78 protein-coding genes, 1 tRNA gene, 4 pseudogenes and 1 riboswitch are annotated in these 85,391 nt (G+C 74.1%); of the genes and pseudogenes, 37 read left to right on the top strand and 46 right to left on the bottom strand.

Annotation, left to right across the window (positions count from 1 at the left end; all coding sequences use genetic code 11):
• Positions 1 to 233: 233 nt before the first annotated feature.
• From AB0910_RS24940 to AB0910_RS24930, 3 genes are all read right to left on the bottom strand, one after another.
• The gene (locus AB0910_RS24940) at positions 234 to 911 is read right to left on the bottom strand and encodes a VOC family protein (RefSeq protein WP_366746856.1); all 678 of its coding nucleotides are present in this window, start codon (positions 909 to 911) and stop codon (positions 234 to 236) included.
• A gap of 36 nt (positions 912 to 947) precedes the next feature.
• On the bottom strand, positions 948 to 1,817 hold the full coding sequence (locus AB0910_RS24935) for an endonuclease/exonuclease/phosphatase family protein (protein ID WP_366746855.1): 870 nt from the start codon (positions 1,815 to 1,817) through the stop codon (positions 948 to 950).
• A 123-nt stretch (positions 1,818 to 1,940) separates the two neighbouring features.
• Positions 1,941 to 2,444: an ATP-binding protein gene (locus AB0910_RS24930; protein ID WP_366746854.1), complete on the bottom strand. Its 504-nt coding sequence runs from the start codon at positions 2,442 to 2,444 to the stop codon at positions 1,941 to 1,943.
• 143 nt (positions 2,445 to 2,587) lie between these two features.
• On the opposite strand from AB0910_RS24930, the gene AB0910_RS24925 reads away from it, so the two are divergent.
• From AB0910_RS24925 to AB0910_RS24905, 5 genes are all read left to right on the top strand, one after another.
• Complete coding sequence (locus tag AB0910_RS24925; protein ID WP_366746865.1) at positions 2,588 to 3,373, top strand: helix-turn-helix transcriptional regulator; 786 nt, start codon at positions 2,588 to 2,590, stop codon at positions 3,371 to 3,373.
• The gene (locus AB0910_RS24920; protein WP_366746853.1) at positions 3,370 to 3,606 is read left to right on the top strand and encodes a DUF397 domain-containing protein; all 237 of its coding nucleotides are present in this window, start codon (positions 3,370 to 3,372) and stop codon (positions 3,604 to 3,606) included. The genes AB0910_RS24925 and AB0910_RS24920 overlap by 4 nt, the downstream gene beginning before the upstream one ends.
• A gap of 108 nt (positions 3,607 to 3,714) precedes the next feature.
• Positions 3,715 to 4,494 carry an SDR family oxidoreductase gene (locus tag AB0910_RS24915; protein WP_366746852.1) on the top strand — a complete coding sequence of 260 codons (780 nt, stop codon included), beginning with the start codon at positions 3,715 to 3,717 and terminating at the stop codon, positions 4,492 to 4,494.
• A 160-nt stretch (positions 4,495 to 4,654) separates the two neighbouring features.
• The gene (locus AB0910_RS24910; RefSeq protein ID WP_366746851.1) at positions 4,655 to 5,350 is read left to right on the top strand and encodes a metal-dependent transcriptional regulator; all 696 of its coding nucleotides are present in this window, start codon (positions 4,655 to 4,657) and stop codon (positions 5,348 to 5,350) included.
• A 472-nt stretch (positions 5,351 to 5,822) separates the two neighbouring features.
• On the top strand, positions 5,823 to 6,734 hold the full coding sequence (locus AB0910_RS24905) for an alpha/beta hydrolase (protein ID WP_366746850.1): 912 nt from the start codon (positions 5,823 to 5,825) through the stop codon (positions 6,732 to 6,734).
• A gap of 214 nt (positions 6,735 to 6,948) precedes the next feature.
• Here AB0910_RS24905 and AB0910_RS24900 read toward each other — a convergent pair whose 3' ends face one another.
• From AB0910_RS24900 to AB0910_RS24890, 3 genes are all read right to left on the bottom strand, one after another.
• A complete protein-coding gene (locus AB0910_RS24900) occupies positions 6,949 to 8,547 on the bottom strand; it encodes a transporter (RefSeq protein ID WP_366746849.1) in 1,599 nt (532 codons plus the stop codon).
• Entirely contained in the window at positions 8,544 to 9,461 is a 918-nt protein-coding gene (locus tag AB0910_RS24895; protein ID WP_366746848.1) for an ABC transporter ATP-binding protein, read from the bottom strand. Before AB0910_RS24895 ends, AB0910_RS24900 begins: the two co-directional genes overlap by 4 nt.
• A 141-nt stretch (positions 9,462 to 9,602) precedes the next feature.
• Positions 9,603 to 10,274, bottom strand: coding sequence for a bifunctional DNA primase/polymerase (locus tag AB0910_RS24890; RefSeq protein WP_366746864.1), 672 nt, complete (start codon positions 10,272 to 10,274; stop codon positions 9,603 to 9,605).
• A 361-nt stretch (positions 10,275 to 10,635) separates the two neighbouring features.
• Here AB0910_RS24890 and AB0910_RS24885 point away from each other — a divergent pair, with 361 nt between their 5' ends.
• The gene (locus AB0910_RS24885) at positions 10,636 to 12,027 is read left to right on the top strand and encodes a transcriptional regulator (protein ID WP_366746847.1); all 1,392 of its coding nucleotides are present in this window, start codon (positions 10,636 to 10,638) and stop codon (positions 12,025 to 12,027) included.
• A 179-nt stretch (positions 12,028 to 12,206) separates the two neighbouring features.
• Positions 12,207 to 13,853, top strand: a complete 1,647-nt coding sequence (locus AB0910_RS24880) for a hypothetical protein (RefSeq protein WP_366746846.1) — start codon at positions 12,207 to 12,209, stop codon at positions 13,851 to 13,853.
• Positions 13,854 to 13,884: 31 nt separating this feature from the next.
• Here AB0910_RS24880 and AB0910_RS24875 read toward each other — a convergent pair whose 3' ends face one another.
• A complete protein-coding gene (locus AB0910_RS24875) occupies positions 13,885 to 15,183 on the bottom strand; it encodes an ABC transporter substrate-binding protein (protein ID WP_366746845.1) in 1,299 nt (432 codons plus the stop codon).
• A gap of 246 nt (positions 15,184 to 15,429) precedes the next feature.
• Between AB0910_RS24875 and AB0910_RS24870 the strand changes: the two genes are divergently transcribed.
• Together AB0910_RS24870 and purU are read left to right on the top strand one after the other, a co-directional pair.
• Positions 15,430 to 15,876 carry a hypothetical protein gene (locus AB0910_RS24870; RefSeq protein WP_366746863.1) on the top strand — a complete coding sequence of 149 codons (447 nt, stop codon included), beginning with the start codon at positions 15,430 to 15,432 and terminating at the stop codon, positions 15,874 to 15,876.
• A gap of 89 nt (positions 15,877 to 15,965) precedes the next feature.
• Complete coding sequence (gene purU / locus AB0910_RS24865) at positions 15,966 to 16,871, top strand: formyltetrahydrofolate deformylase (protein ID WP_366746844.1); 906 nt, start codon at positions 15,966 to 15,968, stop codon at positions 16,869 to 16,871.
• 50 nt (positions 16,872 to 16,921) lie between these two features.
• Here the strand turns inward: purU and AB0910_RS24860 are convergent, their stop codons facing one another.
• Both AB0910_RS24860 and AB0910_RS24855 read right to left on the bottom strand, forming a co-directional pair.
• Positions 16,922 to 18,382 (bottom strand): zf-HC2 domain-containing protein, encoded by a 1,461-nt coding sequence (locus AB0910_RS24860; RefSeq protein ID WP_366746862.1) that lies wholly within the window; start codon positions 18,380 to 18,382, stop codon positions 16,922 to 16,924.
• Positions 18,346 to 18,528 (bottom strand): annotated as a pseudogene (locus AB0910_RS24855) (sigma factor); the annotation flags it as partial. The pseudogene AB0910_RS24855 and the gene AB0910_RS24860, both read right to left, overlap by 37 nt.
• A gap of 267 nt (positions 18,529 to 18,795) precedes the next feature.
• On the opposite strand from AB0910_RS24855, the gene AB0910_RS24850 reads away from it, so the two are divergent.
• The 3 genes from AB0910_RS24850 (at position 18,796) to AB0910_RS24840 (ending at position 21,208) form a co-directional block, all read left to right on the top strand.
• Positions 18,796 to 19,170, top strand: a complete 375-nt coding sequence (locus AB0910_RS24850; RefSeq protein ID WP_345649376.1) for an STAS domain-containing protein — start codon at positions 18,796 to 18,798, stop codon at positions 19,168 to 19,170.
• Between the two features lie 84 nt (positions 19,171 to 19,254).
• Positions 19,255 to 20,211, top strand: a complete 957-nt coding sequence (locus AB0910_RS24845) for a sigma-70 family RNA polymerase sigma factor (protein WP_366746843.1) — start codon at positions 19,255 to 19,257, stop codon at positions 20,209 to 20,211.
• 97 nt (positions 20,212 to 20,308) lie between these two features.
• Positions 20,309 to 21,208, top strand: coding sequence for an alpha/beta hydrolase (locus tag AB0910_RS24840; protein ID WP_366746842.1), 900 nt, complete (start codon positions 20,309 to 20,311; stop codon positions 21,206 to 21,208).
• 61 nt (positions 21,209 to 21,269) lie between these two features.
• On the opposite strand, the gene AB0910_RS24835 is transcribed toward AB0910_RS24840, so the two are convergent.
• Positions 21,270 to 22,127 (bottom strand): maleylpyruvate isomerase N-terminal domain-containing protein, encoded by an 858-nt coding sequence (locus tag AB0910_RS24835; protein WP_366746841.1) that lies wholly within the window; start codon positions 22,125 to 22,127, stop codon positions 21,270 to 21,272.
• 108 nt (positions 22,128 to 22,235) lie between these two features.
• Positions 22,236 to 23,000 (bottom strand): enoyl-CoA hydratase/isomerase family protein, encoded by a 765-nt coding sequence (locus AB0910_RS24830; protein WP_366746840.1) that lies wholly within the window; start codon positions 22,998 to 23,000, stop codon positions 22,236 to 22,238.
• A 139-nt stretch (positions 23,001 to 23,139) separates the two neighbouring features.
• Between AB0910_RS24830 and AB0910_RS24825 the strand changes: the two genes are divergently transcribed.
• The 4 genes from AB0910_RS24825 (at position 23,140) to AB0910_RS24810 (ending at position 26,009) form a co-directional block, all read left to right on the top strand.
• Positions 23,140 to 23,733 carry a TetR/AcrR family transcriptional regulator gene (locus AB0910_RS24825; RefSeq protein ID WP_366746839.1) on the top strand — a complete coding sequence of 198 codons (594 nt, stop codon included), beginning with the start codon at positions 23,140 to 23,142 and terminating at the stop codon, positions 23,731 to 23,733.
• A 146-nt stretch (positions 23,734 to 23,879) separates the two neighbouring features.
• Entirely contained in the window at positions 23,880 to 24,347 is a 468-nt protein-coding gene (locus tag AB0910_RS24820; RefSeq protein WP_366746838.1) for a thioesterase family protein, read from the top strand.
• Positions 24,348 to 24,563: 216 nt separating this feature from the next.
• The gene (locus tag AB0910_RS24815; protein ID WP_366746837.1) at positions 24,564 to 25,076 is read left to right on the top strand and encodes an EF-hand domain-containing protein; all 513 of its coding nucleotides are present in this window, start codon (positions 24,564 to 24,566) and stop codon (positions 25,074 to 25,076) included.
• 438 nt (positions 25,077 to 25,514) lie between these two features.
• Complete coding sequence (locus tag AB0910_RS24810; RefSeq protein ID WP_366746836.1) at positions 25,515 to 26,009, top strand: ATP-binding protein; 495 nt, start codon at positions 25,515 to 25,517, stop codon at positions 26,007 to 26,009.
• Positions 26,010 to 26,055: 46 nt separating this feature from the next.
• Here AB0910_RS24810 and AB0910_RS24805 read toward each other — a convergent pair whose 3' ends face one another.
• Complete coding sequence (locus tag AB0910_RS24805) at positions 26,056 to 27,105, bottom strand: helix-turn-helix domain-containing protein (RefSeq protein ID WP_366746835.1); 1,050 nt, start codon at positions 27,103 to 27,105, stop codon at positions 26,056 to 26,058.
• A gap of 212 nt (positions 27,106 to 27,317) precedes the next feature.
• Between AB0910_RS24805 and AB0910_RS24800 the strand changes: the two genes are divergently transcribed.
• A complete protein-coding gene (locus tag AB0910_RS24800) occupies positions 27,318 to 28,577 on the top strand; it encodes an MFS transporter (RefSeq protein ID WP_366746861.1) in 1,260 nt (419 codons plus the stop codon).
• Between the two features lie 21 nt (positions 28,578 to 28,598).
• Here AB0910_RS24800 and AB0910_RS24795 read toward each other — a convergent pair whose 3' ends face one another.
• The 3 genes from AB0910_RS24795 to AB0910_RS24785 all read right to left on the bottom strand — a co-directional run bounded on the left by AB0910_RS24795 (position 28,599) and on the right by AB0910_RS24785 (position 31,703).
• The gene (locus AB0910_RS24795; protein WP_366746834.1) at positions 28,599 to 29,816 is read right to left on the bottom strand and encodes an NAD(P)-binding domain-containing protein; all 1,218 of its coding nucleotides are present in this window, start codon (positions 29,814 to 29,816) and stop codon (positions 28,599 to 28,601) included.
• A gap of 151 nt (positions 29,817 to 29,967) precedes the next feature.
• Positions 29,968 to 30,693 (bottom strand): pyridoxal 5'-phosphate synthase, encoded by a 726-nt coding sequence (locus AB0910_RS24790; protein WP_366746833.1) that lies wholly within the window; start codon positions 30,691 to 30,693, stop codon positions 29,968 to 29,970.
• A gap of 362 nt (positions 30,694 to 31,055) precedes the next feature.
• Positions 31,056 to 31,703 (bottom strand): TetR family transcriptional regulator, encoded by a 648-nt coding sequence (locus AB0910_RS24785; protein ID WP_345655389.1) that lies wholly within the window; start codon positions 31,701 to 31,703, stop codon positions 31,056 to 31,058.
• Between the two features lie 405 nt (positions 31,704 to 32,108).
• On the opposite strand from AB0910_RS24785, the gene AB0910_RS24780 reads away from it, so the two are divergent.
• On the top strand, positions 32,109 to 33,068 hold the full coding sequence (locus tag AB0910_RS24780; RefSeq protein WP_366746832.1) for a VOC family protein: 960 nt from the start codon (positions 32,109 to 32,111) through the stop codon (positions 33,066 to 33,068).
• Between the two features lie 143 nt (positions 33,069 to 33,211).
• A complete protein-coding gene (locus tag AB0910_RS24775) occupies positions 33,212 to 35,701 on the top strand; it encodes a PQQ-binding-like beta-propeller repeat protein (protein WP_366746831.1) in 2,490 nt (829 codons plus the stop codon).
• A 95-nt stretch (positions 35,702 to 35,796) separates the two neighbouring features.
• Here the strand turns inward: AB0910_RS24775 and AB0910_RS24770 are convergent, their stop codons facing one another.
• On the bottom strand, positions 35,797 to 36,354 hold the full coding sequence (locus tag AB0910_RS24770) for a hypothetical protein (protein WP_366746830.1): 558 nt from the start codon (positions 36,352 to 36,354) through the stop codon (positions 35,797 to 35,799).
• Between the two features lie 123 nt (positions 36,355 to 36,477).
• Between AB0910_RS24770 and AB0910_RS24765 the strand changes: the two genes are divergently transcribed.
• Positions 36,478 to 37,092 carry a hypothetical protein gene (locus AB0910_RS24765; RefSeq protein WP_366746829.1) on the top strand — a complete coding sequence of 205 codons (615 nt, stop codon included), beginning with the start codon at positions 36,478 to 36,480 and terminating at the stop codon, positions 37,090 to 37,092.
• 196 nt (positions 37,093 to 37,288) lie between these two features.
• Here AB0910_RS24765 and AB0910_RS24760 read toward each other — a convergent pair whose 3' ends face one another.
• Positions 37,289 to 37,480, bottom strand: a complete 192-nt coding sequence (locus AB0910_RS24760; protein WP_366746828.1) for a hypothetical protein — start codon at positions 37,478 to 37,480, stop codon at positions 37,289 to 37,291.
• Positions 37,481 to 37,676: 196 nt separating this feature from the next.
• Positions 37,677 to 40,637, bottom strand: a complete 2,961-nt coding sequence (locus tag AB0910_RS24755) for a BTAD domain-containing putative transcriptional regulator (RefSeq protein WP_366746827.1) — start codon at positions 40,635 to 40,637, stop codon at positions 37,677 to 37,679.
• 523 nt (positions 40,638 to 41,160) lie between these two features.
• Between AB0910_RS24755 and AB0910_RS24750 the strand changes: the two genes are divergently transcribed.
• A complete protein-coding gene (locus AB0910_RS24750; protein ID WP_366746826.1) occupies positions 41,161 to 42,075 on the top strand; it encodes a L,D-transpeptidase family protein in 915 nt (304 codons plus the stop codon).
• An 88-nt stretch (positions 42,076 to 42,163) separates the two neighbouring features.
• Here AB0910_RS24750 and AB0910_RS24745 read toward each other — a convergent pair.
• The 3 genes and pseudogenes from AB0910_RS24745 to AB0910_RS24735 form a co-directional block, all read right to left on the bottom strand.
• Positions 42,164 to 42,403 (bottom strand): annotated as a pseudogene (locus tag AB0910_RS24745) (signal peptidase I); the annotation flags it as partial.
• A gap of 160 nt (positions 42,404 to 42,563) precedes the next feature.
• Positions 42,564 to 43,106 carry a hypothetical protein gene (locus AB0910_RS24740; protein WP_366746825.1) on the bottom strand — a complete coding sequence of 181 codons (543 nt, stop codon included), beginning with the start codon at positions 43,104 to 43,106 and terminating at the stop codon, positions 42,564 to 42,566.
• An 81-nt stretch (positions 43,107 to 43,187) separates the two neighbouring features.
• On the bottom strand, positions 43,188 to 43,379 hold the full coding sequence (locus AB0910_RS24735) for a hypothetical protein (protein ID WP_366746866.1): 192 nt from the start codon (positions 43,377 to 43,379) through the stop codon (positions 43,188 to 43,190).
• Between the two features lie 278 nt (positions 43,380 to 43,657).
• Here AB0910_RS24735 and AB0910_RS24730 point away from each other — a divergent pair, with 278 nt between their 5' ends.
• Both AB0910_RS24730 and AB0910_RS24725 read left to right on the top strand, forming a co-directional pair.
• Complete coding sequence (locus AB0910_RS24730) at positions 43,658 to 46,261, top strand: bifunctional FO biosynthesis protein CofGH (protein ID WP_366746824.1); 2,604 nt, start codon at positions 43,658 to 43,660, stop codon at positions 46,259 to 46,261.
• Positions 46,262 to 46,349: 88 nt separating this feature from the next.
• On the top strand, positions 46,350 to 47,444 hold the full coding sequence (locus tag AB0910_RS24725; RefSeq protein ID WP_366746823.1) for an ADP-ribosylglycohydrolase family protein: 1,095 nt from the start codon (positions 46,350 to 46,352) through the stop codon (positions 47,442 to 47,444).
• A 158-nt stretch (positions 47,445 to 47,602) separates the two neighbouring features.
• Here the strand turns inward: AB0910_RS24725 and AB0910_RS24720 are convergent, their stop codons facing one another.
• The 4 genes from AB0910_RS24720 to AB0910_RS24705 all read right to left on the bottom strand — a co-directional run bounded on the left by AB0910_RS24720 (position 47,603) and on the right by AB0910_RS24705 (position 52,088).
• On the bottom strand, positions 47,603 to 49,195 hold the full coding sequence (locus tag AB0910_RS24720; RefSeq protein ID WP_366746822.1) for a sodium:solute symporter family protein: 1,593 nt from the start codon (positions 49,193 to 49,195) through the stop codon (positions 47,603 to 47,605).
• A 440-nt stretch (positions 49,196 to 49,635) separates the two neighbouring features.
• Positions 49,636 to 49,836 carry a DUF397 domain-containing protein gene (locus tag AB0910_RS24715; protein WP_366746821.1) on the bottom strand — a complete coding sequence of 67 codons (201 nt, stop codon included), beginning with the start codon at positions 49,834 to 49,836 and terminating at the stop codon, positions 49,636 to 49,638.
• A 208-nt stretch (positions 49,837 to 50,044) separates the two neighbouring features.
• Complete coding sequence (locus tag AB0910_RS24710) at positions 50,045 to 50,905, bottom strand: helix-turn-helix transcriptional regulator (RefSeq protein ID WP_366746819.1); 861 nt, start codon at positions 50,903 to 50,905, stop codon at positions 50,045 to 50,047.
• Between the two features lie 433 nt (positions 50,906 to 51,338).
• On the bottom strand, positions 51,339 to 52,088 hold the full coding sequence (locus AB0910_RS24705; RefSeq protein WP_366746818.1) for a GPP34 family phosphoprotein: 750 nt from the start codon (positions 52,086 to 52,088) through the stop codon (positions 51,339 to 51,341).
• A gap of 210 nt (positions 52,089 to 52,298) precedes the next feature.
• Between AB0910_RS24705 and AB0910_RS24700 the strand changes: the two genes are divergently transcribed.
• The 3 genes from AB0910_RS24700 to AB0910_RS24690 all read left to right on the top strand — a co-directional run bounded on the left by AB0910_RS24700 (position 52,299) and on the right by AB0910_RS24690 (position 58,104).
• Positions 52,299 to 55,103 carry a serine hydrolase gene (locus AB0910_RS24700; protein WP_366746817.1) on the top strand — a complete coding sequence of 935 codons (2,805 nt, stop codon included), beginning with the start codon at positions 52,299 to 52,301 and terminating at the stop codon, positions 55,101 to 55,103.
• A gap of 365 nt (positions 55,104 to 55,468) precedes the next feature.
• Positions 55,469 to 57,175 carry an MFS transporter gene (locus AB0910_RS24695; RefSeq protein WP_366746860.1) on the top strand — a complete coding sequence of 569 codons (1,707 nt, stop codon included), beginning with the start codon at positions 55,469 to 55,471 and terminating at the stop codon, positions 57,173 to 57,175.
• Between the two features lie 329 nt (positions 57,176 to 57,504).
• The gene (locus AB0910_RS24690) at positions 57,505 to 58,104 is read left to right on the top strand and encodes a hypothetical protein (protein WP_366746816.1); all 600 of its coding nucleotides are present in this window, start codon (positions 57,505 to 57,507) and stop codon (positions 58,102 to 58,104) included.
• A gap of 51 nt (positions 58,105 to 58,155) precedes the next feature.
• Here AB0910_RS24690 and AB0910_RS24685 read toward each other — a convergent pair whose 3' ends face one another.
• Complete coding sequence (locus AB0910_RS24685; RefSeq protein ID WP_366746815.1) at positions 58,156 to 59,340, bottom strand: HoxN/HupN/NixA family nickel/cobalt transporter; 1,185 nt, start codon at positions 59,338 to 59,340, stop codon at positions 58,156 to 58,158.
• Between the two features lie 19 nt (positions 59,341 to 59,359).
• A riboswitch (cobalamin riboswitch) is annotated at positions 59,360 to 59,590 on the bottom strand.
• Between the two features lie 158 nt (positions 59,591 to 59,748).
• On the opposite strand from AB0910_RS24685, the gene AB0910_RS24680 reads away from it, so the two are divergent.
• Positions 59,749 to 60,171 (top strand): metalloregulator ArsR/SmtB family transcription factor, encoded by a 423-nt coding sequence (locus tag AB0910_RS24680; RefSeq protein WP_366746814.1) that lies wholly within the window; start codon positions 59,749 to 59,751, stop codon positions 60,169 to 60,171.
• Positions 60,172 to 60,187: 16 nt separating this feature from the next.
• Here the strand turns inward: AB0910_RS24680 and AB0910_RS24675 are convergent, their stop codons facing one another.
• Positions 60,188 to 60,442, bottom strand: coding sequence for a hypothetical protein (locus AB0910_RS24675; protein WP_366746813.1), 255 nt, complete (start codon positions 60,440 to 60,442; stop codon positions 60,188 to 60,190).
• A 462-nt stretch (positions 60,443 to 60,904) separates the two neighbouring features.
• Positions 60,905 to 61,522, bottom strand: a complete 618-nt coding sequence (aroQ, locus tag AB0910_RS24670) for a gamma subclass chorismate mutase AroQ (protein WP_366746812.1) — start codon at positions 61,520 to 61,522, stop codon at positions 60,905 to 60,907.
• Positions 61,523 to 61,739: 217 nt separating this feature from the next.
• On the opposite strand from aroQ, the gene ykgO reads away from it, so the two are divergent.
• On the top strand, positions 61,740 to 61,862 hold the full coding sequence (ykgO, locus tag AB0910_RS24665) for a type B 50S ribosomal protein L36 (RefSeq protein WP_345643517.1): 123 nt from the start codon (positions 61,740 to 61,742) through the stop codon (positions 61,860 to 61,862).
• 437 nt (positions 61,863 to 62,299) lie between these two features.
• Here ykgO and AB0910_RS24660 read toward each other — a convergent pair whose 3' ends face one another.
• Positions 62,300 to 62,668 carry a TraR/DksA C4-type zinc finger protein gene (locus AB0910_RS24660; protein WP_366746811.1) on the bottom strand — a complete coding sequence of 123 codons (369 nt, stop codon included), beginning with the start codon at positions 62,666 to 62,668 and terminating at the stop codon, positions 62,300 to 62,302.
• 110 nt (positions 62,669 to 62,778) lie between these two features.
• Here AB0910_RS24660 and AB0910_RS24655 point away from each other — a divergent pair, with 110 nt between their 5' ends.
• Positions 62,779 to 63,138, top strand: a complete 360-nt coding sequence (locus AB0910_RS24655) for a hypothetical protein (protein WP_366746810.1) — start codon at positions 62,779 to 62,781, stop codon at positions 63,136 to 63,138.
• Positions 63,139 to 63,217: 79 nt separating this feature from the next.
• On the opposite strand, the gene AB0910_RS24650 is transcribed toward AB0910_RS24655, so the two are convergent.
• The 7 genes from AB0910_RS24650 to AB0910_RS24620 all read right to left on the bottom strand — a co-directional run bounded on the left by AB0910_RS24650 (position 63,218) and on the right by AB0910_RS24620 (position 68,981).
• On the bottom strand, positions 63,218 to 63,535 hold the full coding sequence (locus tag AB0910_RS24650) for an SCO5918 family protein (protein ID WP_366746809.1): 318 nt from the start codon (positions 63,533 to 63,535) through the stop codon (positions 63,218 to 63,220).
• Complete coding sequence (locus AB0910_RS24645; protein ID WP_366746859.1) at positions 63,441 to 63,878, bottom strand: hypothetical protein; 438 nt, start codon at positions 63,876 to 63,878, stop codon at positions 63,441 to 63,443. The genes AB0910_RS24650 and AB0910_RS24645 overlap by 95 nt, the downstream gene beginning before the upstream one ends.
• A gap of 81 nt (positions 63,879 to 63,959) precedes the next feature.
• Complete coding sequence (locus AB0910_RS24640) at positions 63,960 to 65,426, bottom strand: DEAD/DEAH box helicase (protein ID WP_366746808.1); 1,467 nt, start codon at positions 65,424 to 65,426, stop codon at positions 63,960 to 63,962.
• 349 nt (positions 65,427 to 65,775) lie between these two features.
• Entirely contained in the window at positions 65,776 to 65,979 is a 204-nt protein-coding gene (locus tag AB0910_RS24635; protein WP_366746807.1) for a cold-shock protein, read from the bottom strand.
• Between the two features lie 870 nt (positions 65,980 to 66,849).
• A tRNA-Arg gene (locus AB0910_RS24630) sits at positions 66,850 to 66,925 on the bottom strand.
• Between the two features lie 87 nt (positions 66,926 to 67,012).
• The gene (locus AB0910_RS24625; RefSeq protein WP_366746806.1) at positions 67,013 to 68,161 is read right to left on the bottom strand and encodes a glycoside hydrolase family 3 N-terminal domain-containing protein; all 1,149 of its coding nucleotides are present in this window, start codon (positions 68,159 to 68,161) and stop codon (positions 67,013 to 67,015) included.
• Positions 68,162 to 68,420: 259 nt separating this feature from the next.
• Complete coding sequence (locus AB0910_RS24620) at positions 68,421 to 68,981, bottom strand: GNAT family N-acetyltransferase (protein ID WP_366746805.1); 561 nt, start codon at positions 68,979 to 68,981, stop codon at positions 68,421 to 68,423.
• 97 nt (positions 68,982 to 69,078) lie between these two features.
• Between AB0910_RS24620 and AB0910_RS24615 the strand changes: the two genes are divergently transcribed.
• The 3 genes from AB0910_RS24615 (at position 69,079) to AB0910_RS24605 (ending at position 71,926) form a co-directional block, all read left to right on the top strand.
• Positions 69,079 to 69,537, top strand: coding sequence for a MarR family transcriptional regulator (locus tag AB0910_RS24615; RefSeq protein ID WP_366746804.1), 459 nt, complete (start codon positions 69,079 to 69,081; stop codon positions 69,535 to 69,537).
• A 95-nt stretch (positions 69,538 to 69,632) separates the two neighbouring features.
• Complete coding sequence (locus AB0910_RS24610; protein ID WP_366746803.1) at positions 69,633 to 71,366, top strand: MFS transporter; 1,734 nt, start codon at positions 69,633 to 69,635, stop codon at positions 71,364 to 71,366.
• On the top strand, positions 71,342 to 71,926 hold the full coding sequence (locus AB0910_RS24605) for an isochorismatase family cysteine hydrolase (RefSeq protein ID WP_366746802.1): 585 nt from the start codon (positions 71,342 to 71,344) through the stop codon (positions 71,924 to 71,926). Before AB0910_RS24610 ends, AB0910_RS24605 begins: the two co-directional genes overlap by 25 nt.
• A 90-nt stretch (positions 71,927 to 72,016) precedes the next feature.
• Here the strand turns inward: AB0910_RS24605 and AB0910_RS24600 are convergent, their stop codons facing one another.
• On the bottom strand, positions 72,017 to 73,252 hold the full coding sequence (locus AB0910_RS24600; protein ID WP_366746858.1) for a M6 family metalloprotease domain-containing protein: 1,236 nt from the start codon (positions 73,250 to 73,252) through the stop codon (positions 72,017 to 72,019).
• A 406-nt stretch (positions 73,253 to 73,658) separates the two neighbouring features.
• On the opposite strand from AB0910_RS24600, the gene AB0910_RS24595 reads away from it, so the two are divergent.
• The gene (locus AB0910_RS24595) at positions 73,659 to 74,324 is read left to right on the top strand and encodes a helix-turn-helix domain-containing protein (protein WP_366746801.1); all 666 of its coding nucleotides are present in this window, start codon (positions 73,659 to 73,661) and stop codon (positions 74,322 to 74,324) included.
• A gap of 377 nt (positions 74,325 to 74,701) precedes the next feature.
• On the top strand, positions 74,702 to 76,285 hold the full coding sequence (locus AB0910_RS24590) for an MFS transporter (protein WP_366746800.1): 1,584 nt from the start codon (positions 74,702 to 74,704) through the stop codon (positions 76,283 to 76,285).
• A gap of 189 nt (positions 76,286 to 76,474) precedes the next feature.
• Here AB0910_RS24590 and AB0910_RS24585 read toward each other — a convergent pair whose 3' ends face one another.
• The gene (locus tag AB0910_RS24585) at positions 76,475 to 76,990 is read right to left on the bottom strand and encodes a MarR family transcriptional regulator (RefSeq protein ID WP_366746799.1); all 516 of its coding nucleotides are present in this window, start codon (positions 76,988 to 76,990) and stop codon (positions 76,475 to 76,477) included.
• A gap of 96 nt (positions 76,991 to 77,086) precedes the next feature.
• Between AB0910_RS24585 and AB0910_RS24580 the strand changes: the two genes are divergently transcribed.
• Positions 77,087 to 77,866 (top strand): class III extradiol ring-cleavage dioxygenase, encoded by a 780-nt coding sequence (locus tag AB0910_RS24580; protein WP_366746798.1) that lies wholly within the window; start codon positions 77,087 to 77,089, stop codon positions 77,864 to 77,866.
• 108 nt (positions 77,867 to 77,974) lie between these two features.
• Here the strand turns inward: AB0910_RS24580 and AB0910_RS24575 are convergent, their stop codons facing one another.
• Complete coding sequence (locus AB0910_RS24575) at positions 77,975 to 78,514, bottom strand: N-acetyltransferase family protein (RefSeq protein WP_366746797.1); 540 nt, start codon at positions 78,512 to 78,514, stop codon at positions 77,975 to 77,977.
• Positions 78,515 to 78,678: 164 nt separating this feature from the next.
• On the opposite strand from AB0910_RS24575, the gene AB0910_RS24570 reads away from it, so the two are divergent.
• On the top strand, positions 78,679 to 79,674 hold the full coding sequence (locus tag AB0910_RS24570) for a sigma-70 family RNA polymerase sigma factor (protein ID WP_366746796.1): 996 nt from the start codon (positions 78,679 to 78,681) through the stop codon (positions 79,672 to 79,674).
• Between the two features lie 160 nt (positions 79,675 to 79,834).
• Here the strand turns inward: AB0910_RS24570 and AB0910_RS24565 are convergent, their stop codons facing one another.
• The 3 genes from AB0910_RS24565 to AB0910_RS24555 form a co-directional block, all read right to left on the bottom strand.
• Entirely contained in the window at positions 79,835 to 80,587 is a 753-nt protein-coding gene (locus AB0910_RS24565) for a DUF6227 family protein (RefSeq protein WP_366746795.1), read from the bottom strand.
• Positions 80,588 to 80,711: 124 nt separating this feature from the next.
• On the bottom strand, positions 80,712 to 81,740 hold the full coding sequence (locus AB0910_RS24560) for a P1 family peptidase (RefSeq protein WP_366746857.1): 1,029 nt from the start codon (positions 81,738 to 81,740) through the stop codon (positions 80,712 to 80,714).
• Positions 81,741 to 81,826: 86 nt separating this feature from the next.
• Positions 81,827 to 83,065, bottom strand: a complete 1,239-nt coding sequence (locus AB0910_RS24555) for a low temperature requirement protein A (RefSeq protein WP_366746794.1) — start codon at positions 83,063 to 83,065, stop codon at positions 81,827 to 81,829.
• Between the two features lie 119 nt (positions 83,066 to 83,184).
• Here AB0910_RS24555 and AB0910_RS24550 point away from each other — a divergent pair, with 119 nt between their 5' ends.
• On the top strand, positions 83,185 to 83,418 hold the full coding sequence (locus AB0910_RS24550) for a hypothetical protein (protein WP_366746793.1): 234 nt from the start codon (positions 83,185 to 83,187) through the stop codon (positions 83,416 to 83,418).
• Positions 83,419 to 83,440: 22 nt separating this feature from the next.
• Here AB0910_RS24550 and mscL read toward each other — a convergent pair whose 3' ends face one another.
• The 4 genes and pseudogenes from mscL to AB0910_RS24530 all read right to left on the bottom strand — a co-directional run.
• The gene (gene mscL, locus AB0910_RS24545) at positions 83,441 to 83,938 is read right to left on the bottom strand and encodes a large conductance mechanosensitive channel protein MscL (RefSeq protein ID WP_366746792.1); all 498 of its coding nucleotides are present in this window, start codon (positions 83,936 to 83,938) and stop codon (positions 83,441 to 83,443) included.
• Positions 83,939 to 84,076: 138 nt separating this feature from the next.
• A complete protein-coding gene (locus tag AB0910_RS24540) occupies positions 84,077 to 84,682 on the bottom strand; it encodes a hypothetical protein (protein ID WP_366746791.1) in 606 nt (201 codons plus the stop codon).
• Positions 84,683 to 85,049: 367 nt separating this feature from the next.
• Positions 85,050 to 85,301: pseudogene (locus AB0910_RS24535) on the bottom strand (5'-methylthioadenosine phosphorylase); the annotation flags it as partial.
• A 7-nt stretch (positions 85,302 to 85,308) separates the two neighbouring features.
• Positions 85,309 to 85,391 (bottom strand): annotated as a pseudogene (locus AB0910_RS24530) (MarR family transcriptional regulator); the annotation flags it as partial.

Raw genomic sequence — 85,391 nt, 5'->3', positions numbered from 1 at the left:
AACTCACCCTCGACATCGCGCCCGTCCTGCTCGGCAGCGGCGAGCGCCTCTTCGACGGCGTCGAGACCTTCGGTTTCGAGCCCGTCGAGGTGCTCGGCTCACCGCTGGCCACGCACGTCCGCTACCGCAGGCACGCCGCCGGCTGAGGAGCGACAGCCGGTCGAAGACGCACCCCCTACAGGAAAGACGCACCCTCTCCTGGAAAGAGACACCCCCTACAGGAAGAGGCACCTCTACAGGTCGGCCGGGTCCCTGCGGAGGGTGACCTCGCGGCCGGACGCGGTGCACACGGTCAGCGCGTGGACGCCCGGGGGGCCGGGGACGACCGCCAGGGGGAGGCCGTCGAAGGTGTCGGCGCCGATGTGGTCGCGCAGTTCGTCCGCGTCGGCGCCGATCTCCAGGCGCGTCACGGCCGCACCGCGGTCGCCGCGCCCCACCGCCCCACGGTCCGGGTTGGTCGCCGGGTCCTCCCGGTAGAACCAGTTCGGCAGCCCGCGGCGCCAGCAGGTGTCGAGGGCGCTGCCCGGCCCCGGCGCCGTGGTGATGACCCGCTGGGTGCCGTCCGGCTGGACGCGCCCCGGCAGCCGCGCCACCTCGCCGCCGAGCCGCACGGCGACCGCGTGCATCTCCTCCAGGGTGTCGGCGCGCAGGCTCCAGAACATCCACCGGTCGGCGCCGTCGGCGAGCAGCCCCTCGAACCACTCGACCGCCGCGTTCCGCTCGCCGTCGGCGGATCCCGTCGCCGCCTCCACCTCCAGGTAGACGTCCTGCCCGAGCGGGAAGACCGTGTTCGCGATCCCGGCGGCGAAGACCCCGCCGTCGTAGTACGCGAGCCCGGTCTCCTCGTGCACGCGGCGCACCCCGTCGTCCAGGCCGCGGACACCGAGACAGAGATGGTCCAGGTGAAACATGCGCTCAACCCTCCATGACCGGGCGGTCGTCCACGATCACGTACCCGCTCGCGGGCCCGGCCATCCCGCCCCCGCGGGGGCGGGCAGGGCGAGGGTGAGCGTCATCGCGGCATGGTCGGTGAGCCGCTTTGTCCGCGGTGTCTGGTCGTAGGCGCACGCCTCGACCAGCGGCGCGTGCCCCGCGGTGGTGAAGGCGTGGTCGAAGCGGAAGCCCTGTCCGCTGCGGCCGAACCACGAGTGCTCGACCGCTTCGGGGTGGAGGTGCCGGAAGGCGTCGGTGAAGCCGGCCTGGGCGAACGCGTTGTAGAAGGCGCACTCCCAGCGTCCGAAGACCTTGTGGTGCGGCCGGTGGCCCGGCTCGACGACGTTGAGGTCGCCGGCCACGACGACAGGCACGCCGGGAAAGGCTTTGCCCAGTCCGTACAGGGCCCCGGCCACGGCCTCCTGGAAGTCCCGCTTGTCCTCGTTGCGGCGCTCCTTCGGCCCGCGTGAGGGGACGTACAGGCCGACGATCCCCACATCGTGCCCGCCGACCGTGGCGACAGCGGCAGGCGCCCGGTGCGGCAGGAAGCCCACCCCGGCGTCGACCGGTTCGAGGACCGCGGTGCGCGACGCCAGGACCGTCCGGTAGTCGCCCCCGCGGGCGGAGGGCGCGACGACGTGCACGTAGCCGGCCTGGCGCATCGCCTGGACGAGGGCCGTCCCGCCGGGCCCCGGGCCGACTTCGGTGAGCACGACGAGATCCGCGGTGTGCAGTCGGCCGATCCACTCGGCCTGCCGGTGCGCGCGGGCCGCGGAAGCGTGCTGGGCGTTGAAGACGAGGAGCCGGGCGTGCGTGGTGGACGCGGGATGCGCGGGCCGCGCCGGGCCGAGCAGGGAGAGCTGGACGGCGTCGTCGGTCGTCACGGCGCTTCCTCCGGTCGTCGGCGGGCTTCCTCAGCGCTCCCCGCGTCTGGGTGGTGAGGGGGCGTTCCACGGTCATGTGAGGGCCCTTCGGAAGGCGTTCCGGCCGCTGAACGGGGGCGGGCGTCAGGTGGTGTGGGCGTATTCGGCCCAGACCGTCTTGCCGGGGGCGTCCTTGCGGGGGTGCCAGCCCCACGTCCCGGCGAGGCACTCCACGATCAGCAGCCCGCGGCCCGACTCGGCGAGCGGGTCGGGGACGCGGTCGGCGGGCGCGGCGGGCACGCGCTCCGCGCGGGTGTCGGTGACCTCGATGCGTACGGTGTCGCCGGTCAGCCGCAGCAGTACGTGGAAGTCGCGGCCCAGCACGCGCCCGTGGCGCACCGCGTTGGCCGCGAGCTCCGCGACGATGGCGACGGCGGTGTCGTTCGCCGCGGAGTCGTACGGCAGGTCCCACGCGTTCAGCCGGTGCGCGGTCAGTCTGCGCGCCAGGCGTGCGCCCCGGGGCGTGGAGCTGAATCGCATGGCGAACTCGTGCGCCGTTTGCGACTCCTTGTGCTGTGTGGATTGTTTCGTCACGCTGACCAGCGTTCCGTCCGTGGCGTAGCGTGACCAGTGGTGATCGACGGACACAGTAGCTTTGTAGGAGTGTCCGCGGTACCGGTACGCAGCATGCCGAGGGAGCGAGGTGGGTTGCCGTGGAGACGGCAGAAGAGGACTTCACACCGGCCGACAACGAGGGCGGAGGCGGGGGCGGTTCGGGGGAGGGCGGCGGTGTGGTCGCCGCGTTCGGGAAGCAGTTGAAGCTGTTACGGCAGCGGGCGGGCCTGGAGCGCGAGGCGTTCGGCAGGCTCGTCGGCTACTCGCCCTCCAGCATCGCGTCCTTCGAGCAGGGCCGCCGCATTCCGTCGCCGCGGGCCATCGAGAAGGCCGACCGCGTGCTCGACGCGGGCGGCGTGCTCATGGCCTTGAAGGACGAGGTCGCTCGCGCTCAGTATCCCGCCTTCTTTCGCGACATGGCCGCCCTTGAGGCCAAGGCCGTCGGCCTGTGCGAGTACGCGATCCAGGTGGCGCCCGGTCTGCTCCAGACCGACGAGTACGCGCAGGCCGTCCTCCGGCAGCGTCGTCCGGTCCTCGACGACGGGGTGATCGAGGAGCGCCTGACGGGCCGTCTCGCCCGCCAGGCCATCTACACGCGCCGCCCGGCGCCGCTGCTGAGCTTCCTCATCGAGGAGTCCGTGCTGCACCGGCCGATCGGCGGACGGGCCGTCCTGCGCGGCCAGTTGGAGCAGATCCTGCTGGTGGCGGACAACCGCAACGTCGACGTCCAGATCATGCCGACCGACCGCGAGGACCATGTGGGGCTCGACGGCGGGTTCACTATGATCGACATGAACAAGGGGAAGCGCCTGGCGTACACCGAGTCGCAGGAAGCCAGCCGCTTGTACAGCGACCACGTAAAGGTCCACGAACTCGGTGCGCGGTATGGGATTCTCCGAGCGCAGGCGCTCACCCCGCGTGAGTCGCTGAGCCACATCGAGGGACTCCTGGGAGAGACATGACCGAGCCGGCCTGGTTCAAGAGCAGTTACAGCGGCAGCGGCGGCGGCCAGTGCGTCGAGATCGCGTGGTCCAAGAGCAGTTACAGCGACAGCGAGGGCGGCCAGTGCGTCGAGGTGGCCGCATGCGACACCACCATCGGCGTGCACGTCCGTGACTCCAAGCGCACGAGCGGACCGATGCTGACCGTCGCGCCCGGCGCGTGGGAGAGCTTCGTCACGCTCGTACGGAGCTGAGCCCGCGCGCGGCATCACGGAGGGCCGTCGTACGTTGACGCGTACGGCGGCCCTCCGCGTGCGTACGGCCGCGTACAGCGCGCCCACTCTCTGCGACAGGAGCACACGATGGATCTGCAGCTTGCCGGACGACGCGCCCTCGTGACCGGTGGGAGCCGGGGCATCGGGTTCGCTGTCGGGCGGGCGCTGGCCCGCGAGGGCGCGGCGGTCGCGCTCGTGGCGCGGGACGCGGCCGCGGTGAAGGAGCGGGCCGCGGCGCTCGCGGAGGAGACCGGCGCCACCGTTGTCGGGATCGCCGCGGACACCGGGGACGACACCTCCGTCGCCGCCATGGCGGACGAGGCGGCGCGGCTGCTCGGCGGCGTGGACATCCTGGTGAACAACGCGGCCAAGGCCAGCCCCGGCGCGTTCCCCGAGGACGAGCTTGAGGAGCAGATCAACGTCAAGGTGCGCGGCTACCTGCGCACCGTGCGCGCCCTCGCGCCCGCGATGGCGGAGCGCGGCTGGGGGCGCGTCATCAACATCGCGGGGCTCGCGGCGCGGCAGAGCGGTTCCGTGGTCGGCTCCGTACGTAACGTCGCCGTAGCCGCGATGAGCAAGAATCTGGCGGACGAGCTCGGTCCGCAGGGGGTGAACGTCACGGTGGTGCATCCTGGTATGACCCGCACCGAGACGCAGACCGGCGTGATCGCCGCGCGGGCCGCCGACCGTGGGGTCCCCGTCGAGCAGGTGGAACGGGAGCTCGCCGCGTCCGTCTCCATCGGCAGGATCGTGGAGGCCGACGAGGTGGCGGCGGTCGTCGCGTTCCTGGCGAGCCCGCTCAGCGTCGCGCTCAACGGCGACCCGGTCGTCCCCTCGGGGGGCGCGAGGGGAGCCGTCCACTACTGAACAGGCGGCGCGCCGCGGTCCGCGCGCCACAGGTCCCGCGGTGATCGTCCCCGCACCGGATACTCGCCCGTACTTCCCGGGGCGGACGGGCGGGGCACGGTTGTCGGCGGGATGCGTCAGAATTGAAGCCAGGGCCGCAACGAATCCACAAGGGGCACGTATGTCCGGACTGATCGACACCACGGAGATGTATCTCCGCACCATCCTTGAGCTGGAGGAGGAAGGTGTGGTCCCCATGCGCGCCCGGATCGCCGAGCGTCTCGACCAGAGCGGGCCCACGGTCTCCCAGACCGTGGCGCGCATGGAGCGCGACGGCCTGCTCACGGTCGCGGGCGACCGGCACCTCGACCTGACGGACGAGGGCCGCATGCTCGCCACGCGCGTCATGCGCAAGCACCGCCTCGCCGAGTGCCTGCTGGTGGACGTGATCGGCCTGGAGTGGGAGCAGGTCCACGCGGAGGCGTGCCGCTGGGAGCACGTGATGAGCGAGGCGGTGGAGAAGCGGGTGCTCGACCTGCTGCGCCACCCCACGGAGTCGCCGTACGGGAACCCGATCCCCGGCCTCGCCGAGCTGGGCGAGGAGGGGGAGGCCGCCGATCCGTTCCTCGACGCGGGGCTCGTGAGCCTCGCCGACCTGGACGCGGGCGTGGACGGCAAGACGGTCGTCGTGCGGCGGATCGGCGAGCCCATCCAGACCGACGCGCAGCTGATGTACACGCTGCGGCGGGCGGGTGTGCAGCCAGGATCGGTCGTCAGCGTGACGGAGTCGCCCGCGGGCGTCCTCGTCGGCAGCAGCGGGGAGGCGGCGGAGCTGGGGTCCGAGGTCGCGTCGCACGTCTTCGTCGCCAAGCGCTGACGGGGCCGCGCGCGGCCGGTCCTGGCCCGGGGCACGGAGGGGGCCCCGGTGCCGAGCGGCACCGGGGCCCTACCCTCCCCTTCGCCGACCCGGAGCCCCGAGCTCCCAGGGTCGGCCCTTCGGACCGTCATCCCCGAGCGGTCCGCCCTCCCGCTGACAGGTCTCCCCATGGCCGCGGCGGCCAATCATGGAAGATGGTCACTCGAATGAGCGATGTTGGGTGCGAGGGGCCCGTGTTCGAATCGTAGTTCGATAAGATCTCGCCAGACGCAACACGAGTTCGACGGCACAGGGGCCGGTACAGAGACCGGGACGCAGACCGGCGCGGGGGGCGCGGACGGTCCGGACGGTCCGGGGCGGAATCCTCCGTCCGCCGCAACCGTTCGAACGGTTCACCGAGCAGCACCGCATCTGTTCACGAGCAGCACGGAATCTGACGCGACCACTCAGAACCGAAGGGGGGCCAGGACACATGCAGGAGCACTACGCGGAGCACGGGGTGCGGCACACCGATGTGATCGGCGCCGATGGGGTACGCCTCGCGACCTGGGAGTACGGGCGCGGGGGCGGGCCCGAGGGCCTGGCGCCCGCGGGAGGCGGCGCCGCCGAGCCCGGGGTGCTGCTGCTCCACGGGCTGATGGGGCGCGCGTCCCACTGGGCCGGGACGGCGCGGTGGCTGGCGGAACGGCACCGGGTGGTCGCCTACGACCAGCGGGGGCACGGGGAGAGCGAGCGGCCCGCCGACAGCCTGCTGTCCCGCGAGGCGTATGTCGCCGACGCGGAGGCGGTCATAGAGGCGCTGGGGCTCGCGCCGGTCACGCTGGTCGGCCACGCCATGGGCGCGCTCACCGCCTGGCAGCTGGCCGCGCGCAGGCCGGATCTCGTGCGGGCGCTGGTGATCTTCGACATGCGGGCCTCGGCGCTCGGCGCGGCGTCGCAGCGCGCGTGGGAGGAGTGGTTCCGCACCTGGCCCGCGCCGTTCCCCTCGCTCGCGGAGGCGCGCCGCTGGTTCGCCGAGGAGGACCCGTGGCTCGCGGGCGCCCGCCGGCCCGCGCGCGGCGACTTCCACGCCGACATGATGACCCTGCGGGAGGACGGCTGGCGCCCGGTCTTCTCCCGCTCCCAGATGCTGCGCACCCGCGAGACCTGGGTCCACGACGCCCACTGGGACGAGCTGGCGCAGGTCGAGTGCCCGACACTGGTGGTGCGCGGCGTCGACGGCGAGCTGGGCCGCGCCGAGGCCATGGAGATGGTCAGGGTGCTGCCGCGCGGGGAGTACGCCGAGATACCGGACGCGGGACACCTGGTCCACTACGCGGACCCGGCGGCCTGGCGCGCCGCCACCGAGCCCTTCCTGACGGGGGTCCTGGCGGCGGGGGCGTAGGGCGCGGGGGCGGGGTGCCGGCGCGCGGGCGAGAGGGCGCGGGCCTCCGCGCGGCCGGGCTCATGCGCGGGGGTGCTCCTGTGCCCGGCGGCTTGCGCGACGGGGCGGGAGGTGCTCGTACGGGTGCGGTCGTATGCGTGGCCCCTGCGCGGGCCGGGCGTGCGCGGCGGGCGGGCGCGGCCCCCGGGGTGTGCGCGCCGGGGGGCCGCGCGGGTCAGCCCTTGCTGACCGCGGTGAGGATCTCCGGCAGGCGGTCCGCCATGGGGCCGGACGCGGCGCGGACGCCGAGCCAGGCGATCACCGCGCCGTAGACCGTGCCGACCGGCAGGACCAGCCAGGTCGCACCGGTGTGGCCCGCGGCGTGCAGCCAGATCGTCAGGCCCAGGATCGGGGAGGCGAGCAGCGGCGACGCCACCAGGCCGCCGAGCACCGACCACATCGCCAGGCTCGTCTGGCCGGGCGCGACGTTCTTCCGCGTCTCCTGCGGGATCGAGTACGGTAGCCGCGCCGACGCGGTCGCGCCGAGCGCCACCAGCGCGCCGAGCAGCGCCCACGACAGGCCCACCACCTCGGGCAGTGCCCGCCAGTCGTGCGTGAGCGCGGCCATCACGAAGCTGACGACCAGCGAGTACGGCAGGGTCACGAGCAGCAGCGCGAGCGCACGCGCCCGCAGCTCCAGGTACGCGTCGCGCTTCGAGGCGATCGTCATCGCGACCATCCAGAACGCCGACGTGTCCTGCCCGAACTGGTTGAACATCTGCGTGCCGAGCACCCCCGCGGCGAAGCAGCCGAAGTAGATCGTGCTCGCGCCCTGCACCGCGTTGAACACCGGCACGATCAGGCCCACCACCAGCGCGGACACCCACGCCGTCTTGGTCTTCGGATCCCGCACGGCATACCGCAGCGTGCGCAGCATCACCGTGCCCGTGCGGCCCTCGGGCAGCAGCGAGGCGCCGCTTCCACCGCGGCCCCGCCGCTTCGGCGCCGCCGCGGCGATCGTCGAGCTGTCAGGTGCCGTCATCAGCCGCACCATCGTGCGCTGCCACAGCACGAGGACCGCGGTGAGCAGCGCGAGCGCCAGGGCGAGCTGGGCCGCCATCCGCCCGTACGCGCCCTCGCTCGCCGACGCCACCGCGCCGAGCGCCGACGCCGGCGGGATCCACCGCACCACCGAGGCCGTCGGGTCGAGGGACGAGAGGCCGGAGGACGACTGGCTGATGCGCTGCACCCAGAAGTTGACCAGCTGGATGCCGACCGCGATCAGCAGGCCGCTCAGCACCGCGAGGTCGCGGCCCCTGCGGGAGGTCAGCAGGCGGGTGTTGGCCGAGGCCACGGCGCGCGCCAGGCCCACGCAGGTCAGCAGCGCCACCACCACGGCGAACACGGCGACGACCACGGCCGCCGCGCCGTGTGCCGTCGCGATCGCCGCGCCCACCAGCAGACACAGCGAGAACAGCGGGCCGAGGCCCACGAGCGACGCCACGAGCAGCGCGCCCGTCAGCGGGCGCGGGCGCAGCGGCAGCATCGCGAGGCGCGTCGTGTCGAGGGTCTCGTCGCCGCTCGGGAAGAACAGCGGCATCACCGTCCACCCCAGCGCGAGCAGCAGCACCACCAGCACCACGGGCGCCGCCGCGCCGTCCACCGCGCGCAGCACCGCGAGGCCCAGCAGAACGCCCGCCGACAGCAGCACCACGATCACCAGCGACGTCACCCAGACCGCCGTCCTGCTGGACGACTGGCGCAGGCCGCCCCGGAGCAGGGACAGCTTCAGCCGGACGACGACGGGCGTCAGCCCGCCCGCCCCGGCCGTCACTTGGCACCCCCGCCGAGCCAGTCGAGGGAGCCGCCGGCCGCGCGGCCCTGCGCGCCGACCAGTTCGAGGAACGCGCTCTGGAGGGACGCCGCGTCACCCCGTACCTCGGCGAGCGTGCCCTGCGCGCGGATGCGGCCCGCGGCCATCACCGCGACCCAGTCGCACAGCGACTCCACCAGCTCCATCACATGGCTGGAGAAGACCACCGTCGCGCCCGAGCCCGTGTAGCGCACCAGCACATCGCGGATGGTCTGCGCGGAGACCGGGTCGACGCCCTCGAACGGCTCGTCGAGGAACAGGACTTCGGGATTGTGCAGCAGCGCGGCGGCCAGGCCGATCTTCTTCCGCATGCCCGTCGAGTAGTCCACGACCAGCTTGTCCCGCGCACCCGTCAGGTCCAGCACGTCGAGCAGTTGGTCCGCGCGCTTGTCGACCTCCGCGCCCGGCAGGCCGCGCAGCCGGCCCGTGTACCCGAGCAGCTCGCGCCCCGACAGCCGCTCGAACAGCCGCAGCCCCTCGGGCAGCACCCCGATCCTGGCCTTCACCTGGGCCGGATCGCGCCACACGTCGTGCCCGGCGACCGTGACCCGCCCCTGGTCGGGCCTGAGCAGCCCCGTGATCATCGAGAGCGTCGTCGTCTTGCCCGCGCCGTTCGGCCCGACGAGCCCGATGAACTGCCCCGCGGGCAGCGCGAGATCGATCCCGGCGACCGCGACCTGCTCCCCGAACCGCTTCCACAGCCCCTCGACGCGGACGGCCGCACCCCCGGCCGCCCCCGCGCCGTCCTGCGCCCCCGCACCCGCCGCGCCACCCGCCGCACCCGGCGCGCCCCCCGCACCGACCGCCGCCCCGGGCGCGTCACCCGCACCGATCGGCGCCGTGCCGTCGTGTCCCCGCCGTGCCTGGTCCGGCATCTGCTGCACCTGCTCCCCGTCATCTCTGTGCCCGTCGAACGGCCCAGCGTAGGCGTACCCCGCCGACCGGTCATCAGCCGCAAAGAGGAGGCCCCCACCCCATCCGGCCGGGCGCGCCCGGGGCCCGGGGGGTGGGGTGGGTCAGGGGCGGGTGGGGTCCTGGGCGCAGGCGTAGGCGAGGGGGCTGAGGACCTCCTCGGGGTCGGGGAGCCAGCGGTTGGCCCGGGTGGGGTGGCGCACCCACTGGACGGCGCCCGCGCCGCCCACGCGGGTCGGCGGGGCGGGGACCCAGCCGTGCTCGCCGTGCGCGGCGAGATCGAGCGCGCTCGGCGACCAGCCGAGGGCGCGCACCAGGGCGGGCGCCTTCGCCGCGCCGCCCGGCAGGACGAAGAACAGCATCCTGCGGCCTGGCGTGCACGCCACGGGCCCGAGCGGCACCTGCCTGCGCTCCATGCGCGCCAGCGCGAGGAAACCGGCCGACTCCGGCACGTCGAGGACGTCGAACGAGCGGCCCGTGGGCAGCAGGACCGACGCCTTCGGGCGGCGCGCCCACAGCCTGCGCGCCCCGCTGCCGCTGCTCGTCGCCTCGGCGGCCCAGTCCTCGCGCGCCGGATGTGCGCCCGGCGCGCGGCAGTCGGACGCGCCGCAGGAACACCACTCCGTGCCCGCTCCCGGCTTCAGCCAGGTCCCTGGGAACACCTCCCAGTGTCGTTCCTCTGCATACATCACTGCGCATTCCAGGGGCAGTTGGGTGCGCTGTCGGGGGACCTTGACGGCGTCTTCGACACCGATGCTCTCTTCCACGCACAGCACAACTCCCGGTGCCACCCCGGGTTACGGCGTGCGCCCCGGCTCGCGGAAAGGCGAAAACCGGCATGTGGGGCGCACCGGTGCACTTCCGGGGGCGCGCGCGGGCCGGGGCCCCGGAAGCGGGTAGCCCTTTGCGGGGCCGTCCGCCAGGCCCCGCCCGGCCGGGGGCTTCCGGCCGGGCCCCGCGCAGGACGGCGGCACGGGACGCCGCACGGCGGACCGGTCGACGCAGCATGGCAGGCGCCACCCGCGACACACCCGGTGAACGGCACGAACATCACCAATAACGCTGAACTTTCGCATTCGCGGCACACCAGCAGGGCAGTGTGACGGAAATGATCACTGCGACCACAGGGGGTTTCCATTGGCAGCCAGACCTCTCGTCGCCCGCCAGCCGAACGAACGGCTCCAGGCGCTCATCCAGGAGGCCGCGTGTTCCAATGCGGGCCTCGCCAGGCGGGTCAACATGGTCGGCCACGAGCGCGGTCTCGACCTGCGGTACGACAAGACCTCCGTGGCGCGCTGGCTGCGCGGCCAGCAGCCGCGCGGGCGGGCCCCCGGCATCATCGCCGAGGCGCTCGGCCGCAAGCTGGGCCGCACGGTCACGATCGACGAGATCGGCATGGCCAACGGCAAGCACCTGGCGTCCGGCGTGGGGCTCCAGTTCGCGCCGACCGTCGTCGGGGCGATCGAGCAGGTCTGCGAGCTGTGGCGCAGCGACGTCGGCCGCCGCGACTTCCTGACCGGCTCGTCCGTCGCGTCCTCCGCGCTCGTGGAGCCCAGCAGGGACTGGCTGATCACCGGCGCCGACACGGCGATCGAGCGGTCGGCGGGCGCCCGCGTCGGCGACGGCGACGTGGACGCGGTGGAGGCCATGACCACCGCGCTCACCGGGCTCGACCACCGGTTCGGCAGCGGCCATGTGCGGCCCGTCGTCGTGCACTACCTCAACAGCGTCGTGTCCGGGCTGCTGGCCGGCTCGTACAAGGAGGCCATCGGGCGGCGGCTGTTCGCCGCCGTCGCGCGGCTGACCGAGCTCGCCGGGTACATGGCCGTGGACACCGGGCAGCCGGGGCTCGCGCAGCGCTACTACATCCAGGCCCTGCGGCTCGCGCAGGCCGCGGGGGACCGCGGCTACGGCGGCTATGTGCTCGCCGCCTCGATGAGCCACCTCGCGGCGCAGCTCGGAAACCCGCGCGAGATCTCCCAGTTGGCGCGGGCCGCGCAGGAGGGCGCACGGGGACAGGTGCCGGAGCGCGCCCTCGCGATGTTCTACGCGGCCGAGGCGCGGGGGCACGCCCTCATGGGCGACTCGCACGCGTGCCAGGAGGTCGCCAACAAGGCGCAGACCGCCCTCGACAGGGCCGGGGACCCGGCGGACGACCCGGACTGGATCGCCCACTTCGACCAGGCGTACCTCGCCGACGAACTCGCCCACTGCTACCGGGACCTCGGCCGCCCCGAGGCCGCGGCGCAGCACGCGCGCGACGCGCTCGACGGGCACCCGCAGACCCGGGCGCGGCGCCGCGCCATCGGCCTCGCGGTGCTTGCGGCGGCCCAGGTCCAGCAGCGCGAGGTGGAGGAGGCGTGCCGCACCGGCTCCGAGGCGGCCGACCTGCTGGGCTCGCTGCGTTCGAGCCGCGGCAAGGAGTACCTGGACGACCTGCGGGTGCGCCTCGAACCGTACGGGAAGGAAGCGTCGGTACGGGAGTTCGGCGAGCGCCTCGACGGGCGGGTGATGTGGGAGGTCGCGTGACGGCAGGGGCGTGGGGCGGGGCCGCGTACCAGGGGCACGGCCGCCGCCGGGGCGTCGCGGGAGCCGTGTGACGGGGCGTTCGTCACGTACGGCGGCATGCGTGGCAGAGCGCTGGATTCACCCGGTAGCGTGAGCCGACGATGGCGAAGGTCCACACGTTCCACACGTAGGAGTACCTGGTGACGCAGCGCGGGCAAGGGAATGAACGGGTCACGCCTGCCGACGGGCAGCCATGGGAGCAGCAGCCCTGGCGCCCGGCGGGCGACGGCCCGAACGACCCCGGGAGCCCCCCGCTGCCTGAGTACGCGGAGTACGGCGAGTACGGCGGACATTCCGAGTACGGCGCGTACGGCGAGCGCGACCAGGGCTACGGGCCGCGCCACGGGCGCCAGGACGGTCCCGGCTACGGCCCGGGCGGCGAACAGCCGGGCTACGGCGGTCAGTACGGCGGCTACGACGGCGGCACCCGGGACGGCGGCGCCCAGCCCTCCTACGGCGCTCCCGGCGAGGGGGCGCAGCCCGGCGGACAGCCGTACGCGCAGGAGCCGTACGGCGGCGGCCACGGCTACGGCTACCCCGGCGGCGGCGCGCAGCCGCTGCCCGCGGAGTCGCCCGCGCCGGGCGCCGCGGACGCGACGCAGTACCTGCCGCCGATGCCCGGTGGGGGCCACGGCCAGAACCCCGACGCGCAGGCCACCCAGTACATACCGCCCTTTCCGCAGCAGAACGGGCACGGCGCGGAGCCGGGGCAGAACCCGGACGCGCAGGCCACGCAGTTCCTCTCGCCCGTGCCGCCGCCGCAGCCCGACGGCCCGCGCACCCCGCCGTACTCCGCGCCCCGGGCCGCGGACGGCGAGGACGCGCCCCGGCAGCCGCCCGCGGAGTTCGACAACCTCTTCCGCAGCGACGACGGCACGCCCGCGCGCGGTGGCCGGATGAACCAGACGCGCGGCGTCAGCCTCAACCCGCCGCAGGGACAAGGTCAGTTCGCCGACCCCGCCCAGCAACCGCCCCAGCCGGCGCCGGGCTACGGCTATCCGCAGCCCGGCTACGGCTATCCGCCGCCCGCGGGGCCAGGCCCCGCCCGGCCGGGCGGCTACGGCTATCCGCCGCCCGCCACGGCCGGCGGCTACGGGACACCGCCGCCCGCCCGCCCCGACGACTACAGGACCGACGGCTCAGGACCCGGCAGGAAGAAGTCCCCCGCGATCCTCGTCGCCGCGGTCGCGGGCGTCGCCGCGGTCGGCCTCGGCGTCGGCGCGCTGCTCAGCACCGGCGGCGGGGGCGGCGACGGGGACAAGGACCAGAGCACGGTCGCCGCGCAGTCGCCCGCCGCCTCGGCGAGCAGCGGTACGTCCGCGGGCTCCGACGCGGCCGCGGGCCAGGCCAAGGCCCTCGACGGCCTCCTCGCCGACAGCAACAGCAGCCGCGAGGCCGTGATCGGCGCGGTCGGAGACATCAAGTCCTGCAAGAACCTCGACGGCGCGGCCGACGACCTGCACGGCGCGGCCTCCCAGCGGCAGGGACTCGTCGACCGGCTCGGCAAGATCACCATCGACAAGCTCCCCGACCACGCGGCGCTCGCCGCCGCCCTCACCGAGGGCTGGAAGGCGTCGGCCTCCGCCGACAACCACTACGCCCAGTGGGCGGCCCAGGCCAAGAGCCACAAGGTCTGCAAGCACGGCAGCGCGCGCCGCACCGGCGCCACGGGCGAGGGCGACCGGGCGAGCGGCGAGGCCACCACCGCCAAGACCCGCGCGGCGAAGCTCTGGAACTCCGTCGCCACCCGTTACGGCCTCAAGCAGCGCACCGCCTCGGACCTGTAGCGGGCCCGGCCACGGCCCGCGGCGCGCCGGGCTACTGTGCCGGGGCCTGGGTGCCCGAGGCGAGGAGGGTGCCCGCCATGTCGACGAAGCCCTTCTTCTGGGCCACCAGGCGGCCGTCCCTGACCATGAGGTACGTCACGTCGGGGTTGACGATGCGGGGGAAGCCGGGCGCGCCCAGCATGTCCTGGTAGCGCCAGCGCAGGGGCGGGGTCAGGCCGCCCGTGCGGACCGTGGTGCCGCTGTCGAGCGCGTCGACGATCCGCCCGGCGTCCACCTCGTCGCCCTTGACGGCCGCGACGACCTGCGCGAGCGCGGTGTAGGCGATCCAGGTGGTCTGCACGCCCGCGTCGTCGGCGTCGATCGTGTTGTCCTCGAACGCCTCGGTGGAGACGACCTTCTTCATCGCGTCCCACGCCGGATCGGACGAGTCCGGGTACCAGCCGGTCACGAGGGCCTTCTCGAAGAGTCCCTGCGCGCCGCCCGACGCGTCGATCAGCGGCTGGCCCACGCTGCCCACGACCGAGGAGACCCGCACGTCGCGCCCGTCGTCCGACAGGCGCCTGAAGGAGTCGAAGAACGTCGACGTGTGGTCGCCGAGCTGCGCGGTCACGCAGCCGCCCGCGCCCGCCGCGTCCCGCGCGCGCTCCGCCTGCGGCTGGTAGCCCGTGGCGTCCTCGGGCGCCCGCACGTCGGTGGCCCGGCCGCCGTGGTGGGTGGCGAGGCCCGCGTCGAGCAGCCGGGCCAGGGTGTCGCCCGCGCTGGTGTCGGGCCGTACGAGCGCGGTGTCGGCGCAGTCGGAGTCCGCGAGCTGCCGGCCGTTGCCCGCAAGGAGCGTCGCCTGGCCGCCGTTGACCGGGTAGGAGAGATAGCTCGTGAACTCCTGGGTGCTCAGCCCGAACCCGCCGATGTAGGGGATCGAGGCGGCCTCCAGGGGCGCCATGAACTGCTGCCCCCACTGGCTGTACGAGCCGACGACCGCGTCGACCTTCTTCGCCACCGCCTCCCGCGCGCAGGCCGCAGCGCCCGCGGGGGTGTTGCGCTCGTTGCAGGTCAGGACGGTCAGCTTGTGCCCGGACAGGCCGCCGTGCGCGTCGGCCCAGCGGGCGTACGCCTTCGCCATGCCGGGCATCCCCGGCATGTTCGTGGCGTTCGTGCCCACGGGCGCCCAGGTCATGACCGTGATGTCGTCCTTGCCGCCGCTGCCGCCCGGCAGCACCCCGCACCCGGCGAGCAGGCAGGCACCCGCCACGGTCGCGCACAGCGCCCGCAGCCGGGCTGCGCGGGGCCTGCGGGGGCGGGAGGGGAGCGGAAGACGCGACGGGGCGCTCATTCCCCGAAGGCTTCCGGCCATCGGGGAACACGGCCCCAGCCCCTGCTGCACCCCGGGTGTCCGCCAGGTGAACAGCGGGCGGGCGGGTGCGGAGAAGCCGTGTCCTGCGGCCCGCGCCCCGCGCCCGCCGGGGGCGTGCGCCGCAGGCCGGGCGGGCTCGGCGGGCCCGCGGCCGCCCACGTACGATCGATCACCGTGCAGCAAGGTGCAGAGAACTCTTCCCGTCGTGGCCGTCGCTCCTCCACCATGGGCGGCATGCCCTTGAACGACATGCCGTGGTGGCGCTGGCGCAGCAACGTGCGCTCCGCGCTGCACATGCTTTCGGACCCGGTCTTCCACCAGGAGTGCTGGCTCGCGGGCCGCGAGGGGTACGGCGACGTCACCGACGCCGTCTACCGCCTGGTCGAGGACACCTGGCTGGACAGCTGGTCGGCGGAGAAGTACGTCGGCACGATCTTCCGCGACTCCGCCGAGGCCGCCCTCGTCGACGTCGCCGTGCTGCGCGTCCTGCGGATCATGCACCAGGTGGGCCCCGACGCCCTGGTCTCCGCCTACCTCGAACACCACGGCTGGCCCGAGGCCGTGCGGGCCGCCCGCGAGGCGCACGTACTCCTCGCGACGAACGACGGCGACGACCCGGACACCCCGCCCCAGTCGCTCGACGTGCTGCGGATCATGAACCGGGCGGTGTGAGCGCCCGGTAGGACGGCCCCCGGGGCCCCGCCGCCCGGCCCGTGGACGGTGCGGGCCGCGGCGGGGCGCCGTATGCCATCCTCCGGGGTATGAACGAGCCGACCGCAGCCGCCGGGACCGCGAGCGCCCCGCGCGAGCAGTACGTCCTGACGCTGGCCTGCCCCGACAGGCAGGGCATCGTGCACGCCGTGTCCAGCTACCTCTTCATGACCGGCTGCAACATCGAGGACAGCCGCCAGTTCGGCGACCGCGACACCGGCCTGTTCTTCCTGCGCGTCCACTTCTCCACCGAGGCCGCGCCCGCGGGGGAGGCCGTGTCCGTCGAGAAGCTGCGGGCCGGCTTCGCCGCGATCGGCGACGCCTTCCGGATGGACTGGCAGATCCACCGCGCCGAGGAGCGGATGCGGATCCTGCTCATGGTCAGCAAGTTCGGCCACTGCCTCAACGACCTGCTGTTCCGGGCGAGCATCGGCGCCCTACCGGTCGACATCGCCGCCGTCGTCTCCAACCACCGCGACTTCGAGCAGCTCGCCGGCTCGTACGGCATCCCCTTCCACCACCTGCCCGTCACCCGGGACACCAAGGCTCAGGCCGAGCAGCGGCTGCTGGCCCTCGTCCGCGAGGAAGAGGTCGAACTCGTCGTGCTCGCGCGGTACATGCAGGTCATCTCCGACGACCTGTGCAAGCAGCTGAACGGGCGGATCATCAACATCCACCACTCGTTCCTGCCGAGCTTCAAGGGCGCGCGCCCCTACCACCAGGCGCACGCGCGCGGTGTGAAGCTGATCGGCGCGACCGCCCACTACGTCACCGCCGAGCTGGACGAGGGCCCCATCATCGAGCAGGAGGTGGCGCGCGTCGGCCACGAGGTCACCCCGGAGCAGCTGGTGGCGACGGGCCGGGACGTGGAGTGCCAGGCGCTGGCCCGCGCGGTGAAGTGGCACGCGGAGCACCGGATCCTGCTGAACGGCGCGCGCACGGTCGTCTTCGCCTGAGGGCCCCTCGTCCGAGGGCCTCTGTGCCAGGACCCGGACGGGCACACCCGCTACATCCGGCTGAGACCCGCCGCCGCGTACAGCACGTCCCGCGCCGCCGCACGGTCGCCGCGGCGGCCCGCCGCCGCCTCGTCCGGTTCGAGGCGGCCCGCCACCAGCTGGCAGAACTCGACGTCCTCCAGCGCCAGTTGCGCCACCACCCGGTCCGCGGAGCCGACCGCGGCCGGGGAGTCGAGCGGGATGAACCAGTCGCCGCCGCCCGCGCCCTCCACCTCCAGGTGCAGCGACCTGCCGGGCGCGCCCGCGGCCACCAGCTCGCCCGGCGGGCCCGCGAGCCCCTGCCGCCTGCGCTGCGCCAGTGCGCCCGGCAGCCGCCGCGCGGTGAGGTCGATCATCTCCCGCCGGTACGTGCCGCCGGGCGCCGCGTACGGATAGGCGACCGCCTCCGCGATGTCCGTCCCGTGTATCCAGCACTCGAAGGCCCGGTCCACCATCGCGTCGCAAAGCGGCAGTTCGAAGTCCCCGTACGACACGGGCACGCCCTCCACGCCGTCCGACGCGAACGACACCCGCCGTATCAGCGTGTGGTGCTGCTCCCGCCACGGCGCGTGCACGCCCCGGGTGGGCGGCACGGGCGCCGCGCCCCAGAACCGCTCGGTGCGCCGCTGCGGCGCGAGCGGCGCCGCGGGGGAGAGCGGGTCGTCGAGCCCGAGCGCCACCCCGACCAGGCCGTCCACCACCATCAGATGGCCGATCACGCCCGCGACCGTGGTGCGGCGCGCCACCGGCCGCTCCTCCTCGAACCAGCGCAGCCGCACCGGCGCGTGCCACTCGCCGTCCCCGATGTCACGCACCAGGGCGTCGAGCCGCGCCGCCTCCGCGTCGTACGCGCGCGCCCAGTCGGGCACCGGCGTACGGGCAGGCCTGCGGGCCAGGCAGTCGGCGAGCACCCGGGAGCGCAGCTGCGGATCGAGGTCGAGCGAGTGCTCCGTGTGCAGGAACCCCACCGCGTCGCGCAGCCGCAGCGCCTCCTCCGCGCAGGCGTCGCACTCGGTCAGGTGCGCCTCCACGTAGGTGGTCTCCTCCGGCGAGCACGCCGAGAGCGCCCAGGCGCCGAGCAGCGACCTGAGCACGCTGTGCGAGGGTCCTGCGGGCACGGTGCGGTACGAGCCGGTCACGGGGCGGTCCCCGGGCCGCCGCCCGCCGACGACAGCAGCTGGAGGCCGAGGCGCAGCCGCCTGCGCGCCTCGTCCTCGGTGACGTTCAGGTCGCGCGCGGTCTGCCGGTAGGTGCGCCGCCTGTGGTACGCGCTGTCCAGCGCGGCCCGCAGCGGCACCGGCATCGACGTCACGATGAAGTCGGCGCGCGCCGCCGTGGCCGCCCTGCGGACCCGGCCCTCGGACGCCGCGCCGCCCTCCCGCAGCCGCCGCACGGCGCACTCGCTCGCGAACGCGGCGAGCAGGCTGCGCAGCGTGCCGCGTCCCGGGCCGAACTCCTCGGGGTGCTGCCAGACATGGGCGAAGACCTCGCGGGTGACCTCGTCGGCGGCGCCCTCGTCGTCGAGGACCCGGTGCGCGAGGCTGTGCACCGTCGACGCGAGCCGGTCGTACAGCTCGCCGAGCGCGGCCTCCTCGCCGTGCGCGAGCCGCTGCTGCATCCTCCGGTCCCACCGGGGCGATGTCTCCGCCGCCATGTGCTCCCCCAGACTTCTTCCGGCCTTCCGGGCCGCCCCCGTCCCGTCCCGCCTCGTCAGAATGTAGTCGTCGGCGCCCACGGCGCACGCCCCTTTATCCCAAGTGCGCCCCTGCGCCGGTCGTGCCGCCGAATCGATGTTTCGGACGGGGACGCCGGGGCAGACCCCGGGGACACGGGGGCCCGGCGTACGGGTCCGGCACGGAGTGGGGGACGAGGAGGTTCTGGGCGCGTGACACTCGACGTGGCAGAGGCGGCACAGGGCCGGTGGACCGTGCTCCACATCACAGGTGAGCTGGATCTCATGACCTCGCCCGAGGTGCGCCGCCGGGTGCACGACGCCGTCGCCGAGGGGCACAGAGCGCTCGTGGTCGACCTCTCCGACGTGTACTTCTGCGATTCGAGCGGGGTCGGCGTGCTCGTCGCCACCCGCAGGCTGCTCCGCTCCTGCCAGGGCTCGCTGCGGGTCGTGCTGCCCGCAGGGGGCATGACGGACGGCTCGCACGTCAACCGGGTCCTGACCGCGCTCGGCGTGCGGCGCCTCTTCGAGATATACCCGGACTCCGACGCCGCCGTCGACGACGAGGCGGAACCGCTCTCGGCCTGAGCCCCGGCCCGAGCGGGCGCCGCGCCCGTCCGCGGCCCGCACGAGCCCCGCCGCCCGCGGCCGTCGCTGCGTACCCTGGTACGGGTGAGAGGCACCCCGCCCGAGAACCCGTCCGACGCCGAGCTGCTGCGCGCGGCGCGCGCAGGGGAGATGCCCGCGCTCGGCGCGCTGCTCGAACGGCACCGCGCGGGGATGCGCGCCGTCGCGCTGAGCCTGCTCGGCCACGGTCCGGACGCCGAAGACGCCGTACAGGACGCCGCGCTGACCGCCCTGCGGCACCTCGGCGACGTGCGCCGGCCCGAATCCGCCGGCGCCTGGCTGCGGATGGTCGTGCGCAACGCCTGCCGCGACCGGCTCCGCGCCCCCGGCCACGCGGCCCTGCTCGCCGACCCGCTCGGCGGCCCGCCGGCGGCCGAGGACACCGACCCGGCGCGCGCCCTGGAGCGGCACGCGCTGCGCGACTGGCTGTGGCGGGCCATGGACGACCTCTCGCCCACGCTGCGGATGACGCTGATGCTGCGGTACTTCAGCCCGCGCACCCCCTCGTACGACCGGATCGCCGCGGTGTGCGGGGTGCCCGTGGGCACGGTGCGCAGCCGGCTCGCCGAGGGGCGCGCGAAGCTCGCGGACGCGATGGCCGCGACCGCGGAAGCGGCGCACGGCGACGCGGCGGCCCGCACCAGGGCGAGCGCCGACGACGCGGTGGAGACGCTGGCGGCGGCGGAGGCGGGCAGGTTCGGCGAGCTGGCCGCCGAGCGCTGGACGCCCGACGTCGCCTACTACGAGGGCGGGCGGCGCGTGGGCGGCCGGGACTTCCTGGTCCGCGGCATGGAGGGCGACCTGGCGGCCGGGGTGCGCCAGCGCCTCGTGTCCGCCGTCACCAGCCGGGACACCACCATCTGGGAGATGGACCTGCTCAGCCCGCCGGACGCGCCCGACCACTGCCCGCCGGCCGTCGCCTGGCTGATGACCGCGAAGGACGGCAGGATGCACCGGCTGCGGCTGTTCCACGCCCCGGCCGCCGCCCCGACCCGTGCGTGACGCGGGTCACATCTTTTCCGGCCTCTCCGATCGAACTTCCCGCGCGGCCCCGCGTCCTGTGGGTGTCCTTCGCACCACCCACACGGAGAAGCCCACCATGCACGACGACACGACCACCGGCCTCCTGGCCCCCGGCGCCCACGACATCCAGGTCGACGGCCTCCATCAGCGCTACCACGTCCACGGCACGGGACCCGTCTGCCTGGCCGTGCCCGGGGGGCCCGGCGTGGGCTGGGAGTCCCTGCGCATGCCGGCCGTCGAGGAGTTCCTCACGCTGGTCTACGTGGAGCCGCTCGGCACCGGCGGCTCGCAGCGGCTGCCCTCGCACCCCGACGGCTACACCCGCGCCCGCCACACCCGCGCCCTGACCGCGCTGCTCGACCGGCTCGCGCTGCCCCGGGTGATCCTCCTCGGGCACTCGCACGGCGGCTTCGTCGCCCAGCACTTCGCGCTGCACCACCCGCAGCGGCTCGCCGGCCTCGTGCTGTACGAGAGCGCCCCGGTGACCGGCCCCGAGCACATGGCGGAGGCGGCCGCCAGGGTCGGCGACTTCGTCCGCCGCAACGAGGGCAACCCCGAACTCCCCGCCGTGCTCGCCGGGCTCCAGGCCGCGGGCGCCACCCGGGACGACGGGGAGATCACCGCCGCGCTGCGCGCCCTGCTGCCCGCCTACGTCGCACGCTACTGGGAGCGCGAGGACGAGTTCAAGGAGCTGCGCGCGGCCCTGACCTGCACCTACATCTCGTCCGTCGACGCGGACGGCACCCCCGACACCATCGACGACCGGGCGGCGCTCCCCGCGCTCACCGTGCCCACCCTCGTCGTCGTCGGCCGCTACGACATCCCCTGCGGCCCGCGCTGGGCCCGCGAGCTGCACGCCCTGATTCCCGGCGCGCGCCTGGTCGAACTGCCCGAGAGCGGCCACCTCGGCCACATCGAGGAACCCGCCGCCTTCGCCGCCGCCGTACGGGACTTCACCGCGTCCCTCCCGGCGTAGGACGCGCACCCCGCAGCCCCCGGCCCGTGCGGCGGGCAGGGGGCTGCGGCGCGGGCCCCGGTCAGAAGCCGGGGAAGAGGGCGACCAGGTCCGCCCGGCTGCCCGCCCCTGTGACCTCGACGGCGTCCGCGGGGCGCGAGCGCCCGTACACGAGGCGCAGCAGGGCGTCCGTGGTGCCCGTGACGGTGGTCGCGGGCTTTGCGACGGGCCCTGCGACGAGGTGGAGCTCGGCGCCGACGTCGAGGTGGTCCTCCGCGCCCCCGTGGCGCAGGGCGATCCGCCGCGGTGCGAGCGCGGCGCGCGCCTCGGCCGCGTGGAAGCGGGAGACGACGAGGTCGAGCCGCTCCCACACCAGGCCCGGGTGGGCGACCGCCGCGGCCCGGTCGAAGGCGGCCTCGGCGTCCCAGCCGTGCAGGGCCTGCACGGAGAGCCGGTAGCCGAGGTAGGTCGACAGCTCCATCGGGCCCGCGAAGTAGGGGATGCTCAGGTCTGCCTCCCGCGCCGCCGTGACGGAGTCGAGCAGGTCGAGGTGGGCGGCGTCCGCGTCCAGCCAGCTCCGGCGCTGTCCGGCGGGGTCCAGCGCGTCCCACCTCTCCCAGACGGGAGTCAACTCCTCACGTCGCGGGCCGCGTTCGTCGCCCGCGAGGCCGCGCCGCACGAGGTCGGCGCAGATCTCGGCGGCGCTGCCGAGGTGCGACAGCACCTGGGCGACCGTCCAGCCGGACGCGCAGGAGGGGCGGGTCAGGTCGTCGGCGGAGAGCGGCGCCGCCAGGGCGCGCAGGCGCGCCGAGGTGTCGTGGAGGGCGCTGAGCCACCGGGCCGAGGGACGGACCGCGTCCTGTCCTGGCGGGGCGTCGGCGGGCGCGGGGGCCGCGCCGTGGTCGTGGGTCCTGGGCTCGTCGGGTGCGGGGAGGTGCATGTCGTTCCTGGTCCTGGGGTCGGTCGGGGGACGCGGCCACCGGATGCGGCGCCGTGCCCGCCCCTCGCGAGGCGGGCGCGGCACCCGGCGCGGCGGCCGGGGGCGAGGTCAGGGCTTGGGCTGGTAGGCGAGGTCGGCGGCGGTCAGGCCCTCAAGGGCCATGCCGAACGGGACGTCCTGGACGATGCGCCTGCGGAGGTTCCTGTTGAGGGTCTGCTTCTGCAGGCTGCGGTAGAGCGCGGGCTTGGCCGCGAGGCCCCTGGCGATCTCCAGGCCGCGCTCGACGGCGCGCTCGTGGGCGACGACCTCGCTGACGACGCCCCAGTCGAGCGCGGTCCGCGCGTCGATCGACTCGCCCGTCCACAGCAGCCACTTGGCGCGTGCGGTGCCCGCGACCTCCTCCCAGACGACCTGCACGCCGTCGCCGCCCGTGATCCCGAACGAGGGGTGCGGGACGTCGGCGTAGGTCGCGCGCTCCGAGGCGATGTGGATGTCGGAGAGCAGGAGGTACTCGGAGTGGACGACGGCGGGGCCGTTCGCCACGCCGATGACCGGCAGCGGCAGCTCGACCAGGCGCTGGAGCACCTTGGCGCCCTCGGTGCGGGTCTTCTCCCAGGCCGCGGGCTTGAAGATCTCGCCCAGGCTCGGGCCGTCGATCTGGTCCATGAAGGAGTCGCCCGTGCCCGTCAGCACCATCGCCTTGTTGTCGCGGTCCAGGGCGATCCGCTCCAGGGCCTCGGGGAAGTCCTCGTGGGTCTGCCCGGTGAAGGTGACGGGCCCGCCCCCGGTGTGGAAGCGGACCAGCAGCACGCCGTCCTCGTCGCGCGACATGGCGAGGTTCTCGTACTGGGTGAAGTAGTCCGGCGTGGTCATGGTCGTCCCTCTCGGTGGAAGCCCTCTGGAGAACTGAACAGATCTGTTCGGTTGCTTGCGGGTTCGAGTGAACAGGTCTGTTCAGTCATTGTCAAGCGCTGACCGAACAGATCTGTTCACTCCCTGGTAGCCTTGGCGTGTGACCACGCCGAAGCCCCGCCGCCGCCCCGGCCTCGAACGCGTCCTCGCCACCGCCGACCGGCTGTTCTACGAGAAGGGCCTGCACGCGACGGGCGTCGACCTCATCGCGGCCGAGGCCGGCGTCTCGAAGGCGACGATGTACACGTACTTCCGCACCAAGGACGACCTGGTCGCGCAGTACCTGCGCGGGCGCAGCGAGGCATGGCAGGCGCACGTCACCGAGCAGCTGCGCGCCCGGGGCGGCGCGCCCGACGAGCGGATCCTGCGCGTCTTCGACCTGCTGGGGGAGTGGTTCGAGACCGACGACTTCCGCGGCTGCCCGTTCATCAACGCCGAGGCCGAGTCGGACCGTGAGGCCCCGGGACACCGGGTGAACCTCGGCCACCGCGCCTGGGTCAGGGCCCTGTTCGCCGGGCTGCTGCGCGAGGCCGGCGCCGTGGGGGCCGAGGAAGGCGCCGATCCGCCGGCGCGGCAGCTCGCCATGCTCTACGACGGCGCCATGACCAGCGCCTACGCCGAACCCGGCGGCGGCTGGGCCGAGGCGGCGCGCGAGGCGGCGCGTGTGCTGGTCGGGCGGGCGCTCCAGGACTGAGGTACGGCCCGCCCGCGAGGGATCTTTGTGATCGTACGATGGGAAAAGTCGGTCCAGCAGCGTCGCCGGGACCGGAGCGCCACGCGCGCACCCGAGGGCGGCGGCCGCCGCTCCGGCACCATGCGACACCCACGGAGAACCACCTCATGAGCACGGCCACCGACAGCGCACGGCAGACAGCAGCCCGGGACTCAGGGGTGCTGGTCCCCGTCGAGGTCCACTTCGACGACCTGGACTCGTTCGGCATGCTGCACAACGCACGCTACGGCGTGCTCACCGAGCGCGCGTGGATCTCGTACTGGCAGGGGCGCGGGATCGCCTTCGACGCCGACTGGGGCCAGATGGAGGACGGCTTCAACGTCGTCAAGGAGGTCAGGATCACCTTCGACCTGCCCATCACGCGCCCGGGCCGCTACGCCGTGCGCCTGAGGGTCGAGCACCTCGGCACCACCAGCCTCACGTACGGGTTCGACGTGCGCGACCCGGAGGCCGGCGTGACGTTCGCGCGCGGCACCAGGACCGTCGTGCGGCTCGACCCCGAGACCCGGCGGCCCGCCCCCTGGAGCGCGAGGGCCCGCGCCCTCGCCGAGGACCTGCGGCCCGCGGTCGCCTAGGGCCTCTCGTTCGGATCGTGCCGGGCCCGCGTGTCCCGGCGCCCGTGGGCGGGGCGCGTCGCCGTGGGGCGGCGCGCCCGGCCGTGCGCCGGGGCGTGCCCGCCGCGGCGCCGCGCCTCCCCCGGCCCGCCCCGTGCGCCGCGCGTGCTTCGCCGCGCGGCGCACGGCAGGTGTGCGTGCCCGCCGGGCGGCACCGGCGGGACGTACGCTCCCGCCATGGACAGCGCAGAGTACGAACGGAAGATCACCTCCCGGTTCGCCGCCTTCGACCAGGACCACAACGGCGCCATCGACCGGGAGGAGTTCAGCGGTGCCGCCGCCGCGCTGCTCGCGGAGTTCGGTGTCCGGCCCAGGTCGGACAAGGGCCAGGCGCTCTACGACGGCGCCGAGGCGTTCTGGCAGGGCATGGCGGGGATCGCCGACGTCGACGGCGACCAGCGCGTGACCCGCGAGGAGTTCCTGACCGGCGCGGTCAAGCGGCTGCGCGACAACCCCCGGCGGTTCGCCGAGATCGCCCGCCCCTTCCTGCACGCCGCGATCGCGGTGGCCGACGAGGACGGGCGGGGCGTCACCCACGCGGCACTCGGCCGCGCGCTGCGCGTGCTCGGCGTGCCGGAGGAGACCGGGGCGCGGGTGGCCGCCGCGCTCGACGGCGACGGGGACGGCCGCATCGGCGAGGACGAACTCCTCACGGCCTTCGCCGACTACTACGTCACCCCGGAGCCCTGAGCCGGGGCCTTCAGGTCACCCTGCGTGCCCAAAAGACGCCCGCTGTGCGGCCGATACCGGGTTGTGTCCCGGCGCCGCGTCGTCACGGCCCGGAGTCGCGCGGTCACTCGGGTACGCTCCGTAAGGTGCGAGACGGTGGGGGCGAGGCGGTCCGCGGAGTCGCGACAGCGGCTCCCGGGGGCGCCGTGCGCGCCGCTCGCACGGCTGAAAGGCGCCGCGCGCGCCCCTGTTCGACTCCGCGCGGCGTGCGTCGCACAGTATGCAGCACGCGTACTCCTTCGCGCTGGAATATGCCCGAAGCGCTTGTTGCGGTGACTGTACGTCAACCATGCTGTCGCGTAAGGGAACCACGGTCCGTGACCCCGATCCCGCCGGTGCGGGTCGAGGTACTTGTCGAGGCGCGAGGCGATGTGTCCGCCGGTTCGGATGGTGTGAACGGTGCAGGTACTTCAGGTGCAGTTGGAGATCGGTGCCGACCCCGCGGAGGTCGGCAGAGCCAGGCGGTGGGTCAGGTCACGGCTCGCCGGTTCCGGGATGGAGCGTGACGAGCCGACCGCGGAGAGCCTCGTCCTGATCGTCTCCGAACTCGTCACCAACGCCGTGGTGCACGCCGGTTGCCCGGCCGTGCTGCGGATACTGTTCGGCCTCGGCGCCGCGGATGCGGGCACCGTACGGGTCGAGGTGGCCGACGCGTGCGCGACGCCGCCGAGCCCGCGGCACGCACGCGGCGACGACACCGGCGGGCGCGGCCTCGAACTGGTCGACGGGCTCGCCGACCGGTGGGGCTGGCAGCCCGAGGGCGCGGGCAAGCGCGTCTGGTGCGAGGTGGACCGCGGGCCGCGCGGCGCCGGGGGCCGGGCCAGGGCCGGAGCCGTCGCGGCGCCCGCCGCCCCCGCGCTGCCCGGGCCGTGCGCGCTCGCGCGCCCCGCCTGAGGCGCGGCGGGGAGGGGCCCCTCGGGCCTCGGGACCGCGTGCGGGGTCAACTCGGCGCCCGGCCCGCCCCCGTGCGCACATCCGTGCCGGTGCGGGCGCGGAAGGTGCGCCGGTAGGCGGTCGGGGCCACGCCGAGCGCCGCCTGGAGGTGCCGGCGCAGCGACTGCGCCGTGCCGAAGCCGGCTTCCCTCGCCACCTGGTCCACCGTGAGGTCCGTGGACTCCAGCAACTGGCGTGCGCGCTCCACGCGTTGCCGTAGGAGCCACTGCCCGGGGCTGATCCCCGCCTCCTCCCGGAAGCGCCGGGTGAACGTGCGCACCGACATGGCCTCGCGCTCGGCCATCTCCCGCAGGGTGACGGGCTCGTGGAGCCGGGTGAGCGCCCAGGCGCGGGCCGCCGCCGTGGTCGCCCTGCGGGGCTCGGGCAGCGGGCGCTCGATGTACTGCGCCTGCCCGCCGTCCCTGAACGGAGGTACGACGGTCTGCCTGGCCACCTCGTTGGCCGCAGCGGTGCCGTGGTCCCTGCGCACGATGTGCAGGCACAGGTCGATCCCGGCGGCGACACCCGCCGAGGTGAGCACGTCGCCGTCGTCCACGAACAGCACGTTCGGGTCGACCCGCACGCGCGGATAGAGCCGCTGGAAGCGGTCCGCGCTGCTCCAGTGCGTGGTGGCGGGCCGCCCGTCGAGCAGCCCCGCGGCGGCGAGCACGAAGCTGCCCGTGCAGATCGAGACCAGGCGCGTGCCGGTCCGCAGGTGCGCGAGCGCCGCCGCGATGCCGGGCGGCAGCGTGCCGTCGTCGAACGCCGGGCCGATCTCGTACGACGCGGGCACGACGACCGTGTCGGCTGCGGCCAGCGCCTCGGGCCCGTGCTCCACGAGGATCGAGAAGTCGGCGTTCGTCCTGACGGGTCCTGGACCGGCGGCCCCGCAGGTCGCCACCGTGTAGAGCCGCTCGCCCGCCGGGCCCCTGGCGCGGCCGAAGATCCGCTGTGGAATGCCGAGTTCGAAGGGGATCACCCCGTCGAGCGCCAGCACGGCGACCCGGTGCGGCACGGTCCTTTGCCCCTGCCGGTCCCGCTCGCTGCCCCTGGCCATGGCCCGATCCTAACGAACCATGTCCGCCAGGCCACTGGCCGCGCACCGCCGGCTTCCGGATGCTGGCTGACGTGAATCGGACGAACAGGGCCGCGCGCCCGGCGAACGAGCAGGACGACCGGGCCGCTGCGGCCCCGGAGGGCGGGCGCACGGGTGCGGCGGGGCGCACCGGCGAGGCGGGGCCCGCGGGCGCGGCCGAGCGCGCGGGTGCGGTGGTGCGGGTGCGGGTGCACCGGGCGTGGTTCGTGGCGGCGGTGACGTTCGTGACCATCGTCGGCGCGGCGGCGTTCATGTCGCTGCCGGGACTGCTGATCGACCCGCTGCACGCCGAGTTCGGCTGGTCGCGCGGGACCATCGGCTCCGCGGTCTCCGTCAACCTCGCGCTGTACGGGCTGACCGCGCCGTTCGCCGCCGCGCTCATGGACCGGTTCGGCATCCGGCGGGTGGTCGCCGCCGCGCTCGCCGTCATCGCCGCCGGGTCGCTGCTGACCGTGGGGATGCACGCCGTGTGGCAACTGGTCCTGTACTGGGGTGTGCTGGTCGGCCTCGGCAGCGGCTCGATGGCGCTCGCCTTCGCCGCGACGGTCACCAGCCGCTGGTTCGTGGCCAGGCGCGGCCTGGTCACCGGCATCCTCACCGCCGCAAGCGCCTCGGGACAGCTCGTCTTCCTGCCGGTGCTCTCGTGGCTCGTCACCCACCACGGCTGGCGGCCCGCGGCGGTCACGGTCGGGCTCTCGGCCGCCGCGGTCGTCCCGCTGGTGCTGCTGCTGATGCGGGACCACCCGGCCGACGTGGGGCAGGCCGCCTACGGCGCCGCCGCGTACGAGGAGAAGCCGCCGCCGGTCACCGGCGCGGCCCGCAGGGCGCTCGGCGTGCTCGCGTCGGCCGCGCGCACCGGCCCGTTCTGGCTGCTCGCCGGGTCGTTCGCGGTGTGCGGCGCGTCCACCAACGGCCTGGTGAAGACCCACTTCGTACCCGCGGCGCACGACCACGGGCTGCCGGTGACGACGGCCGCCTCGCTGCTCGCGGTGATCGGCGTCTTCGACGTCGTCGGCACCGTCGCCTCCGGATGGTTCACCGACCGGCTCGACGCCCGGCGGCTGCTCGCCGTGTACTACGCGCTGCGCGGGGTGTCCCTGATGTTCCTGCCCCTGCTGCTCGGCCCCTCGCTGCACCCGACGATGCTGTTCTTCATCGTCTTCTACGGGCTCGACTGGGTCGCCACCGTGCCGCCGACGATCGCCCTGTGCCGCGAGCACTTCGGCGAGGACAGCTCCATCGTCTTCGGCTGGGTGCTCGCCGCGCACCAGGTCGGCGCCGCCGTGGTGGCCTGGGCGGGCGGTGTGGCCCGCGACGTGTTCGGCTCGTACGACGTGGTCTGGTACGCGGCGGGCGCGCTGTGCGCACTCGCCGCGCTGATGGCGCTCGTCGTCCGCCGCGCCGCCCCGCCGCCGCTCGCCGCGGGGGCGTGACACCGCCGCGGGCCGCGCCCGTCAGCGGCCGTGCGCCACCGCCCTCGCCACCACCGGTGCGGTACGGGCCAGTTCACGCAGTGTGCCGCTCAACGGGGTGATGTAGCCCAGGAAGTGGAGGCCGGGCGCGGCCGGGCCCCGGTGCCGTGGGCGGCCGTCGGGCCCCAGCACGCCGAGGGCGCCCACCAGGGGTTCGAGGCCCTGCTCGTACCCCGTCGCGGCGACGACGGCCTCGGGCGTGATGCGGGTGCCGTCCGCGAGCACCACCTTGTCCCCGTCGAACGACTCGACGGCGGCGACGGGTTCGACCCGCCCCTCCCGTACCGCCCGCACCAGGCCCACGTCCTGCACCGGGATCGCGCCTTCGCGCGCCCGGGTCGCGAGCCCCTTCTCCGGGCGGCCGAGACCGGGTGCCTTCAGCGTCACGCCCCTGGCCGCCCGGTCCACCAGTGCGGCGGGCAGCCTGCGGACGAGGATGCCGCTGCCCTGCGAGGGCCAGCCGAGCGTCGAGCGGCGCAGGATGTGCGGGGGAGTCCTGACCGCGAGCCGCACCCGGGCCGCGCCGCACTCCGCGAGGTCCGTGGCGATCTCGGCGCCCGTGTTGCCCGCGCCCACCACCAGCACGTCGCGGTCCCGGTAGGGCGCCGCCTCGCGGTAGTCGCCCGCGTGCAGCAACTCCCCGGTGTAGGAGTCGAGTCCAGGCCAGTTCGGCACCCGGGGGGTGTGGTTGAAGCCCGTCGCCACGACCACGGCGCGTGCCCGCAGCTCACGGCCGCCGGTGCCGCGCAGCAGCCAACGCGCCCCGTCCGCGGGCCCGTTGGCCGCCTGGCCGGTCTGCTCGGACTGGTCGGACTGGTCAGTCTTGTCGGACTGTTCGGACCGGGCGGCCGCCAACGGCTCGATGCCGGTCACCTCGACGCCCGTCACGACGTCCAGGTCGTGGACGCGGGCGTACCGCTCCAGATACGCGACGAAGCGGTCGCGCGGCACCCACCGGCCAAAGGACCGGGGTATCCGCAGCCCCGGCAGGGACGACCAGCGCCGCGTGGTGTGCAGATGCAACCGGTCGTAGTGGCCGCGCCAGGAGGCCCCGACGGCGTCCGACTTCTCCAGCACCACCGTCCGTATCCCGCGGCTCCGCAGCGCCGCCGCCACCGCCAACCCCCCTGGACCGGCCCCGATCACATAGACGGGCGGTTCGTTCGCGGTGCCGTGTGGGGCAGTTGTGTGGTCGGACATGACAGAAAGTTCTCATCTCGGGCCCGCCCGGCGGGTCTCACTTGCATATCGGTCGCGATCTGAATCGGTTTCGAGGAGATTTCCCCCACGGGAGCTCCATACACGCGGCGGCGCCGAACACCCCGCCGGAAGCGGCCCGCACGACGCGGGATCACGGCCAGAGGAGGTCCCGCGCCCAGGTGTCGGCGGCGGGCGCGGTGCGGCGATAGCGGACGCGTACATGTCGGCGCGCGGCGTCGCCCTGGAAGAACTCGGCCTCGTCGGGCGCCACCACATAGCCGGTCCAGGTGGGCGCCTGCGCGGTCGGCTCGCTCTCGGCGCGGCGCCACGCGGCCTCGTAGGCGCGGGCCAGCGCCGCTCGCGAGTCCAGCACGTCGCTCTGCCGGCCCGCGAGCGCGGCGGCGAGCGCGCCCGTCGAGCGGGCCCGCAGGTCGGCGCGTGTCTCCTCGGCGTCGGCAGGGACGACGGGGCCGCGCAGCCGGACGGCGCGCGCCTGCGTGTGCCAGTAGAAGGTGAGCGCGGCGAACGGCACCGCCGCGAGCTGGCGGCCCTTGCGGCTGGTGGAGTGGGTGGCGAAGTGCCAGCCGCGGTCGTCCGCCTCGTGCAGCATCACCGTGCGCACGTCGGGCCGCCCCTCGGCGTCCGCGGTGGCGAGGGCCATGGTGTGCGGCTCGGGCTGGCCGGCGGCGACGGCGTCGGCGAACCACCGGTGGAACAGCGGCAGCGGGCTGCCGGGAGCCTCGGCTGGATCGAAGGCGGGGAGCCCCGACTCCCCGGTGTCCCACACGCGTTGCTGCCGCAGCAGGGCGCGGAACCGGACGGCCGCGCCGGCGGCGGACTCGTCGGACCCCGGGAATTCCGGAACGCTGTCGTCCATGGGCATGCGTCCTATTCAACCGTGTGCGCGGCCCCGCGCATTCACCGGTGTGCGCGGCCGGTGACACGGGACGTGCGCATTCCCGGTGCGCGCGGCCGGACCCTTCGGTCCACGCCGGGCAGGGGCGCCCCGATTTCCTGCGGGTTTTCCTGTGGGTGCGGACGGCCGCTCGTTCGACCGCGTGCGCGTCCCGATGTCGACCGCGTACGCGTCCCGTTCCGTACGGTGGGCCGACGGGGGCCAAAGGCGGCGACCCCGTCGGCGGGACAGGACGCTCCACGGCGCACGGCGGAAGCCGTGCCGGGAGAACACGGGAAAAGCGGGCCGGGCAAACGGGAGAAGTGCACAGCACGGCGCGGGAATTACCGCGTCGGCTTCCTGCCCGTCACCCCGAGATGGACCAGAAGCGCCAGATTCGGCTTGAGGTCGGCCTGTTTCACGCCCCAGCTCTGAAAGCCCTTCTGGTGCGAGGCGACGGCGGAGAGCATCACGACGAGTGATCCCGCGATCGCCGCCGGTACGACTTCCTTGTCGACGCGGCCCTTCGCCTGAAGTTCCTTCACCGAATCCGTGAGGGAGTTGGTGATCGAGTTGAGGATCTTCATGCGGATCTTGGAGAACCGTTTGTCCCCTTCCGCGTCACCGAGGTCGATGACGCGCAGAATCGCGTCGTGTCTGCGCCAGAAGTCGAGGAATCCGTCGACCAGTTCCTCCGCCGACTGCCAGCCCGCACGGCCGGTCCAGGAACGCCCGGCGACGAGTTCCGTCAACCCGGTGCTCTCCCTGGCCATTTCCTCCGCGAGCTCCAGTACGGCCCCTTCCACATCGGGGAAGTACTGGTAGAACGTCGCGGGAGACGTGCCCGCCTTCCGGGCCACGTCGATGACTTTGACGTCCCGGTACGGCGAGGAGCTGAGCATCTCGCTGAGGCAGTCGAGCAGCTTCTGCCGCGTCGCCTGTCCGCGTCGACCGGCCACGCGGCCGTCGACCGTTCGTACTTGTCCTGTCATGCCGTCAGCTTACCGACGGGGGATCGGCGCGCGATTTGGCCGACTGCAAATGGGGACATCCACGGGGTACACCGGGTGTTCCGGGCGCTCCTTCCGTGCGGCATGAACATCTGGCACATTCCTTTTGCGGCGATGTCGTGTACCGCGTCGCGCCGCCTTGCGCGGCCTATAGCGGCACCCGTATGGCGCCCTTCCCGCGGCCATCCGCACCCCTTCGGCCCTGCCTTACGGGGCCTTACGGCGTCTTCGCCGGATGCCCGGATTCCGCCGGGAAACGCGTCTTGACCGAGTCAATTGTTCTATTCCCCACGCTGCGCGCCCGGCGTTCAGCCATTAGCTTTGCCGGAGGGCGCGGCGGGAGAGCCGTGCGCCGCCGCGGACACACGAGGGTTCGGGAGGTGGGCCGTGGCCGCATTCACCGAGGGCACACCGTGCTGGCTCGACGTGTCGCTGCCCGACCTCGAAGCGGGCAAGAGGTTCTACGGCGGCCTGTTCGGCTGGACCTTCGGCCCCGGCCCCGAGCCGTACGGGGACAGCGGCTCGGCGACCGCGTACAGCGGCGGCAGCCGGGTCGCGGCCCTCGTCGCCAAGCGCGACGGCAGGATGCCCACCGCGTGGGGCGTGTACTTCGCCACGCCGGACGCCGCGGAAGCCGCCCGCAGGGTCCGCGCGGCGGGCGGCAGCATGGTGCGGGAGCCCGTGGCGGCCGGGCGGCACGGCGTGGTGGCGCTCGCCGCCGATCCCGGTGGCGCGGTGTTCGGCCTCTGGCAGCCCGCGCAGGACGAGCGGGACGAGGCCGTGGGGAGCGCGGGCGGCGGCGAGGACGTCGTGCGCGGCGAGGCCGTGCGGGCAGGCGGCGGCGCGGGCGGGCGGGACGGCGGCGTCGGGTTCGGGGAGCGGGGCCGCCCCGGCTCGTTCTGCTGGACCGAGGTCTACACGCGGCTGCCCGAGCCGGTCGACGCGTTCTACGAGCGGGTGCTGCGCGTCAGCGGCAGCGACGCGCCGGGTCTGCCGGGCGACGCGGTGCCGTTTCGCCTGTGGTCCCCGAAGGGCGCGACGCCGGGGCCCGCCTCCGCGGTCGCCGGGCGCAGCGTGATGACGGACGCGTTCCCCGCCGCCCTGCCCGGCCACTTCCTGAACTACTTCTCCGTCGCCGACTGCGGCGCCACCGCGGCTGCGGCCGTGCGCCTCGGCGGCCGGGTGCGCCAGGAGCCCTTCGACATCCCGTACGGGCGGATGGCGGTCCTCACCGACGACCAGGGCGCGGAATTCGGCGTCCTGGCCGACGCCGACCGCGACGCCCACGCCGACGCCGACCGCGACGCCGACGCGGACCGCGGGCGGGACGGCGCGGGCCAAGAGTAGGGGCCCGCGGCGCCCGGCGGGGGCGTACGCGGTGACACACGCACCCGTTGTGCACCCCGGTTCGCAACGCGGCCCCCGTACAGGAACAATCGGGTGCGACGAGGCCGTACCTTTGTGGCCCGTACGGGGAGGTGGCACGCACGGTGGAGCAGCTGACACAGCACGACCCGAGACGTATCGGACCGTTCGAGGTACTGCGCAGGCTCGGCGCGGGGGGCATGGGGCTCGTCTATCTCGCGCGGTCGGCGTCGGGCCGCCGTGTCGCGATCAAGACGGTGCGCACCGAGCTCGCCGAGGACCAGCTGTTCCGCGTCCGCTTCACCCGCGAGGTGGAGGCGGCCCGCGCCGTCAGCGGCTTCTACACCGCGGCCGTGGTCGACGCCGACCCGCGCGCCGCCGTGCCGTGGCTGGCCACCGCCTATGTGCCCGCGCCCTCCCTGGAGGAGATCGTCGGCGAGTGCGGCCCGATGCCCGTGCAGGCGGTGCGCTGGCTCGCCGCCGGTATCGCCGAGGCGCTCCAGTCCATCCACGCGGCCCACCTGGTGCACCGCGACCTCAAGCCGTCGAACGTCCTCGTCGTCGAGGACGGGCCGCGCGTCATCGACTTCGGCATCGCGTCCGGCGTCTCCAACACCCGACTGACCATGACCAACGTCGCCGTGGGCACCCCCGCCTACATGTCGCCGGAGCAGGCGCGCGACTCCCGCAGCGTGACCGGTGCGAGCGACGTCTTCTCCCTCGGCTCCACCCTGGTGTACGCGGCGACGGGGCACGCGCCCTTCCACGGCGCCAACCCGGTCGAGACCGTCTTCATGCTCCTGCGCGAGGGCCCCGACCTGACGGGCCTGCCGGACGAGCTGCGCCCGCTGATCGAGTCCTGCATGGCGATGAACGCGGAGCAGCGGCCCACCCCCGCCGACCTCCAGGCGCAGCTCGCGCCGTACCTCTTCTCGGCCGAGGGCGACGACACCGGCACGGTCTCCGCGTGGCTGCCCGACTCGGCCGTCGAGATGATCGCCCGCCGCCAGAACGAGGGGCACAAGCCCTGGTCGCCGCAGGGCGGCGGCCGGCAGGCCGCGGGCGCAGGCAGGCCGGCGCACGGCCAGGCGGGGCGGCCCGCCGTGCCGCCCATGCCGTCGCGGCCGCCCGCGCACGGCCCCTACCGGCCCGCGGCCGCGGGGGCGCAGCCGCAGGGCGGACCCGCGGGGCCGCCGCAGGCCGCCCCGTACGGCGGCCGGGCGCAGCTGCCCGCGCAGCAGCCCGTCGCCGGCGGCTACCCGGCGCGGCAGCAGGACCCCGTGGGCGACTCCGGCGGCCCTGTGCGCCTCGGCACCTCGCCCGTGCCGATCGGCCCCGGGCCGCTCGCGTCCGCCGCCGCGCACGCCCCGGCGCCCGAGGCGGGCGCCGCCACCGGCTGGATCGTGCCGCCCGCAGGCCTGACCGGCGCGGCGCACGCGAGCCCGCAGGCGCCCGCCCCGGCCCCCGCGCCCGAGGCGGACGGCGGGCGGCCGCACTGGCGGCCCTGGCGCTTTCGCATGTCGAACGACGTGTGGGGCACGCCCGTCGTCGTCGGCGACCTGCTGTACGTGACGTCCTTCGAGGTCCACGCGCTGGACGTGGGCACGGGCAGGCGCCAGTTCAAGACCAGGGACGTCGCCTGGGCGATGGCCGTGTCGGGCGGCCGTATCCACGCCTCCGACGGCCCGACGCTGTACGCGCTCGACGCGCAGGACGGCACCGAGCGCTGGCGGCTGCACACCGACGCCTGGGTGTACTCGCTCAAGGTCGACCGCGGCACGGTCGTCACCGGCACCCGCGGCGGCGGTGTGCAGGCGTGGGAGGCGTCCAACGGCGAGAAGCTGTGGGAGCTCTCCGGCGCGCAGACCGAGTTCGAGACGCCGGAGGCGGGCCCCGCGGTCCACGACGGCACGGTCTACGTGTGGAAGGACGCGCGGCTGCGGGCGCTCGACGCGCGCACGGGCGCCGAGCGCTGGTCGTACCCCGTGGGCGACGGCGCGTCCTGCGGCGGCGTGCCGGTGCGGATCACGCCGGCGCAGGACGGCCGGCTGTACATCGCGGCGGGCACGCGCGTGCTCTGCGTGGACATCGCGGGCGGCCATGTGCGCTGGCACTTCGAGGCGCCCGCCGTCTTCCTCTCGCCGCCCGCCTTCGCGCCGGGACCCGCCGTCGCGGGCGGCGGTGTCTACCTCGCCGACTACCTCGGCACCGTGTACGCGCTCGACGCCGCCACGGGCAAGGACCGCTGGCGCATCGCCACCGAGTCCCGCGCCTCGGTGGAGCCCGTGCTCGTCGCCGGCGGCAACGTCCACGTCGGCAGCGGCGCCGCCGTCTACACCCTGGACGCCGTCGCAGGCACCCCGAAGTGGCGGTTCGCGGCGGGCGGCGAGATCGTCGGCGCCCCCGCCGTCGCCGACGGCAGGCTGCACTTCGGCTCCGCCGACCACGTCCTGTACACGCTCGACGCGGGCGAGGGCCAGCTGCGCTGGAAGCTGGCGACCGGCGGGGAGATCACCGGCTCCCCGGTCGCCGAGCGCGGCGTCGTGTACGCGTGCAGCAAGGACCGCTGCGTGTACGCGCTGGACGCGCGCAAGGGCACGGCGACGGGGCGCTGACCGGCCCCGTGCGGGCGCGGCACCGGCCGTCCCGGGCGCGGCCTCCCGTCGTGCGGGCGCGGCCTCCGTCGTACGAGGGTGCGGCCCCGGTCCTGTCAGCGGCCGTACGGGCCCGGCTCCCCGCGGCCGCCCGGCCGGTCGTCGTACCACTCGCCGTCGCCCTCGGCGCCGGTATAGCCCGCGCCGTACACCCCGTAGCCGTCGCCCTCGGGGCCGGGTGCGGGTTCGAAGCGGCGCCTGCGCCCGCGCATCACCACGGAGGCGAGCAGCAGCGCGATCCCGCCGCCCGCGCTGTACGCGACGCCGGGGCCGAGCCCCGAGCCGTCGCCGCCGACGACGAGGCTGCCAGCCGCCTCGCCCTGCCGGACCATCCACAGCACGGTGAAGCCGATGACGACGAGGCCCGCGCACGCCACCAGCGGCCGTGCGCGCAGGGCGAGCCCGATCAGCGTCAGCAGCGCGGCGAACGCGAACGGCGCCACCAGCGAGGCCCACACCCCGGTGCCCGCCCCCGTGACACCCCGCGCCTCGAACAGCTCGGCGATCCGGTAGTGGCGGCCCTGACGCCCGCCGTACCAGGCGAGGAACGGCCCGAGCACGGCCGCCGCCGCGCCGGCCAGGGCGATGATCCCGCCGATGACATTGCGTACCATCGTCGGCCTCCTTCAGGCGATGCGGCCCTCCTTCGACGCTACGCCGCGTCACCGGGAACCGCCACGGTGTGCGCCACGTCCTTGATCCGGGGGCAGAGGCCCCCGTTCCACGGGGGAGGCGCGGTGCGCATCGGACAGCAGGCGAAGGTCGTCGCGGTGGCGGGGGTGGTGGTGCTCGCGCTGACGGGCTTCTCCCGGCACGGCAGCCACAGTCACAGCCACAGTCATGGCCACTACGGCTCGGGCGGCGGGGGCGGCTGCTCGGGCCCCGCCCACACGAGCAGCAGCTCCGGATCGTCATCGAGGAGCACGTACGGCTCCACCACCGACACCGACACCGACACCGCCGACGACGGCACAGGCGACTCCTACGGCAGCGGCTCGGCCACGCCCGCGAGCGGCTACCGCACCCGGCCCACGCACCAGGCCGCCACCGGCTCGTCGCAGGGCGCGCACACCGCGCGGGCCACCGCACGCAGCCTGGCGTGCGCGTCGCCCGCCGCGGGCGGCCGCAAGGCCGTCACGTCCTCGAAGGTCGAGGTCACCGCCGCGCGGTCCAACGGGAGCGCGGCGACCTTCGAGGTCGACGTCGTCTTCAAGGACGCGGCCGGCACGTCCGTGGACATCGGCTCGGCCTCCGTACGGCTCGCGCCCGGCGCGACCAGGACCGTCACGGTCCCGATGGACACCCCGTCCAGCGTCGGCACCGTCGCGACCTGCGAGCCCTCGGTGGTGTAGCCGCGCGCCGCGGCGCGCGGGAGCCGGGACACCGCGGCGCGGGCACCGCACACGCACGGGCAGGGCCCGCGCCACCGGCGCGGGCCCTGCCCGTTCTCGTCCCCCGGATGTTCCCGCCACGGCCGCCGCGGCCTCCCCTCCGGGCCGCCGCGGCCGTGCCCCCCGCTCGGGGCGGTCATTCCCCGTCTGCCACACCTCAGGGGGCGTGGCTGTCCAGCGGCTTGATGGGAGGCCCGTCCGCGGGCTCCGAGCCCGCGTGGCTGTCGAGCGCCGTGGCCTCGTCGGCCGCGTCGTCGCCACCCTTCGCCGCGGTCTTCCCCTCGGCCGGCGGCGCGGGTGCGTGGCTGTCGAGGGTCGTGATCTCCTCGTCCTTCTTCGCTTCGCTCATGCTGGCGTGCTCCTGGCTCTCGGACGTCTTCTGTCGAGGGCGGCGCGCGCCCGGTGCCTCCCCCGTGCCGCACCGGGCGAGCGCCTTGACGACCCCCCCTTCCCCCGTGCGGTGGGTCGCCGTTGGGTTGAGCATGCCAGGAGGCGCTAAACGTTCGATGAACGACCCCGGGGGCCCGCGGCGCGGTGCGCGCGCCTCAGGCGGCCAGCGGCGTGAGCAGTACGCGCACCTCCGCGGCCTCGTCCGCGTCGGCCGCCTCGTAGAGCGCGAGCGCCTCCTGCCAGCAGGCGCGGGCGCGCTCCGGCTGCCCGAGGGCGTCGAGTGCCTTGCCCAGCACGGTGAGGATGTTCGCCCGCATCCACTCGCCGCCGATGAAGCCGAGCGTGAGGGCCTGTTCCGCGAACCTCGCAGCGAGCGGCGGTCTCTTCGCGGCCAGGTGCACCTGGGCGATACGGAAGTGCGTCGTGCCCTGCCACAACCGCTGCCGGTTCTCCTCGAAGATGTTCAGCGCCTCGTTGAACTCCTTGAGCGCCTCGACGTGCCTCCCGCTGTGGGCGTACGCGATGCCCAGCGCGAAGCGCGCGTTCGCCAGGCGGAGCGTCAGGCCGAGGTCGTCGTAGATCGCCATGCCCCTGCGGACGAGCTCGACGGCCTCCTCGGTCCTGTCCATGGAGACCAGCACGCGCGACAGGTTGCACAGGGCGCTCGCCTCGCCCGGCGCGTTGCCGTCCCCGCGGAAGGCGGCGATCGCTTCGAGCAGGTGCGACTCCCCGTCGCGGAAGCGGCCCTGGCACAGGGCGACGATGCCGCGCTCGTTCGCCGCGTTGCAGTGCGTCCAGACGTCCTGGGCCGCCTCGCGCAGCGCGACCGCGCGGCGCGCCTCGTCGTCCGCCTCGTCGAACCTGCCCGCCTTGATGTACACCTGCGTGAGCGTCGTACGGGCCCGGCCCTCGGCGTGCGCGTCGCCCGCCGCGTGGGCGGCGTCCCGCGCGGCCAGGGCCGCCACCTCGTAGGCGCGCGAGTTGGCGCCGGACTCCGAGAGGTCCTTGGCCGCGAGCAGCAGGTCCACGGCGCGGCGCAGCAGCGTCGGCTGGGCGAGCGACTGCCGCACGCAGGCGAGGATCGACGCGGCCTCCGCGTACAGCCAGTCAAGGGCCTCGGTCCTGGACGGGAAGGACAGGCCCGTGTCGCGGGCGCGCTCCAGATGGGCGACGGTGCGGTCGCCGGGGCGCTCCATCCCGTACACCCGGGACGCCGTCGCCAGATAGAAGTCGAGCAGCCGCTCCAGCGCCTCGCGCCGCCTGGCCGGCGGGTGTTCGTCGCGTTCCGCGCATGCACGCGCGTAGAGCCGTACGAGATCGTGGAAGCGGTAGCGGCCGGGTGCGGCGGATTCGAGCAGCGAGGTGTCGACGAGCGATTCGAGCAGGTCCTCGGTCCGGTCGGGCGGCAGGTCGAAGACGGCGGCCGCCGCGGCCAGCGAGATGTCGGGGCCGTCGGCGAGGCCGAGCAGGCGGAACGCGCGCGACTGCGCGGGCTCCAACTGTCCGTACCCCAGCTCGAAGGTGGCCTTCACCGCCAGGTCGCCCGCCTGGAGCTCGTCCAGCCTGCGCCGCTCGTCCGCGAGCTTCGAGGCGAGGACCGAGACGGTCCAGGTGCGGCGCGCGGCCAGCCGGGAGGCGGCGATCCGGATCGCGAGCGGGAGGAACCCGCAGGCCGCGACGACGTCGAGGGACGCCTCGCGCTCCGACCGCACCCGCTCGATGCCGACGATCTTGGTGAAGAGGTCGAGCGCCTCTGCGGGGGACATCACGTCCAGGTCGACGAGGTGCGCGCCCGCCAGGTCCACCATCCGCGTCCTGCCCGTGATCAGGGCGGCGCAGCCCGTGGTGCCCGGCAGCAGGGGCCGGACCTGCGCGGCGTCGCGCGCGTTGTCCAGCAGGACCAGCACGCGGCGGCCGTCGAGCGTGGAGCGGTACAGCGCCGCCCGCTCCTCCAGGGTCTCGGGCACCGAGCGGTCCGGGGTGCCGAGCGCCCGCAGGAACGAGCCGAGGACCGTCGCGGGGTCGGCCGCGGCGGCCGACGAGCCCTGCAGGTCCACATAGAGCTGCCCGTCGGGGAAGTGCGGGCGGGCGGCGTGCGCCACGTGCACGGCGAGGGTCGTCTTGCCGACGCCGCCGATGCCGGCGAGCGCGGAGACGGCCATCACCGAGCCCTCGGAGAGCGCGAGCAGCTCGCCCAGCTCCGCGACGAACGCCGCGCGGCCGGTGAAGTCCGGCACGGTGGCGGGAAGTTGCGCGGGGCGCGGGGCCGCGAGGTCGGGCACGGAGTGGAGGACGACGGGCCGTGCGAGCTCCTCGTCCGCGTTGAGGATCGCGTGCTGGAGCTCCGTCAGCTCGGGCCGCGGGTCGACGCCGAGCTCCTCGGCGAGCAGCTGCCGGGTGTCGGTGTAGACGGCCAGCGCCTCGGCCTGGCGGCCGCTGCGGTACAGGGCGACCATCAGCAGCTCGCGCAGCCGCTCCCGCAGGGGGTGCCCCGCGGTGAGCGCGGTCAGCTCGGACACGGCCTCCGCGTGGGAGCCGAGCTCCAGGTCGAGGTCGAGGCGCTGCTCGACCAGGCCGAGCCGCCACTCCCCGAGGCGCACGCGCTGCGTCTCGGCGAACGGGCCCGGCAGGTGCGCGAGCGGCTCGCCGTCCCACAGGCCGAGCGACTGTTCGAGCAGGGCGCGGGCGCCGCGCCTGTCGCCCGCGGCGCGCGCCTTCTCCGCCTTCGCCGCGAGGTCGTGCGCGACCTGGAGGTCGAGCGAGCCGTCGGGGGTGCGCATGGCGTAGCCGCCCGCCTCGCTGACGAGGGCGCCGGGACCGAGGACCTTCCGCAGCCGGGAGGCGTACGTGCGGACGGCGGCGAGCGCGCGGGCGGGCGGCTCCTCCCACAGCGCGTCGATCAGCTCGGCCGCCGTGGCCGTGCGCCCCTCGCGCAGCAGCAGCGCGGCGAGCATGGCGCGCTGCTGCGGGGAGCCGGGCGGCAGTGCCTCGCCGTCGCTCCACGCGCGGACCGGGCCGAGCACGCTGAAGCGCAGCCGTCGGCCCCCGTCGGGCTCCTGGGCCCGCGCCGCCGGAATCCGCTGCCCCGGTACGCGTGGCCCGCTGTCACGGTCCATCGTTTCCCCCTCGCCCCCCGCTGGCGGTTTCGCTGTTGTGACAGTCTGCCTTGTCCCGGGCGGGCGCGTCAGCCACGGGCGCCGGTCTGCACAATGCCTCAACACGCCGGGCGGCCCCGCGGCACTGACCCCCGTTCAGCGGTCCCTGAGCCGTGTGGCGCCCGGGACCGCTGAGGCTGAGGGGCCGCGCCGGCCGCGTGGGGCGGGCCCGCGGCGGCGCGGTCCCGCCGCGGCGGCGTGCGCCCCGGCAGCGGGGCACGCGGCCCCGAAGACGACCGGATCGGGGGACGCGGGTCCCGCGGCGCCGGGCGGCGAGGGCGCCGCGGTGCGCGGGCCGTACGGGGGGCGGCTGCCCGGCGGCGGTCCGCCCCTCGCAGGAGGGGCCGGGTACGGCCGGCAGGGTGAGGCTGCGGCCGGGGCCGGGCGGCGGGCGGGCGCGGGGGGTACCAGATGCGGTTGACGTGGTGTGAGGGACCTTCCCCCGCCCGGCGGAACCCCACGGACCGACCAGAGGTGAGCTGCCATGCCCGTACGCCCCGCACACCCCCCGCACCCCGTGCGCCCCGAGTGCCCCGTACGCCCCGTGCGGTCCGGGCGCCGGGCCCGGCGCGCCGCGGGCCTGCTGGCCGCCGCGGCCCTGGCGGCGGCCGCGCTCTGCGGGATGTGCGGGTGCGGGGCCGCAGGGCGCCCGGCCGCGTCCGGCGGCCACCAGCAGGCGGCGCCGCCCGCGGCCGGCGCGGCCGAGGACCCCGCCGACCGGCACCTCGCGGCGCGCGCGGTGGCGCCCGCCGCGGGGCCGCCGGGGCTGCGGGCCGCGCCGGGCCCGCTCGAGGCCGGCGGCGCCGCGGTCCACCGGCAGCTGCCCGGCCTCGGCCCGCGCACCCTCGCCGAGGTGCCCGCGAGCGCCCGCCAGGTCGTGGTCGTCAAGGGCAGGGACGTGGACTCGCCGCGGGCGCGGCTCGTCGCGTACCGCCTCACCGGCGCCGGCTGGGTCACCGACGCCGACTGGCGGGCGCGCAACGCGCGCGACGGCTGGACGCAGGACCACCACGACGACGACCTGCGCTCACCGATCGGCGTCTACGGCCTCACCGACGCGGGCGGCCGGCTGCCCGACCCCGGCAGCCGCCTGCCGTACGACGAGTCCCCCGACTTCGCGACCGAGGGCACCGGCTTCGAGGGCGAGTCCCTCGCGCACGCCTTCGACTACGTCGTCGCCATCAACTACAACCGCGTCGCGGGCGTCTCCCCGCTCGACCTCGGGCGCCCCCTGGGCGAGGGCCGCGGCGGCGGCATCTGGTTCCACGTCGACCACGGCGGTCCCACCCACGGCTGCGTCGCGCTCCCCGAGGACCACATGAAGCAACTCCTCCGTCTCCTCGACCCGACCCTGCACCCGGTCGTCGTCATGGGCGACGCGGCCTCACTGACCCGCTGACCCCCTGACAACAGACTGACGGGGCGCCCGGGGCCCGGGGGAGACCCGGGCGCCCCACCCACCCCTACGCACCAGGCCCCCGAAAGGTTCAACTCCCGCCGTCTCCGGCCTCCTCGCGCCCCTCGGGCACCGCGTACCCCGGCACGGACGGTCGGCGCACCGTGACCACCACGAACTCCTCCTCGGCGCACCACGAGTGGTCCACGCCGCGGCCCCACAGCACGTAGTCGCCCTGCCGCGCGAGCAGCACCGTACGGTCCCTGAACTCCACCAGGAACCGCCCGCCGACCAGCAGGAGCAGCGTGGTCCTCGCCTCGCGGGCCACCCATCCCCGCCCAGGGGCGCCGTCCACCTCCGCGTTGCCGACGTGGACGACGGGGCTCCCGGCAGCGCCGCGCGGCCGGGCGCGGCAGGGGTCCGCCCCCGTGCCGCCCTGATGCGGGCGGTGCGGGGGCGGGGGACGGGCGGGCGTGCGGGGCCCGTGCGGCTCAGACGTACGCCGCGGGCGCCGGGGCCGGTGCGGCGGGGGCGGTGCGGGCGCGTACGGCGGCCAGGCGGCCGCGGGCGACGATGGTGCCGAGGCGGAAGACGACCTCGGCGAAGGCCATCAGGATCAGCGCGACCACCCAGGCCTGGGCGCTGGTGATGTCGTGGTCGGCGGAGAAGCGGGCGAGGTGCGCGCCGCCCGAGGCGTGCGTGGACCAGATCGCGAAGCCGAGGCGGAAGCCCATGCTCAGCACCCAGAGCGCCGCGGCGCCGAGCGTGGCCCTGACCCGGACGTGTCCCTCCGCGTGCCTGACCCGGGTGAGCAGGCCGCCCGCGAGGCCGAAGGCGGCGCCGGTGCCGGCGAAGGCGAGGGCCAGCGCGAGGTCGTTGCCCGCGGTGGGTATCGAGTGCAGGTACTGGCCGGCCGCCCAGCCGATGATGGCCAGCGGCAGCAGGATCGTGCGTACGGTCAGCTTCTCCTCGCGGAGCTGGCGGAACACGATGAGGACGAGCGCGATGTCGATGAACCAGTCGGTGAGCGTCATGCTGTCGAGCATCCGCTCCGCCGGCGTTCTCGCGATCAACCCCGGGGTGGAACAACGGGTGGAAATCGGCCCTCCACCCCCTCAGCCCGCGGTGCCGCGCGATCCTCGCGGGTCTGCGCGCGGGCCGCAGCCACGTCGGCGGGGCGTGGGCGCCTGCGGGCCGTGGGCGAGGGTGATCGTCACCTCGTACGGCAGCCCCTCGGGCGCGACCGTGCAGGGGCCGAGGGCGACATGCCAGGTGCCGGGCCGTGCGGGAAAGGCTTCGCGGGTCATGAGGGGATGCTCCCCGGGTTCACGCTCGGGGGGACGGCCGCCGCGGCACGATCCGCCGCCCCGGCGACCCGCGGGTTGCCGCACGGCGACCGCCGCACGGCGCGCACCCGACACCCCCGGCCGCCACCCCGACGACCCCGCCGGCCTTCCCGCCCCGCCCCGCCGCGCTCGCGGCCGGGCCCGGGCCCGGGCCCGGCCGCGAGCACCGCCTCTGACCTCGGGGTGTGTGGCCCGTCACCTGTTCTGGCGGTGGGGCGTGGGCTCCGTATGCTCGAAGGATGACTACGCACGTGCCCGAGGGGTCAGGGGCCGCCGCAGGGCGGCCCACCGCCAACTCCATGCGCCGCGCCCTGAAACGTGCCCGTGACGGCGTCGCCCTCGACGTCGGCGAGGCCGCCGTGCTGCTCCAGGCCAGGGGGGACGACCTGACCGGCCTCGCCGCCTCCGCCGCCCGCGTCAGGGACGCCGGCCTCGCGGCCGCCGGGCGCGCCGGGATCATCACGTACTCCCGCAAGGTCTTCATCCCGTTGACGCGGCTGTGCCGCGACAAGTGCCACTACTGCACCTTCGTCACCGTGCCAGGCAAGCTGCGCCGCGCAGGCCACGGCATGTTCCTCTCGCCCGACGAGGTCCTCGCGATCGCCCGCGAGGGCGCCGCGCTCGGCTGCAAGGAGGCGCTGTTCACGCTCGGCGACAAGCCGGAGGAGCGCTGGCCGGAGGCGCGCGCGTGGCTGGAGGCCGAGGGGTACGACGACACCCTCGCCTACGTGCGCGCCATGGCGATCCGCGTGCTGGAGGAGACCGGGCTGCTGCCCCACCTCAACCCGGGCGTCATGTCCTGGACCGACCTCCAGCGCCTCAAGCCGGTCGCCCCCTCGATGGGGATGATGCTGGAGACCACCGCGACGCGCCTGTGGTCCGAGCCCGGCGGCCCGCATCACGGCTCGCCCGACAAGGAGCCCGCCGTGCGGCTGCGCGTCCTGGAGGACGCGGGCCGCTCCAACGTGCCGTTCACCACCGGCGTCCTGATCGGCATCGGCGAGTCGTACGAGGAGCGCGCCGACGCCCTCTTCGAGCTGCGCCGCACCGCGCGTGCCTACCACGGCATCCAGGAAGTCATCGTGCAGAACTTCCGCGCCAAGCCGGACACGGCGATGCGCGGCATGCCCGACGCCGAACTGGAGGAGCTGGCCGCCGCGATCGCCGTCGCCCGGCACATCCTCGGCCCTTCCGCCCGCATCCAGGCCCCGCCCAACCTCGTCGACGCCGAGTACGCGCTGCTCATCCGCGCGGGCATCGACGACTGGGGCGGCGTCTCGCCGCTCACCCCCGACCACGTCAACCCGGAGCGGCCCTGGCCGCACATCGACGAACTCGCCGCGAAGACCGCGGAGTCGGGCTTTCAGCTGCGGGAACGCCTCACGATCTACCCGGAGTTCATCCAGCGCGGCGAGCCCTGGCTCGACCCGCGGCTGCTGCCGCACGTCACCGCGCTCGCCGACCCTGAGACCGGCCTCGCCCGCGAGGGCGCGGTCCCCGCGGGGCTGCCCTGGCAGGAGCCCGACGAGGTGTTCACCTCCACCGGCAGGACCGACCTGCACCGCACCATCGACACCGAGGGCCGCACCGGCGACCGCCGCGACGACTTCGACGTGGTGTACGGGGACTGGGAGGCGCTGCGCGAGGCCGCGGCGCCCGGCATGGCGCCCGAGCGTATCGACGGCGACGTGCGCCAGGCGCTCGGCCAGGCGGCCGACGACCCGACGAGGCTCACCGACGAGCAGGCCCTCGCCCTCTTCCACGCGGACGGCCCCGCGCTCGACGCGCTGACCCGCATCGCCGACGAACTGCGCAGGGACGTGGTCGGTGACGACGTCACGTACATCGTCACCCGCAACATCAACTTCACCAACGTCTGCTACACCGGCTGCCGGTTCTGCGCGTTCGCGCAGCGCCGCACCGACGCCGACGCGTACACCCTCTCCCTCTCCCAGGTCGCCGACCGTGCGGAACAGGCCTGGGACGTGGGCGCGGTGGAGGTCTGCATGCAGGGCGGCATCCACCCCGACCTGCCGGGCACCGCCTACTTCGACATCGCGCGGGCCGTCAAGGAGCGCGTGCCGGGCATGCACGTGCACGCGTTCTCGCCGATGGAGGTCGTCAACGGCGCCACCCGCACGGGGCTTTCGATCCGCGAGTGGCTGACCGCGGCGAAGGAGGCCGGACTCGGCTCGATCCCCGGCACCGCCGCCGAGATCCTCGACGACGAGGTCCGCTGGATCCTCACCAAGGGCAAACTGCCCACCGCCACCTGGATCGAGGTCGTGCGGACCGCGCACGAGCTCGGCATCCGCTCGTCGTCCACGATGATGTACGGGCACGTCGACCAGCCACGCCACTGGCTCGGCCACCTGCGCACCCTCGCCGGCATCCAGCAGGAGACCGGCGGCTTCACGGAGTTCGTGACGCTGCCGTTCATCCACACCAACGCGCCCGTCTACCTCGCGGGCATCGCGCGCCCGGGGCCCACCGACCGCGACAACCGGGCGGTGACGGCGATGGCCCGCCTGCTGCTGCACCCGTACATCCCCAACATCCAGACGAGTTGGGTGAAGCTCGGCACCGAGGGCGCGGCCGAAATGCTGCGCTCCGGCGCCAACGACCTCGGCGGCACGCTGATGGAGGAGACCATCTCCCGGATGGCCGGGTCGAGTTACGGCTCGTACCGGTCCATCGAGGACCTCCGGGCCATCGCGCAGGCCGCGGGCCGCCCCGCCCGGCCGCGCACCACCCTGTACGGCGAGGTCCCCGAGGAGCGCGTACGGGCCGCCTCGGCTTCCGACGGCCATCTTCCCCAACTGCTGCCGCTGGTCGCCGAGTGAGGCCGTGCCGGGCCCCGGGACGGTAGGTTTCTCCGCCGGGGCCCGGAAGGCCCGCGGGTCGAGGGCTGCCTGACGTGGGGAGTGACGGGTGAGCGCGGTGTGGGGCCGGGCCGAGCAGCTGGACTTCCGCAGCCGGGTGCGCGGCTGCCTGCTCGGCGGCGCGATCGGCGACGCGCTGGGCGCGGGCGCCCCGCGCCCGGGCGCGCCCCCCGAGCCCGGCTCGCTGCCCGCCGAGGTCGACCTCGTGCCCGCGTACGGCAGGCGCGGCGCGGTGACCTGGGCGACCCAGCTGACGATGTTCACCGTCGACGGCCTGATCCGCGCGCAGATCCGCCGCGAGCGCGGCCACTGGCACCCGCCGACCGACGTCCACAGGGCGCACCGCCGCTGGTACGCCACGCAGCGCGACTGGGGCCCCGACGAGCGGCGCGCCGACAACGGGTGGCTCGCGCTCGAAGAGTGGCTCTACGCGCGCCGCGACCCGGCGCGCCCGCTGCTGCTCGGCCTCGGCGACGAGGCGATGGGCACCACCGTGACCCCGAAGAACCCGCGGGCCCGGGACGCCGGCGCCGCCCTGCGCTCGGCGCCGTTCGGCCTGCTCGTGGGCTGGGAGCCGGAGTTGGTCTCCCTGCTCGCCGACGAGTGCGCGGTGCACACGCACGGCCACCCGGCGGCGCGCGGGACCGCCTCCGCGTACGCGGTGATCGTGCACGGCCTCGCACGTCGCGCCCCGCTGGAGGCCGCCGTCGGCGCCGCGCTCGGGCTGCTCGCGGGGCAGCAGGGCGCCGAGCCCGTCGGCAGGGCGCTCGAAGAGGCCCTGGAGAGCGTGCGCGCCGGGGTGCCCGACGTGCACCGGGTGGCCGCGCTCGGCGGCAGCGGCGGCGCGGAGGACGCGCTCGCCGTCGCCGTCTACTGCGCGCTCGTCGCCGAGGACGTACGGCACGGCCTCTCGCTGGCCGCCGCGGGCCCCACGGCCGCGGCCGCGGCCCCGCTGTGCGGCGCCCTGCTCGGCGCCTGGCACGGCGAGACGGCCCTGCCGCCGTTGTGGCTCGCCGAACTCGAAGGCCGGGCGACCCTGTTGGAGCTGGCCGACGACTTCGCCATGGAACTCACCCAGGCCCAGGCCCTGCACGGCCCCGGCACCCGCGAGGAGGCGTGGCTGCGGCGCTACCCGGTCGGCTGAGCCCCGGCCCGCACGTGCCGCACGCCGCGGGGAGGTGCGGCGTGCGGCACGTGCGGACCGGCGGCGCAGGGGCCCCCGCGGAACCCGCGGCCCTGCCGCGGGTGCGCGGGCCGGGGCCGGGTGCGCGGGCCCGGGGGGCCCGCCGGGCGCCCCCGGGATCAGGCGCGGGTGTCGGGCCCCGAGGTCACGTCGGCGCCCGCTGCCCTGCCCCCGGCCTGCTGCGGCGGCACCGCGGCCGCGCCCGCCGCGTCCGGCCCCGGGCCGTCCTCGTTGATCTTCGTGAGCAGCGCGTCGAGGCCCGGCGCCTCCTGCGGACGCAGGAAGCCGAGGCAGATGTAGAGCACCAGCGAGATCGCGCACGGCACCGACACCTGGTACTCCAGGCCGACGCCGCCCTCGACCGCCCAGTTGATCGGGTAGTTGACCAGCCAGAACGCGATCAGGCCCGCCGCCCAGCTGGTGATGGCCGCGAAGGGCCCCGAGCGGCGGAACGCGCGCAGCATGCCGAGCATGAACGGGATGGCGATCGGGCCCATCAGACCCGCGACCCATTTGATCACGACGGTGATGATGTCCTTGAACGTGGGCGAGTTGACCTGCGTGGCCACCGCCATCGACAGCGCGAGGAACGCCAGCGTCGAGAGCCGCGCCGCGATCAGGGCCGCCCGGTTCGACCAGGCGCGGGCCGACGCGGAGAGCACCGGCGCCAGGTCGCGGGTGAAGACCGCGGAGATCGCGTTCGCGTCGCCCGAGCACATCGCCATGGTGTGCGAGAAGAAGCCCACGACGATCAGGCCGAGCAGCCCGTGCGGGATCAGCTGCTCGGTCAGCAGCGCGTACGCGTCGGAGGAGTCCGGCTTCACGGCGTGCACCAGCAGCGGCGCGCACCACATGGGGAAGAACAGCACCAGCGGCCAGACCAGCCACAGCGCGGCCGACAGCGTCGCCGACCTGCTCGCCTCGCGGGGCGTGCGCGTCGCCATGTAGCGCTGCGCCTGGTTCCACATGCCGCCGTTGTACTCGAAGGTCTTGATGAACAGGAACGCCACCAGGAAGATCCCGGTGTACGGGCCCGCGGTCGGATTCCCGTGGCCCGCGGGCAGCTTGTCCCACACCGTCCACAGCGTGCTGAAGCCGCCGAGCTTGGCCATCACCGCGACGAGCATCGCGATGCCCGCGACGAACTGGATGATGAACTGGCCGAGTTCGGTCAGCGCGTCCGCCCACAGGCCGCCGACCGTGCAGTACAGCGCCGTGATCGCGCCGGTGATCATGATGCCCTGGGTGAGCGAGAGCCCGGTGAACACCGACAACAGGGTGGCGATCGCGGCCCACTTGGACGCCACGTCGACGATCTTCAGCAACAGGCCCGACCAGGCAAGGAGTTGCTGCGTCTTCACGTCGTAGCGGTCCTTGAGGTACTCCAGCGGCGACGCCACGTGGAGCCGGGCCCGCAGCCGGTTGAGCCGCGGCGCGAACAGCTTGATGCCGATCGCCACGCCCACCGCGATCGGGAAGGACCACGTCCAGAAGGACGTGACGCCGTAGGTGTAGGCGATGCCCGCGTAGCCGGTGAACATCACCGCGCTGTAGCCGGACATGTGGTGCGAGATGCCCGAGAGCCACCACGGCATCCGGCCGCCCGCGGTGAAGAAGTCGCCGACGTCGCCGACGCGCTTGTGCGACCACACACCGATCGCGATCATCACGGCGAAATACGCGATGAGCACGACCCAGTCGAGGCTGTTCATATGCCCCCTCCAGGGGTCCGCCTTGTGAACGTCCGGATGCTCTCTGCCGGTTGCTCTGCGGGCGGGGCCGCCGCCCCTGCGGGAAGGGGGACTCCGGGGGATTGAACCGTCAGGCCCGGGGGCTGGTCAAGGGTGATGCCGGTCAGGGATGTGAACCCGGATCAGCTAACCGAACGATTTTACTATCCCTTGACTTGGTAAAGAGTTGTCGTGCTCGTGAGCGCCGCCACACCATGGGTGAGCTCTCTGTCGGGCTCATGCCATGTGACGCCGTATGCCGGCCGTCGCGTGCGAACGAGGACGGCCGGGCGCGGGATGCGGGTCCCGCGGCGGCCGCGGAAGGGGGAACAGGCGGCCCTGCCCCGGGCACGGCCGAGCCCCCTCGGCCAGGACGGCGGACCGGTCGAGAGGGCTCCGAGAACTGCGGTGGGTCGGGCGGGTCAGAACCCGCCGCCGTGCACCTCGGTGACGAACGACGTCCACGAGGTGGGGGAGAAGGCGATCGAGGGGCCCTGGGGAGCCTTCGAGTCACGGACGTCGACCGTCAGGACCTCGGGGGACCTGACCTCGACGCACGCACCGTTCCCGCCCGAGTAGGACGACTTGGTCCACGTCTCCGTGGCGCCCTGAAGGATTGCCATGCTTCTTCACTCCGGTTCGGCAAGTGGTGTGAAAACACGCCAACTTTCTGCTGGCGCGATCGACGCTACTCGCCCGGCCTCGTGGACGGGACGGCCGTTCACTCGTTTGGGTGGCATATTCCAGGGGGATGGTCTGATCATCGCCCTCCTCGGTGTACTCTCCCCGCACCCCGAACAACGCCCAAGATCAACACCCTTCTGAGAGGTGCTACTTGGCGGTGTAGTCCTTCGCGATCGCGGAGATGAAGTCCCGCGTCTGCTCGACGTTGAGGGCCTGCGCGCGCAGGTGCTCGTACATCACGCTGTACCGCTGGACGTCGTTGGCCTTCTCCAGGTACAGGTCGCTCGTGACACCCTCGATGTAGACGACGCTGGAGTCCGAGGCGTCGGGGAACTCCAGGATCGCGTAGTGCCCGCTGATGCCCGGGTGCGCGCCCATCTCGAACGGCAGTACCTGCACGGTCACATGGGGCAGGTGCGATTGCTCGATCAGGTGCTCCAGCTGCTCCCGCATGAGCTGCTTGCCGCCCACGACCCGGCGCAGCGCCGCCTCGTCGACCACGGCCCACAGCCGCAGCGGCGACTCGCCGTCCTTGATGCGGTCCTGCCGCCGCATCCGCACGCCCACGCGCTTGTCCACGTCGGCCTTGCTGTACTCGGGCAGGGCGCCCGTGACGAGCGCCTCCGCGTAGTCCCGCGTCTGGAGCAGCCCCGGCACCACCTGGGGCTCGTACACCCGCAGCGACGCCGCGTCGGTCTCCAGGCCGATGTAGACGCTGTACGGGATGTCGCCGAAGGCGTGCCACCATCCTTGCTGGCGCGAATCCTTCGCCATCTGCATCAGCGAATCGACAATGCGGCGGTCGTCGACCTCGTACACCCCGCACAGGTCGCGCACATCGCGCTGGCTGATCGACCTGCGTCCGTTCTCCAGCCGGCTGATCTTCGACTGGGAGACGAGCAGGCGCTCCGCGACCTCTTCGGCCGTCATGCCCCGCTGCTCGCGGAGCCTGCGCAGCTCCTGGCCCAATCGGCGTCGCCTGACAGTGGGGTTGACGTTGGACGCCACGGGGACTGCACCTCCGGTGGAAGGGGGTCGGCACGCCGCCCTGCGGCCGCGGCGAGCGGCCGGCCGTGCGGCGGTAGCTGTACGTATCTACTGCTCAGCAGATTGCCATCGATCGGCCCGGTCGCGCTGGGAAACGGCGAGACAGGCCCGCGCGGGCGCCCGGTCCGTGCGCACGCGCGCGCGGGGCAGTCCGGCGATCGGACTGCCCCGCGCGCGGGGTTGCGGCTCCCGGACCGGCTCCGGGCGTCGGTACGGCGTGCGGTGCGTGCGGCGCGGGCCCGCGAGGGCGCCCGCGCCCGCCGTTCGTTGGGCCGCGGCCCTGCGGCCGCCCGCCGGGATGCCCGTACGGGCGCCTCAGCGGGCGCCACGGGCTCCGTACGGGCGGCGGCGCGCCTCCGGTGCCGCGCGCGACCCGCACGGCACCGGACACTCCCTAGTGCGCCGGCACGCGGGCCATGCCCCCGCTCCGGCTCGGCTGCATCGGGACGCCTCCGGGACGCCCGCCCGCGCTCTGGCCGGTGGCGGCCGCCCCCTGGGCGGGCGCGCGGCGCGGCGGGGCCGCGACGCCGTTCTGCACGTCCATCACGGCGTGCGCGACGAGACCGCCCATGGGGTCGTGCCTGATCAGGTCCCGGAGCCTGGAGCGCGATGAGCGCCCTTCGTTCCCCGGGTACAGGTGCTTGCCGAGACCGACCGCGTGGGCCAGCGCGGCGAGCGCCGCGGTCCGCGGGTCCGGCGGTACGCCGGTGCGGATCGCACTGTCGAGCCGGGCCCTGATCTCCCGGCTGACCGCCGTGTCCGTCGCTTGGTAGCGCGTCGTCGGCAGCACCCCGCACATCTGGCCCGCCACGGCATGCACCATGCCGCACCGCTCCAGGTGCGTGAGATACGTCTGGCGCAGCCCCAGGCGGGGCCCGCCGATCCAGTGCACGGCCCGGACCGGGCTGCCGCGTCTGCGCAGCAGCTCCAGTGCGGAGTCCAGCGTCGGATCTCCGGTCGGCCGTGGCATCACCACGGCGATACGATCCCCGTCAGGGGCTATCCGTCCTGCCATCGCCAGCTCTACTAGCTGTGCTCCGGCCAGGCCGAGGTCGAGCGACTGCGGCTGCGCTGTGGTACCCGTGGTCGGGTCCAGAGCGAGCAGCAGAAGCTCCTCCGGAATTGTTCTGCGGCTCCTGCCCATCCATGCCTCCCCGCGTGGATGAATGACAGGGTGACCCCTCTCACATTGGTCTGTCGAGAGCGCCTGGGTGCTTTGTGCGGGAACCGTTATGTATGTCGTTCTCGTCTAGGACACGGGCGCAGGTCCCGAACGGGAAACTGGGAGACGGTCCTGACAGCGCGGTCCGGTGCGGGTAGGCGCCGTACGGCGGAGCGATACGAAGGAGACACGGTGGCGGGCGAGTCCCCCGGCAAGTCGGAACAGCACAAGGCGTCGGGGGAGACGGGCCCGGACGAACGCGAGGCGGGCGCGAGCGGCCCGGAGGGCGCTGCGAACGTTGCGGAAGCGAACACCGAGGCCGAGTCCGACGCCGAAGCGGCCATAACCGCCGCCCCCGGGGCGGCCGACGCGACGGCCGCCGCGGGCGCCAACGCCAAGGGGGCGCGCGCCGCCGGCACCACGGTGGCGGACCCCGGCCCCGCCGCCCGCCCGGCCCCGGCGCCCGCCGACGCGGAGCCGTCCGACACCGGCGCGGGCCCGGCGCCCGCTGGCGCGGTCCCGGCAGACACCGGCGCGGGCACCGCGAAGGTCCCCGACGCGCGCTCGGGCGGCGCCGACGCGGGCCGCGCGCCGACGGCCCCCGAGGCGGAGGAGGCCGCGCCCGCCGCCGCCTCGAAGCCCCCGGCTTCCGACGAGGACGGCCCGGCCGCTGAGGCCCCCGAGGCGGCCACCGCCGCCCCGAAGGCCCCGGGCGCCGACGCCTCCGGCACCGAGGCCCCGGGCGGCAAGCCTTCCGCCGGCGGGCCTGACACCCCGAAGGCCACGGCTGCTTCGGCCTCCGGCGCGCAGGCCGCCGCCCCGAAGACCCCGGGCCGCAAGGCTCCCGGCGCGAAGAGCTCCGGCGGTGACGCCCCCGGCGCCGAGACACCCGACACGCAGGCCCCGGGCGGCAAGCCTTCCGCCGGCGAGGCTGGCGCCGCGAAGGCTCCGGCTGCTTCGGCCTCCGGCGCGCAGGCCGCCGCCCCGAAGACCCCGGGCCGCAAGGCTCCCGGCGCGAAGACCTCCGGCGGTGACGCCCCCGGCGCCGAGACACCCGACACGCAGGCCCCGGGCGGCAAGCCTTCCGCCGGCGGGCCTGACACCCCGAAGGCCCCGGCTGCTTCGGCCTCCGGCGCGCAGGCCGCCGCCCCGAAGGCCCCGGGCCGCAAGGCTCCCGGCGCGAAGACCTCCGGCGGGGGCGCCCCTGGCACGAAGGCGACGGGGGCCGCGTCCGCGGGCGGCGGGACTGCGGGCACGAAGCCCTCGGAGGCCCCGTCCCCCGAGGGCGGGGACGCCGACGCGAAGGGCTCCGGCGGCTCCGGCACGAAGGCTTCCGGTGGCGGGGCTCCCGCTCCGAAGGGCTCCGGTGGGAAGGAGGCTTCCGGCGGTGGGGCTCCCGGCCCGAAGGGCTCCGGGGGGAAGGCCGGCGGGGCGGCGGGTGCTGAGGGTGGGGTGGATCGGGCGACCACCGCGCTGCGGCGCGGGGTGGATCAGCCGACCACCGCGATCCGGGCGGTCTCCGTGCCGGGCGCGGCCGCGCAGCGGGACCAGCCGACGACCGCGCTGAAGCTGCCCGACGCGCCCGCGCTCAACAAGCGCGGGGGCGTCGAGGGCAGCACGTTCGTACCGCTCAAGCGCGATGACGCTGCGGGCGCGGAGGGCGCCGCGAGCGGGGGGCCCATCACCCCCGTCATCGACCCCGAGCGGACCGCCCAGCAGCCCGTACCGCCGAAGGACCCGCTCGACCTGCTCGCCGAGCTGACGAACACGCCGGACACGCCGGTCCGCGTGGTCGTGCGGCGGTTCAAGATCTGGACGCCGCTCGTCGTCCTGCTGGCGATCGTCTACGTCGTCGTGCAGGCCGTACGCCCGCTGCCGGCGCCGTCGTTGAAGCTGACCGCGTCCGCCACGTACAGCTTCGCGGGGAAGAAGCCGCAGCTGCCGTGGCCCTCCGAGGGCCAGGGCTACCTCGCGGCGCCCGGCCTCGGCACGATGGACTCGTTCGGCAAGGAGACCCCCGTACCGGTCGGCAGCGTGGCCAAGATGATGACCGCGTACCTCGTGCTCAAGGATCATCCGCTGAAGACCGGCGCCAAGGGCCCGTCGATCCCCGTCGACAAGCAGGCCGAGCAGGAGGGCGGGCTCGACAGCGAGGGCGAGTCGACGCTCAACACGATCAAGGCGGGCGACAAGCTCAGCCTCAAGGACGCGCTGTCCGCCCTGATGATCCCCTCGGCGAACAACGTCGCCCGCCTGCTGGCCCGCTGGGACGCGGGCTCGGAAGCGGCCTTCGTCAAGAAGATGAACGCCGAGGCGAAGTCGCTCGGCATGGACCACACCACGTACACGGACCCCTCGGGCCTCAAGTCGTCCACGGTGAGCACGGCCAAGGACCAGGTGGCGCTCGGCCAGAAGCTCGTCGGCATCCCCGCGCTCACCGCGATCACGGTCCTGCCGCAGTGGACCGACCCGTCGGGGCACACCTGGCGCAACTACAACACCCTCGTCCCGTACAACGGCGCGATCGGCCTGAAGACCGGCACGACCAACGCGGCGGGCGGCAACCTCGTGTTCGCCGCGCACAAGGTCGTCGACGGCAAGGACCAGCTGGTCGTCGGCGCGATCTTCGGCCAGCACAAGCCCGCCATCATCGACACCGTCAACGAGGTCAGCAAGACCGCGCTGCTCGCCGCAGAGGGCGAGCTGAAGCGGGCCGCCGTGGTCCGCAAGGGCCAGGTCGTCGGCGAGGTGGACGACGGGATGGGCGGCACGGTGCCGGTGGTCGCCACCGCCGACGCGAAGGCGGTCGGCTGGGGCGGCCTCACCGAGAAGCTGGCGCTCGACAACGGCTCCACGCCCGTCCCGCACGAGGCGAAGGCGGGCACCAGGGTCGGCACGCTGACCGTCGGCAACGGCCTCAGCTCCACGAAGATCCCGGTGGCGCTCCAGCGCGACCTGGCGGAACCGGGGCTCGGCGCCAAGCTCACCCACTTCTGAGCCCCCCGGCAGGGGCCGCGGCGGACTCCCGGCCGAGCGCCCTCCGAAACCCGCACCCGGCGGCGCCCCCTCCCCCCGGAGTAGGCCGCCGCCGGGTGCGGCGTGCCCTACGGCGCGGCGCGCCCGCGTGCTAGCGTCCCGAGGCGGGGGCGGGGAGTGTTCGGCAACTGTTCGGCGGGACGACGGCGTCCTTCCATGTGCCGGACCACCAAGGGGAGACGTGGAGTGCCGCAGTGACCACCGCCGAGCCGCCGCGGGCGGCGCTGCCGACGACACCCGCGGCCGGGCCCGCCACCGTCCCCGCACCGCGGGCGCCCTCGCCCTCGCCCTCGCCTGCGCCCGCCGCGGGCTTCCGCGCGTTCGCCCTGCGCCACCCCGTCCTGCTGACCGCGGGCGTGGCGCTCGCCGCGCACCTCGTCTGGTTCTTCTTCCTCGCGAACAGCGGCGGTGACATCGCCGCGCAGGACGCGTGGGCCGAGTTCGTCGGCAGGCACCCCGACTCGGCGTACAACCTCGCCTGGTACGGCGGCATGCACCCGGTCTCGTACAGCGTCGTCTCGCCGTACCTGATGTCGCTGCTCGGCGTGCGCTCGACGATGATCGTCGCGGGCACCGTCTCGTCCGCGCTGACCGCGCTCGTGCTGGTGCGCGTCAAGGCCGTGCGCAACCCCGTCGCCTGCTCCATGGCCGGCGTGTTCGCGTTCTTCTGCAACGCGATGTCGGGGCGCGTGACCTTCGGGCTCGGCGTGGTGTTCGCGCTCGGCGCGGTCGCCGCCGTGTTCTGCTGGCCGCACCGGTGGCGTACGAACCGGTGGTGGAAGGCGGCCGTCGCCGCGCCGCTCGCGGGCCTCGCGACGGCGGCGAGCCCGGTCGCGGGACTGTTCCTCGGGATCGTCGCCGTCGCCCTGTTCTGCTCCGGGCGGCGGCCGGGCGCGTACACGCTGGGGCTGCCGCCGCTGCTCGTCGAGGCGCTGTCCATCTGGCTGTTCCCGTTCTCCGGCACGCAGCCGATGTCGGTCGGCACGGCCGCGCTGCCCTTCCTGTTCGCCGCCGCCGTCTTCCTGCTCGTGCCGCGCGACTGGCGCACCGTGCGGATCGCGGCCGTCGTCTACGGGCTGGGCACGGTCGCCACCTGGGCGGTCGACTCGCAGATCGGCTCCAACGTCTCGCGGCTCGCGATGGTCGTGGGCGCGGTGGTGCTGCTCGCCGCGATCCCGTACACGGCGCTCGGCTCGCTGCGCTGGTGCGCGCTGGTCCTCGCGTTCGCCGGCGTCAACGTGTGGACGGGCTTCAAGGGCGTCGACGACATGGTGATCACCGCCCCCACCGCCTCGTGGACCCGTGAACTGGCACCGCTCGTGCACCAGTTGCAGAAGGCAGACGCGGCCAAGGGCCGGGTCGAGGTCGTGCCGGCCCGCAGCCACCGCGAGGCGTCCGCGCTCTCCCCGTACGTGAACCTCGCGCGCGGCTGGAACCGGCAGGCGGACATCGCCCGCAACCCGCTCTTCTACGACGACACGCTGACCGCGGACAACTACCGCGGCTGGCTCGACCGGTGGGCCGTGCACTTCGTCGTCCTGCCGCAGGGCAGGCCCGACGAGGGGGCGGCACGCGAGGCGGCGCTCGTCCGGCACGGCGAGCCGTACCTGCACAAGCTGTGGGGCGACGCCAACTGGCAGCTGTACGCGGTCAAGGACCCGATGCCGATGGCCGACCCGCCCGCCACGGTGGACCGCGCGGGCGCGGGCGAGCTGACGATCCGGGTGCGGCAGCCGGGCCGCGTGCTGATCAGGATCCCGTACTCGCCGTGGCTCGGCCTCGTCGACGCCCGGGGCAAGAGCCTGCCGCCGCCCGAGGAGACCCCCGCGTCCAAGGCGCGCGCCGCGCGCGGCGGCGCCGACGCCGACCTGCCGAAGGAGTACGTCAACCGGGCGGGCTGCCTGACGAAGGCGGACAAGGACGACGACGGCGACGAGTGGACGATCCTGCTCGCGCCGAAGCCGGGCGTGTACCGGCTCGCCGCCCCCTACCAGCTCCCACGCGGCACGGGCTGCCCACCGGAGCTGCGCTGACCCGCATTGCAGCCGCCCGCCGGTCACACCGGCCCCGGCTCGTAGGGCGTACGGGCGCGCCGACCCAGACGCGTACGGCGTACGAGCGCGCCGGCTCCGGGTGCTCCCGGGCGGCCCGTGGGCGCCGCACGCCCCCCGGGGCCGCCCGCGGGGCGAAAAGCGGGCGTTGTTCCACGGACGCGGGGCCGTTCCCGCTCAACGCGGACCCCGCGTTCTTCGTCACGTCCGCACCCCCTTGGGCGGAGAGCTTAGGCATGCCTAACCTAATCTCGCCCTGGCGCCAGCGGCCCCTGCTCTCTCTCGCCCTCCCCCTGGAACGGACTCCTCCAGTGACCACACCGGCCCCGACCACCGGCGGCGGCGCCCTCGCCGCTCCCTCGTCCCGCCCCGCCGGGCTCCCCGCGCTCCCCGCGCCCCGCGCGGCCCTCACCACCGGGCGGCTGCACGCCGCTGCCGCCGTCCGCATCGGGTTCGGCGTCCTGTGGGCCGTCGACGCGGTCTTCAAGTGGCTGCCCGGCTTCCTTCACGGCCAGACCCTCGGCGACGAACTCGGCAAGGCGGAGACGGTCAGGACCCCCGTCTTCCACCAGTGGCTCCAGCTGTGGCACGCCGTCGGCACCTCGTCGCCCGGCACGTTCGCCCTGGTGACCGCCGTCATCGAGTCCCTGATCGCGCTGGGGCTGCTGCTCGGCGCGTTCAGCAACCTCGTCTTCCTCGGCAGCGCCGTCTTCTCGTTCGGCATCTGGTCAGGAGCCGAGGGCTTCCACCTCCCGTGGAAGCAGGGCATGACCGACCTCGGCCCGTCCGTCGGCTACCTCTTCGCCTCGCTCGCGCTGTACTACGCCTTCGCGGGATCCACCTGGAGCCTGGACACCCGGCTGCGCCCCGCGCTCGGCCGCCTCGGCAGGCTCTGCGCCCCGCCCGCCTGAGCACCGCCCGCCTGACACCGCCCGCCCGGCGCGCAGGCCGCGCGCCGGGCCTCACGCCCCCGGCGGCGCGTCCTGCGCGCCCGGCTCCCGGCCCACCGCACGTACCGCCCAGCGCTGTTCGACCCGGGCGAGGCGCCAGTACGCGAGCGCGGCGGCCCACACGACCACGAAGAGGCCGACGATCACATAGCCGACGTTGCCCAGGTCGAGCCCCGCGATCCAGTCGGTGACGCCGTCGCGCAGGTCGAGCTTGTCGTGCAGGACGCCGACCAGCTCGATCGTGCCGATGAGGAACGCCACCGCGATGGACAGGCCGGTGATCGCCAGGTTGTAGAAGACCTTGCGCACCGGGTTCGCGAACGCCCACTGGTACGCGAAGTTCATGAACGTGCCGTCGAGCGTGTCGAACAGGCTCATGCCCGCGGCGAACAGCAGCGGCAGGCTCAGCACCGCGTACCAGGGCAGCCCGGCCGCCGCCCCGCTGCCCGCCATCACCATCAGCGTGACCTCGGTCGCCGTGTCGAAGCCGAGCCCGAAGAGGAAGCCGAGCGGGTACATCTGGCCGGGCCTCGTGATGGAGCCGGTGAAGCGGCGCAGGATGCGGTTCATGAACCCCCGCGCGTCGAGGTGCGCCTCCAGCTCGGCCTCGTCGAACCGGCCGTCCCGCATGGCCCCGAACACCCGCAGGATGCCCGCGAGCGCCACCAGGTTGAGCGCGGCGATCAGATAGAGGAAGCCGCCGGAGACGGACGTGCCGACCGTGCCGAGCGTCTTGTGCGCGCCCGAGTCGTCGTCCATCAGCACCCCGGCGAGGTGCGCGCCGCCCGCGACGAGCGCCGCCATCGCCACCACCACACTGGAGTGGCCGAGCGCGAACCAGAAGCCGACCGACACCGGCCGCTTCCCGTCCGCCATCAGCTTGCGCGTGGTGTTGTCGATGGCCGCTATGTGGTCGGCGTCGAAGGCGTGCCGCATGCCGAGGGTGTACGCGGTGACGCCGAGCCCGATGCCGAACGCCTTCGAGCCCACCTCGTAGTGGTGCGGCACGACCAGCAGGAACAGCACGCCGAACGCGACGACGTGCAGCCCGGCGATCGCCGCGAGCAGGCCGGCCGTGCGTACGGTGTCCTCCCGCCGCCAGGCGAAGGGGCCGGACGCGCGCGGGCCCGAGGCCGACGGGCCCCGCCCTTCGGCCTCCGACGCGGCTGTGGACAGGGGCACGCCCAAGACGTTCACGCTCCAGCACCTCGTGGATCACTTCGTGAGATGCCGTGGCCGGTCTCCTGGCTGACGGATCCGCCGCCGCGCACGGCGTCCGTGCGGGGCGGGCGCGCCCACCGTCCGGCCTTCCCGGTCGCCGCGCGGCGGCCAGTGGCCTGGGTCCCGCGGACGGTGAACTCCCCGATCACAGTGGCGAGGGCCGCTCCGGCCTCGGACCCGAGGGTCCTCACCGGTCTTCCCGATCACCACGGCCCGGCCACAGTACGGCGCGCCCCTCTCGCCCGCAAGATTGCGCAACCACGCAGGTGTTCACTGTCACACCACCCCGGCGGGCGCTGCCCGATCCTGCGTGGCGCGGGCCCGGCGGACCCGGGTGCCCCGCGGGCCCGGCGTGGCAGGTCCGTTGCTGCGAGAATCGCCCGCATGCATCTCGTACCGCCCGAGCGCGCGGATCACCGGATCATCGACGGCCACCTCGTCTGCGACGCCATCGCGGCGGTCGGGGACCCCGGCGCCGTGCGGGCGGCGGCCGCCCGCTTCTCCCTGCTGGCCGAACCCGGCCGCCTCGCCCTGCTGCTCGCGCTGCGCGCGGTCGGCCCGATGGCCGTCTCCGACCTGGCCGTCACCACCGGCATGCGGGACCCCGCCGTCTCCCAGGCGCTGCGCCTGCTGCGCTCCGCGGGTGCCGTGGCGGGGGAGAAGGACGGCAGGATCGTCCGCTACCGCGTCGTGGACGCGGAGCTCGGCGCGCTGCTCGACCGCGCCCGCGGCGCGGCCACGGGCCCTGTCGAGCCCGCAGAGCCCGCGGGTCCGCCGCACGCGGACGCGCGCGCCGCCGCGCACTGAGCGCCCGGCCCGGCGCTCACCAGGGGACGACGCCCCCGACCCCGGTGAACGTAGCGGGCCCGCCGTCCCGCGGCCCCGCCACGGCCGCCGCCACGATGGGCGCGGCGCCCTCCGCGACGCTCTGCAGGCCCCGGTGGCCGTTGAGGTCGGTGGCCGTGGCGGTCCGGGTGGTCCCGGCGGCGACCGCGGTGGCGACCCGGGCGGTCCCGGCCCTGGCGGCCCTGGCGGCGGTTCCGGGGACCTCAGCGGCGGTCCGGGCGGCCGCGGCCACGGTGCGGACGGTCCCGGTGGGGACCCTGGCGGTGCGGACGGTCCCGGTGGCGGTCCCGGCGGTCCCGGCGGCGGTCCTGTCGGCCTGGGTGGTCCACGTGGCGCCCCCGGCGGTCCCGGCGGTCCGGGCAGCGGCGGCGCGAGCGGTCTCGGAAGCCGTACCGACCACGGCGCGGGCGGCCCCGGGGGCCGTACCGACCACGGCGACCTGGGGCGCGCCCTGCGGCACTGGCGCGACCGCACCGCCCCCACGGACGCCGGGCTGCCCGCCGGCCTGACCCCCGGCACCCGCCGCGCCCCCGGCCTGCGCCGCGAGGAACTCGCCCAGCTCGCGGGGGTCTCCTTCGACTACGTCGCCCAGGACCTCACCCCGGAAACCCACCCCTGAGCCGCGGCCCCTGCCCGATGCCCCGATGCCCCGATGCCGCCCGGGGCCGGTGCGGGCCCCGAGCCGGGGCGGGCCCTACGCTCCGCAGACCGACCGCAGCGCGATCCCCAGCGCCTCCCGGTGCAGCGCGTCCAGCCGGTGCACGGCCACGCCCGCGGTCCGCGCCCCCGACAGCGCCACCGCACACCCGGGGCCCGCACCCCGTACCCGTTCCGTGGCCGCCAGCTCGTACAGCAGGCGCTGCCCGAGCGCGTCAAGCTCCGCACGGACCGCCGCCAGGTCCTGACACGCGGCGGGCACCTCGTCCGGATGGTCCCGCCACCGTTCCAGCAGCCCGCGCTGCACGACCTTGCTCGCCTCGATCTGGTCCTCGAAGAACCGCGCAGCGACCTCCGGATCGAGCCCGATCCCCGCCGCCTGCCGCCGCACCCGGGCCAGCTCCTCCCGCTCCCGTACGGGATCGCCGACCGGCGCCCCCGTACTCCGCTTCGCGGCGGCGACCTGGTCCCCGAGCCGGATCCGGCGCACCGCAAGCTCGGCGAGGGGCCCGAGGTGCCCGAACGGCACGGCGGGCCCCCGCGAGACCGCGGCCGCGGTCCCCGCGGCGACGACGGCCCCCGCGGCGACGCCCGTGACGGCGCCCAGCACCCACCTGCGGCCGGAACCCCGGAACAAGGGAGGCGAATACACCATGTGAGGCCCCTTCGTACTGCCGTACTGCGACGACTGCCGGATCACCGAGCCGACGGCTACCCGGCGATCACGTGCATGTTCCACGAACCCGCCGATCGAACCCTCCTCCACCCGACCTCACCGGAACGAGCGACCACCCCTCCCCAGGTCGGAAATGAAAACCACTCCCATATAGTTGACCCTCCCGAAGGAACCGGAACGAAAGGCGGTGGCCGCCATGAAGGTCAGAAACTCCCTGAAGTCCCTGAAGGCCAAGCCCGGGGCGCAGGTCGTGCGCCGCAGGGGCAGGGTCTTCGTGATCAACAAGAAGGACCCCCGCTTCAAGGCCCGCCAGGGCTGACCCCGTCCCGCCGCCGGGGCGCCCCTTTCCCCGGTACGGGGGCCGAGACCCCAGCGGTACGGCCCGAGGCGCCAAGGCGGTCGGGCCCCCGGGACGTACGCGCGTGCAGGGCGCGCACCGCCCATGACCCCACGACGGCCGGGGCCGAGCTCCCCCGGCGAAGGAAGCAGCCCCTCGCGCCACAACAACCGACCCCTGCGGCCACGCCGGCCCTTGCGGCCACGACAGCCAGTCGGCCGCGGCGGCTAGAACGGCTGGACGGGCCCCCGACCGCTGCGACAGCCAGACGGTCACTGGCGGCTACGGCAGCCGGACGGCCCCCGACGACTGCAACGGCCGGACGGCCCCGACGACTGCAGCAGTCGGACAGCCGCCGGCGGCTACCGCGGCCGGACGGCTCCCGATGACTGGCGCGGTAGGGGCCGGCCGGGCGGCCCCTACCGCGCCGCGGCGCACCCCACGCACCTCTCGGCGGCCGGCCGTACCGCGAGCCGCTCCTGAGGAATCGCGCCGCCGCACCCCAGGCACCGCCCGTACTCCCCGCGCTCCAACCGCCCCAGCGCCCGCTCCACCTCTGCCGCATGCTCGCGCTCCCGCGCCAGCAGGGCCGCGACATGGGCCCGTTCGAACGCGGTGCTCGACCCCTCGGGATCGTGCTCGTCGTCCACCGCCACCAGCGCGTTGGCCGCCACGATCCCCTCGAACTCCCGTACCAGCGCCCCTACGAGCCCCCGCACCTCCTCCCGCTCCTCGATCAACCGCTCCCGCGCAGCCCTCTCCGCCGCAGCACTCAAAAATCCACCCATACCCTGCCCAACTCCACCCCTGCGCCCCGCATTCCTCCGCAGCCCAGCGGCCCCGCCGCCGACGAGGCCACGGTCCGGCCCGGGGGGCCCGGCGCATAGAATCCGCTGCCATGTCGAAAGCTGACGAGTTGATCGTTGACATCGCCGCCCTCGTGGAGTCCGGGCAGAGCAACCAGATGTCCCTGACGGTGGTCACGGCGGGCGCCGTCATCACCGGCCGCCTGGCCCCGGAAGCCGTGTGGCGGCAGCGGGTCTCGGAGGTACTGACGGACTCGGCCCGCCTGGCCGAGTTCTCCGCCGTCTTCGAGAACCCCACGAAGACCGAGGGCCCGCCCACCCACCTCCACTTCCACGTGGCCCGAATCCTCCAGGGCACCGTAGGCATCCCGGAAACGGGCGGCATGTACCGCGTCGCGATCGAGGACGTCACCGCCTGGACGGTAGGCGACTTCAGCTACTCCGACCACTGACCCCCACCTACAAACAAGGGCCCGGCCGGTGTCCCCCGGCCGGGCCCTCGTCGCTCCGGGCTCGTGCCCGAGCCGTGACTCAGAAGGGCAGCAGCGGCGCGCCGAGCAGCGCGGAAGCCTGCCGGTACGGGTCGGCCGTGGGCGCGGTCGCGCCCACGGCCGGGGCGTGGCAGGTGAAGCCGAGACGGGCCATGGCCCTCAGGACCTCGCCCGCGCTGAAATCACGTCGGTCCTGGCCGGTGATGACCTGGCCGACCTGCTTGGCCGGGTAGCGGCGTCTTCCGACGACGACCGTCCCGCCCTCACCGGCGGCCGGCTCGGGCCTGACGTCCTTCATCGACTCCAGCACGCCGCTCCTGGTCAGGTCGAACGGGAAACGGGCGATGACACAGCGCATGATGCCTCACAGGGGGAGGGGAAGAGGGGGCTGTTCGGACGGGTCGTGCAGCGGCAGGGGACGAGGGCGCCCCTGGCATTCCTGCGCCCCGGACGATGTCGCCCAGGCGGGTCCTGTCCGTGTATCCGGCGCTGTCGCGGACGGAGGTGAGCCGGGCCAGGGTGACGAGGACGGTGCACTGGCCGTCCTCGTCGCAGACGGCCAGCTGCCCCGTACGGGCTGCGGCCATGACGGACAGCGCCACCTCGACGGTCATGGCGGCCCAGACCCGCGGTCCCGCCGAGTCCATGGCATCGGTCGCCGTCCCGTCCACGGGAGGCCCGCTCGGCGAGCGGTGGTACATCAGGTCGGGCGTCAAGGTGCCTCCTGGTGCGAGGGATCGACCCGCACGGACGTGTGCGGGTCGCTGATCGCGCCGCGGGCTCTAGGCGGCCGTGTCGGAAGCGGACTGCCGCCCGTCGGAAACGGACTGCCGCCCGGGCGCTCGTAGGGGGCCCGAAGCGGGGCGGCGGCGGCCGCGCGATGCGCCGCCGCGCTTCCTGGCGGGTGCGGCCGCCGGTGCGGCGATGACGACCGGGACACCGGAGGGGGCCTGGGCGCCCGTGATGCTGTGCAGGATCTCTTCGCCGGAGCGGACCCGGGTGGTCCGCGGGACGATGCCGGCCGCCGCCATGACACGGGTCATGGCGCGGCGCTGATTCGGCGTGACCAGGGTGACGACGCTGCCGGACTTGCCGGCGCGCGCCGTGCGGCCCCCGCGGTGCAGGTAGTCCTTGTGGTCGGTCGGCGGGTCGACGTTGACGACGAGATCGAGGTCGTCGACGTGGATGCCGCGCGCCGCGACGTTGGTCGCCACCAGCACGCTGACGTGCCCGGTCTTGAACTGCGCCAGCGTACGGGTGCGTTGCGGCTGCGACTTGCCCCCGTGCAGGGCGGCGGCTCGCACCCCGTTGTGCAGCAGGTGCTCGGTGAGGCGGTCGACGGCGTGCTTGGTGTCGAGGAACATGATCACGCGTCCGTCGCGTGCGGCGATCTCGGTGGTGGCCGCGTACTTGTCGGCACCGTGCACGTGGAGCACGTGGTGCTCCATCTTCGTGACCGCGCCGGCCGCGGGGTCGACGGAGTGCACGACGGGGTCGCTGAGGTAACGGCGTACGAGCAGGTCGACGTTGCGGTCGAGGGTGGCGGAGAACAGCATGCACTGCCCTCCGGGGCCGACCTGGTCGAGGAGGCCGGTGACCTGCGGCATGAAGCCCATGTCGGCCATCTGGTCGGCCTCGTCGAGTACGGTGACGGCGACCTGGTCAAGCCGGCAGTCGCCGCGGTCGACGAGGTCCTTGAGGCGCCCGGGGGTGGCGACGACGATCTCGGCGCCCCCGCGCAGCCTGCTGGCCTGCCTGCCGATCGACATCCCGCCCACGACCGTGGCCATCCGCAGCCCCACGGCACGGGCGTACGCGGCCAGCGCCTCACTGACCTGCTGCGCCAGCTCGCGCGTCGGTACGAGGACCAGCCCGAGCGGCTGCCCGGCCTCGGCACGCCGCCCCGCCGTGCGGGCCAGCAGCGCGAGTCCGAAGGCGAGTGTCTTGCCGGAACCTGTGCGTCCGCGTCCCAGGACGTCCCGGCCGACGAGGGAGTTCGGCAGTGTCGCGGCCTGGATCGGGAAGGGAACGGTGACGCCCTGCGAGCCGAGCGCGGCCAGAAGCTCCCCGGGCATGTCGAGTTCGGCGAAGCCCTCCACGGCGGGAAGCGCGGGGGTCGCCGTCCCGGGGACGGCGAACTCGCCCCGGGCTGACGCACCGGACCGGCTGCCCGCCGGCACGGCACCACCTCTGCCGCTGCCGCCACGGGTGGTGCGTGTGAAAGGGGTGTTCGCGCGGGTGTGGTTCATGCAGAACCTTCCTCGATGCGGCACATGTCACTCGATTTCCGCGGTGTTGACCGGGCGGATCATTTCAAGGACGGGCCGAATGGGGCGCGGGAGAAAATCTCGCCGCGCACAGTCTGTGCAGACGCCTGTGTCGAGAAAGACGGCCGCGATATGCATGCACCGCTCCGGGCGGCAGCGGTGGAACGGCCCGGAAGCGCCCCGCGTCCCGATGAAGAGGACCGGGTCCGGCGCCCACGGATTTCCGGGATGCGCCCGGCCTCACCGGTGGGTACTGTCCCCGGGAGGGAAAGCAACAAGGGCCCGCACCCCGAAGGATGCGGGCCCCAGCTGTGAGTACGCGTCAGTCGCGTCAGGCGGGAACGATGTTCTCGGCCGTCGGGCCCTTCTGGCCCTGGCCGATGTCAAAGCTCACCTTCTGGCCTTCGACCAGCTCGCGGAAGCCCTGGGCGGCGATGTTCGAGTAGTGGGCGAACACGTCAGCGCCGCCACCGTCCTGCTCGATGAAGCCGAAACCCTTTTCCGAGTTGAACCACTTCACGGTACCGGTAGCCATGTCATTCTCCTTCGAGGCAGTGCATCGCCGTCCGCACTGTACGAACGCCGTGTCGCCGCGATGATCACCCCGTCCGGAGAAGCCGGAATGACAGAAAATGCTCCCGATGGCACGGAGCCGACCGGAACGCACCTGAAGTTTCGGGAACCACAACTGCAACTGAAATGACAGTAGCACGCCGCAACGGCCCGCGTCTGTTCCGTAATTCCACTCCGGTTGCCGCGCCAATAAATCTGCCCGTGGGCCGAGTTCAATTCTCACCCGGCGGGAGCAGATATTGACGAGGCCGGAGCGCAGCGTTCCCGAGGCCGCGCGCGCGGCGTGGCCGCCGCCGCTGCCCCGCGCCGCCCGCTGTGCGCGCCGGCAGCGACGACCCGCCCGCCCGAACGTGACGTACGTGCCCCGCATGTACGACATGGGGCCCCTGTACCGAAGCCACCACCTGCTCCTGGTCCCCTCCACCGTGGAAGACGCCTCCCCCCTCGTGTGATCACCGAGGCCGCGCTGCACGGCCACCCGACCATCGCAACCGAAATTTGAAACTGAACGTCACCATGCGTCCAGCCGCGCGGTCCCGCAGAAAGGCCACCCGCCGGGCGCAGGCAGGCGTGTCTGCCGAGGAGGACCTTGCGCTTTTCGATGTACGGGAGCCGGCGGTTCAGGCGCGCAAGGTCGTCGGGCCGATCCCGCGGGACCGGGGACGCGTCGTGCGACTGGTGGCTGCACTGGCCGAAGAGACAGCAGTGGACGACTGAGGTGGGCGAGGAGACCCCGGACGGTGCTGATCCTTGAGGAGCGATTCAGGAGATCAACTCTCCGTCCGCGCACGCAAAAGGCCCCGGACCGAGATCGGTCCGGGGCCTTTTGCGCTGGTGCCCCCGGCAGGATTCGAACCTGCGACACCCGCTTTAGGAGAGCGGTGCTCTATCCCCTGAGCTACGAAGGCGCAGCTACAGGGTAGCGGATCCGGAGCCGGGGGAACGGCGCGGGGCGCGGCGCCCGGCCCAGGGCTCATGCACCCCCGGGGTGGGGGTCATGTCAGGGCTGCGCGGAGGGCGGCCACTCGTTTGGCCGCGGTGTCGAAGGGGGCGCCGGGGAGGGTGCCGTCGGCGAGGGCGGCGGTGAGGCCGGAGGCGGCGGCGCGGCCCTGGGAGACGTCCCTGGCCGAGCAGAGGAGGAGGTCCATGCCCGCGCCCGCCGCCAGGACCGCCCTGCGCTCGGTGGTGTAGGAGCTGCTCAGGGCCTTCGCCTCCAGCGCGTCCGTGATCGTGACGCCGGTGAAGCCGAGGCGGCCGCGCAGCTCCTGCTGGATGATCTTCGAGGAGAGGCCCGCGGGGTGCGCCGCGTCGAGGGCCGGGTAGACCGCCCAGGACAGCATGACCAGCTTGACGTGGGCGTCGAGGGCCGCGCGGTACGGCGCCTCGTCCACGTCCCGCAGCTCGTCGAGCGACTGACGGAGGGTCACGGGCCCGAGGTCGGTGTTCTCCTCGGCGGTGGCCGCGCCGAGGCCGGGGAAGTGCTTGGCGGTCGCGGCGACGCCCGTGTCCTGCTGCGCCGTGACGAACGCGCCGCCGAGCGTGCCGACCTCGTCGGGGTCGGTCCCGTACGAACGCTGGTGGGCGTCGGCGAAGTCGCCGGGCTCGCGGTAGACGTCGAGTACGGGGGAGAGGTTGACGTTCATCCCCACGCCCGCGAGGTTGCGGCCCGCGCCCGTACCCGCGTCCTGCGCCGCGGCCTCGGGGTCCGACGCCTCGCCCACCTGCTTCTCGGACAGTTCGGGCGCGCCGGGCAGGCGGCGCACCTGGCCGCCCTCCTGGTCGGTCATCAGGAGGAGGGGGGCCTTCACCGGGCTGCTCTCGTTCGCCTCCTTCAACCGGGAGACGGCGGAGGCGATCTGGTCCGCGTCGGAGATGTTCTCGCCGAAGAAGATCACCCCGGCCGCCTCGCCCGCGCTGATCGCGCTGAGCAGGCTGTCCGGCGGGGTGAGGCCCGGGTACGAGTAGACGATCCGCTGGCCCACCCGCTGCGCGGGGGTGAGCTGCGAGAGCAGGTCGGGCAGCGGGCGGCGGCGGGTCATGGCGGACGCCGCGGACGTGCCGAGCGCCAGGGAGGCGACGGCGGCACCCGCAGCGGTGAGGACGGTGCGGCGGCTTGCGGGGGTGCGGCTGTGCGGGGTGTCCATGGTGGGGTTCCTCTTTCGCCGGTGGGGACTGAGCGAGGCAGGGACGGAGCGAGGCCGGGACGAGGCGAGGCCGGGACGGGGCGCGGCCACGGAGCATGGCGCCAGGCCAGGGTGAAGGATTTCTTCAGAAGGTCACAAGGGTCGTGAAAGTTTTTTTCTCCTGACGTGTGGTCGTGGCTTGTTCACGCATGGTGACACGGGGTGGGGGCGGCGGGCTCGTCGGCCGGTCGGGCGTGGCGCTCCTGGCGGCCCGGGAGCTTCAGGCGCGCCGGAGCTCGTGGGCCAGCGCCGCGTAGACGTACTCGCTGCCCCAGCGCTCGCCGTCCAGATCGTTCTCGACGAGGTGGGCCTCGCGGCGCATGCCGAGCCGTGCGCAGAGGCGGGCCGATGCGGTGTTCTCCACGTCGAGGCGCGCGAAGAGGCGGTGGGTGCGCAGGGTGTCGAAGGCGAGCGCCGCGAGCGCGGCCGCGGCCTCTGTGGCGTATCCGCGGCCGCCGTGCGCGGGGTGGAGCGTCCAGCCGATCTCCGTCTGCCGCGCGTGCGCGCTCGCGCACCGCAGGACGGTGTCGCCGATCACGCCGGGGACGGCGGTCCTTTCGATGGCGACGAGGAGCGTGTCGCCGTCGTTCTCCCAGGTGGGGAGGGTGGCGGCGTCGGCGACGACCTCCGCGCACCGCTCGCGGGTGCGCGGCGGGCGGTAGAGGTGGCGTGCCACCTCGGGAAGGCGGTGGTACGCGTGCAGGGCGTCGACGTCCTCCGGTGCGAAGGGGCGCAGTCGGAGGCGGTCGGTGGTGAGGGGGAGGGTCAGGGACAGATCCATCCGCCGGACCCTAGCCGCCGGGGCCTGGCAGGGGCGGGGTGTTTTCACAGGTGGAGCCAGTAGTTACGACGGATTGATAAGTCTATTGTTACTAAATATGGATGAGGGGAAGCCCGAGGCGGCGGGCGAGGACGATGTCGCACAGGCGGGGGCCGCGCTGCGCCTCGCCGTCGCGCGGATCACCAGGCGGCTGCGGCAGACGCACGCCGTCGGCGACGTGACGCTGTCGGGCGCGTCCGTGCTGGCGAGGCTGAGCAGGGACGGCGCCGACTCGCCCGGCTCGCTCGCCGAGCTGGAGCGCGTACGGCCGCAGGCGATGGCCTCGACGCTCGCGCTGCTTGAGGAGCGCGGTCTGGTACGGCGCGACCAGGACGCCGCGGACGGACGGCGGTCCGTCATGAGCGTCACGGAAGAGGGGCGGAAGGTGCTGATGGACCGGCGGTCGGAGTCGGTGCAGCGGATGACCGACGTGCTGGACAAGGAGTTCACGCCCGAGGAGCGCGGGATGCTCGTCGCCGTGCTGCCGCTGCTCGACCGGCTGGCGGAACGGCTGTGACCGGCCCGGACTCCCCGGACTCCCCGGACATCCCGACAACCCCGGGCGGTACGCCGAACACCCCCCGCCGCGACCGGCCCACCCGGGCCGAGCGCATGGCGAAGACCCCCATGCCCGCGAACTACCAGTGGATCGCCCTGTCCAACACCACGCTCGGCGTGCTGATCGCGACGATGGACGCCTCCATCGTGATCATCTCACTGCCGGCGATCTTCCGGGGCATCGGGCTCGACCCGCTCGCGCCGGGCAACATCGGCTACCTGCTGTGGATGATCCTGGGCTACCTGCTGGTCTCCGCGGTCCTCGTCGTCGTCCTCGGGCGGCTCGGGGACATGTTCGGCCGGGTCAAGATCTACAACCTCGGGTTCATGATCTTCGCCTGTGCCTCGATCGCGCTCTCCCTCGACCCGCTCACCGGCGGCGGAGGCGCGCTCTGGCTGATCCTGTGGCGGGTCGTCCAGGCCTTCGGCGGCTCCATGCTGACCGCGAACTCGGCCGCCATCCTCACCGACGCGTTCCCCGCGCGGCAGCGCGGCATGGCGCTCGGCATCAACCAGATCACCGCGCTCGCCGGGCAGTTCCTCGGGCTCCTCGCCGGCGGCCTGCTCGCCGTCGTCGACTGGCGGGCCGTGTTCTGGGTGAGCGTCCCGATCAGCGTGGCCGGCAGCATCTGGTCGTACCTCTCCCTGCGGGAGACCGCGTCGGGGCGGCGCGGGCGCATCGACTGGTGGGGCAACCTCACGTTCGCCGGGGGCGCCGGCATCCTGCTCGCCGGGATCACGTACGGGATCCAGCCGTACGGCGGCAGCGCCACGGGCTGGGGGAATCCGATGGTGCTCGCCGGGCTGTTCGGCGGGGTGTTCCTGCTCGCGGTGTTCTGCCTGATCGAGACGCGGGTGAAGGAGCCGATGTTCCGGCTCTCGCTGTTCACGGTGCGGGCCTTCGCCGCGGGCAATCTCGCCGCGCTGCTGACCTCGATCGCGCGCGGCGGCCTCCAGTTCATGCTGATCATCTGGCTCCAGGGCATCTGGCTGCCGCTGCGCGGCTACGACTTCGAGGCGACGCCCCTCTGGGCCGGGATCTTCATGCTTCCGCTGACCTGCGGCTTCCTGGTAGCGGGGCCGGTCTCCGGCTATATGTCGGACCGGTTCGGCGCGCGGCTGTTCTCCACGACGGGGCTGCTCGTGGTCGCGGCCTCCTTCCTCGGCCTGCTCCTGCTGCCGGTGAACTTCAACTACTACCTGTTCGCCCTGTTGCTGCTGCTCAACGGGCTCGGCCAGGGCATGTTCTCCTCGCCCAACACGTCGTCGATCATGGGCAGCGTGGCGCCGGAGTACCGGGGCGTGGCCTCCGGCATGCGCTCCACCTTCCAGAACTCCGGTACGGCACTGTCCATCGGCGTGTTCTTCTCGCTGATGGTCTCGGGGCTCGCGGCCAAGCTTCCCGCGACGCTCAGCTCCGGCCTCCAGGGCCAGGGCGTGCCCGCCGCGACGGCTCACCAGGTCGCCTCGCTGCCGCCGGTCAGCACGCTGTTCGCGACGTTCCTCGGCAACAATCCGATCCAGCACCTGCTCGGCCCGAGCGGTGCGCTCGACCGGCTGACCGGCGCCCAGCGGCGCACCCTGACCGGGCACAGCTTCTTCCCGCAGCTGGTCTCGGGGCCGTTCCACCACGGCCTCGTGATCGTGTTCACCGTGGCCGCGGGCATGGCGCTCGTCTCCGCGGTCGCCTCCGCGCTGCGCGGCCGCCACCAGCGCGCGGACGGGCAGCCCACCTCTGAGAAGGACGAGAAAGGAAAGCCGCAATGGCGAAAAGCGCGCTCCTCGTGATGGACGTGCAGCAGGACATCGTCGGCCGGTTCGCCGACGACCCCGGATACCTCCCGCGGCTGCGCGGCGCCGTCGACGCGGCGCGCGCGGCGGGGGTCCCGGTGATCCACGTCGTGGTCGGCTTCCGGGCGGGACACCCCGAGATCAGCCCGCGCAACACGACCTTCGGCGGCATCGCGGGCGCGGCCGCCGCGGGCACGACCGGCGGGTTCGCCCCCGGCGACCCCGGCGCCGCGATCCACCCCGACGTCGCGCCGCTCGGCGGCGAGATCGTCGTCACCAAGAAGCGGGTGAGCGCCTTCGCGGGCAGCGACCTCGACATGGTGCTGCGGGCGCAGGGCGTCGACTCGCTGGTGCTGGCAGGCATCGCCACCAGCGGTGTGGTGCTCTCGACGCTCCGCCAGGCCGCCGACCTGGACTTCCACCTGACGGTCCTTGAGGACGGCTGCCTCGACGGCGACCCCGAGGTGCACCGCGTGCTGACCGGCAAGGTCTTTCCGCGCCAGGCGGAGGTCGTAAGGATCGAGGAGTGGGCGGCCGGACTGTCCGCGTCCGCATAGGCGGGGAGCCGGGCCCGCAGGCTCCGGTCCCCGGGGCGGCCGCGTACGCCCGCCCGTACGCGACCGCCCCCGCCTCAGGACCGCGCCCCCTCAGGACCGCGTCACTCGTACCGCGTACCCGCCGTCCGCCTCCTTCGAGAGGACCGAGACGGTGAGGCCGTCGGCCCGGTCGGTGAAGGTCTGGCCGGGCTGGTAGGTGGCGTCGGAGAGCTCGGCCTGGACGTTGGGGAGGCGGGTGCAGCCGCCGCTGTTCCTGGTGGCGTCGGAGATCGAGACCGGGCCCTCGCCGGTGTCGACGGACGCGTCGACGCGGTAGATCAGCACGCCGGGGCGGCACACCGCGTCGTCGTTGCCCGTGCGGGTGCGCACCTCGATGGCGTACCCGGACTGCCCGGAGAGCGGCACGAAGATCATCTTGCGTCCGCCGCGGGTCTCCAGCGGTTCGAGCCGCCGCTCCAGGGTGCCGCTCGACGCCGCGCAGCTGACCTGCTCGTCGTCGAGCCACCCGAGCTTCCACTTGTGCCAGCCCAGCAGGTCGTTGTCGGCCCCCCAGTCCTCGGACATGATGTCCCAGTGGCCGACCGAGCCGCCGCCCTGCGCGGTGTAGAGGTCGGGCAGGCCGAAGGTGTGGCCGTTCTCGTGGGGCAGCACCCGGTAGCCGGTGCTCCCGTACGAGCCGGAGCCGTCGTCCTGGCGGCTGTAGACGAACGACATGTTCGACAGCGGCACCCCGTCCGCGTGGGGCGCGTCCTTGTTGCCGGAGAACGTCACCGAGAGCACGGTGTCGAGCGCCGAGGGCCCGGCGTTCGGCGTCACCAGGATGTTGACGATGTCGTAGCGGCTGAAGTCCACCTTCGGGTCCGCGGCCTTCACGATGTCGGCGACCAGCCGGTGGTAGCCGGGCTCGTAGGGGGAGCCGCGGTTGATGCCGTAGGCGCGGAACGTCTTCGGCATGCGCAGCCAGTGGCGTATCGGAGTCTGCGGCCGGTAGTCGAGCCGGCCGTACGAGCCGGTCCTGAACCACCGCGCGGTCTGCGGGAAGAACTCGTGGAAGCGGGACATCGCCGAGCCGGGGCCCTGCGCGTCGGGGAAGTCGACCATCAGGTTGAGTGCGTGCAGGACGCCGGTCGAGTGCGCGTAGCCGGTGTTGGTCGGCAGGCCCTCGGACATCTGGACCGCGGCGCCCGGCTTCGAGCTGATGCGGCAGGGGCCGAGCACCGCGTCGTTCTGCGCCGAGCCGGGGCCCGCCGTGGCGCGGGTGACGATGGGCGAGCCGCTCGCCGTGGTCAGGGCGGCGAGGGCGAGCGCGGTGCAGCCCGCGAGCATCCCGACGCGGTGGCGGCGGCTGCGGCGGTGGGCGCCGCGGCGCCCGCGGGGGCCGGCCCCGCTGGATATGTGCGAGCTGCGTATCCGGCGCCTTTCCTGCATGCGGTCGCCCTCCGGGTCCGCGGCAGCCGGCCGTCCTGACTGCTCTCTGTCCGATCACCCTCCGTCCCTCGGCGTGTCGCCGCTCGCTGGGTGCGCCGATCGGAGGTTTTCCGGACAAACAGGGATTCGGCGAACATGTGACCCAGATCACAAAGTGGACAGGAAATAACTGGGGACCGCATCCCCGTTTGCACCTGTGTCCGCGGCAAGCGGGGAGCCGATCCCCGTTTACGCAGAACAGACGGAGAGATCACAGCGAGCGATCGCGGCCCCGGCACACCCGGGGCGCAGACGGAAGGCCGACATGAAGACCGCCACCCGACCCGGCACGGAGGCCGAGGCGCACCGCTCCACGCGGCCGCGCGCCGACGCCCTGCGCAACAGGGAGCGGATCGTCTCGGCCGCCCGTGAGATCTTCGTGGAGCACGGGCCGGAGGCCCCGCTCGACGACATCGCCCGCCGGGCCGGCATCGGCAACGCCACGCTGTACCGGCACTTCCCCGAGAGGTCCGCGCTCCTCGTCGAGGTCGCGCGGAGCGTCATGTCCCGGGCGGCCGAGTCGGCCGAGCGGGCGGGCGCAGAGGAATCCGACGCGTTCGCCGCGCTGTGCCGCTTCGCGCACGACGCGGTGGACGAGCGGATCGGCGCGCTGTGTGCCCTGCTGTCCGACGGCTTCGGGCCGCACCGGGCGGATCTGGACACGGAGCGCCTCCGCCTCACGGAGACGGTCGAGGCGATGATGGAGCGCGCGCGGCGGGCCGGCAGGCTCCGCCCCGACGTGGGCCACGGCGACCTCATGGTGGCGCTCGCCCAGCTCTCCCGCCCACTGCCGGGGACAGGCTGCCTGGACACGGACCGGTTCACCCACCGGCACCTGCAGCTTTTCCTCGACGGCCTCGAAGCCCCTGCCAGGTCCGCTCTGCCGGGCAGGTCAGCGACTCTGGAGGATCTGCGCCGCGCCACCCCCTGACGCGCCCTGACCCAGACACACAGCCACACGCCAAGAGGGCACACGGCCCGCCGCAGAGGCGGGCATGACCGGCCGCGCAGCCCGGGCCGTGCCCGCCCGCACACCCCGTTCCACGCACCGGGTCCCACGACCCGCCGACGAACCACCCGCAACCGATCCCGCCCGCCGGGCCGGGGCGGACCGGCGCACCGCACGCACTGCCAGCGGCGGCGCACGGACGCCCGCAGCGCCCCGGGGCCCTGTCCGCCCCGGGCGGCGGACACCGCAGACCGCGTCACCCGCAGACCGGGGTGGCGTACCCATCTCGTAAGCACGGCAGCGTCGCCAGGACTTACGTACGCTCCCGTCCTTCCGTACCTCCTTAGGCGGATACCTCCATGTCAAGAAGACTGTCGAAAAGGCCGGAAAGCGGGCTCGCGAGCTCCGCTTCCGCTCCCGAGCACGCCGCGGCCGCAGGCCGCTGGAAGGCGCTCGTCTTCATCGCGCTCGCCCAGCTGATGGTGGTGCTCGACGCGACCATCGTGAACATCGCGCTCCCGCACGCCCAGACCGACCTGCACATATCCGACGCCAACAAGCAGTGGGTCATCACGGCCTACGCGCTGGCGTTCGGCGGCCTGCTGCTGTTCGGCGGCCGGGTCGGCGACCTGTGGGGCCGCAAGCGCACCTTCGTCGTGGGCCTGTTCGGCTTCGCCGCGGCCTCCGCGGTCGGCGGCGCCGCGGTCAACGAGGCGATGCTGCTCAGCTCGCGCGCCGCGCAGGGCGTCTTCGGCGCGCTGCTCGCGCCCGCCGCGCTCTCGCTGCTCGCGACGACCTTCACCGACCCGAAGGAGCGCGCCAAGGCGTTCGGCATCTTCGGTGCGATCGCCGGTGGCGGCGGCGCCGTCGGCCTGCTGCTCGGCGGCTTCCTCACCCAGTACCTCGACTGGCGCTGGACCTTCTTCGTGAACATCCCGTTCGCGATCATCGCGGCGCTCGGCGCGTTCCTGGTGATCAGGGAGCCCGCGGGCGGCCGCAACCGCAACCCGCTCGACATCCCCGGCGTGATCCTCGCCACCCTCGGCCTGGTCTCGCTGGTGTACGGCTTCACCCGCGCCGAGTCCAACGGCTGGACCGACTCGGTGACGCTCGGGATGTTCGTCGCGACGGTCGTCCTGCTCGCCGCCTTCGCGTTCGTCGAGTCGCGGGTCAAGGCGCCGCTGCTGCCGCTGCGCGTGGTCACCGACCGCAACAGGGCCGGCGTCTACTCCTCGCTGGGCCTCGCGGTCATCGGCATGTTCGGCCTGTTCCTCTTCCTGACGTACTACCTCCAGGTCGTCCAGGGGTACTCGGCCCTCAAGACCGGCTTCGCGTTCCTGCCCATGGTCGCCTCCATGATCACCGGCTCGACGCAGATCGGCGCCCGGCTGATGAACAGGGTCCCGGCGCGTGCGCTGATGGGCCCCGGCTTCGTCGTCGCCGCCGTCGGCATGCTGCTGCTGACCCGCCTGGAGGTCGGCTCCTCGTACGCGGGGGTCGTCCTGCCCGGCATGATCCTGCTCGGCCTCGGCATGGGTACGGCGTTCATGCCCGCCATGTCCCTCGCGACGCACGGCATCGAGCCGCGTGACGCGGGTGTCGCCTCCGCGATGGTCAACACCTCGCAGCAGGTCGGCGGCGCGATCGGCACGGCTCTGCTGAACACCATCGCGGCGTCCGCCACGGGCACCTACCTCGCCTCCCACCACGCGCCCGCGGCGGCCGGTGGAGCGGGTGCGCGGCTGGTGCAGGCCCAGGGCCTGGTGCACGGGTACACGTCCGCCATCTGGGTCGCCGTCGCCATCCTGGCCGTCGCCGCCGCGATCGCGCTGACCGCGATCAACGCGGGGCGCCCCGGCGTCACGAAGGTCACCTCCGAGAGCTCCGAGGACGGGGCCGCGGAACTCGACGACGAGGTCCAGCTGCCGGTCTCCATGCACTGACCCGCGAGGGAACCGGGACATCCGGGACATCCGGGACACCGGGGTCCCGCGGCCGTGCCGCAAGGCCGGGGAGGCCGCGGGACCCGAGCCCCGAGGAGCGAGACCCCCGAAGGGCATCCGCCGCAAGGACTCCGCCCCGGTACCGCGCTCGCGGTGCCGGGGCGGAGGCGTGGGCGCCGTGGCGGCGGCTCAGCGGCGCCACGGCAGGTCCGCGCAGGTGCCCTCCGGTTCGAGCCCGGTGGCCACCGCCTGCATGATCTCGCCGAGCTGCGTCGTCTGCTCGGGGGTGAGCCGGTCGAAGACGGCCTGCCGTACGGCCGCGACATGTCCGGGCGCCGCCTCCTGCAGCTTCGCCACCCCGCTCTCCGTGAGCCGGGCGAGCTGCCCCCGCTTGTCGGAGGGGCACTCCTCCCTGCGCACCCAGCCGTCCGCCTCCAGGCGGGTGATGGCGTGCGAGAGCCGTGACCTGGTGATCTTCACGCCCTGGGCGAGGTCGGTCATCCGCAGGGCCCGGCCCGGCGCGTGGGAGAGGTGGACGAGCAGCGCGTAGTAGATGTGCGGCATGCCGGCGTCCCGCTGGAGCTGCCGGTCCAGGTGGTCGTCGAGGAGGATCGTCGCGTGCATGAACGCACGCCAGGCCCGCTGCTCCTCGTCGCTCAGCCAGCGCGGCTCCTCGTCGGGACAGGGGACCGGCGGCGTTGTCATGGTCCTTATCCTACCTTTCCTTGAAAGTTTGACGATATCCAGATAACCTGATGCCATTACTTTAGAGTTCAAGATCTTTTGTGGGAGGTCGTCTCCATGACCGCAGCCGCCGAGCGCATGCCCGCCCTCTACCTGTCGCACGGCGCACCGCCGCTCGCCGACGACCCGCAGTGGCCGGGCGAGCTCGCCGCCTGGTCGGCCGACCTGCCGCGCCCCACGGCGATCCTCATCGTCTCGGCACACTGGGAGGAGGCGCCGCTCGCACTGAGCGCGACCTCCACCGTCCCGCTCGTCTACGACTTCTGGGGCTTCCCCGAGCGCTACTACCAGGTGCGGTACGAGGCCCCCGGCGCCCCCGCCCTCGCCGAGTCCGTGCGCGGGCTGCTGCGCGGCGCCGGGATGCCCGTGCACGACGAGCCGGGCCGCGGCCTCGACCACGGCGCCTACGTGCCGCTCAAGGAGATGTTCCCCGCTGCCGACATCCCGGTGCTCCAGATGTCGATGCCGACCCTGGACCCGCGGCGGCTGCTGGAGGTCGGCCGCAGGCTCGCGCCGCTGCGCGACGAGGGTGTGCTGATCGTCGGCAGCGGCTTCTTCACCCACAACCTCGCTGCGCTGCGGCAGGAGGGGGCGCTGCCGTCCTGGTCCGTCGAGTTCGACGACTGGGGCCACCGGGCGCTGCTCGCCCAGGACGTCGACGCGCTGCTCGACTTCGAGCACAAGGCGCCCGCGGGCCGGCTCGCGCACCCGAGGACGGAGCACTTCGCCCCGCTGTTCGTCACGCTGGGCGCCGCCGAGGACGAGCTGGGCACCGGCCGCAGCGTGATCGACGGCTTCTGGCTCGGCCTCGCCAAGCGCTCGCTCCAGTACGGCTGAGCCGCCGCGGCGCCCGCCCGGCGGGAAGCGCCACCGGGACGCCACCGGCGCCTGGCCGGGACGCCGCCGGGCCCGGCCGGGCGGGCGCCCGGGGCCGCGGCCCCGCCTTCACCCCGCGTGCCGCGCCTCCGGCAGCGGCTTCTCGTACCAGGCCACGTCCCAGTACGCGCCGAACTTCCGCCCCATCTCCGCGTACGTCCCGACGTGGCGGAAGCCGAACTGCTCGTGCAGCCGCACGGACGCCTCGTTGGGCTGGGCGATCCCCGCGTACGCGCGGTGGAGGTCCTCGCCGCCGAGGGCCGCGAAGAGCGCGGCGTAGAGCCGCGTGCCCACCCCGCGACCGCGGGCCCGCGGCGCGCAGTAGACGCTCACCTCGACCGAGGTCGCGTACGCGGGCCTGGCCCGGAACGGGCTGCTCGTCGCATAGCCGAGAACGCGGGCAGAGGGGACATCCCGAGCAACCGACAGGCGGTGCGGGCCGTCTACCGGGTGGGAGCGCAGCCACCCGATGCGCTCCTGTGGAGTGGCCGGGGCGGTGTCGAATGTGACGGCCGTCTCCAGGACGTAGTGGTTGTAGATGTCGGTGAGTGCCTCGATGTCGGCCTCGGCGCCGGGCCTGACCTGCACTTCCGTCGCTGAGCTGCCCATGGTTCCCCCTCCTCGGGAGGCCAGGTCGGCCGGACAGGGTACTGCATGATCACGAAAATCGCGGACGGCATGGGAATTCTGTCCGGTTTCCAGGCGTTCTTACCACCGGAAGCAGGGCACCCGATCGGGTGTCGCGACTTACTCAGTCCAGCAAGGGAGCTCGCATGGCAACCCGTGCCGTCGCCCGTCGCACTGCCTCGCGCGGAACGACCGAGGCGAACAGTGTTCGCGCAACTGGCGGGGAGATCGCCGACCGCGACCTGGTCGGCATGTACCTCGACGAGATCGCGCGGACCCCGCTGCTCGACGCCGCAAGGGAGGTCGAGCTGTCCCAGACCATCGAAGCAGGAGTCTACGCCCGTCAGATCCTCGACGGCGAGGTCACGAGCGAGGCAGGTGGCGCGTCCCGCGAGGAGCTGGAGGCGCTGGTGGCCGAGGGCGAGCGCGCCAAGGACGTCTTCATCCGTTCCAACCTCCGCCTGGTGGTCGCCGTGGCCCGGCGCTACCCGCGCAGCGGTCTGCCGCTGCTCGACCTGATCCAGGAGGGCAACGCGGGCCTGGTGCGCGCGGTCGAGAAGTTCGACTACGCGAAGGGCTTCAAGTTCTCCACGTACGCGACCTGGTGGATCCGCCAGGCGATCACCCGGTCCATAGCGGACCAGTCGCGCACGATCCGGCTCCCCGTCCACCTGGTGGAGGAGCTGGGCAGGATCCGCCGCGTGCAGCGCGAGTTCAACAGGGAGAACGGCCGGGACCCCGAGCCCGAGGAGATCGCGGTCGAGCTCAACTCCACACCCGAGCGGGTCAACGACGTGCTGGACTGGGCCCGCGACCCGGTGAGCCTGAACATGTCCGTGGACGACGAGGGCGACACCCAGTTCGGCGACCTGCTGGAGGACACCTCGGCGGTCTCGCCCGAGCAGTCGGTCCTCACGCTGCTGCGCAGCGAGGAGCTCGAGGACCTGATCGGCAGGCTCGACCAGCGCACGGCGTCCATCATCAAGATGCGCTACGGCATCGAGGACGGCCGGGAGCGCACGCTGACGGAGGTCGGCAAGGAGCACGGCCTCACGCGTGAGCGGATCCGGCAGATCGAGAAGCACGCCCTCCTCGAACTGAAGAAGATGGCGAGGGACACGGGCTTCGACGCGGCGGCGTGACGCGTGCGCCCATTACCCGTAAGGTCACTCACGAAGACGGCGGTCTCTCCGCCGCCCACAGACGAGCCCCGGTGCCAACCCCCCCAGGCGCCGGGGCTCTTTCTTGCCCGGGCGTGGCTGTGGGCGCCCGCGGACCGGTTCGGGTGTCGGCGCCGACGGGTCAGCGGACGCGCGACCTGCGTTCGAGTGCGGACCGTGCCGCGCCCTCGTCCAGGTAGACCTCGCACATGTGCCGCCCGTCGGGCGTGGCCGTGTGCTCGACCTCCCACAGGCTGGTCTCGGTGCCGTCGAGCAGCAGGAACGCGTGCTCGTACAGCATGAACCCGCTGCCGCCCTCCTCCGCGTGCGACCAGTGCCCGAAGACCTGGGCGATGTGGTGGGCGAAGGCCGTGCGCAGGAGCCGCGCGGTCTCCTCGCCCGGCCGGTCCGCGTTCTCCGCGCGGCGCAGCACCCGGCGCGCGTGGTCGGGGGAGTTGTCGCTCACATAGAGCCTGGGCAGCGCGGACGGCTGGGCCGCGAGCAGCTCGGGCGGCGCGATCCGGATGTCGTGGCCGAAGCCGTCGCCCTCCGCTTCGGCCGCCTCGGGACGGGGCTCCTCGCCGCCTAAGAGGCGGGCGGACGCCTCACGGGCGTCCGCCTCCGCCGCGAACAGCTCGTGCAGCGGCGTGTCCCCGCGCGCCGCCGTGTGCACGACCTCCCACAGCGTCAGCGCGCTGCCGTCGGAGAGCAGGAACGTGTGCCGGTACGTCTCGCGGTGCCGTCCCTTGCTGTGGTGTGCGGAGGACAGTGAACTGGCATGCGTCAGCGCGGAGTCGAGGCGCCCGATCAGGGCGGCCGGCAGGGCGAAGGAGTTGAGCGAGCGTTCCAGAAGGCGCTGGATGTGCGTCTCGGTCGTCTCGTGCGGACCGTTCAAGAGGGATCTCCCCGACATCGCCAGGTGTCACTTTGTGAACGCATACGGTAGCCCCTTGGGGTGAGATCACGTCCAGAGTTTTGGTAAAGACAGCGCCATTCGGAGAATTTTCCTTCCCTCCCTGTCACAGAACATCCCGCGCGCTGTCAGGTCCGTACAGGTCCAGGTACGAGGGGAACACACCCCCGGGGCCGCTGACCCCCTCCGCCGCGAGCACCGCACGCACGATCGCCCGCGTGACCGTGTCCGCCGCCGCGGCCAGCACCGGATTGAGCGCCAACGGGCCGTCGCCCAACGGGACATCACCAGTGGCCAGGGCGAACACGGTGTCCCCGTCGTTCAACAGGTGCACCGGCCGCACCGCGCGTGCGATGCCGTCGTGCGCCGTGCCCGCCGCCTTCTGCGCCTGGGCGCGGCTCAGGGCGGCGTCCGTGGCGACCACCACGAGCGTGGTGTTCAGCGGCGCGGGCCCCAAGTCCTCGCCCAGCGCGGCCAGTCGCGCCTCGGCCGCCGCATGGACCTCCGGCGGCGGAGAGACCGTGCGCCCTTCGAAGTACCGCCCGTACAGCACTCCGGTGAGCGGATCCACCGCCGAGCCCGCCGCGTTGGCGACGACGAGCGCGGCGACGGTGGCGCCCGAGCCCCGCAGCACCGTGCTCGCCGTCCCCACGCCGCCCTTCAACCGGCCGACCAGCGCGCCCGTCCCTGCGCCCACCGAGCCCTCCGCGACCGGCGCGAAGAGGGGCGAGGCGGCCGCCGCCAAGGCGGCCGCGCGGCCCGTCTCCGCGCCGGGCCTGACGCCCCAGTCGCCGACGCGCCCCAGGTCGAACACGGCCGCGGCAGGCACCACCGGAACCACATGCCCACGGTCCGGGAGACGCACCCCGCGCCCCTGCTCCTCCAGCCAGGCCGCCACCCCGGACGCCGCGTCCAGCCCGTACGCGCTGCCGCCCGTCAGGACCACGGCCTCCACCCGCTCGACCAGATTGCGCGGGTCGAGCGCGTCCGTCTCGCGGGTCGCAGGGCCGCCGCCCCTGACGTCCACCGCCGCCGTCACCCCGCCGTCCGGCGCGAGCACCACCGTCGTCCCCGTCAGCGCCCGCTCGCCCGCCACCCGGGCATGGCCCACCCGCAGCCCCGCCACATCGGTCAGCGCCCCGCCCCGTCCCGGCGCGCCGGGACGCGCCCCCGCGCCGCCGGGTGCAGGCGACCCCTGCTCACTACCGGGAGCCTTCCGCGTCACAGGGAGCCGTCCCCGGCGTCGGCGGCGCCCTCCGGGCCCGTCGGCGGCAGGCCGCGCACGGAGCCGCCCGGCCCGTCCTCGGGGATCCGCGCGGCCAGCGCCACACCGACCGCCACCGCCGCGGCCGCCACCAGACCCGCCGCCGGCACCGCCCACGCACCGGCGAAGAGGCAGCACACCACCCCCACCGAGGCGACCGGCAGCACCAGTTGCTCCGCCGCGCCCCGCTTGAAGTGCCGCGCGTGCAGCAGCCACACCATGATCAGGAAGACCCCCGCAGGCACGCAGACGGCCGCCCCCGCGGCCCGGGCCGTGATGTGCGCCTCGCCCACCGCCTGCTCGACGGCCACTTCGAGACCGGCCCCGATCGCCGCCGCTGAACCGAAGATCGCAAGGTGACCGTACCCCCAGGGGATGGCCTCCCGGTCGCCGGCCAGCCGCTGGTGGACCGGGGCCGCGAAGTAGATCCACCAGGCGGCGAAGACGATCAGGATGCCGCCGCCCGCGATCGGCAGCAGCCGGTCCAGCGCCTCGTGCTCGTCGAGCGCCGACTGCACCGCGACCGTGGCCGCGGACATCGTCTCGCCCAGCACGATCAGCGTGAACAGCCCGTAGCGCTCCTCGATGTGGTGCGGATGCCACGGTGTCTCCTGGTCGCGCTCCGCCACCAAGGGCACCAGCATCTCGGCGATGCCCACCACGAGGAACAGCCACCTGCGGGTCTCCTCCGGCGCCCACAGCAGCCCCACCCACGCCGCCTGGCAGACCGCCACCCCCACCGCGTACCGCACGGCGGTGCGCCGCGCAGGGCTGCCGCGGTCCTCGGATGCCGCGGCCCGCAGCCACTGGCAGGTCAGCGCCAGCCGCATCACCAGATAGCCGACGACGGCGATCGTCCAGTCGTTCTCCGAGAAGGCCTGCGGCACGCCCGCGGCGTAGATCAGGACGCCGCAGATCTGCACCAGCGTCGCCACACGGTAGGGCACGTCGTCGACGTCGTAGGCCGAGGCGAACCAGGTGAAGTTCATCCAGGCCCACCAGATGCCCCAGAACACGAAGACATAGCCGATCACGCCGCTGCCCGCGTGCCCCTCCGCGAGGGAGTGCACCAGTCGCGCGCCGGCCTGGGCCACCGCGACGACGAAACAAAGATCGAAGAAGAGTTCCAGCGGTGTCGAGGCGCGGTGCTCCTCGTCCCGCGCGCGTGCGGTCATGTGCCGCACGACACCTGCCATCCTTTTTCCGGGGCCTGCCGTCGTCATGCGCCCAGCACATCAGACTCGGCGGCCGGCCAGGACGAGGACGCGCTTTCCGCCCCCTCCAGCCGCCGAGCCGGCCGCCGTAGGCTTGGGGCATGAGCACAGCCACCGGGCCGGAGCCCGACGACGCCGGGCGAGCCACAGCGCCCGCGGCAGCGGCGCCCGAGGCCCCGCCCGCCGCGCGGCCCCGCCTGGTCTTCGACGACCCGCTGGACCAGCGGTCGGCGGACGACACCGACGACGGCTGGGGCGAGCGCCCCTCCGCCGCCTCGGGCAGCGCGGCCGACCTGGCACGGTTCCTCGACGAGAAGCCGCCCCACCACATCTGAGGGGACGGCCCGCGGGGCGTGCCTACTTCCGCTGCGGCACGACGGTCTCGCTGCCGCCGGGGCCGCGCTGCGAGACGAGCGTGTCGCGGATCTCCTTCAGCACGTCCAGCTCGCTGGCCTCCACCACCGTCTCCACCGGCACCTCCTCCTTGGCGGCCAGGAGCCGGGCGCGCCGCGCGAGGTACCGCGACATCGGCAGGACCATCAGGAAGTAGACGACGGCCGCCGTGATGAGGAAGTTCAGCGCGGAGCTGAGGACCGTCCCCCACATGAGCTCGATGCCGTGCGTCGCCTCTCCGGCCTTGTCCGTCGTGCAGGGCGACTGGATGCAGTAGTGGTACTGCTCCAGGTCCTGGGTGCCGAAGGCGCCGACCACCGGGTTGATGACGCCCTTGACGACCGCGTTCACGATGTTCGTGAACGCGGCGCCGATGACGACCGCGACCGCGAGGTCGATGACGTTCCCGCGCATCAGGAAGGCTTTGAAGCCCGCCATCACGCTCTCCTTCTCCTTGCTCACGAAAGAGCCTTTCTTCGCCCGTGCCAAAGGGGTGGCATTCTGCCTGGCAACTTACGTCAGGGCAGGGCCTCGCTGTCCAATCCGGCGTCACACCAGATTGACGACACGCTGCTTTGACCAGGGGCTTCTCTCGCAGTGTCAGCACAGTGTGACCGCCAGCTGGGACATCGGGGCGGCCGCGGCGAGCTCCGCCGCGACCTGCCGTGACACCGAGAGCACCAGCAGCGCGCCGCCCTCGACCGGGTCGTCGGGGCCCGCCTCGGGGATCTCTTCGACCCGGACGCCCGAGGCCACGGTCCTGGCCTCGGGCCGCCGGTCAGCGATGCCCGGCGCGCCCGGCACCGCGGCCGGGGCCGCGATCACATCGACCCTGTCCCCGGGGCGCAGCAGCCGCACGGTCGCGGCGTCGGCGATGCGCACCGGCGCGGACACACTCCGCTCCGCGGAGCCGTCCGGTGGGCCGGCCGCGGGCCCCGTCCCGTCCGGTGTGCCCTGACGCCCGTCCGTGTGCGCCCGCACGCCCGCGTGCCCGCCCGCGCCCGCACGCGCGTCCGCGCCCGTGCGCGAGGAGGCGGGGCCGGCCGCGCCCGTGGTCCCGGCGCCGGTCGCGGCGAGCGCGGCGGCTCCCACCGCGAGGCCCGCCGCCATGACGCGCTGCCTGCGGAGCACCGCCCTGCGCAGGCGGTCCCGCTGTCCGCGCACCCGCACGGGGTCGAAGGCGGGCACACCGCGCGGCTCGGGCACCGAGGGCCCGCCCGGAGGCCGGTGCCGGGCGCACAGCGAACCGGGAGAAGGAGAGACAGGAGGGGCAGGAGGGGCAGAAGTGACGGGAGGGGCAGGTGAGAAGGGAGGGAGCCGGAGGGAGAGAGCGGACGGGCCCGCGGGGGCGGACGCGTGCGTCGGATCGGACGGAACACTGCGGGACATGCCGGACCACCGCCTGCTGTGGAGGGTGCGCGACCGCCTCGGCGCGGTCGTCGCCCCTCACATTGCCCTGCCCCGCCGCATCCCGCCGCGGCCTGTGGACAACCTCCCGGGCTGTGGACAACTCGCTCACCCGCAAGGGTGGTTGTGCACCGGGCCGGTTCGGTGACGGTTCGCCGCCGGGCGGTCAGGGCAGGCTGATCCCGGGATCGATTCCGTCGAGGGCGTGTGCGCAGAGGCAGTCGCGTGTCTCGTTCGCCTGCAGTCCGCCCACCGCGTCGAACAGGACGTCGCGCAGCCGCGCCACATTCGCCGCGAAGACCCTCAGCACTTCCTCGTGCGAGACGCCCTCGCCCGTCTCGGCCCCCGCGTCAAGATCCGTCACGAGCGTCATGGAGGTGTAGCAGAGTCCGAGTTCACGTGCGAGTGCGGCCTCGGGTGTTCATCGGGCCCCTGCCCGACAGCACGACCAGCATCCTGAACTGGGGCAGCGTCAGCGTCTCCCCGACGGACGCGAGCGAGCGCGCCG

The sequence above is a fragment of the Streptomyces sp. NPDC047002 genome (assembly GCF_040704505.1).
Taxonomy (GTDB): domain Bacteria; phylum Actinomycetota; class Actinomycetes; order Streptomycetales; family Streptomycetaceae; genus Streptomyces.
The sequence above is the reverse complement of the archived record's forward strand: the minus strand, read 5'-3'. Positions and strand labels throughout refer to the sequence as shown.

Excerpts from the sequence above, each read along its gene's own strand:
- AB0910_RS24940 (WP_366746856.1), bottom strand. The coding sequence starts at position 911 with ATGTTTCACCTGGACCATCTCTGTCTCGGTGTCCGCGGCCTGGACGAC.
- AB0910_RS24920 (WP_366746853.1), top strand. The coding sequence starts at position 3,370 with ATGACCGAGCCGGCCTGGTTCAAGAGCAGTTACAGCGGCAGCGGCGGC.
- AB0910_RS24915 (WP_366746852.1), top strand. The coding sequence starts at position 3,715 with ATGGATCTGCAGCTTGCCGGACGACGCGCCCTCGTGACCGGTGGGAGC.
- AB0910_RS24910 (WP_366746851.1), top strand. The coding sequence starts at position 4,655 with ATGTCCGGACTGATCGACACCACGGAGATGTATCTCCGCACCATCCTT.
- AB0910_RS24905 (WP_366746850.1), top strand. The coding sequence starts at position 5,823 with ATGCAGGAGCACTACGCGGAGCACGGGGTGCGGCACACCGATGTGATC.
- AB0910_RS24895 (WP_366746848.1), bottom strand. The coding sequence starts at position 9,461 with ATGCCGGACCAGGCACGGCGGGGACACGACGGCACGGCGCCGATCGGT.
- AB0910_RS24875 (WP_366746845.1), bottom strand. The coding sequence starts at position 15,183 with ATGAGCGCCCCGTCGCGTCTTCCGCTCCCCTCCCGCCCCCGCAGGCCC.
- AB0910_RS24870 (WP_366746863.1), top strand. The coding sequence starts at position 15,430 with ATGGGCGGCATGCCCTTGAACGACATGCCGTGGTGGCGCTGGCGCAGC.
- purU (WP_366746844.1), top strand. The coding sequence starts at position 15,966 with ATGAACGAGCCGACCGCAGCCGCCGGGACCGCGAGCGCCCCGCGCGAG.
- AB0910_RS24840 (WP_366746842.1), top strand. The coding sequence starts at position 20,309 with ATGCACGACGACACGACCACCGGCCTCCTGGCCCCCGGCGCCCACGAC.
- AB0910_RS24835 (WP_366746841.1), bottom strand. The coding sequence starts at position 22,127 with ATGCACCTCCCCGCACCCGACGAGCCCAGGACCCACGACCACGGCGCG.
- AB0910_RS24830 (WP_366746840.1), bottom strand. The coding sequence starts at position 23,000 with ATGACCACGCCGGACTACTTCACCCAGTACGAGAACCTCGCCATGTCG.
- AB0910_RS24820 (WP_366746838.1), top strand. The coding sequence starts at position 23,880 with ATGAGCACGGCCACCGACAGCGCACGGCAGACAGCAGCCCGGGACTCA.
- AB0910_RS24815 (WP_366746837.1), top strand. The coding sequence starts at position 24,564 with ATGGACAGCGCAGAGTACGAACGGAAGATCACCTCCCGGTTCGCCGCC.
- AB0910_RS24805 (WP_366746835.1), bottom strand. The coding sequence starts at position 27,105 with ATGGCCAGGGGCAGCGAGCGGGACCGGCAGGGGCAAAGGACCGTGCCG.
- AB0910_RS24795 (WP_366746834.1), bottom strand. The coding sequence starts at position 29,816 with ATGTCCGACCACACAACTGCCCCACACGGCACCGCGAACGAACCGCCC.
- AB0910_RS24790 (WP_366746833.1), bottom strand. The coding sequence starts at position 30,693 with ATGGACGACAGCGTTCCGGAATTCCCGGGGTCCGACGAGTCCGCCGCC.
- AB0910_RS24785 (WP_345655389.1), bottom strand. The coding sequence starts at position 31,703 with ATGACAGGACAAGTACGAACGGTCGACGGCCGCGTGGCCGGTCGACGC.
- AB0910_RS24770 (WP_366746830.1), bottom strand. The coding sequence starts at position 36,354 with ATGGTACGCAATGTCATCGGCGGGATCATCGCCCTGGCCGGCGCGGCG.
- AB0910_RS24760 (WP_366746828.1), bottom strand. The coding sequence starts at position 37,480 with ATGAGCGAAGCGAAGAAGGACGAGGAGATCACGACCCTCGACAGCCAC.
- AB0910_RS24755 (WP_366746827.1), bottom strand. The coding sequence starts at position 40,637 with ATGGACCGTGACAGCGGGCCACGCGTACCGGGGCAGCGGATTCCGGCG.
- AB0910_RS24750 (WP_366746826.1), top strand. The coding sequence starts at position 41,161 with ATGCCCGTACGCCCCGCACACCCCCCGCACCCCGTGCGCCCCGAGTGC.
- AB0910_RS24740 (WP_366746825.1), bottom strand. The coding sequence starts at position 43,106 with ATGACGCTCACCGACTGGTTCATCGACATCGCGCTCGTCCTCATCGTG.
- AB0910_RS24735 (WP_366746866.1), bottom strand. The coding sequence starts at position 43,379 with ATGACCCGCGAAGCCTTTCCCGCACGGCCCGGCACCTGGCATGTCGCC.
- AB0910_RS24730 (WP_366746824.1), top strand. The coding sequence starts at position 43,658 with ATGACTACGCACGTGCCCGAGGGGTCAGGGGCCGCCGCAGGGCGGCCC.
- AB0910_RS24720 (WP_366746822.1), bottom strand. The coding sequence starts at position 49,195 with ATGAACAGCCTCGACTGGGTCGTGCTCATCGCGTATTTCGCCGTGATG.
- AB0910_RS24715 (WP_366746821.1), bottom strand. The coding sequence starts at position 49,836 with ATGGCAATCCTTCAGGGCGCCACGGAGACGTGGACCAAGTCGTCCTAC.
- AB0910_RS24705 (WP_366746818.1), bottom strand. The coding sequence starts at position 52,088 with ATGGGCAGGAGCCGCAGAACAATTCCGGAGGAGCTTCTGCTGCTCGCT.
- AB0910_RS24680 (WP_366746814.1), top strand. The coding sequence starts at position 59,749 with ATGCATCTCGTACCGCCCGAGCGCGCGGATCACCGGATCATCGACGGC.
- aroQ (WP_366746812.1), bottom strand. The coding sequence starts at position 61,522 with ATGGTGTATTCGCCTCCCTTGTTCCGGGGTTCCGGCCGCAGGTGGGTG.
- ykgO (WP_345643517.1), top strand. The coding sequence starts at position 61,740 with ATGAAGGTCAGAAACTCCCTGAAGTCCCTGAAGGCCAAGCCCGGGGCG.
- AB0910_RS24660 (WP_366746811.1), bottom strand. The coding sequence starts at position 62,668 with ATGGGTGGATTTTTGAGTGCTGCGGCGGAGAGGGCTGCGCGGGAGCGG.
- AB0910_RS24655 (WP_366746810.1), top strand. The coding sequence starts at position 62,779 with ATGTCGAAAGCTGACGAGTTGATCGTTGACATCGCCGCCCTCGTGGAG.
- AB0910_RS24650 (WP_366746809.1), bottom strand. The coding sequence starts at position 63,535 with ATGCGCTGTGTCATCGCCCGTTTCCCGTTCGACCTGACCAGGAGCGGC.
- AB0910_RS24645 (WP_366746859.1), bottom strand. The coding sequence starts at position 63,878 with ATGTACCACCGCTCGCCGAGCGGGCCTCCCGTGGACGGGACGGCGACC.
- AB0910_RS24640 (WP_366746808.1), bottom strand. The coding sequence starts at position 65,426 with ATGAACCACACCCGCGCGAACACCCCTTTCACACGCACCACCCGTGGC.
- AB0910_RS24635 (WP_366746807.1), bottom strand. The coding sequence starts at position 65,979 with ATGGCTACCGGTACCGTGAAGTGGTTCAACTCGGAAAAGGGTTTCGGC.
- AB0910_RS24625 (WP_366746806.1), bottom strand. The coding sequence starts at position 68,161 with ATGGACACCCCGCACAGCCGCACCCCCGCAAGCCGCCGCACCGTCCTC.
- AB0910_RS24620 (WP_366746805.1), bottom strand. The coding sequence starts at position 68,981 with ATGGATCTGTCCCTGACCCTCCCCCTCACCACCGACCGCCTCCGACTG.
- AB0910_RS24615 (WP_366746804.1), top strand. The coding sequence starts at position 69,079 with ATGGATGAGGGGAAGCCCGAGGCGGCGGGCGAGGACGATGTCGCACAG.
- AB0910_RS24610 (WP_366746803.1), top strand. The coding sequence starts at position 69,633 with ATGGCGAAGACCCCCATGCCCGCGAACTACCAGTGGATCGCCCTGTCC.
- AB0910_RS24605 (WP_366746802.1), top strand. The coding sequence starts at position 71,342 with ATGGCGAAAAGCGCGCTCCTCGTGATGGACGTGCAGCAGGACATCGTC.
- AB0910_RS24600 (WP_366746858.1), bottom strand. The coding sequence starts at position 73,252 with ATGCTCGCGGGCTGCACCGCGCTCGCCCTCGCCGCCCTGACCACGGCG.
- AB0910_RS24595 (WP_366746801.1), top strand. The coding sequence starts at position 73,659 with ATGAAGACCGCCACCCGACCCGGCACGGAGGCCGAGGCGCACCGCTCC.
- AB0910_RS24590 (WP_366746800.1), top strand. The coding sequence starts at position 74,702 with ATGTCAAGAAGACTGTCGAAAAGGCCGGAAAGCGGGCTCGCGAGCTCC.
- AB0910_RS24585 (WP_366746799.1), bottom strand. The coding sequence starts at position 76,990 with ATGACAACGCCGCCGGTCCCCTGTCCCGACGAGGAGCCGCGCTGGCTG.
- AB0910_RS24580 (WP_366746798.1), top strand. The coding sequence starts at position 77,087 with ATGACCGCAGCCGCCGAGCGCATGCCCGCCCTCTACCTGTCGCACGGC.
- AB0910_RS24575 (WP_366746797.1), bottom strand. The coding sequence starts at position 78,514 with ATGGGCAGCTCAGCGACGGAAGTGCAGGTCAGGCCCGGCGCCGAGGCC.
- AB0910_RS24570 (WP_366746796.1), top strand. The coding sequence starts at position 78,679 with ATGGCAACCCGTGCCGTCGCCCGTCGCACTGCCTCGCGCGGAACGACC.
- AB0910_RS24555 (WP_366746794.1), bottom strand. The coding sequence starts at position 83,065 with ATGGCAGGTGTCGTGCGGCACATGACCGCACGCGCGCGGGACGAGGAG.
- AB0910_RS24550 (WP_366746793.1), top strand. The coding sequence starts at position 83,185 with ATGAGCACAGCCACCGGGCCGGAGCCCGACGACGCCGGGCGAGCCACA.